Source organism: Kribbella sp. NBC_01510 (assembly GCF_045040325.1).
In the GTDB taxonomy this organism is placed as follows: Bacteria; Actinomycetota; Actinomycetes; order Propionibacteriales; family Kribbellaceae; genus Kribbella.
In genome coordinates this window covers 1,818,500-1,930,811 of record NZ_CP109418.1, presented here as the reverse complement: position 1 = coordinate 1,930,811, position 112,312 = coordinate 1,818,500, and the positions used below count along the sequence as shown (strand labels likewise).

At 68.6% G+C, this 112,312-nt stretch carries 113 protein-coding genes (2 of these 113 cut by a window edge); 67 read left to right on the top strand and 46 right to left on the bottom strand.

From position 1 onward, the window contains the following. Positions 1 to 214 carry the 5' end (the start) of a helix-turn-helix transcriptional regulator gene (locus tag OG558_RS09550; RefSeq protein ID WP_405069880.1) on the bottom strand. The gene continues 323 nt to the left of window position 1, outside the view, so only the first 214 of its 537 coding nucleotides appear in the window; the start codon lies at positions 212 to 214; its stop codon lies off the left edge, out of view. A 123-nt stretch (positions 215 to 337) separates the two neighbouring features. Here OG558_RS09550 and OG558_RS09545 point away from each other — a divergent pair, with 123 nt between their 5' ends. Beyond that, on the top strand, positions 338 to 1,168 hold the full coding sequence (locus OG558_RS09545; RefSeq protein ID WP_405069879.1) for an SDR family NAD(P)-dependent oxidoreductase: 831 nt from the start codon (positions 338 to 340) through the stop codon (positions 1,166 to 1,168). Between the two features lie 126 nt (positions 1,169 to 1,294). Here OG558_RS09545 and OG558_RS09540 read toward each other — a convergent pair whose 3' ends face one another. Further along, on the bottom strand, positions 1,295 to 2,302 hold the full coding sequence (locus OG558_RS09540) for a LacI family DNA-binding transcriptional regulator (protein ID WP_405069878.1): 1,008 nt from the start codon (positions 2,300 to 2,302) through the stop codon (positions 1,295 to 1,297). 116 nt (positions 2,303 to 2,418) lie between these two features. On the opposite strand from OG558_RS09540, the gene OG558_RS09535 reads away from it, so the two are divergent. The 3 genes from OG558_RS09535 to OG558_RS09525 all read left to right on the top strand — a co-directional run bounded on the left by OG558_RS09535 (position 2,419) and on the right by OG558_RS09525 (position 5,318). Beyond that, positions 2,419 to 3,324: an amidohydrolase family protein gene (locus OG558_RS09535; RefSeq protein ID WP_405069877.1), complete on the top strand. Its 906-nt coding sequence runs from the start codon at positions 2,419 to 2,421 to the stop codon at positions 3,322 to 3,324. After that, positions 3,321 to 3,881 (top strand): cysteine dioxygenase, encoded by a 561-nt coding sequence (locus tag OG558_RS09530; protein WP_405069876.1) that lies wholly within the window; start codon positions 3,321 to 3,323, stop codon positions 3,879 to 3,881. The genes OG558_RS09535 and OG558_RS09530 overlap by 4 nt, the downstream gene beginning before the upstream one ends. Before the next feature lie 561 nt (positions 3,882 to 4,442). Next, positions 4,443 to 5,318, top strand: a complete 876-nt coding sequence (locus OG558_RS09525) for a GNAT family N-acetyltransferase (protein WP_405069875.1) — start codon at positions 4,443 to 4,445, stop codon at positions 5,316 to 5,318. A gap of 1 nt (position 5,319) precedes the next feature. Here the strand turns inward: OG558_RS09525 and OG558_RS09520 are convergent, their stop codons facing one another. After that, positions 5,320 to 6,423 (bottom strand): TIGR03118 family protein, encoded by a 1,104-nt coding sequence (locus OG558_RS09520; protein WP_405069874.1) that lies wholly within the window; start codon positions 6,421 to 6,423, stop codon positions 5,320 to 5,322. A 133-nt stretch (positions 6,424 to 6,556) separates the two neighbouring features. On the opposite strand from OG558_RS09520, the gene OG558_RS09515 reads away from it, so the two are divergent. Together OG558_RS09515 and OG558_RS09510 are read left to right on the top strand one after the other, a co-directional pair. Then, positions 6,557 to 6,952 (top strand): RidA family protein, encoded by a 396-nt coding sequence (locus OG558_RS09515; RefSeq protein ID WP_405069873.1) that lies wholly within the window; start codon positions 6,557 to 6,559, stop codon positions 6,950 to 6,952. Between the two features lie 62 nt (positions 6,953 to 7,014). Continuing rightward, positions 7,015 to 7,824, top strand: a complete 810-nt coding sequence (locus OG558_RS09510) for a PhzF family phenazine biosynthesis protein (protein WP_405069871.1) — start codon at positions 7,015 to 7,017, stop codon at positions 7,822 to 7,824. On the opposite strand, the gene OG558_RS09505 is transcribed toward OG558_RS09510, so the two are convergent. Then, positions 7,821 to 8,432: a hypothetical protein gene (locus tag OG558_RS09505; protein WP_405072136.1), complete on the bottom strand. Its 612-nt coding sequence runs from the start codon at positions 8,430 to 8,432 to the stop codon at positions 7,821 to 7,823. The two genes, OG558_RS09510 and OG558_RS09505, sit on opposite strands and share 4 nt — an antisense overlap. Positions 8,433 to 8,735: 303 nt before the next feature. Between OG558_RS09505 and kdpF the strand changes: the two genes are divergently transcribed. The 6 genes from kdpF (at position 8,736) to OG558_RS09475 (ending at position 16,645) form a co-directional block, all read left to right on the top strand. Then, positions 8,736 to 8,825 carry a K(+)-transporting ATPase subunit F gene (gene kdpF, locus OG558_RS09500; protein WP_131363646.1) on the top strand — a complete coding sequence of 30 codons (90 nt, stop codon included), beginning with the start codon at positions 8,736 to 8,738 and terminating at the stop codon, positions 8,823 to 8,825. Next, positions 8,825 to 10,486, top strand: a complete 1,662-nt coding sequence (gene kdpA / locus OG558_RS09495) for a potassium-transporting ATPase subunit KdpA (RefSeq protein ID WP_405069870.1) — start codon at positions 8,825 to 8,827, stop codon at positions 10,484 to 10,486. Before kdpF ends, kdpA begins: the two co-directional genes overlap by 1 nt. 77 nt (positions 10,487 to 10,563) lie before the next feature. Beyond that, positions 10,564 to 12,561 (top strand): potassium-transporting ATPase subunit KdpB, encoded by a 1,998-nt coding sequence (gene kdpB / locus OG558_RS09490; RefSeq protein ID WP_405072135.1) that lies wholly within the window; start codon positions 10,564 to 10,566, stop codon positions 12,559 to 12,561. Positions 12,562 to 12,574: 13 nt separating this feature from the next. Then, on the top strand, positions 12,575 to 13,222 hold the full coding sequence (kdpC, locus tag OG558_RS09485) for a K(+)-transporting ATPase subunit C (RefSeq protein ID WP_405069869.1): 648 nt from the start codon (positions 12,575 to 12,577) through the stop codon (positions 13,220 to 13,222). Between the two features lie 17 nt (positions 13,223 to 13,239). Continuing rightward, positions 13,240 to 15,852 carry a DUF4118 domain-containing protein gene (locus tag OG558_RS09480; protein WP_405069868.1) on the top strand — a complete coding sequence of 871 codons (2,613 nt, stop codon included), beginning with the start codon at positions 13,240 to 13,242 and terminating at the stop codon, positions 15,850 to 15,852. Between the two features lie 115 nt (positions 15,853 to 15,967). Next, entirely contained in the window at positions 15,968 to 16,645 is a 678-nt protein-coding gene (locus tag OG558_RS09475) for a response regulator (protein WP_328524523.1), read from the top strand. A gap of 138 nt (positions 16,646 to 16,783) precedes the next feature. Here OG558_RS09475 and OG558_RS09470 read toward each other — a convergent pair whose 3' ends face one another. Then, positions 16,784 to 16,972, bottom strand: coding sequence for a hypothetical protein (locus tag OG558_RS09470; RefSeq protein ID WP_405069867.1), 189 nt, complete (start codon positions 16,970 to 16,972; stop codon positions 16,784 to 16,786). Between the two features lie 97 nt (positions 16,973 to 17,069). Between OG558_RS09470 and OG558_RS09465 the strand changes: the two genes are divergently transcribed. Then, complete coding sequence (locus OG558_RS09465) at positions 17,070 to 17,912, top strand: hypothetical protein (RefSeq protein WP_405069866.1); 843 nt, start codon at positions 17,070 to 17,072, stop codon at positions 17,910 to 17,912. Between the two features lie 10 nt (positions 17,913 to 17,922). Here OG558_RS09465 and OG558_RS09460 read toward each other — a convergent pair whose 3' ends face one another. The 3 genes from OG558_RS09460 to OG558_RS09450 all read right to left on the bottom strand — a co-directional run bounded on the left by OG558_RS09460 (position 17,923) and on the right by OG558_RS09450 (position 20,925). Continuing rightward, positions 17,923 to 19,344 (bottom strand): aromatic amino acid lyase, encoded by a 1,422-nt coding sequence (locus OG558_RS09460; protein ID WP_405069865.1) that lies wholly within the window; start codon positions 19,342 to 19,344, stop codon positions 17,923 to 17,925. Positions 19,345 to 19,588: 244 nt separating this feature from the next. Further along, complete coding sequence (locus OG558_RS09455) at positions 19,589 to 19,834, bottom strand: type B 50S ribosomal protein L31 (RefSeq protein ID WP_328524519.1); 246 nt, start codon at positions 19,832 to 19,834, stop codon at positions 19,589 to 19,591. After that, positions 19,831 to 20,925, bottom strand: coding sequence for a CobW family GTP-binding protein (locus tag OG558_RS09450; RefSeq protein WP_405069864.1), 1,095 nt, complete (start codon positions 20,923 to 20,925; stop codon positions 19,831 to 19,833). The genes OG558_RS09455 and OG558_RS09450 overlap by 4 nt, the downstream gene beginning before the upstream one ends. 124 nt (positions 20,926 to 21,049) lie before the next feature. Here OG558_RS09450 and rpmG point away from each other — a divergent pair, with 124 nt between their 5' ends. Next, positions 21,050 to 21,217, top strand: a complete 168-nt coding sequence (gene rpmG / locus OG558_RS09445; protein WP_328524517.1) for a 50S ribosomal protein L33 — start codon at positions 21,050 to 21,052, stop codon at positions 21,215 to 21,217. A gap of 6 nt (positions 21,218 to 21,223) precedes the next feature. Continuing rightward, complete coding sequence (gene rpsN / locus OG558_RS09440; RefSeq protein WP_405069863.1) at positions 21,224 to 21,529, top strand: 30S ribosomal protein S14; 306 nt, start codon at positions 21,224 to 21,226, stop codon at positions 21,527 to 21,529. A 58-nt stretch (positions 21,530 to 21,587) separates the two neighbouring features. Here rpsN and OG558_RS09435 read toward each other — a convergent pair whose 3' ends face one another. The 3 genes from OG558_RS09435 to OG558_RS09425 are packed head-to-tail and all read right to left on the bottom strand — an operon-like array spanning position 21,588 to position 23,455. Next, the gene (locus tag OG558_RS09435) at positions 21,588 to 22,346 is read right to left on the bottom strand and encodes an IclR family transcriptional regulator (protein WP_405069862.1); all 759 of its coding nucleotides are present in this window, start codon (positions 22,344 to 22,346) and stop codon (positions 21,588 to 21,590) included. Positions 22,347 to 22,370: 24 nt separating this feature from the next. Further along, entirely contained in the window at positions 22,371 to 22,562 is a 192-nt protein-coding gene (locus OG558_RS09430) for a hypothetical protein (RefSeq protein WP_329482789.1), read from the bottom strand. Beyond that, positions 22,559 to 23,455: a GNAT family N-acetyltransferase gene (locus tag OG558_RS09425; RefSeq protein ID WP_405069860.1), complete on the bottom strand. Its 897-nt coding sequence runs from the start codon at positions 23,453 to 23,455 to the stop codon at positions 22,559 to 22,561. The genes OG558_RS09430 and OG558_RS09425 overlap by 4 nt, the downstream gene beginning before the upstream one ends. Positions 23,456 to 23,487: 32 nt before the next feature. Here OG558_RS09425 and hutH point away from each other — a divergent pair, with 32 nt between their 5' ends. The 9 genes from hutH to hutI all read left to right on the top strand — a co-directional run bounded on the left by hutH (position 23,488) and on the right by hutI (position 34,105). Beyond that, positions 23,488 to 25,107, top strand: a complete 1,620-nt coding sequence (gene hutH, locus OG558_RS09420; RefSeq protein WP_405069859.1) for a histidine ammonia-lyase — start codon at positions 23,488 to 23,490, stop codon at positions 25,105 to 25,107. Between the two features lie 16 nt (positions 25,108 to 25,123). Beyond that, positions 25,124 to 26,779 carry a urocanate hydratase gene (hutU, locus tag OG558_RS09415; protein ID WP_405069858.1) on the top strand — a complete coding sequence of 552 codons (1,656 nt, stop codon included), beginning with the start codon at positions 25,124 to 25,126 and terminating at the stop codon, positions 26,777 to 26,779. 173 nt (positions 26,780 to 26,952) lie between these two features. Continuing rightward, positions 26,953 to 27,954: an ABC transporter ATP-binding protein gene (locus tag OG558_RS09410; protein WP_405069856.1), complete on the top strand. Its 1,002-nt coding sequence runs from the start codon at positions 26,953 to 26,955 to the stop codon at positions 27,952 to 27,954. 115 nt (positions 27,955 to 28,069) lie between these two features. Further along, on the top strand, positions 28,070 to 28,726 hold the full coding sequence (locus OG558_RS09405; protein ID WP_329482784.1) for an ABC transporter permease: 657 nt from the start codon (positions 28,070 to 28,072) through the stop codon (positions 28,724 to 28,726). Between the two features lies 1 nt (position 28,727). After that, a complete protein-coding gene (locus OG558_RS09400; protein ID WP_405069854.1) occupies positions 28,728 to 29,378 on the top strand; it encodes an ABC transporter permease in 651 nt (216 codons plus the stop codon). A gap of 113 nt (positions 29,379 to 29,491) precedes the next feature. Beyond that, positions 29,492 to 30,421, top strand: coding sequence for an ABC transporter substrate-binding protein (locus tag OG558_RS09395; RefSeq protein ID WP_329482782.1), 930 nt, complete (start codon positions 29,492 to 29,494; stop codon positions 30,419 to 30,421). Beyond that, positions 30,418 to 31,638 (top strand): allantoate amidohydrolase, encoded by a 1,221-nt coding sequence (locus OG558_RS09390; protein WP_329482781.1) that lies wholly within the window; start codon positions 30,418 to 30,420, stop codon positions 31,636 to 31,638. The genes OG558_RS09395 and OG558_RS09390 overlap by 4 nt, the downstream gene beginning before the upstream one ends. Then, positions 31,635 to 32,945, top strand: coding sequence for a formimidoylglutamate deiminase (locus OG558_RS09385; protein ID WP_405069853.1), 1,311 nt, complete (start codon positions 31,635 to 31,637; stop codon positions 32,943 to 32,945). Before OG558_RS09390 ends, OG558_RS09385 begins: the two co-directional genes overlap by 4 nt. After that, positions 32,942 to 34,105, top strand: coding sequence for an imidazolonepropionase (gene hutI / locus OG558_RS09380; RefSeq protein ID WP_405069852.1), 1,164 nt, complete (start codon positions 32,942 to 32,944; stop codon positions 34,103 to 34,105). Before OG558_RS09385 ends, hutI begins: the two co-directional genes overlap by 4 nt. A 30-nt stretch (positions 34,106 to 34,135) precedes the next feature. Here the strand turns inward: hutI and OG558_RS09375 are convergent, their stop codons facing one another. Then, positions 34,136 to 35,041 carry a DUF559 domain-containing protein gene (locus tag OG558_RS09375; protein WP_405069851.1) on the bottom strand — a complete coding sequence of 302 codons (906 nt, stop codon included), beginning with the start codon at positions 35,039 to 35,041 and terminating at the stop codon, positions 34,136 to 34,138. A 185-nt stretch (positions 35,042 to 35,226) separates the two neighbouring features. Beyond that, on the bottom strand, positions 35,227 to 35,694 hold the full coding sequence (locus OG558_RS09370; RefSeq protein WP_328524504.1) for a GNAT family N-acetyltransferase: 468 nt from the start codon (positions 35,692 to 35,694) through the stop codon (positions 35,227 to 35,229). A gap of 272 nt (positions 35,695 to 35,966) precedes the next feature. On the opposite strand from OG558_RS09370, the gene dnaK reads away from it, so the two are divergent. The 5 genes from dnaK to OG558_RS09345 all read left to right on the top strand — a co-directional run bounded on the left by dnaK (position 35,967) and on the right by OG558_RS09345 (position 40,992). Further along, a complete protein-coding gene (gene dnaK / locus OG558_RS09365) occupies positions 35,967 to 37,829 on the top strand; it encodes a molecular chaperone DnaK (protein WP_329482777.1) in 1,863 nt (620 codons plus the stop codon). Then, positions 37,826 to 38,527 (top strand): nucleotide exchange factor GrpE, encoded by a 702-nt coding sequence (grpE, locus tag OG558_RS09360; RefSeq protein WP_329482776.1) that lies wholly within the window; start codon positions 37,826 to 37,828, stop codon positions 38,525 to 38,527. Before dnaK ends, grpE begins: the two co-directional genes overlap by 4 nt. 27 nt (positions 38,528 to 38,554) lie before the next feature. Beyond that, complete coding sequence (gene dnaJ, locus OG558_RS09355) at positions 38,555 to 39,730, top strand: molecular chaperone DnaJ (protein WP_329482775.1); 1,176 nt, start codon at positions 38,555 to 38,557, stop codon at positions 39,728 to 39,730. Then, on the top strand, positions 39,730 to 40,185 hold the full coding sequence (locus tag OG558_RS09350) for a heat shock protein transcriptional repressor HspR (protein WP_329482774.1): 456 nt from the start codon (positions 39,730 to 39,732) through the stop codon (positions 40,183 to 40,185). Before dnaJ ends, OG558_RS09350 begins: the two co-directional genes overlap by 1 nt. A gap of 270 nt (positions 40,186 to 40,455) precedes the next feature. Next, complete coding sequence (locus OG558_RS09345) at positions 40,456 to 40,992, top strand: GNAT family N-acetyltransferase (protein WP_329482773.1); 537 nt, start codon at positions 40,456 to 40,458, stop codon at positions 40,990 to 40,992. A gap of 30 nt (positions 40,993 to 41,022) precedes the next feature. Here OG558_RS09345 and OG558_RS09340 read toward each other — a convergent pair whose 3' ends face one another. Then, on the bottom strand, positions 41,023 to 41,649 hold the full coding sequence (locus OG558_RS09340; RefSeq protein ID WP_405069850.1) for a TetR/AcrR family transcriptional regulator: 627 nt from the start codon (positions 41,647 to 41,649) through the stop codon (positions 41,023 to 41,025). A 77-nt stretch (positions 41,650 to 41,726) separates the two neighbouring features. Between OG558_RS09340 and OG558_RS09335 the strand changes: the two genes are divergently transcribed. The 3 genes from OG558_RS09335 to clpB all read left to right on the top strand — a co-directional run bounded on the left by OG558_RS09335 (position 41,727) and on the right by clpB (position 46,034). Further along, positions 41,727 to 42,743: an alpha/beta fold hydrolase gene (locus OG558_RS09335; protein WP_405069849.1), complete on the top strand. Its 1,017-nt coding sequence runs from the start codon at positions 41,727 to 41,729 to the stop codon at positions 42,741 to 42,743. Further along, positions 42,740 to 43,291, top strand: coding sequence for a carbonic anhydrase (locus tag OG558_RS09330; protein WP_405069848.1), 552 nt, complete (start codon positions 42,740 to 42,742; stop codon positions 43,289 to 43,291). Before OG558_RS09335 ends, OG558_RS09330 begins: the two co-directional genes overlap by 4 nt. 160 nt (positions 43,292 to 43,451) lie before the next feature. Continuing rightward, positions 43,452 to 46,034 carry an ATP-dependent chaperone ClpB gene (gene clpB / locus OG558_RS09325; protein ID WP_405072134.1) on the top strand — a complete coding sequence of 861 codons (2,583 nt, stop codon included), beginning with the start codon at positions 43,452 to 43,454 and terminating at the stop codon, positions 46,032 to 46,034. 48 nt (positions 46,035 to 46,082) lie between these two features. On the opposite strand, the gene OG558_RS09320 is transcribed toward clpB, so the two are convergent. After that, complete coding sequence (locus OG558_RS09320) at positions 46,083 to 46,643, bottom strand: dihydrofolate reductase family protein (protein WP_405069846.1); 561 nt, start codon at positions 46,641 to 46,643, stop codon at positions 46,083 to 46,085. Positions 46,644 to 46,711: 68 nt separating this feature from the next. On the opposite strand from OG558_RS09320, the gene OG558_RS09315 reads away from it, so the two are divergent. From OG558_RS09315 to OG558_RS09300, 4 genes are all read left to right on the top strand, one after another. Continuing rightward, the gene (locus OG558_RS09315) at positions 46,712 to 47,329 is read left to right on the top strand and encodes a hypothetical protein (protein ID WP_405069845.1); all 618 of its coding nucleotides are present in this window, start codon (positions 46,712 to 46,714) and stop codon (positions 47,327 to 47,329) included. Positions 47,330 to 47,399: 70 nt separating this feature from the next. After that, positions 47,400 to 47,954: a hypothetical protein gene (locus OG558_RS09310; protein ID WP_405069844.1), complete on the top strand. Its 555-nt coding sequence runs from the start codon at positions 47,400 to 47,402 to the stop codon at positions 47,952 to 47,954. Positions 47,955 to 47,969: 15 nt separating this feature from the next. Then, the gene (locus OG558_RS09305) at positions 47,970 to 48,398 is read left to right on the top strand and encodes an arsenate reductase family protein (protein ID WP_405069843.1); all 429 of its coding nucleotides are present in this window, start codon (positions 47,970 to 47,972) and stop codon (positions 48,396 to 48,398) included. Then, positions 48,395 to 48,673, top strand: coding sequence for a hypothetical protein (locus tag OG558_RS09300; protein ID WP_405069842.1), 279 nt, complete (start codon positions 48,395 to 48,397; stop codon positions 48,671 to 48,673). Before OG558_RS09305 ends, OG558_RS09300 begins: the two co-directional genes overlap by 4 nt. 154 nt (positions 48,674 to 48,827) lie before the next feature. Here the strand turns inward: OG558_RS09300 and OG558_RS09295 are convergent, their stop codons facing one another. Continuing rightward, a complete protein-coding gene (locus OG558_RS09295; protein ID WP_405069841.1) occupies positions 48,828 to 49,979 on the bottom strand; it encodes a pyridoxal phosphate-dependent aminotransferase in 1,152 nt (383 codons plus the stop codon). A 176-nt stretch (positions 49,980 to 50,155) separates the two neighbouring features. After that, entirely contained in the window at positions 50,156 to 50,587 is a 432-nt protein-coding gene (locus OG558_RS09290) for a MarR family winged helix-turn-helix transcriptional regulator (protein WP_405069840.1), read from the bottom strand. Positions 50,588 to 50,692: 105 nt separating this feature from the next. Between OG558_RS09290 and OG558_RS09285 the strand changes: the two genes are divergently transcribed. Then, the gene (locus OG558_RS09285) at positions 50,693 to 52,240 is read left to right on the top strand and encodes an MFS transporter (protein WP_405069839.1); all 1,548 of its coding nucleotides are present in this window, start codon (positions 50,693 to 50,695) and stop codon (positions 52,238 to 52,240) included. A 60-nt stretch (positions 52,241 to 52,300) separates the two neighbouring features. Here the strand turns inward: OG558_RS09285 and OG558_RS09280 are convergent, their stop codons facing one another. The 4 genes from OG558_RS09280 to OG558_RS09265 form a co-directional block, all read right to left on the bottom strand. Beyond that, positions 52,301 to 54,259, bottom strand: coding sequence for a glycosyl hydrolase family 28-related protein (locus OG558_RS09280; RefSeq protein WP_405069838.1), 1,959 nt, complete (start codon positions 54,257 to 54,259; stop codon positions 52,301 to 52,303). Positions 54,260 to 54,346: 87 nt separating this feature from the next. After that, positions 54,347 to 54,817: a GNAT family N-acetyltransferase gene (locus OG558_RS09275; RefSeq protein ID WP_405069837.1), complete on the bottom strand. Its 471-nt coding sequence runs from the start codon at positions 54,815 to 54,817 to the stop codon at positions 54,347 to 54,349. Positions 54,818 to 54,819: 2 nt separating this feature from the next. Beyond that, positions 54,820 to 55,539 (bottom strand): FCD domain-containing protein, encoded by a 720-nt coding sequence (locus OG558_RS09270; RefSeq protein WP_329482760.1) that lies wholly within the window; start codon positions 55,537 to 55,539, stop codon positions 54,820 to 54,822. A 116-nt stretch (positions 55,540 to 55,655) separates the two neighbouring features. Then, on the bottom strand, positions 55,656 to 56,642 hold the full coding sequence (locus tag OG558_RS09265; RefSeq protein ID WP_405069836.1) for a helix-turn-helix domain-containing protein: 987 nt from the start codon (positions 56,640 to 56,642) through the stop codon (positions 55,656 to 55,658). 169 nt (positions 56,643 to 56,811) lie between these two features. Between OG558_RS09265 and OG558_RS09260 the strand changes: the two genes are divergently transcribed. Beyond that, positions 56,812 to 61,008, top strand: a complete 4,197-nt coding sequence (locus OG558_RS09260) for a S8 family serine peptidase (RefSeq protein ID WP_405069835.1) — start codon at positions 56,812 to 56,814, stop codon at positions 61,006 to 61,008. Between the two features lie 57 nt (positions 61,009 to 61,065). Here the strand turns inward: OG558_RS09260 and OG558_RS09255 are convergent, their stop codons facing one another. Then, entirely contained in the window at positions 61,066 to 61,719 is a 654-nt protein-coding gene (locus OG558_RS09255; RefSeq protein ID WP_405069834.1) for a pyrimidine 5'-nucleotidase, read from the bottom strand. 51 nt (positions 61,720 to 61,770) lie between these two features. Between OG558_RS09255 and OG558_RS09250 the strand changes: the two genes are divergently transcribed. Beyond that, positions 61,771 to 62,538, top strand: a complete 768-nt coding sequence (locus OG558_RS09250; protein WP_329482756.1) for an SDR family oxidoreductase — start codon at positions 61,771 to 61,773, stop codon at positions 62,536 to 62,538. Here the strand turns inward: OG558_RS09250 and OG558_RS09245 are convergent. Then, entirely contained in the window at positions 62,489 to 63,127 is a 639-nt protein-coding gene (locus OG558_RS09245; RefSeq protein WP_405069833.1) for a TetR/AcrR family transcriptional regulator, read from the bottom strand. The two genes, OG558_RS09250 and OG558_RS09245, sit on opposite strands and share 50 nt — an antisense overlap. A gap of 97 nt (positions 63,128 to 63,224) precedes the next feature. On the opposite strand from OG558_RS09245, the gene OG558_RS09240 reads away from it, so the two are divergent. Together OG558_RS09240 and OG558_RS09235 are read left to right on the top strand one after the other, a co-directional pair. Continuing rightward, complete coding sequence (locus OG558_RS09240) at positions 63,225 to 63,872, top strand: NAD(P)-dependent oxidoreductase (protein WP_405069832.1); 648 nt, start codon at positions 63,225 to 63,227, stop codon at positions 63,870 to 63,872. Between the two features lie 211 nt (positions 63,873 to 64,083). Further along, entirely contained in the window at positions 64,084 to 66,393 is a 2,310-nt protein-coding gene (locus OG558_RS09235) for a N,N-dimethylformamidase beta subunit family domain-containing protein (RefSeq protein WP_405069831.1), read from the top strand. Positions 66,394 to 66,400: 7 nt separating this feature from the next. Here OG558_RS09235 and OG558_RS09230 read toward each other — a convergent pair whose 3' ends face one another. Then, entirely contained in the window at positions 66,401 to 67,300 is a 900-nt protein-coding gene (locus tag OG558_RS09230; RefSeq protein ID WP_405069830.1) for a LysR family transcriptional regulator, read from the bottom strand. Between the two features lie 334 nt (positions 67,301 to 67,634). Between OG558_RS09230 and OG558_RS09225 the strand changes: the two genes are divergently transcribed. Then, a complete protein-coding gene (locus tag OG558_RS09225) occupies positions 67,635 to 68,594 on the top strand; it encodes a LysR family transcriptional regulator (protein WP_405069829.1) in 960 nt (319 codons plus the stop codon). A 141-nt stretch (positions 68,595 to 68,735) separates the two neighbouring features. Here the strand turns inward: OG558_RS09225 and OG558_RS09220 are convergent, their stop codons facing one another. The 4 genes from OG558_RS09220 to OG558_RS09205 all read right to left on the bottom strand — a co-directional run bounded on the left by OG558_RS09220 (position 68,736) and on the right by OG558_RS09205 (position 72,275). Beyond that, complete coding sequence (locus OG558_RS09220) at positions 68,736 to 69,560, bottom strand: aldo/keto reductase (RefSeq protein ID WP_405069828.1); 825 nt, start codon at positions 69,558 to 69,560, stop codon at positions 68,736 to 68,738. A gap of 62 nt (positions 69,561 to 69,622) precedes the next feature. Beyond that, entirely contained in the window at positions 69,623 to 70,708 is a 1,086-nt protein-coding gene (locus OG558_RS09215) for a winged helix DNA-binding domain-containing protein (protein ID WP_405069827.1), read from the bottom strand. A gap of 93 nt (positions 70,709 to 70,801) precedes the next feature. Beyond that, a complete protein-coding gene (locus OG558_RS09210) occupies positions 70,802 to 71,635 on the bottom strand; it encodes an SAM-dependent methyltransferase (RefSeq protein ID WP_405069826.1) in 834 nt (277 codons plus the stop codon). 367 nt (positions 71,636 to 72,002) lie between these two features. Further along, on the bottom strand, positions 72,003 to 72,275 hold the full coding sequence (locus tag OG558_RS09205; protein ID WP_405072133.1) for an N-acetylneuraminate synthase family protein: 273 nt from the start codon (positions 72,273 to 72,275) through the stop codon (positions 72,003 to 72,005). A 304-nt stretch (positions 72,276 to 72,579) separates the two neighbouring features. Here OG558_RS09205 and OG558_RS09200 point away from each other — a divergent pair, with 304 nt between their 5' ends. Then, complete coding sequence (locus OG558_RS09200; protein ID WP_405069825.1) at positions 72,580 to 73,176, top strand: hypothetical protein; 597 nt, start codon at positions 72,580 to 72,582, stop codon at positions 73,174 to 73,176. A gap of 47 nt (positions 73,177 to 73,223) precedes the next feature. Here OG558_RS09200 and OG558_RS09195 read toward each other — a convergent pair whose 3' ends face one another. From OG558_RS09195 to tdh, 4 genes are read right to left on the bottom strand one after another with little or no spacing between them, the layout of a single operon-like run. Then, positions 73,224 to 73,634, bottom strand: coding sequence for a type II toxin-antitoxin system VapC family toxin (locus tag OG558_RS09195; protein WP_405069824.1), 411 nt, complete (start codon positions 73,632 to 73,634; stop codon positions 73,224 to 73,226). Further along, positions 73,634 to 73,903 carry a ribbon-helix-helix protein, CopG family gene (locus tag OG558_RS09190; RefSeq protein ID WP_405069822.1) on the bottom strand — a complete coding sequence of 90 codons (270 nt, stop codon included), beginning with the start codon at positions 73,901 to 73,903 and terminating at the stop codon, positions 73,634 to 73,636. The genes OG558_RS09195 and OG558_RS09190 overlap by 1 nt, the downstream gene beginning before the upstream one ends. 22 nt (positions 73,904 to 73,925) lie before the next feature. After that, positions 73,926 to 75,095 carry a glycine C-acetyltransferase gene (locus OG558_RS09185; protein WP_329484798.1) on the bottom strand — a complete coding sequence of 390 codons (1,170 nt, stop codon included), beginning with the start codon at positions 75,093 to 75,095 and terminating at the stop codon, positions 73,926 to 73,928. 11 nt (positions 75,096 to 75,106) lie between these two features. Next, on the bottom strand, positions 75,107 to 76,156 hold the full coding sequence (tdh, locus tag OG558_RS09180; RefSeq protein ID WP_405069821.1) for an L-threonine 3-dehydrogenase: 1,050 nt from the start codon (positions 76,154 to 76,156) through the stop codon (positions 75,107 to 75,109). A 134-nt stretch (positions 76,157 to 76,290) separates the two neighbouring features. Between tdh and pyrE the strand changes: the two genes are divergently transcribed. The 5 genes from pyrE to OG558_RS09155 all read left to right on the top strand — a co-directional run bounded on the left by pyrE (position 76,291) and on the right by OG558_RS09155 (position 82,172). Next, positions 76,291 to 76,836, top strand: coding sequence for an orotate phosphoribosyltransferase (gene pyrE, locus OG558_RS09175; RefSeq protein WP_405069820.1), 546 nt, complete (start codon positions 76,291 to 76,293; stop codon positions 76,834 to 76,836). Beyond that, positions 76,836 to 77,564, top strand: a complete 729-nt coding sequence (locus OG558_RS09170) for a DUF3137 domain-containing protein (protein ID WP_405069819.1) — start codon at positions 76,836 to 76,838, stop codon at positions 77,562 to 77,564. Before pyrE ends, OG558_RS09170 begins: the two co-directional genes overlap by 1 nt. Before the next feature lie 37 nt (positions 77,565 to 77,601). Beyond that, entirely contained in the window at positions 77,602 to 78,441 is an 840-nt protein-coding gene (locus OG558_RS09165) for a LemA family protein (protein ID WP_405069818.1), read from the top strand. Between the two features lie 218 nt (positions 78,442 to 78,659). Then, on the top strand, positions 78,660 to 81,647 hold the full coding sequence (locus OG558_RS09160) for an AfsR/SARP family transcriptional regulator (RefSeq protein ID WP_405069817.1): 2,988 nt from the start codon (positions 78,660 to 78,662) through the stop codon (positions 81,645 to 81,647). 114 nt (positions 81,648 to 81,761) lie between these two features. Beyond that, complete coding sequence (locus OG558_RS09155) at positions 81,762 to 82,172, top strand: hypothetical protein (RefSeq protein WP_329482737.1); 411 nt, start codon at positions 81,762 to 81,764, stop codon at positions 82,170 to 82,172. 3 nt (positions 82,173 to 82,175) lie between these two features. Here OG558_RS09155 and OG558_RS09150 read toward each other — a convergent pair whose 3' ends face one another. Then, a complete protein-coding gene (locus tag OG558_RS09150) occupies positions 82,176 to 82,883 on the bottom strand; it encodes a DedA family protein (protein WP_329482735.1) in 708 nt (235 codons plus the stop codon). Positions 82,884 to 82,907: 24 nt separating this feature from the next. Here OG558_RS09150 and OG558_RS09145 point away from each other — a divergent pair, with 24 nt between their 5' ends. The 3 genes from OG558_RS09145 to OG558_RS09135 all read left to right on the top strand — a co-directional run bounded on the left by OG558_RS09145 (position 82,908) and on the right by OG558_RS09135 (position 85,154). Continuing rightward, positions 82,908 to 83,573, top strand: coding sequence for a TrmH family RNA methyltransferase (locus OG558_RS09145; RefSeq protein ID WP_405069816.1), 666 nt, complete (start codon positions 82,908 to 82,910; stop codon positions 83,571 to 83,573). 29 nt (positions 83,574 to 83,602) lie between these two features. Next, a complete protein-coding gene (locus OG558_RS09140; protein WP_405069815.1) occupies positions 83,603 to 84,829 on the top strand; it encodes an alpha-amylase family glycosyl hydrolase in 1,227 nt (408 codons plus the stop codon). 136 nt (positions 84,830 to 84,965) lie between these two features. Then, entirely contained in the window at positions 84,966 to 85,154 is a 189-nt protein-coding gene (locus OG558_RS09135; protein WP_405069814.1) for a hypothetical protein, read from the top strand. Here OG558_RS09135 and OG558_RS09130 read toward each other — a convergent pair. Genes OG558_RS09130 through OG558_RS09120 form a run of 3 tightly spaced genes read right to left on the bottom strand, consistent with a single transcriptional unit; the run spans position 85,143 to position 88,899 of the window. Then, positions 85,143 to 86,873, bottom strand: coding sequence for an FAD-dependent oxidoreductase (locus OG558_RS09130; protein ID WP_405069813.1), 1,731 nt, complete (start codon positions 86,871 to 86,873; stop codon positions 85,143 to 85,145). The two genes, OG558_RS09135 and OG558_RS09130, sit on opposite strands and share 12 nt — an antisense overlap. Further along, complete coding sequence (locus OG558_RS09125) at positions 86,870 to 87,742, bottom strand: intradiol ring-cleavage dioxygenase (RefSeq protein WP_405069812.1); 873 nt, start codon at positions 87,740 to 87,742, stop codon at positions 86,870 to 86,872. Before OG558_RS09125 ends, OG558_RS09130 begins: the two co-directional genes overlap by 4 nt. Positions 87,743 to 87,753: 11 nt before the next feature. Continuing rightward, positions 87,754 to 88,899 carry a maleylacetate reductase gene (locus OG558_RS09120; protein ID WP_405069811.1) on the bottom strand — a complete coding sequence of 382 codons (1,146 nt, stop codon included), beginning with the start codon at positions 88,897 to 88,899 and terminating at the stop codon, positions 87,754 to 87,756. Positions 88,900 to 89,039: 140 nt separating this feature from the next. Here OG558_RS09120 and OG558_RS09115 point away from each other — a divergent pair, with 140 nt between their 5' ends. After that, positions 89,040 to 89,822, top strand: coding sequence for an IclR family transcriptional regulator C-terminal domain-containing protein (locus OG558_RS09115; RefSeq protein ID WP_405069810.1), 783 nt, complete (start codon positions 89,040 to 89,042; stop codon positions 89,820 to 89,822). A gap of 39 nt (positions 89,823 to 89,861) precedes the next feature. On the opposite strand, the gene OG558_RS09110 is transcribed toward OG558_RS09115, so the two are convergent. The 4 genes from OG558_RS09110 to OG558_RS09095 form a co-directional block, all read right to left on the bottom strand. Next, on the bottom strand, positions 89,862 to 90,839 hold the full coding sequence (locus OG558_RS09110) for an aldo/keto reductase (RefSeq protein WP_405069809.1): 978 nt from the start codon (positions 90,837 to 90,839) through the stop codon (positions 89,862 to 89,864). A 25-nt stretch (positions 90,840 to 90,864) separates the two neighbouring features. After that, a complete protein-coding gene (locus OG558_RS09105) occupies positions 90,865 to 91,305 on the bottom strand; it encodes a MerR family transcriptional regulator (protein ID WP_405069808.1) in 441 nt (146 codons plus the stop codon). Positions 91,306 to 91,356: 51 nt separating this feature from the next. After that, positions 91,357 to 91,776: a VOC family protein gene (locus tag OG558_RS09100; protein ID WP_405069807.1), complete on the bottom strand. Its 420-nt coding sequence runs from the start codon at positions 91,774 to 91,776 to the stop codon at positions 91,357 to 91,359. 99 nt (positions 91,777 to 91,875) lie between these two features. Then, entirely contained in the window at positions 91,876 to 92,895 is a 1,020-nt protein-coding gene (locus tag OG558_RS09095) for an SIS domain-containing protein (protein ID WP_328524455.1), read from the bottom strand. 139 nt (positions 92,896 to 93,034) lie between these two features. Here OG558_RS09095 and OG558_RS09090 point away from each other — a divergent pair, with 139 nt between their 5' ends. Beyond that, entirely contained in the window at positions 93,035 to 93,754 is a 720-nt protein-coding gene (locus OG558_RS09090; protein ID WP_131363764.1) for a GntR family transcriptional regulator, read from the top strand. Between the two features lie 246 nt (positions 93,755 to 94,000). Continuing rightward, on the top strand, positions 94,001 to 95,026 hold the full coding sequence (gene fbaA, locus OG558_RS09085; protein WP_405069806.1) for a class II fructose-bisphosphate aldolase: 1,026 nt from the start codon (positions 94,001 to 94,003) through the stop codon (positions 95,024 to 95,026). A gap of 61 nt (positions 95,027 to 95,087) precedes the next feature. Here the strand turns inward: fbaA and OG558_RS09080 are convergent, their stop codons facing one another. After that, positions 95,088 to 96,056, bottom strand: coding sequence for a type IV toxin-antitoxin system AbiEi family antitoxin domain-containing protein (locus OG558_RS09080; RefSeq protein WP_405069805.1), 969 nt, complete (start codon positions 96,054 to 96,056; stop codon positions 95,088 to 95,090). Between the two features lie 123 nt (positions 96,057 to 96,179). Beyond that, complete coding sequence (locus OG558_RS09075) at positions 96,180 to 96,629, bottom strand: HNH endonuclease (RefSeq protein WP_328524452.1); 450 nt, start codon at positions 96,627 to 96,629, stop codon at positions 96,180 to 96,182. A gap of 145 nt (positions 96,630 to 96,774) precedes the next feature. On the opposite strand from OG558_RS09075, the gene OG558_RS09070 reads away from it, so the two are divergent. The 5 genes from OG558_RS09070 (at position 96,775) to OG558_RS09050 (ending at position 100,502) form a co-directional block, all read left to right on the top strand. Beyond that, entirely contained in the window at positions 96,775 to 97,182 is a 408-nt protein-coding gene (locus OG558_RS09070) for a DUF3151 domain-containing protein (RefSeq protein ID WP_328524451.1), read from the top strand. Positions 97,183 to 97,213: 31 nt separating this feature from the next. Then, complete coding sequence (locus tag OG558_RS09065) at positions 97,214 to 97,972, top strand: 2-phosphosulfolactate phosphatase (protein WP_405069804.1); 759 nt, start codon at positions 97,214 to 97,216, stop codon at positions 97,970 to 97,972. 152 nt (positions 97,973 to 98,124) lie between these two features. Continuing rightward, complete coding sequence (locus tag OG558_RS09060) at positions 98,125 to 99,372, top strand: MFS transporter (RefSeq protein ID WP_405069803.1); 1,248 nt, start codon at positions 98,125 to 98,127, stop codon at positions 99,370 to 99,372. A gap of 115 nt (positions 99,373 to 99,487) precedes the next feature. Continuing rightward, positions 99,488 to 100,129, top strand: a complete 642-nt coding sequence (locus tag OG558_RS09055) for a DUF433 domain-containing protein (RefSeq protein WP_405069802.1) — start codon at positions 99,488 to 99,490, stop codon at positions 100,127 to 100,129. Beyond that, positions 100,107 to 100,502, top strand: coding sequence for a hypothetical protein (locus OG558_RS09050; protein WP_405069801.1), 396 nt, complete (start codon positions 100,107 to 100,109; stop codon positions 100,500 to 100,502). The genes OG558_RS09055 and OG558_RS09050 overlap by 23 nt, the downstream gene beginning before the upstream one ends. Before the next feature lie 29 nt (positions 100,503 to 100,531). On the opposite strand, the gene OG558_RS09045 is transcribed toward OG558_RS09050, so the two are convergent. Then, entirely contained in the window at positions 100,532 to 101,353 is an 822-nt protein-coding gene (locus tag OG558_RS09045) for a DUF6597 domain-containing transcriptional factor (protein WP_405069800.1), read from the bottom strand. Between the two features lie 57 nt (positions 101,354 to 101,410). Between OG558_RS09045 and OG558_RS09040 the strand changes: the two genes are divergently transcribed. Beyond that, a complete protein-coding gene (locus OG558_RS09040) occupies positions 101,411 to 101,896 on the top strand; it encodes a VOC family protein (RefSeq protein ID WP_328524447.1) in 486 nt (161 codons plus the stop codon). Positions 101,897 to 102,266: 370 nt separating this feature from the next. Beyond that, complete coding sequence (locus OG558_RS09035) at positions 102,267 to 103,547, top strand: adenylosuccinate synthase (RefSeq protein ID WP_328524446.1); 1,281 nt, start codon at positions 102,267 to 102,269, stop codon at positions 103,545 to 103,547. Between the two features lie 32 nt (positions 103,548 to 103,579). Here the strand turns inward: OG558_RS09035 and OG558_RS09030 are convergent, their stop codons facing one another. Next, positions 103,580 to 105,523: a serine/threonine protein kinase gene (locus OG558_RS09030; RefSeq protein WP_405069799.1), complete on the bottom strand. Its 1,944-nt coding sequence runs from the start codon at positions 105,521 to 105,523 to the stop codon at positions 103,580 to 103,582. Between the two features lie 111 nt (positions 105,524 to 105,634). Between OG558_RS09030 and OG558_RS09025 the strand changes: the two genes are divergently transcribed. Then, complete coding sequence (locus OG558_RS09025; RefSeq protein WP_405069798.1) at positions 105,635 to 105,955, top strand: DUF1330 domain-containing protein; 321 nt, start codon at positions 105,635 to 105,637, stop codon at positions 105,953 to 105,955. A gap of 13 nt (positions 105,956 to 105,968) precedes the next feature. Here the strand turns inward: OG558_RS09025 and OG558_RS09020 are convergent, their stop codons facing one another. After that, positions 105,969 to 106,670, bottom strand: a complete 702-nt coding sequence (locus tag OG558_RS09020) for an SDR family oxidoreductase (RefSeq protein WP_405069797.1) — start codon at positions 106,668 to 106,670, stop codon at positions 105,969 to 105,971. A gap of 88 nt (positions 106,671 to 106,758) precedes the next feature. On the opposite strand from OG558_RS09020, the gene OG558_RS09015 reads away from it, so the two are divergent. The 3 genes from OG558_RS09015 to OG558_RS09005 all read left to right on the top strand — a co-directional run bounded on the left by OG558_RS09015 (position 106,759) and on the right by OG558_RS09005 (position 109,316). Then, positions 106,759 to 107,349: a TetR/AcrR family transcriptional regulator gene (locus tag OG558_RS09015; RefSeq protein WP_405069796.1), complete on the top strand. Its 591-nt coding sequence runs from the start codon at positions 106,759 to 106,761 to the stop codon at positions 107,347 to 107,349. Positions 107,350 to 107,398: 49 nt separating this feature from the next. Beyond that, positions 107,399 to 107,797, top strand: coding sequence for a TIGR03618 family F420-dependent PPOX class oxidoreductase (locus tag OG558_RS09010; RefSeq protein ID WP_405069795.1), 399 nt, complete (start codon positions 107,399 to 107,401; stop codon positions 107,795 to 107,797). 301 nt (positions 107,798 to 108,098) lie between these two features. Next, on the top strand, positions 108,099 to 109,316 hold the full coding sequence (locus OG558_RS09005; protein WP_405069794.1) for an alginate lyase family protein: 1,218 nt from the start codon (positions 108,099 to 108,101) through the stop codon (positions 109,314 to 109,316). Positions 109,317 to 109,367: 51 nt separating this feature from the next. On the opposite strand, the gene OG558_RS09000 is transcribed toward OG558_RS09005, so the two are convergent. Beyond that, complete coding sequence (locus OG558_RS09000; protein ID WP_405069793.1) at positions 109,368 to 110,189, bottom strand: siderophore-interacting protein; 822 nt, start codon at positions 110,187 to 110,189, stop codon at positions 109,368 to 109,370. A gap of 136 nt (positions 110,190 to 110,325) precedes the next feature. Here OG558_RS09000 and OG558_RS08995 point away from each other — a divergent pair, with 136 nt between their 5' ends. Together OG558_RS08995 and OG558_RS08990 are read left to right on the top strand one after the other, a co-directional pair. Beyond that, positions 110,326 to 111,393 (top strand): FecCD family ABC transporter permease, encoded by a 1,068-nt coding sequence (locus tag OG558_RS08995; protein WP_405069792.1) that lies wholly within the window; start codon positions 110,326 to 110,328, stop codon positions 111,391 to 111,393. Continuing rightward, positions 111,390 to 112,312: the 5' portion of a FecCD family ABC transporter permease gene (locus OG558_RS08990; RefSeq protein WP_405069791.1), read on the top strand. The gene runs 121 nt beyond the window's last position; only the first 923 of its 1,044 coding nucleotides appear in the window; it begins with the start codon at positions 111,390 to 111,392; the stop codon falls past the right edge of the window. The genes OG558_RS08995 and OG558_RS08990 overlap by 4 nt, the downstream gene beginning before the upstream one ends.

Below are 112,312 nucleotides of genomic sequence, written 5' to 3'. Positions count from 1 at the left end.
CGGCGTCGGTGATCCGATATGCCTTCCGTCGCCGCGGTCCCTCGCTCTCGACCTCGACCAGGCCCTCGGCCGCGAGCTTGCCGAGCTCGGCGTAGATCTTCGGGTGCTGGGCCGGCCAGATCGATCCGAGCACCTCGGTGAACCGGCGGGCCAGGTCGTACCCGCTCGCCGGTCCCTCGGCGAGCAGCCCGAGCAGCCCGTGCCGCAACGACATGCCGTCTCCTCGCATCGCGTCGTACGTCCAGAAGCATCTTGACATGTCCCTGCGGACATGTGCATGCTCGCTTATGTCCCTAGGGACATGTCCTATGGAACATCACGGCGTGAGGGAGTCGATATGGCGGACAGGCAGGCGGTACTCATCACCGGTTCGACCGGTGGCATCGGGACGGCGACGGTCGAGCTGCTCCGGCGTCGCGGGTTCACCGTGTACGCCGGGGCGCGCGGCCCGGCCGACTTCGGGGCGGGCGTTCACGTGGTCCCGCTGGATGTGGCGGATCAGGAGAGCGTCGCCGCGGCGGCCAAGCGCGTCGCGGGGGAGGTCGACGGGCTGCGGGCGGTGATTAACAACGCCGGGGTGATCGTGCAGGGGCCGCTCGAACTGGTGCCGGCCGACGAGTGGCGGCGGCAGCTCGAGGTGAACACGCTCGGGCCGGCGTCCGTGGTCCGGGAGTTCCTGCCGCTGGTGCGCGCGGGCGCCGGGCGGATCATCAACGTGGGTGCGGCGACCGGGCGGATCGCGTTCCCGCTGCTCGGTGCGCTGTCCGCGAGCAAGGCCGGTCTGGAGGCGTTGTCGAACGCGCTCCGGCTGGAGCTCGCCGCGTGGGACATCCCGGTCGTGATGATCGAGCCGGGATCGACCGAGACGGCGATCTTCGCGAAGGCCGGGGAGGCCGAGCGGGCGGCGCAGGGGCGGATCAGGGCTGATCAGGTGGCGCTCTATCGGGCGCATCTTGCGGCGTACGAGAAGGCCAGTGCGCGCTTCAAGCCCGGGCCGGTCGACAAGGTTGCCGAGGTCATCGTTCGTGCCGTCGAGGTATCGCGGCCGAAGCGCCGCTACACCATCGGCGACGCCCGCACACTGGGTGCCGTCCTCACCAAACTCCCCGCGGGTCTGCGCGACCGGGTTCTGACCGGCGCCCTCGGCCTGAACGGCATCAGGCCGTGAAGACGGGCACTTGCGGCCGCACCCCGTGACCACGTGGGGCCCACATCGTGGACAACGGGAAGTAAGTGTAGTGAATTAGTCTAGTTTCGCGGGGTGGATGTTGCCGCTCGACCGTCGCCGTCTCGCTCAGCCGGGCGGGGCGGCGACCGAGCCGCGCTCGATCAGGACCGGCGCGATCGTGGTCCGGCGGACCCGGCGGTTCGTGTCGACGGTCGAGGTGACGCGGGCGACGACGTCGGCGACCAGCTCGTCGAGCGGCCAGTGGAAGGTGGACAGTGGCGGCGTGAGCAGCTGCGACACCGGCTGGTCGTCGTACCCGAGCAGGGAGAGATCGTCCGGGACGCGGAGGCCGAGCTCGCGGCTGGCGGCGTACACACCGAAGGCCATCGAGTCGGCGAGCGCGAGGATGCCGGTCGGGCGCCGGGTGCTGGTGAGCAGCCCGCGGGCGACCTCGGTCGCGCCGGCCAGGTCGTGCGGGCATTGCAGGATGCGGATCGTCAGCTCGAGGTCGACGCCGACGCGCTGGGCGATCTCCTCGGCCGGCCGCTCCACCTCGAAGCGGCGGGTCGGACTCAGTACGGCGATCTGCCGGTGACCGGCGTCGGCCAGCCGGCGCAGGGCCGTGCTGACACCACTCTCGTTGTCGAGCATGACCTCGGACTTCGCCTTCGCGCCCGGCAGCGCGTCGCCGATCGCGACCACCGGCGCCTGCCGCGCGATCTCGGCCCAGCCCTTCGCGGCCGGGTTGATCGGGATCACCACGATCGCGTCGGCGCGGTGGTCGACCAGGTGCTGGGCGAGCTCGAGCTGGCGGTCGGCGTCACCGGCCGAGTCGATGATCCACGCATTCCGGTCCGGGGCGAGCAGCTCCCGGCCGAGGGCGGCCGCGAGTCGCTGCTGCCAGAGATCCTCCAGCGAAGCGCAGAGCACGCCGATCGAACCGCTCCGGCCCGAGGCGAGGGCCCGGGCGACCGGGTCGGCCTGGTAGCCGAGGCGGTCGGCGGCGTCCTGGACCCGCTGCCTGGTCTCGGGCGTTCCGTGCAGGCCGCGCAGTGCGTAGGACACAGCGGCCATCGAGAGCCCGGTCTCGGCGGCGATGTCCTTGAGGGTTGGCCTCCGGCCGGTTCCGGACATGTCCACGACCTTAGGGCAGACCTCGGACAAAAGCTTGACAAGAGGTGCATTGAAGCGCTTCACTCTAATCATCCTGAAGCGCTTCAATCTGATCAGACCGCTGGGGGGAGGGTCCGATGATCGACGTCCACCAGCATCTGTGGCCGGTCGGGTTCGTCGACCGCCTCCGGGCCCGCTCCGAGCCGCCGTACCTCGACGGCTGGACGCTCCACACCGCGACCGAGGCGCCGTACGACGTGGATCCGGCTGCGCACGCGGTCGACAAGCGGGTCGCGCTGGAGCAGGACAGTGGGACGAAACTCGCCGTGGTCTCGCTGTCGAGTCCGCTCGGGATCGAACACCTCGGGGATGCCGCACTGCTCGATGCCTGGCACGCCGGGGCCGTGGAGTTCCCGGCGCCGTTCAAGGCCTGGGCGGCTGTCGATCTGCTCGATCCTGACGTCGAGGGTCTGGAATCCCTTCTGGACAAGGGGTTTCTCGGGCTGCAGCTGCCCGCGCACGTGCTCGGCACGCCGGCCGGGTGGGCCGCGCTGGGTGAAGTGCTTGCCGCGGTCGAGCGACTGAACAAGCCGATCCTCGTCCACCCGGGGGTGGCCCAGCCGGTCGACGAGGCGCTGTGCTGGTGGGCGCCGGTGGTCGATTACACGAGCCAGTTGCAAGCCGCTTGGTGGTCATGGCATGCGTTCGGCGGGCGACGCTCGTACCCGGCCTTGCGGCTGTGCTTCGCGGCCGCGGCGGGGCTGGCGCCGGTGCACCACGAGCGGCTGGCCGCGCGCGGCGGGCGGCTCGGCACCATCGATCCCAATCTGTACGTCGACACCTCGAGCTACGGCCCGCAGGGGATCGACGCGGTCGCAAGGGTCCTCGGCATCGACCAGGTCGTGCACGGCACCGACCGGCCGTACGCCGGGATCACCGACCTCCGCCAAGGCGACGCCGCGACCGCGGTGATCCGCCACGACAATCCACACCGGCTGCTGTTCGGCGCCGGTACACCGACTCCTGAGAGGGGAGTGCAGTGACTGCTCAGCCCATCACCGACGTACCGGTGCCCGCGCGCCAAGCCAGCCGGCTCGTGGAGCTCAACAACTGTCTGTCGCTGGACGACCTTCCGGGCCGCGACCTCGATCCCGCCGAGCTGGCCGAGTTGGCCGCGTCGATCGCCGCGCAGCCGCAGCTGTGGGAGGACAAGGTCGCCTACAGCGACGAGGAGCGGGTGTTCGCCTCGCTGCACCGGGACGCGAACGTCGACGTCTGGCTGATCTGCTGGACCCCGGTCAACGACACCGGCTGGCACGACCACGACGTCTCGTCCGGCGCGGTCGCGGTGGCCAAGGGAAAGCTGGTCGAGCACAACCTGGCCATCGGCACCGAGTCCGTCGAGACCGAGGTGGAGGCCGGCGACGTCTACGGCTTCGGCCCCGACCACATCCACCGCCTCACCGGCCTCGACAAGGGCAGCGTCACCGTCCACGCCTACAGTCCGCCGCTCTGGCGCATGGGCCAGTACTCCGTCAGAGACGGCGTACTCCGCCGAACCTCCGTCTCCTACGCCGACGAACTCCGCCCCCTCGACTGACCCCCGCCCGTCGACTGACCCCCGGCCCATCCCGCCCACCGGTTGACCCCTGAAATGGCGCTCGACTGATCGCGGCGTGCGTGGTCGGCGGTCTGCGCGTGTTGGTCGGGGGCGGACCCAGATCCGGTGACGTGGAGCAGCCGCTGGTGTGGCCCTGTGGTGCAAGGTCGACAGGAAGTACCGGCCGGACCCTCCCCGGGCCGGCCGGTTCCACGCCTGAATACCTCCCCCGACCAGTTCCCCTGAACCGACACCTCCTGTCGACCTTGCACCCCAGCCACCCGAACCCCACCAGCCAGACCGCATCCCAGGCCCCCGCCCACATCACCCACACATCCAGCAGCAGAGCCTCAAATTGGGGAGTTGGCGTCCGGGCGATCTGCCCCGGACGGCGCTGGAGTGCTCGCGGACAGCTATCCGGAGCTGGTGCCGGCCAGCTCGCTGCTGTTCGGTGTTGGCCAGCGCGCCTGATGCCTGGTCTCACCCGCCGGCTGCTGAAGCGCCTGTACCGCCGCTGCGACCCTCTCGACCCGATCCTGGATCTCTGACTAAAGTCAGAGGATGGAGGTTGGTGGGGTTCGGCGGTTCAATCGGGTGGTTACGCAGCGGGTGGGGGCGTTGCAGGAGGCTTATCTGGCTCGGGGGCGGTCGTTGGGGCTGGATCGGGTGTTGTGGGAGATCGGGCTGGACGGGTGTGATGTCAGGTCGCTGCGGGCACGGCTTGATCTGGACTCGGGGTATCTGAGCCGGCTGCTGCGATCGCTGGAGAGCAGTGGGCTGGTCCGGGTCGAGCGGAGCGGTGGCGACGGGCGGGTGCGGATCGCGCGACTGACGAAGGCGGGTGTCGCCGAGCGGGAGGTGCTGGATCGGCGGTCGGACGAGCTGGCGGTGTCGATCCTGGAGCCGTTGAATGAGCGGCAGCAGGAGCGGCTGGTCGCGGCGATGGACGAGGTGTCGCGGTTGCTGACCGCGTCGATGGTGCGCGTCGGGGTGGTCGATCCGCGGCGGCCGGACGCGCAGTACTGCGTGCAGTCGTACTTCGCCGAGCTCGGCCGGAGGTTCGATGCCGGGTTCGATCACACCCGCAGCATCTCGGCGGACAACGCCGAGTTGACGTTGCCCACCGGATTGTTGCTAATGGCAACACTCCACACCGAGCCGGTCGGTTGCGGCGGGTTGAAGCTGCACGGTGCCGAACCGGCCGAGATCAAACGGATGTGGGTCTCACCCGAGGCGCGGGGCCTCGGGCTCGGGCGCCGGTTGCTGACCGAGCTCGAGCGCGAGGCGATCGCCCACGGTGCCCCCGCCGTACGGCTGGAAACCAACCGCAACCTGACCGAGGCGATCGCCCTGTACCGCGCTGCGGGCTACCGGGAGGTGCCGGCGTTCAACACCGAGCCGTACGCCCACCACTGGTTCGAGAAGTCGCTGCGTTAGCTCACGGCTTCCTGAGTACGCCGAGGAGGCCGTGGGTCTCGTCGTTGGGTCCGGCGGAGAAGAAGAGCGAGTCGGTGCCGCCGGTGGTGGCCGTGCCTTGGAGGAGCGCCCAGAGGCCGTCGATCACCAGAGTCTTGCCGTGGGTGTTGCGGACCTGGCCGGCTGGGGTGAACCTGCCGTGGGGGTTCGGATGGAAGATGTTGATCCGGCCGTCGCCGAAGTTGCCGACCAGGAGCGTCCCGGCGGGCTCACCCCAGGCGGCGGGAGCCATCGCCAGACCCCAGGGAGCATTCAGCGTGCCGCGCGTGGCGACCCGCGCGACCAGCCTGCCGTCCACGGTGAACTCGTCGACGAACCCGAGTCCGCGGCCGGCGATCTCGTCGCCGGTCTGCGGGTTCACCTTGGCGTAGGCGACGAAGATCCGGCCGTTGAGCGTCTGCACGTTGAACGGCCCGAACCCCTTCGGCAGGTGAGAGTCCCGGAACGCCCACCACGGCTTCTTCACCAGGGTGAACGTGGAGTCGAAGACGTCGATCCGGCGCTGGGTGAAGTTGGCGGCGTACAACCGGTCCCCTGCTCTGGTTGTCGCGATCGCCAAGCCCTTGTAGATGGCGCCGGGGGTGGTGGCCTTGATCTGGGCGGCACCGATCAGCGGGCTGACCGGCGGACCCCAGGCCGCGATCTGGCCGGTCTCGGTGGCGAAGATGAACCGGGCCGGCGCGCTCACCGTCCCGTTGGTGAGCACGAACCCGGTGCCGGGGTTGTTGACCTGCCCGGTCGGCACCGGCATCGTGACCCGGACCGTGGGCACCTTGGTCGCGGTGGTCGAGCCTGGCGCGGACGAGTACAGCGTGGACGACGACGTACCGTTGTTCGACACCCACAGCGGGGTGGTCGCGCCGAGGGAGAGACCCCACGGGTTGACCAGGTCGTCGTCTTGCAGCGAGGCCTTGCCGGCCTGGTCCGAGACCAGGTTGACCTGCTGTACGGCGAGTGGAGCGTGGCGGGACTGGTGTGCGCTGGCGGTTGCCGGGCTGAGCAGAGCGAGACCGCTGATGAAAGCGGTCGCCACCGCGAGTGGACGGCCCTTCGAACGGAGTGACATGTCACTTTCCTGTCGGTAGGGATGCGGAACACTCTCGACACGGCCGGGTGGGCTAGGCGGTTCAATCGCCGCAAGGTAAACATGGCGGAGAACTCGGGGCGGGGAATGCACTGGTGAGTAGGAGGGGGAGTACATGTCAGGACTTGCGATCGAGCCGTTGAATCCGGAGATCCTGCCGCCGGCGACCGGCAACTACGCGCATGGCGTCCAGGTGGACGGAGCACAGCGGATGGTGTTCGTCAGCGGACAAGTGCCGTGGGGCAACGAGCACGGCCGGGTGCCGGAGACGTTCGAGGCGCAGTGCCGGATGGTCTGGCGGAATGTGCTGTCGGTGCTGGCCGAGGCCGGCATGGGGATCCGGAACCTGGTGAAGGTGACGACGTACCTGTCCGATCGGCAGTACCGGGCGCTGAACTCGAAGATCCGCGAGGAGGTGCTCGGCCTGCATGTACCGGCCCTCACCGTCATCATCTGCGACATCTACGCGGAGAACTGGCTCCTCGAGATCGACGCCGTCGCCATGGCCTGACCGGTCCACCGCTCGCCGAGTGGCTATGGAAAGCGTGCGTACGCCGTCTTAGCGTGAAGAGCATGAGAATCCGGGTAGTCGACGCGTTCGCCGATCGTCCCTTCACCGGGAACCCAGCGGGTGTCTGTGTCCTGCCCGCCGGGGCGTGGCCCGAGGCCGCCTGGATGCAGTCGGTCGCGGCGGAGCTGCAGCACGCCGAGACTGCGTTCGTGAAGCCGTCGCCGGGTGGTGACGCGGAGTGGGAGCTTCGCTGGTTCACGCCGACGATCGAGGTCGATCTGTGTGGTCACGCGACCCTGGCGACGACACACGCGCTGCTGTCGGACGGGCTGGTCAGCGGCAAGGTGGGCTTCTCGACTCGGAGCGGGGTGCTGACGGCTTCGGTCGACGACGGCTGGATCACCCTCGACTTCCCGGTCAACCGAACGGTCGAGGCGGAGGCGCCGGCGGGTCTGATCGCGGCGCTCGGGGCCGAGCCGGTCAGTGTGCACAGCACGGGCGCGCTGACCGACGTGTTCGTCGTTCTGCCCGACGAGTCGGCGCTCCGCGCGCTGGCGCCGGACCTGGGGCAGGTGAAGGCGATCAATCAGCGCGAGCGGAACCGGGGCACGATCGTGACCGCCCCCGCGAACTCCGGCTTCGACTTCGTGTCGCGGTTCTTCGCTCCGGCCGCCGGGATCCCCGAGGACCCGGTCTGTGGCAGCGCGCACACCGCGTTGGCGCCGTACTGGGCCGAGCGCCTCGGACGGAACGAACTGGTCGGATTCCAGGCGTCCGCCCGAGGCGGTGTCGTCCGCGTCGCCACCGTCGGCGATCGCGTTCACCTCAGCGGTCAGGCGATCACCACACTCGACGGTGACTTACTGGTCTAGGCCCAAGTCTCGGCGTGGGTGGCCACGCCGTTCGGGGCGATGAGTTCGGTGACGACGTCCTCGGCGTCCGCGTCCAGCGGCTCGAACGGGTGCTCCGGTACGACGTACGCGCGGGCGCCGGCCACCATCTCGATGCCGGGGAGCTCGAACCACGCCTCCCCGACCTCGCGGCTGATCTCGTAGATGGCCTGCTCGGCGGAGTCGACCGGCTCCTGCTCGACGGTCTCGTCCAGCTCGGCCGGGTGCCGTTCCTGCGCGGCCCGGCCGGCCTCGAGCAGCGCGTCGAGGTCGATCACGCGCAGGTCGAACCGCGACACCACGCTGATCACCTGGTCCTGCTCGGTGTCCTCGTCGTCCTCTTCGTCGACCGCGTCGTCCAGCAGGAGCGGCGCCGTACCGGTGTGCTCGAAGACGGCGTCGTTCCAGTCCTCGACGAGTTCCTCGAGCGCGGCGTTCTGCTCGAAGAGCGCGGCCTGCTCCTCGTCGCCGGTCATCGCGAGCAGGGCCTCGGTGTGGGCCTGGAGGCGCTCGGCGAGCTTGCGGCTCGCCTCGGCGAGCGCGTCCCGGGTCTCCGTGGAGAAGAACTGCTCGGCGGGGGCGATGTCCATGTCGGTCACTAGGTGTTCTTCCCTTGTCCGTGGGCTGTGATTGCCACGCGTAAGTATGCGGACTGGTGGCGCTCTCGCGAAGTTCTGTCCGGAACGAGTTCCCTGTGAGAGGCCTGTGAGAGGTCTGTCAGCGGGTGTGAGAGGGCTGTGAGAACACTCCTGAGCAGGCAGCGAGCGGTGTGCAGTGAACTCATGAGCACTTTTGCCGTGAGGTGGTGGCGTCATGCATGACGTGATCTACCTCGCCGTCACCGTCGTCGTGTTCGCGGCCGTCTGGTTCGCGCTGCGTGGAGTGGAGAAGCTGTGAGCGCCGAGAACATCGCCGGCCTGGTGGTGGCCGTGGCTCTGGTCCTCTACCTGGTCGCCGCCCTGATCTTCCCCGAGAGGTTCTGATGTCCGATACAGGAGCCGGCCTGTTGCAGGTCGGCCTACTCATCGTGCTCCTGGCCGCCGCATACCGGCCGTTCGGTGGGTACATGGCCAGGGTCTACTCGAGCGAGAAGCACTCTCGGGTCGAGCGTGGTGCCTACAAGCTGTTCGGGGTAGACGCGAAGGCCGAGCAGAGCTGGGCGGTCTACGCCCGGTCGGTGGTCGCGTTCTCCGCCGTGAGCGTGATCCTGCTCTACCTGATCCAGCGGCTGCAGCACGCCCTGCCGCTGTCCAACGGTCTGCCCGGGGTCGAGTCGGGACTGGCGTTCAACACCGCCGCGTCCTTCGTCTCGAACACAAACTGGCAGTCCTATGTCCCCGAGGTCACGATGGGCCACCTGGTCCAGTTCGCCGGCCTCGCGGTCCAGAACTTCCTGTCCGCGGCCGTCGGCATCGTGGTCGCGATCGCGGTGATCCGCGGTTTCGCCCGGAACAAGACCGACCGGCTGGGTAACTTCTGGGTCGACCTGACCCGGACCGTGATCCGGGTCCTGCTGCCGATCGCGATCCTGGGCGGTCTGTTGCTCGTCGCGATGGGCGTCGTGCAGAACTTCTCTGGCGGCCACGAGGTCACCTCGGTGGTCGGCCAGACGCAGACCCTCCCCGGTGGTCCGGTCGCGAGCCAGGAAGTGATCAAGGAGCTCGGCACCAACGGTGGTGGCTACTACAACACGAACTCCGCGCACCCGTTCGAGAACCCGAACCCGCTGTCCGACCTGTTCGAGATCTTCCTGCTGCTGGTGATCCCGGTCTCGCTGACCCGCACCTTCGGCGTGATGATCAAGGACAAGCGGCAGGGCTACGCGATCCTCGGCGTGATGACCACGATCTGGGCGACCTTCGTCGCCCTCGCGACGATCTTCGAGGTCCAGGGCGCGGGCACCGCGACCCGGGCCGCGGGCGCCGCGATGGAGGGCAAGGAGACCCGATTCGGTGAGTGGGCGTCGTCGCTGTTCGCCGTCTCCACCACGGGTACGTCGACCGGCGCGGTCAACTCGATGCACGACTCGTTCACCCCACTCGGTGGAGGCGTGCCCCTGTTCCACATGATGCTGGGAGAAGTCACGCCTGGCGGTACGGGCACCGGTCTGTACGGCATCCTCGTGCTCGCCGTGCTGACGGTCTTCGTGGCCGGGCTGATGGTCGGCCGGACCCCGGAGTACCTGAAGAAGAAGATCACGGCCCGCGAGATGAAACTGGTCTCGCTGTACATCCTTGCCACCCCAACCGTCGTACTGGTCGGCGCCTCGATCGCGATGGGCCTGGCGACAGCGCGCGCGTCGATCCTCAACACCGACAGCCCACACGGCTTCTCCGAAGTGCTGTACGCCTTCACTTCGGCCGGTAACAACAACGGCAGCGCGTTCGCTGGTATCAGCGCGAACATCCCCTTCTACAACACGGCCCTCGGGCTCGTCATGCTGCTGGGCCGGTTCGTGCCGATCGTGATCGTGCTGGCCCTGGCCGGCTCGTTCGCCCGGCAGCAGCCGGTCCCGGTGACCCAGGGCACGCTGCCCACCCACAAGGCACTATTCGTGACGATGCTGGTCGGGGTAGTCCTGATCGTCACCGGCCTGACCTACTTCCCCGCTCTCACCCTCGGACCCCTCGCGGAGGGACTGTGACCACGCTAGTGAAGACCCCTCCTCCGGTTCCGGAGAAGGTGGCGAAGAAGGCACCCTCGGGTGCGTTCGACCCGAAGATGCTGCTCACCTCGCTGCCGGACGCGCTGCGCAAGCTCGACCCGCGGGTGATGGTGAAGAACCCGGTGATGTTCGTGGTCGAGGTGGGCGCGACCGCGTCCACGATCAAGGCCATCACCGATCCCAGCGTCTTCGTCTGGTGGATCGTGGTCTGGCTGTGGCTGACCGTCGTGTTCGCCAACCTGGCCGAGGCGGTGGCCGAAGGCCGCGGCAAGGCGCAGGCGGAGACGCTGCGGCGGGCGAAGACCGAGACCACGGCACGACGCCTCACCGACAAAGGCGAGGAGGAGGTCCCGGCCACCGCGCTGCAGCTGGGCGACCGGGTGGTCGTCGAGGCAGGGCAGATCATCCCCGGTGACGGCGACGTCATCGAGGGTGTGGCCAGCGTCGACGAGTCGGCCATCACCGGTGAGTCGGCCCCGGTCATCCGGGAGTCCGGTGGCGACCGCAGCGCGGTCACCGGCGGCACGAAGGTGCTGTCGGACCGGATCGTCGTGAAGATCACCACCAGGCCCGGCGAGAGCTTCATCGACCGGATGATCGCCCTGGTCGAGGGCGCGTCGCGGCAGAAGACGCCGAACGAAATCGCGCTGAACATCCTGCTCGCCAGCCTCACGATCGTCTTCCTGATCGCGGTGGCGACGCTGCCGACGTTCGCGAACTACGCCAACGTGCACCTGAACATCGTGATCCTGGTGGCTTTGCTGGTCGCCCTGATTCCGACCACCATCGGGGCGCTGCTGTCGGCCATCGGCATCGCCGGCATGGACCGGCTGGTTCAGCGCAACGTGCTGGCCATGTCGGGTCGTGCGGTCGAGGCCGCGGGTGACGTGAACACGCTGCTGCTGGACAAGACCGGCACCATCACGCTGGGCAACCGGCAGGCGTCGGAGTTCATCCCGGTCGATGGCGTGTCCGACACCGAGCTGGCCGACGCGGCCCAGCTGTCCAGCCTGGCTGACGAGACCCCGGAGGGCCGGTCGATCGTCGTACTGGCGAAGACCGGCTACGGACTGCGTGAGCGGCACACCGGAGAGTTGCCACACGCAACCTTCGTGCAGTTCACCGCGCAGACCCGGATGAGCGGTGTGGACGTCGACGGCCGGCAGGTCCGCAAGGGCGCGGCCGGCGCGGTCAACGCCTGGATCACCCAGAACGGCGGCACGACCGACCCGAAGCTCGGCGAGATGGTCGACGGCATCTCGGCCTCCGGCGGTACGCCGCTGGTCGTCGCCGAGAGCATCGACGGGAAGGCCCGCGCGCTCGGCGTCATCCACCTGAAGGACGTGGTCAAGGAAGGCATGCGGGAGCGGTTCGACGAGATGCGCCGGATGGGCATCCGGACGGTGATGATCACCGGTGACAACCAGCTGACCGCACGGGCGATCGCCGAGGAGGCCGGGGTCGACGACTTCCTGGCCGAGGCGACGCCCGAGGACAAGATGGCGCTGATCAAGAAGGAGCAGGAGGGCGGTCGCCTGGTCGCGATGACCGGTGACGGTACCAACGACGCCCCGGCGCTGGCGCAGGCCGACGTCGGTGTGGCGATGAACTCCGGTACGTCGGCCGCCAAGGAGGCCGGCAACATGGTCGACCTCGACTCCAACCCGACGAAGCTGATCGAGATCGTCGAGATCGGCAAGCAGTTGCTGATCACCCGGGGATCGCTGACCACGTTCTCGATCGCCAACGACGTGGCGAAGTACTTCGCCATCCTGCCCGCCCTGTTCGCGGCGGCGTACCCGGGACTGGACAAGCTGAACATCATGGGGCTGGCGACGCCGCAGTCGGCGATCGTGTCCGCCATCGTGTTCAACGCGCTGGTCATCGTGGCGCTGGTGCCGCTGGCGCTGCGGGGCGTCCAGTACAAGCCGTCGTCGGCTTCGGCGATGCTGCGGCGCAACCTTCTGATCTACGGCGTCGGCGGTCTGATCAGCCCGTTCATCGGTATCAAGCTCCTCGACCTGGTGATCTCACAGATCCCCGGGCTCGGCTGAAAGGTATTTGTCAATGGCAAGCAATCTCCCCGGCTCGGCACGCCAGTTCGGGGTCGCTATCCGGGCCCTGCTGGTCTTCACCGTTGCCCTCGGCATCGTGTACCCGCTGGCGATGACCGGTGTGGCACAGGCGCTGTTCCACTCCAACGCGAACGGCTCGATCGTCCAGGTGAACGGCAAGGATGTGGCGTCCGACCTGATCGGTCAGCCCTACACCAAGCAGGCGACCAAGGACGGCAAGCCGGAGGTCGACGCCGACGGCAAGCCGGTGATGGAGGCCGACCCGATGTGGTTCCAGTCCCGGCCGTCCGCGGTCGACTACGACGCGATGGCCAGCTCGGGCTCGAACCTCGGCCCGAACAACGCCGACCTGCTCGCGGCGATCGAGGAGCGGAAGAAGGCCGTCGCCGAGCTCGAGGGCGTGGACCCGTCCCAGGTCCCGCCGGACGCTCTCACGACCAGTGGTAGCGGTCTGGACCCGCACATCAGCCCGGCGTACGCCGCTCTGCAGGTGAACCGGGTCGCGCGGGAGCGTGGCCTGGACGTGGCCAAGGTCCAGCAACTGGTGAAGGAGAACACGGAGGGTCGCACCCTGGGCTTCCTGGGTGAACCCCGCGTCAACGTGGTGAAGCTCAACAACGCCCTCGCGGCGCTGGGCTGAACTGAGAGCATGGGGGTATGAGTAAGAGCGGCCGTGGGCATCTGCGGATCTACCTGGGTGCCGCGCCCGGCGTCGGAAAGACGTACAAGATGCTGGGCGAGGGTCAGCGACGGCTGACCCGGGGCACCGACGTGGTGGTCGGATTCGTGGAGACCCACGGCCGTGAGCACACCGCCGAGATGCTCCAGGGCCTCGAGGTGATACCCCGCCGGATCCTGGACTACCGCGGCGCGAGCTTCACCGAGATGGACGTCGACGCCGTGCTGGCCCGGCGGCCGGAGGTGGCACTGGTCGACGAACTGGCGCACACCAACGTGCCGGGCAGCCGGAACGAGAAGCGCTGGCAGGATATCGAGGAGTTGCTGGCCGCCGGGATCGACGTGATCTCGGCGGTCAACATCCAGCACCTCGAGTCGATCAACGACGTGGTGGAGAAGATCACCGGCGTACCACAGCAGGAGACCGTCCCGGACCGGGTGGTCCGAGCGGCCGACCAGATCGAGCTGGTCGACATGACCCCGGAGGCGCTGCGCCGCCGGATGGCCCACGGCAACGTCTACACGGCGGACAAGATCGATGCTGCCCTGGGCAACTACTTCCGCGTCGGCAACCTGTCCGCCCTGCGCGAACTCGCGTTGCTCTGGCTCGCCGACCGAGTGGACGCCGGCCTGCAGCAGTACCGTGCCCAACATGACATCGACTCGACCTGGGAAGCCAGGGAGCGGGTGGTGGTCGCACTCACCGGCGGCCCCGAAGGCGAGACACTGATCCGGCGTGCCGCCCGCATCGCCGCCCGCTCCGCCGGCGGGGACCTGCTCGCCGTCCATGTCGCCCGCTCCGACGGCCTGACCGGCGCCGACCCGAAGCGCCTCGCCGAGCAGCGCAATCTGGTCGAAAGCCTCGGCGGGACCTACCACCAGGTGGTCGGTGACGACATCCCGGCCGCGCTGCTGACGTTCGCCCGCGCGGAGAACGCGACCCAGTTGGTCCTCGGCGGCTCGCGAAGATCCCGGCTGTCGTCGCTGCTCACGGGCCCCGGGATCGGGTCAAGCACGATCCGCGATTCCGGTGATATCGACGTCCACATCGTCACCCACGCGCTGATGGGCCGCGGCCGGCTTCCCCGGCTGCGGGGCAGCCTGTCCCGGCGCCGCAAGATCGAGGGTTTCATCCTGGCCGTCGTCCTGCCACCGGTGCTCGCGCTGCTGCTCGGGCTAGGGGGCGACAGCCTCAACCTGACCAGCAACGTGCTGGCATTCCTGCTCGCCGTGGTCGTGGTCGCGCTGGTTGGTGGGCTCTGGCCCGCGTTGCTCACCGCGATCGGTGGCACCGTCGTACTGAACTACTTCTTCACACCGCCGACCCGGACGTTCACCATCGCGGAGCTGAACAATGCGCTCGCCCTGGCGATCTTCGTGCTGGTCGCGGCGATGGTGAGTTCGGTCGTCGACCGGGCGGCCCGTCGGACCAGACAGGCGGCTCGGGCCGCCGCGGAATCCGAGACGCTGGCGACTCTGGCCGGCTCCGTGCTGCGTGGCGAGACCGCCCTGCCCGCCCTGCTCGAACGGGTCCGCGAAGCTTTCGGGATGACCGGAGCCTGCTTGATGGAGCGGGTGGACGACGACGAACTGACCGAGGTCTGGCGCCCGCTGGCCTCGGCCGGCACGCTGACGTGCAGCCGGCCGGAGGAAGCCGACGCCGAGGTCCCGGCCCGCGACGACCTGGTCCTCGTTCTGCAAGGCCATCAGCTGGCCGCGGACGAGCGGCGGCTGGTCGGGGCGTTCGCCGCGCACGCGGCCGCGCTGGTGGACCGGGCCCGGCTGAGCGAGGCCGCCGCCGAGGCGAAGCCGCTGGCCGAAGCCGACAAGCTGCGGACAGCGCTTCTTCGTGCGGTCAGCCACGATCTCCGGTCCCCGCTGGCGTCGGCCAAGGCGTCGGTGACCAGCCTGCGCAGTGACGACGTGGAGTGGAGCGATTCCGAGCGCGAGGAGCTGCTGGAGACGGCGGACGAGTCGCTGGACCGGTTGTCGCGACTCGTGGACAACCTGCTCGACCTCAGTCGCCTGCAGGCCGGGGTCCTGCCCGTCTTCACCCGGCCGATGGCTCTGGACGAGGTCCTGCCCGGTGTGCTGGCAGAGCTGGGTGACGAGAGTGACAAAGTCACAGTGGACATCCCGCACACGCTGCCGCTGGTCGAGGCGGACCCCGCGCTGCTGGAGCGCGTGATCGCGAACCTCCTGGCCAATGCGCTTCGCTACTCGCCGCCCGGACGGCCGCCGCTGATTACTGGCAGCGCGCTCGGCGACACCGTCGAGATCCGGGTGATCGACCGTGGACCGGGGATCCCGCGCGAGGACCGGAATCGCGTGTTCGCGCCGTTCCAGCGGCTCGGCGACACCGACAACACAGTCGGCGTCGGCCTCGGACTGGCACTGGCTCGTGGTCTGGCCGAGGCGATGCACGGCACGCTGCAGCCCGAGGACACCCCGGGTGGCGGGCTCACCATGGTGGTGGCGATGCCGACCGCGACCCTGCGACCGGCCGACGCGCCGGTGCCGGGCACTCGCGAACGGTCCGAAGTACCTGAGCCGGAGATACCTGAAATGACCCAGTCGGAGGTGCAAGAGTGACCGTATTGATGCCACGCCTCCGGCGCGGCGGGTCGTGCGGCTTCGACTCCCGCCCTTCCCTCGTCACTCCAGTCGCTTCGCTCCCTACGCTCCTCAGTCCAGGCCGGGAGGCCGCATGACCAGGGTCCTGGTGATCGACGACGAACCGCAGATCGTCCGGGCTTTGCAGATCAACCTGAAGGCGCGCGGGTACGAGGTGCATCTGGCCGGCACCGGTACGTCGGCCCTGAAGGTGGCGGCGCAGCACCCGCCGGAGCTGGTGATCCTCGACCTGGGGTTGCCGGACTTCGACGGTGTCGACGTGATCCGCGGCCTGCGCGGCTGGACCGAGGCGCCGATCCTGGTGCTGTCCGGGCGCACCGACAGCACCGACAAGGTCGAGGCGCTGGACGCCGGCGCGGACGACTACGTGACCAAGCCGTTCGGGATCGACGAGCTGCTGGCGCGGATGCGCGCCGTACTCCGCCGGAGCAACATCGCGCAGGACCAGCCGGTGGTGACGGTCGGCGGCGCCACCGTCGACCTGGCGGCGAAGCGGGTCACCCTCGAGACCGGCGAGGACATCCGCCTCACCCCGACCGAGTGGCACCTGCTCGAGGTCCTGATCCGCCACCCCGGCAAGCTGATGTCGCAACGCCAGCTCCTGACCGAGGTCTGGGGCCCCGGCTACGAAACCGCCAGCGGCAACCTGCGCTTCTACATGGGCCAGCTCCGCCGCAAACTCGAAGAAGACCCAGCCCGCCCCAAGCACCTCCTCACCGAACCAGGCATGGGCTACCGCTTCGAGCCCTGATCCGTGCAGAAGGACTGGAAGTAGTCGGTTCAGCGACCCCTATGCCGGTGGTACTCAGGCGTGCGGTGGGATCTACGTAGACGACTACGTCCTGTTCTTCTGCACGGCGTCAGCGTGGTGTGAGGCGGTGAGGTGGGGTCAGACGCCCTGGCTGACGGTGACCAGGGTTGAGGCGGATTTGGCGGCCGGCTCGTTGGCGCGGATACGGAAGCGGAGGCGGCAGACGATCGCGTCGGTGTCGCGGCGGAGGGCGTGGGCGAGCAGGGCGCCGCGGTGGTTCTGCAGCAGGCGCTGCCACCGGGGCCGGCTTCGACACCCGATCCTCACAGCATCCTCATGCCGCCCGCACGGACTTCAACACACGCCTCATGCCGGTGTCCGATTCGTTCAAGACGGGCGGTGCGATCTGCGCCAAGGTAGACCCATGGACATCTTCATCGCAGGTCGTGATTTCGTACGGCGGGACGCCCGGCTGCTCGAAAGCCGGCTGTTCGCCACGCTCTTCGAGGACGCCGACCCGCAGGGCGTGGTCGACGCGCTCCGCGGTTATCAGAACGCCGACGGCGGCTTCGGTCACGGCCTGGAGCCGGACAAGCGGTGCCCGGACAGCCTCGCGCTCGACGTGGAGGTCGCGTTCGACACGTTGCTCGCGGCGGGAGCCCGGGACGACCTGATGATCCGCCGGGCCGTCGACTGGCTTGGCCTGACGGCGAATCAGGACGGCGCGGTGTCGCTGTGCGCTCCGGCGGTCGAGGACTATCCCCGCGCCGAGCACATGACCGAATGGACCTACCAGCCCGGCCTCAACCCGACCGCGGGCCTGGTCGGCCGCCTGTACAAACTCGGCTTCGAGCACCCCTGGCGCGAGAAGGCGGGCGCCTGGTGCAGCGCCGAAGTGGCCAGGGGCTTCCCCGAGGACGCCCACGGGATGCGCGAGGTCCTCGAGTTCCTGGAACACACCGACAATGTCGATCTCGATCGCGTCCGCGACTGGCTCCCCAAGCTGCAGTGGTTCCGGGCCGACGCTGCGGACCCGACGTACGGCGTCACCCCGCTGTCCTTCGCCCCCACCCCGGACAGCTTCTGGCGCCCGCTCTTCACCGAGGCCCAACTGGAAGCCCACCTGGACCGCCTGCTCGCGGACCAGCAACCCGACGGCGGCTGGGCCATCACCTGGGAGCCCCCGGGCCCCGCGTCCACCCTCGCGTACCGAGGCATCGTCACCCTCGGCGCACTCCGCACCCTCAAGGCCTACAACCGGCTTTAGGGCCTGTCTCCTAACCGGATTCGGCGGGATGCTCGACCTGGCGGTCGCCCCATTGGGTCATCAGACCGCGGGCGATCTCCAGGTCCTCCCGCAACGAACGGTCGGCGAGATCACTCGGTAGCGCCGACAGCGCGTCGGCCAGCCACGGGCCGACGGCGGCCGGTGCGAGATCCTCAGGCGTCAACCCGGCCAGGCGAATCGCCCGGACCGCGGTGACCAGCTCACTCGCCAGGACTTCCCGCAACGCGTCCAGGAGTTGAGCCGTCAGTACGGCGGCCTGTGGCGCGAAGCTGGCGTGGTGCTCGGCGCCCCGGGACAGGGTCGCCGTACCGAGAGTGGCCGGCTGGGCGGACGACCGGACCGCGGCCAGCGCGTCGTGGGCGACATACTCGATCATCATCACGCCGGAGCTCGCCTCGGCCCCGCTGGCCAGGAACCGGCTGAGCCCGGTGAACTCCGGGTCGACCAGGTTCGCGACCCGGGACGTCGACAGGGTCGCGACGCTGTGCAGGCTGAGCCGGAGCGAGTCGAGGGCGAGCGCGATCGGCATCGCATGCCAGTTGCCGTTGTGCAGCACGGTGTCGCCGGCCACCAGCGGGTTCTCCGCCGAGGCGTTGATGTCGATCCGGATGCTGTTGCCCAGGGCATCCACATGGTCGACGGCCGGGCCGAGCACCTGCGCGAAGGCCCGGAGCCCGAAGGGATCCTGGATCCGGGCCGGTGGCAGCGGCAGGTCGTCCAGGAGACCGCGCATCCGGCGTGCGACCCGGACCTGCCCCGGCTGCGGACGAGCCTCGTGCACGCGGACGTCGTACACCTCGGCGTTGCCGCGGAGGGCGACGTGCGAGAGGGCGCCGACGAGCGGTACGACGTTGATCAGTGTGGTGGCCTCGACGTACGCGAGACAGCACTCGGCCAGCGTGATGGCGTTGCTGGAGAGCAGCGGGAGTGCGCTGGTCCCGTCGATGACATCGCCGAGTGCGAGGCCGAGCTCGGCCAGTGGTCCGAGGTCGCCGGTCCCGATCGCGCCGCCGCGGTGCAGGTCGGGCAGCTCGTCATCGTTGAGCAAGGCAACGATCGCGTCGGCGACGGCCGGCTCGAGCCCGGACCCGCCGGCCGCGAGCTGGTTCACCCGGATCAGCAGCCCGAGCCGGACCACGTCCTTCGGGTACGACGTCGTACCGGTGGTGGAATGCGATCCGAGCAACCGGGCGCCGTGCTCGGGATCGGACGTCAGCACGTCGCGGTTGGCGCCGACCCCGGTCGTCCGCCCGTACACCGGCCGGTACCGGGCGACCTCGGCCACCGCGAGGGCCGACTCGTGCATCCGCTTCCGCGCGTCGTCACCCAGCCGCACCGCCGTCCGCCGCTGCCCGAGCGCCACCGCCTCCAGCGGCGTCAACCCACCACCCGTGAGCTCCACCGGTTCCATGCGCACAGTGTGATCCCCGCCACCGTCCGCACCTAGCACCCTCGCCGGCTCACCGTCTCGAATCCGAGATATTCGGCCGCGGTGTGCAGGTCGACAGGAGGTCATCGGCCCGACGGCACCCCGCCACGCTCAGGCCGCTCCTCGGCAGGCGCTTTCCAAGGGACACGTCCTGTCCAGCTGCACACATCGCCCAACAGAAAGCCCGCCGCCTCGGTCGAGGCGACGGGCTGGAAAAGACCAGGGGTTACTTCTGGCCGTAGCGCTTCTTGAACTTCTCCACGCGGCCCTGGGTGTCCATCACGCGCTGCTGGCCCGTGTAGAACGGGTGGCTGGCGGACGAGATCTCGACGTCGACGACCGGGTAGGTGTTCCCGTCGTGCCACTCGATGGTCTCGTTGCTCTCGCGCGTCGACCCGGTGAGGAAGCTGAAGTTGCCGGACTTGTCCCGGAAGACGACCCGGCGGTAGTCGGGGTGAATGGCGTTCTTCATGCTGCGGTACTTCCTTCCAAGTAGGGGGCGAACGGATCGGTCAGGGGGTGGACCGCTTCATCCGCACGAAGGACACAACCATCCAGGCGCTCCCGTAATTCCCGGACGTCCAGGCCGACCCCGGTGATGGACAGGTACGACGCGCGATCGCCGTACTCGGGGTGCCACTCGAGGGCCGAGCGGGTCTGATGCTGCTGCCCGACCGTGGACCAGCGGTCGGCCGGCAGATCGGCCAGCCACGGACCGAGGACGCCGAGCGCGATATTGGTGCCGAAGCTGTCCCAGCTGAGCCGGTTGCGGTGCTGGGTCGCGATCCACAGCGTCCCCCGGCCACGTGCCGTACCCGCGACCAGATCCTCCAACGCGTCGTACAGCCGCTCGGGGTGGAACGGCCGGTCCGACTGCCAGACGAGCGTCCGCACCGGCCCGTCGTCCTGCGGAGCCGTGATCGACCCCGGCTCGGTCGCGTCCGGAGCTTGCAGGTGTACGCCGAGGAGCCCGGCCGGCGTGGTCCGGACGAGCAGCTGCGGATTGATCGCCCGGACGAGTGCGCGGACGGTGTCGTCGTCGCTGCTGAGGACGGCCGCGTTCGCGTACTCCAGTTGGCGCGCGACCACCTCGGCGATGGCCCGGCCGTCCTCGGCGGCAGTCGGAACACCACGATCCTGGATCAACTGGTCGCCGGTCAGGTCGTCGATGACGCTGCCCGTGTCGACCGTCGTGACGACCGCATCCACCCGGAGTTCCCCGGCGCCGTCCCGGGCGATCTCCTCGGCCAGGGCCTGGGTGTCTCCGGCGGACGGCAGGTCCACGATCGCGACGTCGTACTGCTCGACGGCTGCGATGCTCAGCAGCAACTCGACCAGCGAGCCGCGCATCGCGCAGGAGGCGCACGGGTGGGCCATCCGGATCACCTCGCGGTCGATGACGCCGGTGGCGGTACGGGCGATCCGTACGACGGAGCCCTCGGTCAGCCCGCTGACGTCGTACTCGATCAGGACGCCGGCCGGCCCGGCGGCGGCCAGGGTGTTCCCCGCGACCGCGCCACGGAACTCCTCGTCGACACCCGTCAGCAAGGTCACCGGCAGCATCCGCACTCCCGTCTTATTGAAAACGATAACCAATACAAGGCACCTCTGAACCGGAATAGCCGCCACCCCACCGGTGTTCTACCCAGTGTGGGTCACCCGCCAGGTGATCCAAGGAAAGGACAGTATGGCCAAGCGCAACGACCTCCGCCCGATCGTGAAGCTCCGCAGCACGGCTGGTACCGGCTTCACCTATGTAACGCGCAAGAACCGGCGGAACAATCCCGACCGGCTCGTGATGCGCAAGTACGACCCGTCGGTCCGCCAGCACGTCGACTTCCGCGAAGAGCGGTAAGCCTGCGTGGCGAAGACCAGCAAGATCGTCAAGAACGACCAGCGCAAGCGGATCGTCGCTCTGTACGCCGACCGCCGCGCGGAGCTGAAGCGGATCATCGCGGACCCGCAGTCGACCTTCGAGGCCCGCGGTGATGCGCAGCTGAAGCTGCAGAAGCTCCCGCGCGACGCCAGTCCGATCCGGATCCGCAACCGCGACGCCGCCGACGGCCGCCCCCGCGGCTACCTCCGCAAGGCCGGCATCTCCCGCATCCGCTTCCGCACCATGGCCCACCGAGGCGAACTCCCCGGCATCACCAAGTCTTCCTGGTAACACCCCGATGACTCCCCCGAAGCCCACCCGGCCTCGGGGGAGTCGTCGTACGCGCGGTTCAGCCGTGGAGGCGGCGGGTCAGGGCTGTGGCGGCTTGGCGGATGCGGTGGGCCAGGAGGTGGCGATCGGGTGGGGGTACGGCGTCGGTGCGGAAAGTGACGCTGATGGCGGCGGCCGGGTGGCCGGCGTGGTCGAGGGCAGCGCTGGCGACCGACGCGACGCCGGGGGTGATGAAGGAGTCCTCGACCGCGAAACCCTGGCGTTTCTCGTCCGCCAGGAGGCGGCGGAGCTGGGTGAGGGTCTGCGGTCCGTAGTCGGTGCGTCGTACGAAGCTCTCCGGGGTGGGGAAGAGCGCGCGGACCTGGGCCGGTGGGAGCTCGGCCAGGAGCGCGCGGCCGGATGCGGTGAGGGTGGCGGGGAGTCGTACGCCGACGTCGGTGACCAGCGTGACCGGGCGAGGCGGCTGCTCTTTCAGCAGATAGACGAGCTCACGACCATGCAGTACGCCGAGGTGCGCGGTCTGCCCGACCTCCGCGACCAGCTGGACGAGCAACGGCCGCGCCAGCCGCTCGAGCGGGTCGTGCCGCAGATAGGCGGAACCGATCTCGAACGCGGCCACCCCCAACCCGTACCGCTTCTCCTCGGGCAGGTGGACGACGAAGCCCTCGTCGATCATTGCCCGCAGCAAGTGGTACGTCGACGAGCGCGGCAGGCCGACCGCGGACGCGATGCGCTCCATCGGTACCGGTCCGGGCTGCGTGGCCAGGAACGTCAGCACCCGCAGAGTGCGGGTCGAGGCGGGAACGTTGCCGCTCACAACGGCAGGGTAACCGCCCAGGTCTCAGATTCCGGACGATTGCCGCTTCTTGGCGCGGCCCCGCTTCAACCAGAGCCGCAGACACTCACCCGCCGCGGCCAGTGCGAACAGCCCGCCCGCGACGCCCCAGTCGAAATAGTCGTCGCCGGACACCAGCGAACCGACGACGAGGGACAGGACGCCGAAGAACACCAGCGTCAGCGCGAACCGGATCACAGCGCCTTCTCCGCGGTCCAGGCGCTCGACGACACGCGGTACCCGAGCCACTCGTTCACCGCGAGCATCGGCGCGTTCCCAGCGTCGTTCCCGGTGGATGCGATGCGGAACCCGGCATCCCGGGCCCGCGCCAGCGCGTGCGACTTCACCACCTTCGCCAGCCCACGTCCACGGGCCGACGGGATCGTCCCCGTCAGATTCGACCAGATCATGCTTCGCTCCGGGCCTGCAGTCGTCGTCACAAAGGACAACACGGTGTCGCCGTCGACCACCGCGATACTGAGATCGCGCCGCAGGTCCGGATGGTTCCAATAACTTTCCAGCCACTCGTCGTACGCCGGACCGCCCGAAAGACCACTGGGGTCGTCGTCGCGCACGGCGGCCTCGGCCAAGTAGACCTGCCGCGGATCCACCTGCTCGTAGTCGACAATGCGAAGCCCGGACGGTGCCGCGACCGGTTCGCGGGCCGCGCTCAGCTCCGCCTTCGAATGGCTCATCCGGCGGCCGATGATGAAGCCACGCCGGGTCGCGAATCCCTTCGACTCGTCGTCATCGCCGACCACGACCAGCAATCGTGCCGCGCCGGCTTCGGCGGCACCCGCAGTGACATGCTCGAGCAGCGCGCTCCCGATCCCGAGCCGCCGCGACGCGGGCGCCACGTGGACGGTGATCCGTACGCGCGGTGCCTGTTCCGCCGGGTCGGGCAGATAGATGTTCGCGTAGCCGACCACCTCCGGGCCGTCGACCGCGACCAGGACGACGCGGCTCTTCGCACGGCGAAGTCCGGCTGCGACGCCGCGGGCCGTCATCACCAGTTGCGGCATCGTGACAGCCCAGAGCCGGGCGATTCCGGCCGCGTCCTCCGGGGCCGCCGTCCGGATCTCGAACACCATTCCTGAACTCTAAGGCGGCCGAGGGTTCACAGATGTCTGAGATCCGAGACAGAAAGTGCACGGTGCCGCTGTCGGTTGCGGGTGCCGCGCGGTGCAATGTTCGAGTGGAAGAGACCAGCAAGGTAACCGTCGGCGTCGGGCCGTTGACACCGGCCGACGTGGTCGCGGTGGCACGGCACGGAGCCCGGGTGGAGATCGACGACCAGGCCCTCGAGGAGATCGCGAAGTCACGCGCCGCGATCGAGGCCCTGGCCCACGCGGACACCCCGCACTACGGGGTCTCGACCGGCTTCGGCGCGCTCGCGACCCGGCACATCGCGCCCGAGCTGCGCGCCCAGTTGCAGCGCAGCCTGGTCCGGTCGCACGCGGCCGGCTCCGGCCCCGAGGTGGAGACAGAAGTGGTACGGGCGCTCGCCCTGCTGCGACTGTCGACCCTCGCCACCGGCCGCACCGGCGTGAAGGTCGAGACTGCCCAGGCGTACGCCGGTCTGCTCAATGCACACCTGACTCCGGTGGTCCACGAATACGGCAGCCTCGGCTGCTCCGGCGACCTCGCACCGCTGGCCCACGTCGCGCTCGCCGTGATGGGCGAAGGCCCCGTGAGAGATGCCGAGGGCAACCTTCTCGACGCCCGCGACGCGCTGCCCGCCCACGGGCTGACGCCGGTCGTGCTGGCCGAGAAGGAAGGCCTCGCGCTGATCAACGGCACCGACGGCATGCTCGGCATGCTGGTGCTCGCGCTCGCCGACCTCGACCGTCTCTTCAAGACCGCCGACATCGCCGCCGCGATGAGCGTCGAAGGGCAGCTCGCCACCGACCGGGTGTTCGCCGCGGACCTGCAGGCCCTGCGTCCGCAGCCCGGCCAGGCGCTCGCCGCCGCCAACCTGCGCGCGATCCTCGCCGACAGCGCGATCGTCGCCAGCCATCGCGGCCCGGACTGCAACCGCGTCCAGGACGCCTACTCCTTGCGCTGCTCTCCGCAAGTGCACGGCGCCGCCCGCGACACCGCCGCCCACGCGGCCACCGTCGCGGGATATGAGTTGGCCGCCGCGATCGACAACCCGGTCGTCCTCCCCGACGGACGGGTCGAGTCCAACGGCAACTTCCATGGCGCCCCGGTCGGCTATGTGCTCGACTTCCTCGCGATCGCCGTGGCGGATGTGGCCAGCATCAGCGAACGCCGTACCGACCGCTTCCTCGACGTCGCGCGCAACCACGGGCTGAACGCCTTCCTGGCCGACGATCCCGGTGTCGACAGTGGTCACATGATCGCGCAGTACACGCAGGCCGCGATCGTGTCCGAGCTGAAGCGGCTCGCCGTGCCGGCCAGTGTGGACTCCATCCCGAGCAGCGCGATGCAGGAGGACCACGTCTCGATGGGCTGGTCGGCCGCCCGCAAGCTGCGCAAGTCGATCGACGGGCTCCAGCGGGTGCTCGCGATCGAGATCCTGACCGCCGCGCGGGCGCTGGACCTGCGTGCGCCACTGACCCCGGCTCCGGCCACCGCCGCCGTCCGGGCCGCCCTCCGGGAGTACGTCGAGGGGCCGGGCACCGACCGGCATCTCGCCCCCGAGCTCGAGCACTCCGTCCGGCTTGTTGCCGACGGCACCTACCTGTCCGCAGCCGAGGCCGTCGCCGGCCCACTGTCCTAGAAAGGCTGGATCACCCATGTCCGGACCTCGTCCTGTCCGCGCGCCCCGCGGTACCACCCTCACCGCCCGCGGTTGGCAGCAGGAAGCCGCGTTGCGGATGCTGCAGAACAACCTCGACCCCGAGGTCGCCGAGCACCCCGACGAACTGGTCGTGTACGGCGGTTCCGGCAAGGCGGCCCGGGACTGGAACTCGTTCGACGCGATGGTCCGGACGCTGACCACGCTGAAGGACGACGAGACGATGCTGGTGCAGTCCGGTAAGCCGGTCGGCGTCATGCAGACCCACGAGTGGGCGCCGCGCGTACTGATCGCAAACTCGAACCTGGTCGGCGACTGGGCCACCTGGGAGGAGTTCCGCAAACTCGAGGCGATGGGCTTGACCATGTACGGCCAGATGACGGCCGGCTCGTGGATCTACATCGGCACGCAGGGCATCCTGCAGGGCACGTACGAGACGTTCGGCGCGGTCGCGGAGAAGAAGTTCGGCGGTTCGCTGGCGGGCACCATCACGCTCACCGCGGGCCTCGGTGGCATGGGTGGCGCGCAGCCGCTGGCCGTCACGATGAACGACGGCGTCGCGATCTGCATCGACGTCGACTCCAGCCGGATCGACCGCCGGATCGAGCACCGGTATCTCGATGTCCGCGCCAAGTCACTGGACGACGCGCTGCGGCTGGCCGAGGAGGCCAAGAAGGCGCGGCGGCCGCTGTCGATCGGTGTCCTGGGCAACGCCGCGGTCATCGTGCCGGAGCTGCTGCAGCTGGGCGCGCCGATCGATATCGTCACCGACCAGACCTCCGCGCACGACCCGCTGATGTATCTGCCGGTGGGCATCGACTTCGACGACTGGGCCACCGCCCGCGAGAAGGACCCGGCCGGCTTCACCGAGCGCGCGCGGGCCTCGATGGCCCGGCACGTCGCCGCGATGGTCGGCTTCCAGGACGCGGGGGCCGAGGTGTTCGACTACGGCAACTCGATCCGCGACGAGGCCCGCAAGGCCGGGTACTCCCGGGCGTTCGAGTTCCCCGGCTTCGTGCCGGCGTACATCCGGCCCTTGTTCTGTGAGGGAAAGGGCCCGTTCCGGTGGGCCGCGCTGTCCGGCAACCCGGCCGACATCGCGAAGACGGACCAGGCGATCCTGGACCTGTTCCCGGACAACGAGCACCTGCGGCGCTGGATCACGCTGGCCGGCGAGCGGGTCGCGTTCCAGGGGCTGCCGGCAAGGATCTGCTGGCTGGGCCAGGGCGAGCGGGACAAGGCCGGGGTGCGGTTCAACGACATGGTCGCCTCCGGTGAGCTCGAGGCGCCGATCGTGATCGGCCGGGACCACCTGGACACCGGCAGCGTCGCGTCGCCGTACCGGGAGACCGAAGGCATGCTGGACGGCTCGGACGCGATCGCGGACTGGCCGTTGCTGAACGCAATGGTGAACGTGGCCAGCGGCGCGTCCTGGGTGTCGATCCACCACGGCGGCGGCGTCGGCATCGGCCGGTCCATCCACGCCGGCCAGGTATCGGTTGCCGATGGCACCGACCTGGCCCGGCGGAAGCTGGAGCGGGTCCTCACCAACGACCCGGCGATGGGCGTCATCCGGCACGTCGACGCCGGCTACGACAAGGCAGTAGAGGTCGCCGACGAACGAGGGGTCAGGATCCCGATGCGGGAGAGCTGACTCCCCTGATCGGGGCGGAGCGACGGGGCTGGAGATAGCACAGTGCGACCGTGGCAATGCCTACCGCTATGGTGCACTTTCTCGGGGATCGAGAAACCGTGCGATCACGTGGCATCGGTCTCGCGGTCCGCTAGGGTCGATCGGGCGACCGACGACGAGCGCGAAGGGGCGCAATGATCGAGTTCGAGGACGTCACCAAGCGGTATCCGGACGGCACCGTCGCCGTCGACACCCTGTCCCTGCGGATCCCGAGCAACCAGATCACCGTGTTCGTCGGGCCGTCCGGCTGCGGCAAGACCACGTCCCTGCGGATGATCAACCGCACGATCGAACGCACCAGCGGCCGCATCTCGATCGACGGCGAGAACATCAACAGCAAGGACCCTGTCACGCTGCGGCGCGGCATCGGGTACGTGATCCAGCACGCCGGCCTGTTCCCGCACAAAACCGTCGTCGACAACGTCGCCACCGTGCCGAAGCTGCTTGGCTGGGACAAGCGCCGGACCCGCGACACCGCGATGGAGCTGCTCGAGCGCGTCGGTCTGGATCTCAAGCTGGCCGAGCGGTATCCGGCCCAGCTGTCGGGTGGCCAACAGCAACGAGTCGGCGTCGCCCGTGCCCTGGCGGCCGATCCGGCCATCATGCTGATGGACGAGCCGTTCAGTGCTGTCGACCCGATCGTGCGGCACCAGTTGCAGGAAGAGCTGCTCCGGCTGCAGCGCGACATCGGCAAGACCATCGTGTTCGTCACCCACGACATCGACGAGGCGATCAAGCTCGGCGACAACGTCGCCGTACTGAAGGTCGGCGGCAAGCTGGCCCAGTTCGCCCCGCCCGCGGAGCTGCTGGCCAACCCGGTCGACGACTTCGTCCGTGGGTTCGTCGGACAGGATCGTGGTTACCGGGCTCTCACGTTCGTGCATCCCGACGAGTTGCCGGTCAAGCCGTTGCCACCTGAGCTCGCGTTGAAGGACGGCGTACCGGTCGGCTGGCGCAACGGCAGCGCGGAGACGTTGCTGCCGGTCGGCGCGGTCTTCAAGCGAGGTGACTCGCTCCGCGCCGCCCTCGACTCCGTCCTGACCTCCCCGAGCGGGTTGGGCGTCTGCGTCGACGACGAAGGCCGTGCCATCGGCGTAGTCGACCAGGGCACCGTAGCCGAGGCGTTACGCCCATGAGTGTGCACATGGCCGCGCCGCCGGCGCGGCGGTCATGGGGCCTTAACTCCCGGCCTTCCTTCGTCGTTCCAGTCGCTTCGCTCCCTACACTCCTCAGTCCAGGCCGGGAGACCCCATGACATGGATCGGCGACAACTCCGGGCTCATCTGGGAGCAGTTGCGCGAACACATCTACCTGTCGATCGTCCCGGTGATCCTCGGGCTGATCATCGCGGTGCCGCTCGGGTACATCGCCACGCGGTACGGGTGGCTGGCCAACCCGTTGGTCGCGCTCGGCGGCGTGCTGTACTCGCTGCCGTCGATCGCGCTGTTCATCGTGATCCCGGCGGTCCTCGGCACCAAGGTGCTGTCCACGGTCAACATCATCGTCGCGCTGACCCTCTATACGGTCTCCCTGCTGATCCGCAACGTGATCGACGGACTTCGCTCCGTACCGGCCGAGGTGCGGCAGTCGGCGATCGCGGTCGGGTACAGCCCGTTGCATCGGCTGATCGCGGTCGACCTGCCGATCGCCGTACCGGTGATCTTCGCCGGCCTGCGGGTGGTCACCGTGGCGAACATCTCGATGGTCAGCGTCGGCGCGGTGATCGGCATCGGCGGCCTGGGAGAGCTGTTCACCCTCGGCTTCCAGAAGGACTTCCTCACCCCGGTGGTGGTCGGCGTGGTGCTGTCGCTGCTGCTGGCGCTGTGTGCCGACCTGATCATCGTCACGTTGCAGCGGATCCTGACTCCGTGGGCGCGCGTCGCGACTCCGGTGGCGGGGGTGGCCTGACATGTGGCAGTACCTCACCGATTCCTACAACTGGTCCGGCAACGAGGGGATCTGGGCGCGGATCGTCCAGCACCTCTGGTACACGTTCGCCGCGCTCGGGCTGTCCGCGGTGATCGCGCTGCCGATCGGCCTGCGGATCGGCCACACCCGGCGCGGCGCGTTCCTGGCGATCAACCTGGGCAACGCCGCCCGCGCCCTGCCGAGCCTCGGCCTGCTGATGATCGCCGTCCTGCTGACCAACGACATCGGCTTCCTGCCGGTGCTGATCGCGCTGGTCGCCCTCGGCGTCCCGCCGATCCTGGCCTCGACGTACGCCGGTGTGTCCGGTGTCGATCCGGCCACGATCGACGCGGCCCGGGGGATGGGGATGACCGGCCGGGAGATCCTGACCAAGGTGGAGATCCCGATCGCGCTGCCGCTGATCATCTCCGGCCTGCGCAGCGCCACCCTGCAGATCGTCTCGACAGCGACGATCGCCGCACTGGTGTCGCTCGGTGGTCTCGGGCGCTATGTGGTCGACGGGCTCAAGCTCCGCGACTTCCCGCAGATGTTCACCGGCGCCCTGCTGGTGGCCCTGCTCGCCATCGGGCTCGACGCGATCTTCGCGGCGATCAGCCGGCTCACGGTGTCGGAGGGCCTGAAGGCCAGGTGACCGGTTTTGTCCGACGTATCTGATGAACTTGACGATCTGATGAATCTGCTGAACCGCCCCAACGAAACATCCATCGCCACCGGCCGGTGGCTGACGAGACTCTGGAGGCTCTCGTGTTGAGATCCACACTCATCCGTACTGCGATCGCCGGGGTGGCGGTGCTCGGCCTGGCTGGTTGCGGGGGTGGGGGCGACCAGCTCGGCAGCGACAACGCGGGCTCCTCGCCCGCGCCGTCCAAGGTGTCGAGTATCACCGTCGGGTCCGCCGACTTCTCCGAGAGCCAGCTGCTGGCGGAGATCTACGGGCAGGCGATCGCCGCCAAGGGAATCGAGGTGAAGAAGAAGCCGAACATCGGCAACCGTGAGACCTACATGGCCGCGATCAAGGACGGCTCGGTCGACCTGGTCCCGGAGTACACCGGTGCCTCGCTGGCCTACTTCGACAAGAACTCCACCGAGACCGACCCGGAGAAGGCGTACGACGCCCTGAAGAAGGCGCTCACGCCCGGGCTCGAGGTGCTGGACAAGTCGCCGGCCGCCGACGAGGACACCATCGTGGTGACCAAGGCGACCGCGGACAAGTACAGCCTGAAGTCGCTGGCCGACCTGAAGCCGGTCGGCAAGGAGATGGTCGCTGGCGGTAGCTCGGAGTTCAAGGTCCGGTCCGCCGGCCTGAAGGGCCTGAAGGAGAAGTACGGCGTCGAGTTCAAGGAGTACAAGACGCTGGACGCCGGTGGCCCGCTGAGCATCAAGGCGCTGCTGGACAACCAGATCCAGCTGACGAACCTGTTCACCACCCAGTCGGTCATCAAGGAGCAGGGCCTGGTCCAGCTGGACGACCCGGAGCACATCCTGCCGCCGAACAACATCGTTCCGTTGATCCGGACCGACCACAAGTCGGACGAGATCGCGGCAACGCTGAACGCGGTCGACGCCAAGCTGACCACCGACACGCTGACCGACCTGGTCAAGCGCATCGACGTCGGCAAGGAGAGCGCGGACGCGGTGGCCAAGGACTGGCTGTCCAAGAACCCGCTGTCTTGAGTTTCGAATCCCTGTGGGCGGCCCTGTCCGCCATCGGCCGTGACCCCGACACCGGCGGCTACCACCGAGGCGGCTGGACCCCCACCGAACGCGACGCGACGCACTGGTTCCACGACCAGTGCGTCGCCCGCGGGCTGCAGGTCGAGTCAGACGGCATCGGCAACCTCGTCGCCTGGTGGGACCCGCTGGACCGGCGTAGCGAGGCGGCCGGAGGGCCGGCTTCCCGCCCGGGCATCGTCACCGGGAGCCACCTGGACTCGGTGATCGACGGCGGGGCTTTCGACGGGCCGCTCGGGGTGGTGTCCGCGCTGGCCGCGGTCGATCAGTTGCGGGCGGAGGGGTTCGTGCCGTCGGTGCCGATCGGAGTCGGGGCCTTTGTCGAGGAGGAGGGGTCGCGGTTCGGGATGCCTTGCTTGGGGTCCCGGGTGGCGGCTGGGGTGTTGCCGGCCTCGAAGGCTCTTGCATTGGAGGACCGCACAGGGGTGACGCTGGCCGCGGCGCTCGAGGCGGCGGGGACGGATCCCGCCGGAGTCGGGCCGTCGCCGTTGCTCGAGCGGATGGGGACGTTCATCGAGTTGCATGTGGAGCAGGGGCGGGGGCTGACGGCTCCGGTGGGGGTGGCCAGTTCGATCTGGCCGCATGGAAGGTATCGGTTCACCTTCGGCGGGGAGGCCAATCACGCCGGTACGACGCTGATGGAGGATCGGCACGACCCGATGCTCACCTACGCGATGACCGCGCTGGCCGCGAACAAGCAGGCCCGCCTCGCCGGTGCCCGCGCGACGTTCGGGCGACTGTCCGTGGAGCCCAACGGCACCAACGCCGTACCGTCACAGGTCACCGCCTGGCTGGACGCCCGCGCCGCCACCGACGAGATCCTGCAGTCGTTGCTCGCAGCAATCACCAAGCAGGCCACCGAGCGGGCCGAGCGGGACGGTACGACGCTCGAGGTGGTCGCCGAATCGGTGTCGCCGATCGTCGACTTCCCGACCGGACTGCGGGACCGGCTGGTCGGCGTACTGAATGGTGCGCCCGTGCTCCCGACCGGTGCCGGCCACGACGCCGGGGTGTTCTCCGCGGCCGGCATCCCGACCGCGATGCTCTTCGTCCGGAACCCGACCGGCGTGTCCCATTCACCCGCCGAGTACGCCGAGCTGGACGACTGTCTCGCCGGCGTCGACGCGCTGGCCGCCGTACTGAAGGATCTCGCCACGTGACCTCGTACTGGTGCTCGACCGCCCTGCTGCCAACCGGCATCACCCGGGGCGTGCTGGTGACGGTCGCCGACGGGCGGTTCGCTTCCATCGAGACCGGTGCGGATCCGGGCGACGCCGTACGGCTGGACGGCCTGGTGCTCCCAGGGCTGGCCAACTGTCACAGTCACGCGTTCCACCGGGCGCTCCGCGGTCGGACGCAGACCGAGCGCGGCACCTTCTGGACCTGGCGCGACCAGATGTACGCCGTCGCCGCGGCACTCACCCCGGACACGTACTACGACCTCGCCCGCGCCGTCTACGGCGAGATGCTGCTCGCCGGGATCACCGCGGTCGGCGAGTTCCACTACCTGCATCATGCCCCGGGCGGCCGCCACTACGACGACCCGAACGCGATGGGTACGGCGCTGATCGCGGCGGCTCGCGACGTCGGGATCCGAATCGCCTTGCTGGACACGTGTTACCTCGCCGGCGGCATCGACCAACCGCTCAGCGAGGTGCAGCAACGCTTCAGCGACGGCGACGCCGCGAGCTGGGCCGCGCGGGTCTCGTCGCTGTCCGGATCCGATGACGTCGTGATCGGTGCGGCGGCGCATTCGGTCCGCGGGGTGCCGCCGGAGCAGATCGGTGCGGTCGCGTCGGCGTTTCCCGACGTACCACTCCATGTGCACCTGTCCGAGCAGGTCGCGGAGAACGCTGCCTGCCTCGAGGCGTACGGCCGGACGCCCGCGCAGGTGCTCGATGAGGCCGGGTTCCTCAGCGGCCGGACGAGCGCCGTCCACGCGACTCACCTCACCGATGTCGATGTGCGGCTGCTCGGCAGCTCGGCGACGTACTCGTGCTTCTGCCCGACCACCGAGCGGGACCTGGCCGACGGGATCGGCCCGTCGGTGGCGCTGCGCGACGCCGGCTCGCCGTTGACCCTCGGGTCCGACAGCCACGCGGTGATCGACCTGTTCGAGGAGATGCGGGCGGTGGAACTGGACGAGCGGCTCGCCGCCCAGGAGCGCGGCCACTGGTCGGCATCGGAACTCCTCAAAGCCGCAACAGCCGATGGGCACCGGTCGATCGGGTTCGACGACGCCGGCGTGATCGCGGTCGGCGCCCGCGCCGACCTGGTCGCGGTCCGGTTGGACAGCGTGCGTACGGCGGGAACCGGTGGGACTGTGGAGACAGCGGTGTTCGCGGCATCGGCTGCCGATGTGAGCGATGTGATTGTTTCCGGCAAGCATATGGTTGCTGATAGCAAGCATGCGAACCTTGATGTGGCGGCTGAGCTGGCGGCCTCGATCGCGGCGGTGACACGGTGACTTCTCTGCTCTTGACGGGTATCGGTTCGCTGGTGACCAACGACCCAGCGCGTGGCGACCTGCTCGGCGAGCTGCACGACGCGGCCCTGGTGATCGAGGGCAGCAGGGTCGCCTGGGTCGGCTCCCGGCGCGAGGCGCCCGCAGCTGATGAGGTCTTGGAGGTGGGTGGGCGGGCAGTGATCCCCGGGTTCGTGGACTCGCACTCGCATCTGGTGTTCGCCGGCGACCGGGCCGAGGAGTTCGCGGCCCGCATGACGGGTACGCCGTACTCCGCCGGCGGGATCCGGACCACGGTGGCGGCGACCCGGCAGGCCACGGACGAACAGCTGACGGCGAACGTCGCCCGGCTGGTGGCGGAGATGCGGCGCCAGGGGACGACGACGGTCGAGATCAAGTCTGGGTACGGGCTGACGGTCGGCGACGAGGCGCGGGCGCTGGAGATCGCGGGGCACTTCACCGACGAGACGACGTACCTCGGGGCGCACGTCGTACCCGCCGAGTATGCCGACGATCCGGCGGGCTACGTGTCGCTGGTGACCGGGCCGATGCTCGATGCGGTCGCGGGGCACGCCAAGTGGATCGATGTCTTCGTGGAGCGCGGTGCCTTCGACGAGGACCAGGGCCGCGCGATCCTCGAGGCCGGCCTGGCCCGCGGCCTGCAGGCCCGCGTCCACGCCAACCAGCTCGGCGAGGGCCCCGGGGTCCAGCTGGCGTGCTCGGTCGGAGCCGCAGCGGCCGACCACTGCACCTATCTCACCGACGCCGACGTCGACGCCTTGGCTTCCGCGGGTGTGGTCGCCGGGCTCCTCCCGGCGATCGAGTTCTCCACGCGTTCGCCGTACCCCAACGCCCGGCGCCTCCTCGACGCCGGCGTCACGGTAGCCCTGGCCACCGACTGCAATCCCGGATCCGGCTACTCCTCGTCGATGCCGTTCTGCATCGCCCTGGCCGTCCGCGAGATGCATATGACCCCCGCCGAGGCCCTTTGGTCCGCGACAGCAGGCGGCGCGGCGTCCCTCCGCCGGAGTGACATTGGTCACCTAACCCCCGGCGCCCAAGCAGACCTGACCATCCTCAACGCCCCCACCCACCTACACCTCTCCTACCGCCCGGGCGTACCCCTGATCTCCCAGAGCTTCGCCCGTGGACGGCCGGTCTGATCGAGCGGACGCTCAGGCCATCACATCTCGTCACCCAGCCAGCGGCTCCCGCGTGCGACCGCGGATCTCGGGCACATTGTGATGGCGTGGCGGTCCGGCCACCGCCTCCCGGATCGCGATCACAACCCATTCCCGGTCGAACATCACGTCCTCCCAGGAGAACCGGAGAAGCCGCCACCCGCAGAGGGTCAGGCTGACCTGGCGACGACAGTCACGCGTCAGCGCGGCCCGGGTGCTGTGGAAGGCGAACCCATCCGCCTCGAGAGCGATCAGCAGCCGGGGGTGTCCGAGGTCGACCCGAGCCGAGAAGGTGCCGTCCCGGACCACGACCTGCGGTTCGAAACCGTCGATACCCGCCTCGATCAGGATCGATCGGAGAACGGACTCCAAGGGCGACTCCGCTCGACCGTCCGCGGCGGCCGCGACTCGTCGGGCCCGGCGGGAACCAGGACCGGTGAGCTCGGCCGCCGCGATCAACAGCTGCCCGCGGTCTACCGCGCCAAGTCGCAGCGCCGAGTCCGCGACCGTGAGGGCGGCCTCGAACGGAAGGGTGCGGGCGCAGTCCAGCACCGTGCGGAGCTTGCCGGTACATCGACCGTCGGACGGGACCTCGTCGGCCCAGTGCAGTTCGCACGGGATCGGGCTCAACCGGCGGTGCTGTCCGCGCGGCACGGTGATCTGTGGTTTGTCCGGCAGGTCGAGCACCGAGAAGCCGTGCAGTCGGGCGGCGCTCAGGTGCGACACGATGCCACCCTGGGCACGCGCCGCGGCGAGCGGGTCCGGCACCGGCGGCAGGGCGTAGACCCCCTTCGCGATCCGGCGGATCGCCCCGTCGGCCAGCGCCGTTCGGATGGTTCGCGCGGAGACAAGCGCTCGAAGCTGGGCGAACGTGGCGGTGCCCTCGCGCCGGTGGAGGACGTCAACGACCTGGGACATCTGACGAGGATGGCGGAAACCGGCCCGCGCCGTCGGAGATTGTCCACAGGCGGACCGCCAGGCCATCACAATCGGCCTCGGACTGGCGGTGCCAGGCGGCGCGGACGGCCAAGCCGGCCGTTGTGATGGCCTGGCGGTCCGGCCGGGCGCACTGATCAGTGGAGGCCTGGTGGGGGCCGCCCGGTCTAGGTCAGGTCTTTGGTGAGGAGGGTTGTGGTGGTGCCGTTGGCCAGGCGTTGTTTGGCTACCTCTACGTAGCCGCGGTTGGTGTGGAAGGCGAGGCCGGCCAGGTCGGGTGGGTCGGTGCGGACCCGGGTGGCGGCGCGCTCGAAGGGTTTGGCGGCGCGTTCGATCGCGCCGTACACCTGCGAGGCGAGGCCCTCGCGGCGGTGCTCGGGGGCGATCACGATCCGTTCGATGAACAGGAAGCGGCTCGCGTACGTGGCCGCGAACCACTGGAACTCGAGGCCGTCGTACGCCGACCCCGGGGTGAAGGTGAGCAGGAAGCCGGCCGGACGGCCGTCGAGGTCGACCACGGCGGCGTGCGCGGCGATCAGGCGGAGCCAGTCAAGGCGGTCCGGGCCGAGTGGTTCGACCAGACCCTCCGCGGTGGCGTTGAGCGCAAGTACCGCGGCGAGGTCAGCGGCGGTCATAGGGCGGAGTCTCACGGTGACACCCTCCCACGGAAAACCTTTTCTGCGGCAGGGGTCAGTTCGGGTGCTCCCTGGCCCGACCCTGGCCGGGACCCGGAAAATGGGGGGCTGCCTTGGGAATGACCTGGCCCATGTGCCATGTTGAGTCTAGTGAACTCAAGTTTGTTCGGTCTGTGCCGTCTTTGCCGGGCTCATCGCCGGCCGGGATTTGAAACCGAGGCGGACGAACGGCAACATTGAGTCTGCATCACTCAACTCTGTGGAGGTAAAGCATGGCCCGCGCGGTCGGTATCGATCTGGGTACGACGAACTCCGTCATCGCCGTACTCGAGGGTGGCGAGCCCACCGTCATCCCCAACGCCGAGGGAGCGCGTACGACGCCCTCGGTGGTGGCCTTCGCCAAGAACGGCGAGGTCCTGGTCGGCGAGGTGGCGAAGCGCCAGGCCACCACGAACGTCGACCGCACCATCCGCTCCGTCAAGCGTCACATGGGCGAGAGCTGGAGCGTCGACATCGACGGCAAGAAGTTCACGCCGCAGCAGATCAGCGCGTTCGTGCTGCAGAAGCTGAAGCGGGACGCCGAGGCGTACCTCGGGGAGCAGGTCACCGACGCGGTCATCACCGTGCCGGCCTACTTCTCCGACGCGCAGCGCCAGGCGACCAAGGAGGCCGGCGAGATCGCGGGCCTGAAGGTGCACCGGATCGTCAACGAGCCGACCGCGGCCGCGCTCGCCTACGGCCTGGACAAGGGCACCGAGCAGACCATCCTGGTCTTCGACCTCGGTGGTGGCACGTTCGACGTGTCGCTGCTGGAGATCGGCGACGGCGTCTTCGAGGTGAAGGCGACCAGCGGTGACAACCACCTCGGTGGTGACGACTGGGACAACCGGATCGTGCAGTGGCTGGTGACCCAGTTCAAGAACAAGAACGGCACCGACCTGTCCAGCGACAAGATGGCCATGCAGCGGCTCACCGAGGCCGCCGAGAAGGCCAAGATCGAGCTGTCGGCCGCGGCCGAGACCACGATCCACCTGCCGTACCTGAGCCTGACCGAGTCCGGCCCGCTGCACCTGGAGGAGAAGCTCTCCCGGGCAGAGTTCCAGAAGATGACCAACGACCTGCTGGAGCGCGCCCGCGCCCCGTTCAAGGCCGTCATCAAGGACGCCGGCATCGACGTCGCGAAGATCGATCACGTGATCCTGGTCGGCGGCTCCACCCGGATGCCCGCGGTGGCCGAGCTGGTCAAGGAGCTGACCGGTGGCAAGGACCCGAACAAGGGTGTGAACCCGGACGAGGTCGTCGCGGTCGGCGCCTCCCTGCAGGCCGGTGTGCTGAAGGGTGAGGTCAAGGACGTCCTGCTGCTCGACGTGACCCCGCTGAGCCTAGGCATCGAGACCAAGGGCGGCGTGTTCACCAAGATCATCGAGCGCAACACCACGATCCCGACCAAGGGCTCGGAGATCTTCACCACGGCCGAGGACAACCAGCCGTCGGTGATGATCCAGGTCTACCAGGGCGAGCGGGAGATGGCGCGCGACAACAAGTCGCTCGGCAACTTCGAGCTGACCGGCCTGCCGCCGGCGCCGCGGAACGTGCCGCAGATCGAGGTCACCTTCGACATCGACGCGAACGGCATCGTGCACGTGAACGCCAAGGACCTGGCCACCGGCAAGGAGCAGCGGATGACGGTCACGGGTGGCTCCGCGCTGCCGAAGACCGACATCGACCAGATGGTCCGCGACGCCGAGCAGTACGCCGAGGAGGACCGGTTGCGCCGCGAGGCGGTCGAGTCCCGCAACCAGGCGGAGAGCTTGGTCTACCAGACCGAGAAGTTCCTGCAGGAGAACGAGGACAAGATCCCCGACGACGTCAAGACCGAGGTCAAGGACGGCGTCGCGGAGCTGAAGAAGGCGCTCGAGGGTGACGACGCCGACGCGATCAAGGCCGCGTCGGAGAAGCTCGCCCAGTCCAGCCAGAAGATGGGTGCCGCGATGTACGCGAACGCCCAGGCCGCCGGCGGTTCCGAGGACAGCAGCTCCGCGTCCGACGAGAGCAGCTCGAGCAGCGACGACGACGTCGTCGACGCCGAGATCGTGGACGAGGACCGGCCGCAGGACAAGACGGAGGACAAGTGACGGATCGACCGACTGGCAGCGAGTTCGGCGACGGCGAGCCCGTCGTCCGGGACAAGCGCCGGATCGACCCGGACACCGGCGCGGCGCGGGAGCCTTCCGAGGCTCCCGCGGCCGGCGCCGCACCGGGCATGCCGGGCACCCCGGGCGCGCAGCCGCCGCGGGACCCGTCCGATCTGATCGGCCCGTCCGCCCAGGAGGCACTGTTGACCGAGGCGCTCGCCGAGCGTACGGCGGACCTGCAGCGACTGCAGGCCGAGTACGTCAACTACAAGCGCCGAGTGGACCGGGACCGGGAGGCTTCGCGGGAGCTCGTGATCGGCTCGGTGCTGACCGAGCTGCTCGGGATCCTGGACGACGTCGGCCGGGCCCGGGAGGCGGGTGAGCTCGAGGGCGCGTTCAAGGCGGTCGCCGAATCGCTGGAACGGGTCACCGAGAAGCTCGGCCTGGTGAAGTTCGGCGAGAAGGGTGACACCTTCGACCCGCGCATCCACGAGGCCCTGCTGCACAACTACTCCGACGAGGTGGACGGTCCGACCGCGACCATGGTCATGCAGCCGGGGTACCGCCTCGGCGAGCGTGTCCTGCGGGCGGCCCGGGTGGCCGTGTCGGAGCCGACCGAGCAACTACCGGCCGACGCCGCGAAGGCCGACGTACCGGTGGAGAGCACAGATGATGACGCGGACAGGTCCGCGGAGTAACGACCACGACGGGAGGGGAGGCGTCAAGTGAGCACGAAGGACTGGCTCGAGAAGGACTTCTACAAGGTTCTCGGCGTCTCCAAGACCGCCGAGGCCGATGAGATCAAGAAGGCCTACCGCAAGCTGGCGCGCAAGTACCACCCCGACTCCAACGCCGGTGACGCGTCCGCGGAGGCGAAGTTCAAGGAGGTCTCCGAGGCGTACGACGTCGTCGGCGACCCGAAGAAGCGCAAGGAGTACGACGAGGCCCGCCGGCTGTTCGGCAGCGGCGGCTTCCGGATGCCGAGCGGCAGCAGTCAGGGCGGCGGCGGGTTCAACTTCGACGTCGGCGACCTGTTCAACCGCGGCGGCGGCTCCGGTGGCAGTGGCGGCGGTCTCGGCGACATCCTGGGCGGCATGTTCGGCGGTGGTGGCCGGACCACGACCACCACGTCGACGGCCCGGCCGCGGCGCGGTGCGGACATCGAGACCGAGGCGACGATCGAGTTCGCCGAGGCCGTGAACGGTGTCACCGTCGGGCTGCGGATGACCAGCGACGAGCCGTGCAAGACCTGCCGGGGCACCGGCGCGAAGTACGGCACGGTGCCGAAGGTCTGCCTGAAGTGCGAGGGCACGGGTATGCAGACCTCGGTCCAGGGCGGCGTGTTCGCCATGACCGAGCCGTGCACCGAGTGCAAGGGGCGCGGCCTGGTTGTCGACGAGCCGTGCGAGACCTGCCACGGCTCCGGCCGCGGCCAGTCGAGCAAGACCATGCAGGTCCGCATCCCCGCGGGCGTGCAGGACGGTCAGCGGATCCGCCTGAAGGGCAAGGGCGCGGCGGGCGAACGGGGTGGCCCCGCGGGCGACCTCTACGTCACCGTGCACGTGACGTCGCACCGGATCTTCGGCCGCCAGGGCGAGCACCTGACGCTGAACGTCCCGGTGAGCTTCACCGAGGCCGCGCTGGGCGCCGAGATCAAGGTCCCGACCTTGGACGGCATGCCTGTCACGGTCCGGATCCCTGCCGGTACGGCGAACGGCAGCAAGCTGCGCGTCCGTGGCAAGGGCTCGGTCCGGCGGGACGGCACCAAGGGCGACATCCTGCTCACCCTCGAGGTGCAGGTCCCGCACGAGTTGACCGACGAGCAGCGCGCCAAGCTGCAGGAGTTCAACTCGGCGTCGGACCACCCTGACCTGCGGGCCGGGTTGTTCGGGAGCTCGTGATGGGCCTCCCGTTCAGCCAGGTGCCGACCTGGGACGACCGCACCCCGATCTACGTGATCTCGGTGGCGGCCCAGCTGGCCGGCATGCACCCGCAGACCCTGCGCCAGTACGACCGGCTCGGCCTTGTGGTGCCGAGCCGGGCGTCCGGCCGCGGCCGGCGGTACTCGGCGTACGACGTGGCGAGGCTTCGCTACGTGCAGCACCTGTCCCAGGAAGAGGGCGTCAACCTGGCGGGAATTCGGCACATCCTCGCGCTACAGTCGGAGGTGGAGGACCTGCGAAGGCGGGTCAACCAGCTCCTCGCAGAAGTCCAGCGCGGTGTCGGTGTTTCCCGGCAGAGCACGAACAGCCGGGTCTTCTCAGCCGGCCCGGCCGGCGACGTGATCGCCATGGGCCGGCAGCAGACCACGACCCGCTGGATCCGGACCCAGCCACTGGAGCTGGGTTCCCGCTGACCTAGCATTCTCCGACCACCGGAGGATTCCCGAACCCACCCTTCGGATCCTCCGGTCCCGTGGAGGTCGTCGTCCCCCCGACACCTCCACCGTCGAAGGTGCGCTTTCCCCCAGCGCTCTTCGGCCCCCGCAGGGTGGTCCGTTCCAGGACCGCCCTGCGGCTCGCTCGCAACGGAGCCCCCGGCCCGCATGGCCGGGGGCTCCTCGCGTTCATCTCCCGGTGACCGCGCGCCATGTTGTCTGCGGCGGTTCACCGCCTACTCTGGCGAGGTGACACTCAGTCTGCAGACAGACCGGCTGATCATCCGGGACTGGGAAGAAGACGACGCCGAGGCCGCGCTGGAGATCTACGGCTCGGCCGATGTGGCGCCCTGGCTGTCGCCGGCCATCGACAAGGTCCCCGACGCCGCCAGCATGCGGCTCGTCCTGCAGGCCTGGATCGAGGCCCAGCCGAACTTCGTCCTCCCCGCGGGCCGGTGGGCCGTTGCCCGCCGGGACGACGGTGAGGTCGTCGGCGCACTGGTGATCCGCCTGCTCCCGCCGTACGAGGAGGACCTGGAGATCGGCTGGCAGCTGCGGCCGAGCGCCTGGGGCCATGGTTACGCGACCGAGGCCAGCCGCGAGCTGATGCGCTGGGCGTTCAAGGAAGGTGCCGTCGACGAGCTGTTCGCCGTCGCCCGCCCGAACAACAGACGCGCCATCGCCACGGCCCGCCGGCTCGAGATGCAGTGGGTCGGCGAGACCGACAAGTACTACGACCTGAATCTGCAGGTCTACCGCATCCGCGCCTCAGAATTCAGGGCCTGAAGCAACCAGCGGCTGCGACTGGGTGGCCCGTCACAGTCCGCCGGCGATGAAGCCGAGCGTGAGCTGCTCGAACTTCCGGCGGGTGGCGTCGGGGGCGTCGCGCAAGGGCCCTTGGCCGGTAAGCACAGCGAGTCCGTGCACCGTGGACCAGATCGGGTACTCGATGCCGTCGCGGCGTCCGGGCGCGAGCACACCGGCGACGACGAGCTCATCGAGGACGGCCCGCAGTTGACCGAGGGGTGACCGGTCCTGCCCGGTCCCGTCGACTGTCGCCGCGTACTCATGCTGCGCCGGCACTGCGAACGCCGTGGCGAACAGCCCGGGCTCCGCGCGAGCGAAATCCAGGTATGCGGCACCGATCGCGCCGAGACGGCGACCGGCAGCCGCGGCATCGCCATGCTTGCCGCGCACCCGACTGACACCGGCTGCCATCCGGTCGGCCAGTTTGCGCATCGCCGCCGCACAGACCGCGGCGAGTAGTTCGTCACGGTCGGCGAAATGCCGATAAGCGGCATTGGGCACAACGCCGACCAGTCGGGTCGCCTCGCGGAGCAGGACCGCGTCCGGGCCACCGGTCCGGGCCAGCTCCAGCCCTGCGGCGACGAGGCCGTCGCGGACCGCGCCCCGCACCCTCCGCCGCGTCGCCTCTGGTGTCATAGGCAACAGACTAACTTAGTGGACACCGTCCACTTAGCGCGTTAATGTGGACAGTGTCCACTAAACGAGGAGGAGCGATGGGAAAGAGTGGCGCGGCGGTACTGGTGACCGCGGACCAGTGGTACGCCGGCGGCCAGCGGGTCCTGTATCACCCGGATCCGGCGCGGGTCCTGCCCGCGGAGGCTGCCGCAACCCCTGGCGCCTTGCGGGTTTTCGAGCGTGTCGTCGGCGCGTCTCGGGATCCCGACGCGACCTGGCTCACGATACTGCCCGGCTTCCCGGACGGCTCGTACGGCTGGGCGCAGGTGGACCGGATGCTCGGCGTGGACCTCGGTCCACGGCTCTACGTCGAGCCGGTCGGGCAAGGGGATTCGGACAAACCGGGCAACTATCGGCACTCCACGATGGAGCGTGCGGACCTGGTCGAGGCGCTGTGGCGCCACCACGCCGTACGCCGCACGGTCGTGGTTACCTTCGACTACACGTCGTTGGCGTTGCTCGAACTGCTTCGCCGTACGTCGGAGCGGGCCGGCGCACTGCCGGAGATCGTGGCCGTGTTCATGATGAACGGCGGCCTGTTCGCCGACTCGCACACGCACCCGTGGCAGGTCACGCCGATGCTGCGCAGCCCGCTGGGCGCGTTGGCCATGCGCCGGGCGCAGCGCTCGCCGGAGATGTTCGACTCGGCGATGCTCGGGGCACGGTTGTACTCCCGCAGCTATCGCCCCAGCGCGGAGGAGCTCGCCGAACTGCGGTCGGCGGTCACGCGCCGGGAGGGTGCGGCATTCCTCCATCGAGCCGCTGGGTTCGTCCAGGAACATCGCCGCCATGCCCAGCGCTGGGATCTCGCCGCCGTCGCACGTGACCTGGCGGACACCGTGGCTGTGTACCTCGGCGGCAGCGAGGAGGACCGCTACGAACACCGCCAGGTCACCGCCGCCCGGATCCGTGTGCCGAGTGCCGACGTACTGACCTTTCCTGGCGGTCACCTGACCACCAGCGAGCATCCGGACCTGCTCGCCGACGCCATCCGCGAGATCGCCTCGCGTCATGTTGTCGCCGTCCGTCCCGACCTTTCGAAGGAGCACCGATGACCAAGCTGTTTCCCTTGCTCGAACGCAATGCGGAGTTCGCCCGGACCTACTCCCCGGCCGCGCTCGGCCTGCCCGCCGTACCGGTGATCGTCGTCACCTGTCTCGACCACCGCATCGACCCGGCTCTTGCCCTCGGGCTCGAACTCGGGGACGCCCCCGTCATCCGCAACGCGGGTGGACGCGTCACGCCGGCGGTCATCGACGACATCGCCTACCTCGCGTTCCTCGCCGAGCAGTTGCGCGGCGGCGCCGGCGCGGTCGATACGCTCTTCGAAGTTGCGGTGATCCACCACACGCAGTGTGGGACGGCCTTCCTGGCCGACCCCGGGTTCCGCCGGCGGGCGGCTGAGGCAACCGGCCTCTCCGAGGTGGCGCTGGAGGCGTCCGCCGTCGCCGACCCACAGATCACCGTCAAGGCCGATGTCGAGCGGCTGCTCGGCTCACCGCTGCTGTCACCCAAAGTGAGCGTCTCGGGACACGTCTATGACATCGCCACCGGCTACCTCGCCACGAGCGTCGACGCCCGTTTTCCACAGCCGGCGAACTGAGCCTCAACCAGCGGCAGTCAAGCGGATACAACTTGTAGTGAGGATGGGTGGGGACCCTGAGATTTCCCCAGGATTTCTCAGAGTTGAGTGGAATGGACTCAAGTTTGGATAAGTTGTAACGAGTGACTGTTGTAACTTGAGCTGGAAAGGCTGGAACTCGATGGACGTTCAGCGGTTGACGACGCTGGCCCGGGAAACCCTGTCGGTCGCGATCCGTCAGACCTCCGCGGCGGGCAACCCGACCGTGGAGCCCATTCACCTGCTCTCGGCGCTGCTCGCGCAGCCCGAGGGGACGACGGTCGGCCTCCTCGAGGCCGCCGGTGCCGACCTGGACGCCGTACGCCGCAAGACCGCCGAGCAGCTGAGTCGGCTGCCGAAGGCGAGCGGTGGCAGCGTGCAGGCGCCGAGCCTGTCGCCGAAGACGAGCGATGTGCTGTCGCAGGCGGAGCAGCGGGCCCTCGGGCTCGGGGACGAGTACGTCTCCACCGAGCACCTGCTGATCGCGCTCGCGACCGTCGAGGGCAACGCGAAGTCGGCGCTCGGCGTGGGCGCTGACGCGTTGCTGCAGGCGTTCGACCAGATGCGTGGCAACCGCCGGATCACCTCCCCGGAGGCCGAGGGCACCACCAAGACGCTGGAGAAGTACGGCGTCGACCTGACCGAGCGGGCCAAGGACGGCAAGCTCGACCCGGTGATCGGACGTGACTCCGAGATCCGCCGTGTCGTGCAGGTCCTGTCCCGCCGGACCAAGAACAACCCGGTCCTGATCGGTGAGCCCGGCGTCGGCAAGACCGCCGTCGTCGAGGGCCTGGCCCAGCGGATCGTGGCCGGTGACGTGCCCGAGTCGCTGCGCGGGCGGCGGCTGATCAGCCTCGACCTCGGTGCCATGGTCGCGGGCGCGAAGTACCGCGGTGAGTTCGAGGAGCGGCTGAAGGCCGTGCTGACCGAGATCAAGGAGTCCGACGGCCAGATCATCACGTTCATCGACGAGTTGCACACCGTCGTCGGCGCCGGCGCGACCGGCGAGGGCGCGATGGACGCCGGCAACATGCTGAAGCCGATGCTGGCCCGTGGTGAGCTGCGGATGATCGGCGCCACCACCCTGGACGAGTACCGGACCCGGATCGAGAAGGACCCGGCGCTGGAGCGCCGCTTCCAGCAGGTGTTCGTGGGCGAGCCTTCGGTCGAGGACTCGATCGCGATCCTGCGTGGCCTGAAGGAGCGCTACGAGGCGCACCACAAGGTCGCCATCTCCGACTCCGCACTGGTCGCGGCGGCCACGCTGTCGCACCGCTACATCAGCGGCCGGCAGCTGCCGGACAAGGCGATCGACCTGGTCGACGAGGCCGCGTCCCGGCTGCGGATGGAGATCGACTCGTCCCCGGTCGAGATCGACTCGCTCCGCCGGACCGTGGACCGGCTGAAGATGGAGGAGCTTGCGCTCGCCCGGGAGGAGGACGCCTCCAGCCAGGAGCGGCTCGAGCGGCTGCGCGCCGACCTCGCCGACCGCGAGGAGGAGCTACGTGCTCTGGAGTCGCGGTGGGAGAAGGAGAAGTCCGGCCTGAACCGGGTCGGCGAGATCAAGGAGCGGATCGACGAGCTGCGCGGCCAGGCCGAGCGGGCCCAGCGCGACGGCGACTTCGAGACCGCGTCCAAGATCCTGTACGGCGACATCCCCGAGCTGACCAAGGAGCTGGAAGAGGCGTCCGCCGAGCCCGAGGTCGCCGACGGCCCGGACGCGATGGTCAACGAGGAGGTCGGCCCGACCGAGATCGCCGAGGTGATCGCGATGTGGACCGGCATCCCGACCGGCCGGCTGCTCGAGGGCGAGACCGGCAAGCTGCTCCGGATGGAGGACGAGCTGGGTCACCGGCTGATCGGTCAGCGGGAGGCGGTCAAGGCCGTCAGCGACGCTGTCCGTCGGGCCCGTGCGGGCATCTCGGATCCGGACCGACCGACCGGAAGCTTCCTGTTCCTCGGTCCGACCGGTGTCGGTAAGACCGAGCTGGCCAAGGCGCTCGCGGACTTCCTGTTCGACGACGAGCGGGCGATGGTCCGGATCGACATGTCGGAGTACGGCGAGAAGCACAGCGTCGCGCGGCTCGTCGGCGCCCCGCCCGGCTACGTCGGGTACGAGGAGGGTGGCCAGCTCACCGAGGCTGTCCGCCGCCGTCCGTACTCGGTGATCCTGCTCGACGAGGTGGAGAAGGCGCACCCCGAGGTGTTCGACATCCTGCTGCAGGTGCTGGACGACGGTCGCCTGACCGACGGCCAGGGCCGGACGGTCGACTTCCGCAACGTCATCCTGATCCTGACCAGCAACCTGGGTTCGGCCTACCTGGCCGACGTCCGGCTCGACGACAACGCCAAGCGGGACCAGGTGATGGCGGTCGTGCGGCAGTCGTTCAAGCCGGAGTTCATCAACCGGCTCGACGAGATCGTGCTGTTCGACGCGCTCGGCAGCGAGGAACTGACCCAGATCGTCGCCCTCCAGGTCGAGGCCCTGCAGCGTCGCCTGACGGACCGCCGGATCACCTTGGATGTCGACGAAGGTGCGCTGGAGTGGCTCGCGATGACCGGCTACGACCCGGTCTACGGCGCCCGTCCGCTCCGCCGCCTGGTGCAGTCGGCGATCGGCGACGAACTGGCCCGAGGCATCCTCACCGGCAGTGTCCGCGACGGCGAGACCGTCAAGGTGACGCTGAACGAATCCAAGGACGCCTTGGAAGTAGCCCCCGCCTAGCAACCCCGACAGCCGGGCCGGTTGAGGAACCGGCCCGGCTGTTCTGCGTCAGGCGATGGTGTAGGTCAGGAGCATGACACCGGTCGGCAGCTGGGATTGGGCTTCGAGGGTGAGCTCGGTTCGGGGTGCACCGTCGGGGAAGAGTTTGGCGCCGGTGCCGAGGACCAGCGGGTGCAGCGCGATCTCCAGCTGGTCGACGAGGCCGTTGTCCAGCAGCGTGCGCAGCAGGTTCGGGTTGCCGTACATCATGATGTCGCCGCCCGGCTCCTGCTTGATCTGCTTGAGAGCGGTCGCTGCGTCTCCGGCGAGCAAGGACGCGTTCCAGGTGAGCTCGCCGGTGAGAGTGGTGGATGCCACCAACTTGGGCAGGCTCCGCAGCTGATCGGCGTACGGGCCAGGTGCGTCAGCCCACGCCGCGGAGAACATCTCATAGGTACGGCGCCCGCACAGGAAGTAGTCGCATCCGGACAACTGCTCGATCGACCGCTGGACGGCCTCCGCATCGAAGTACGGCGACGCCCAGCCGCCGAACGCCGTACCGCTGAACCCGCTCGGGTCCTCCACGACACCGTCCAGCGTCATCAAGGTCGACGCAGTGATCTTGCGCATGGTTCTCCTCCCGTGAACTGCCGTGTAGACCGGCAGGAGATCCGAAAGGAATCGGCGAGAATGGGCGGGTGACACAACCTCGCGCCGACTGGGTCAACACCACGCACGACTGGGCCGGATCGGTCGATCACGCTCACCTGCAGCGGATCCGCGACGACGCCGACAGCTATGCACCGGGCGGCGTACTCCATCTCGTGCTCGAAGTCATCGCCTACCCGGACGACGAGGCCGAGTCGGCCGGGCAGCGGGGGAGCTGCACGGTCACGCTTCACCCCGACGGCTCGATCTCGATCGCCGATGACGGTCGCGGCACCGATACTCGCGTCGACGAACTCGGGAACGTCGTGAAGAAGCCGGTCATGGCCACCGAGGACCTCCGCTTCTTCCAGGACCCGGCCGCGCCACTGCTCCCCGATGGCCGGCCGCGCCGCGGTATGTCCATCGTCGCGGCCCTCAGCGATCAACTCACCCACACCAACCGCCGCCGCAACGGTTCGTGGACCCAGCGCTACGAGCACGGCATCCCGATGACCGATCTCGAAGCCGTCGAGCCGAGCGACTCGACGGGTACGACGGTGCGCTTCCACCCCGACCCTGCGTACTTCGCGCCGACCAGGCTCACCGCTGCCGACCTGGCGCCGTACCTGACCTTCGAGCATCTCGACATCACCGTCACGACGGGCTGATCGCAGCACCGGTTTTGCTCGATCTGCGAGGATCGTGGGCAGGGGGCAGCTGGAAGGAACACTTGACCGCATGACCGAGCAGCACGGCGACGACTCGACCGAGGACAGGCCCGGCCCGTACCGAGGCGTCTTCGGTTCCGCCGACGCTCCACAGTCTCCCGGCACGACGCCGTACGGCGACCGCCCGAGTGCGTACGGCGATACTCCGGCAGCGTACGGCGGTGCCTACGGTGCCGGCGCGGATGCGGATCAGGCGAACCCGCCGAAGCAGGTCACGATCGCCGCGGTCATCTCGCTCGGCCTCGGTGCGATGTGCGTACTGCTCGCCGCCATCGCGCTCACGTCCGCGGGCGCGCAGGTCTCCGAGGTCCTCACCGGCTCCAAGGACAACCAAGGCGTCGCGGTCGCGGCGGCGATGATCTGCGCCTTCGTGTACCTGCTGCCGGCGATCTACCTCCGCAAGCGCCGCCCGTGGGCCCGCTACCTGCTCATCGGCGTCGCCGCGATCGGCATCGTCGGCGGTGTGATGGCGCTGCCGGCCAGCATCCTCGGCCTGGCCATCCACGGCACCCTACTGATCCTGATGCTCCAGCAACCCACCAAGCTCTGGTTCCACCACCGCTGACAGAAGGATCCACCCGTGGAGATCTGGATCAATCCCGCCTGCTCCAAATGCCGAGCCGCCACCGAGGCCCTCGACGAGGCCGGCGTCGACTACACAGTCCGCCGGTACCTGGACGACCCGCCGACGGCGGAAGAACTGGACGCCGTCCTGACCCGCCTCAACCTCGACCCCTGGCACCTCGTCCGCCACAACGAACCCGACGCCAAACCCCTCCGCGATCTCCCCCAAGACGAGTCCCACCGCGCGGACTGGATCCAGGCCATGGTCACCCACCCCATCCTCATCCAACGCCCCATCCTGACCGCCGACGACCAATCCACCGCCATCGCCCGAGACCCCGAAACCATCTCCCGCTTCCTCCCCTGTCGATCTGCCCCGCCCTGCCCCTCGACACCTGTGGACAGCGCCGGTACGAGAGCGGCGGATTCCTGGACAATCCGTTGAATGCCGAGCTGGACCAGTTCGGGCTGTCGGAAGCTTGGCTGGAGTCCCGGGCGGCGGCGCAGGACAGACGTGACCTCCGGCTGGTCGACAGTGCGCGTCGTAAGCGCCTGATCTCGTCGGATTTGCAGGTGGGATTTGCCCGGCCGTCAGCCGAACCGATGCTCTGGTTGCCCGATGCCGTCGCGGGGGCGATGTCGGCGGCTGTCCTCGGCGAGGAGAGGTGGCTGACGGCGATGGCCGCAGTGGTCACGGTCCATCAGGTCGTCATCCGCTGACCAGCGTGAACAGGCTCCGAAATGCGCGAAAGCTGGGGCCCGTCATTCCGGCGGGAATCCCAGCTTCACTTCTCACCTGGCAGCGCGAGGTGAGCTGCTCCTAGTCTCTCGGAACCGGCCTGCCGGTGTCTCGCACCGTGCACAACCTACCGGGTCAGAGCTTTTGGAGGCGGGTTAGGGCTTCTTGGAGGACTTCGGGTTGTTTGCAGAAGGCCCAGCGGACGAGGGGGCGGCCGAAGTCCTGGTTGTCGTAGAAGACTTGGTGGGGGATCGCTACGACGCCGGCGCGTTCGGGGAGTTGGCGGCAGAAGGTGATGCCGTCGGTGTGGCCGAGGGGGCGGATGTCGGTGGTGACGAAGTAGGTGCCCTGCGGGCGATGGACCTCGAAGCCGAGGTCGGCCAGGCCGTTGCAGAGGAGGTCGCGGCGGGACTGCAGGTCGGCCCGCAGGGCGTCGAAGTAGCGCTTGCCTAAGGCAAGCGCTTGCGCGATGGCCGGCTGGAAGGGCGCACCAGAGGTGAAAGTGAGGAACTGCTTGGCCGTCGTCACCGCCGTCACCACCGACGGCGATCCGGTGACCCAGCCGATCTTCCAGCCGGTGACCGCGAACGTCTTCCCGGCGCTGCTGATCGACACGGTCCGCTCGGCCATCCCGTCGTACGACGCCAGCGGCCGGTGCTCGAGTCCGTCGTACACGAGGTGTTCGTAGACCTCGTCCGTGATGACGACCAGGTCGTGCTCGACGGCGACCGCACTGATGCCCCGCAGTTCCTCATCGGTGAGGACGGTGCCGGTCGGGTTGTGCGGGGAGTTGATCAGCAGGACCTTAGTGCGCGGGGTGACCGCGGCGCGCAATTCATCCAGGTCGAGACGGTACGACGGGGCGCGCAGGGTGACCGGGACACGGCGGCCGCCGGCGAAGGCGATGCCGGCCGCGTACGAGTCGTAGTACGGCTCGAGCGCGATCACCTCGTCGCCGGGCTCGACGAACGCGAGCAGCGCGGCGGCGATCGCCTCGGTGGCGCCGGTGGTGACGAGAACCTGCGTGTCCGGGTCGTACGAGAGGTCGTAGAACCGCTTCTGGTGGTCGACGATCGCCTGCCGGAGCGCCGGGATGCCGCGGGCCGGCGGGTACTGGTTGGCGCCGGCGCGGATCGCCGCGATCGCATCCTCGAGCAGCGAGTCGGGCCCGTCGCGGTCCGGGAACCCCTGACCGAGGTTGACCGAGCCGGTCGCCACCGCGAGGGCGGACATCTCGGCGAAGATCGTCGTACCGAGCCCGGTCAACCGCTCAGCGTGTGCGCGCATGCCTCAAGACCCTAGGGCATGTCTGACGATTCCCCGCCTACTGCGCGGCACTCGGCACGGCACCTCGCCGCACTGGCGCGAAGGCCACGATGCTCCGCATCGAGACCTTCGCTCCAGCACGCCGAGCTACCGCACCGAGCGCCTGCTCGCGACGGCGCGGAATCGTCAGACATGCCCTAGCCCTCGACCGACGTGACCATATGCCCGAGCCACGTCCGGACGGTCGCGCGGTCGCCGGCGCTGAACAACGCCTCGAGTTCTGCCTCGACCTTGCGTACGGCGGGGGCCGCGTCGGCCAGCCGCTGTTCGCCGGCCGGGGTGAGATGGACCTGCTGGGTACGACGGTCCGACGGGTTGGGGCGGCGCTCGACCAGGCCGGCTCGTTCCATGCCGGCGATCAGCTCGTTCGCAGACTGGCGCGCCGTACCGACCTCGCGGCCGACCTCGGCGACGGTGCGGCCCGGCTTCTCCCGGACCAGCAGCAGCGTGCCGTACTGCTGCACGGAGAGCCCGTGCTCGTCCAGGGCGACGGCCAGCGCCGAGCGCATGCTCAGCCAGGCGTGCCGGACGAGGAAGGTGACGCAGCCGGTCGGGTCGCTGGGGTCCATGCATCTCATTCTGCCGGGGTCGGGACGAAAAAGGAGATTGACAGGTTCCTGTCAATCGGCGACGATGGAAACCTCGTCAGGGTCCTGTCAATTATAGGAGACTTCGTGTCCTCGATCGACCCCTCGCGGCAACGCCGCATTCTCGCCGTCCTGGTCGTGTCGGCCGTCCTGATCTGGATCGACTCGACCGTCCTCGGAATCGCCCTCGAACGCCTCGCCGACCCGGTCGACGGCCTCGGCGCCACGCCGGGGCAACTGCAATGGGCCATCGGCATCTATTCGCTGCTCTTCGCCACCGCACTCTTCGCGGCCGGCGCGCTCGGTGATCGGTACGGTCACCGGACCGTGCTGATGGCCGGCCTGCTCATCTTCGGCGGCTCATCGGCCTGGGCCGCCTGGGCCGGCGGTCCGGTCGAGCTCATCCTGGCCCGCGCGACGATGGGTCTGGGCGGAGCGCTGATCATGCCCACGTCGATGGCCATCATCGGCTGGACGTTCCCGCCGGAGCGCCGGGCCGGAGCGATCGCGGCCTGGTCGTCGTCGGCCGGCGTCGGTGTCGCCGTCGGCCCCGTGCTGGGCGGCGTACTGATCGACCACTTCTGGTGGGGATCGGTCTTCACCATCAACTTGCCGATCGTCGCGTTCGGCCTGGTCGGCGCCGCGCTCGTCCTCCCGAACCCGAAGAGCCCGCGGCGGCGCAAGCTCGACCCGGTCGGCCTCGGCCTGTCCACCCTCGGTCTGCTCGGTGTCTCGTACGGACTGATCGAGGGCGGTCACCAAGGCGGCTGGAACCGCTGGCAGGTGTGGTCGAGCATTACCGTCGGCCTAGTCCTGCTGGCCGGCTTCCTGTACTCCGAATGGCGCGAGCACGAGCCGAGCTTCGACCCGCGCCTGTTCCGCAACCGCCGGTTCGCCGCGGGCAACGTCGCCCTCGCCGCGGTCTTCCTGACGATCACCGGGCAGAGCTTCTACCTGGCCTTCTATCTGCAAGGCGCGCGTGGCATGAGCGCCCTGTCGGCCGGGCTGATGTCACTGCCCGGCGCGGCCGGAGTAGTGGTTGGTTCACCGCTCGGCGCCCGCCTGGCCGCCCGCTTCGGGGTGGCACCAGTGTCTGGCACGGCTGTACTCGCGCTGGCATTGTGCTTCGCGCTCAACCTCACGTACGACGTGCACACCTCGCTGATCTGGATCGGTATCGTCGGTGGACTGGCCGGCCTGGCGATCGGTGTGACCGTCGCGCCCACAACGGCAGCCGTGATGGCGACTCTGCCGATGGACCGCATCGGCGCCGGCTCGGCCGTCAGCAATGCGCTGCGTCAGGTCGGCAGCGTTCTCGGTGTCGCCGTCCTCGGCACGATCGTGTCGTCGACGTACCAGCATCGGATCGCACCGTCGCTGGCCGGCCTTCCCGACAACCTCCGCGAAGCCGCGGGATCGTCTGCCGAGGCAACCCGGCACGCCGCCGGCACGATCGGCCGGCCGGACCTGGTGCACGTCGCGAACAACACCTTCGTCCACGCGATGCACACCGCGGCAGCGGTTGCCTCCGGCATCGTCTTCGTGGGTGCAGTCGTACTCACACTGGCGTTCCGCGTGGCCCGCCGTACGCCGGAGGTCCCGGCGGAACCCGAGCCCACCACCGTCGAGGTGTGAGCGGGCCGCTGGGGACGAGTTGGGTGGCCTTCTCGTCCCCAGCGGCCGGATCCCGGGTGGTCAGCTCCAGGGTGACGGTGGCGGCGGAGGTACGACGGCGGGGCGGTCCTCGCACCACGTTGCTCCGGTCCAGCCGCCGTCGTTGCCGGCCAGCAGGCGTACGTCGAACTCCGGCGGCCCGTTGAAGTGGAACGTCCCGCAGTTGTTGACGAACGGCGCGCCGACGTTGCGCGCGTCGACATTCTCGAACGTGGCCCAGCCGCCGACCCGGGCGTTGACCACGTTCGTCCCGGTGCCGTCGACCTTGATGTTGCGCACGGCAACGTTCGTGATCGCGTAGTCGTCCTTCACCGGCCAGTCGACGACGAACATCATCGCGTTGTACGTCGAGTCGAGGAACGAGCTGTCGGTGATCTCGATCGACCCGGACATCGTGGACTGCAACGCGTACAGCCAGATCGCGCCGAGCCCGATGTCCCAGTTCAGGTCGCGCGGACCACCGCGGACCGTGGTGTTGCGGGCGAACGTCAGCTTCCCCTCGAACGGCGTGGCGTTGAACCGCGAGCCCGCGTGCAACGTGCTGCCCTCACGGATCGGGTCGGCGACCAGGTTGTCGGTGACCGCGTTGTCGCGACCGCCGTAGATCGCGATGTCGTTCGCGAGTACCGGCGTCTGGACCGTGTTGTGGTCGTAGACGTTGCTGTGATTGACCAGGCCGTCCGGGTTGGACTCCGACCACATCGCCAAGCCGTCGTCACCGCTGTTGCGGACGAAGTTGTTGGTCGCCCGGACGTTCGAGACGCCGAGATGAAGGTTCATCCCGTCGGCGACCGCGTCGGTGACGATGTTGTTGCGGATCAGCAGGCCGTCCATCGGGCCGTCGAGCCAGATGCCGACCTTGGTGTGGTGCAGATAAAGGTTCTCGATCGTCGAGCCGCCGCCGATCGCGCCGCCGATCCCGTTGACCTGATCGGTGTCGATCCGTTCTCGTACGTCGCTCTCGATCGCGAAGTCGGCCAGGTGAACCCGGGTGCTCCCGCCGTCGGCGGCGTACTTGCCGTAGAAGCCCGGTGCGCTGTGCACCGACTTGTCCGGCGCGGGTTCGGCCAGCGGCAGGACCTTGCCCTTGATGATCGTCCACCAGTTGCCGGCGCCGCCGACCGTGACGTTGTCGACGACGATGTGGCGGTTGACCTGGAACGTGCCCGGCGGGATGAAGACCGACCAGCCGATCCGCTGCGCCGCCGCGATGGTCCGCTCGATCGCGGGTGCGGCGTCGTGCCGGCCGGTGGGGTCGGCGCCGAAGAGCCGGACGTCCAAGGACCGCGCGGGTTGCTTCAGCGGCACCTTCACCAGCTCGAAGTCTGCAACATCCAGCACATACCAAGCGGCATTCGTCTTCTTGGGTACGGCGAACCGGACGCGGTCACCGGCCTGGTAGGTCCGGTCGAGCAGGAGCCGCTGCTCGTCGTAGAAGTGGTTCGGCCGGAACGGCTTGGCGACCGGATCCGGCTCGGGCTTCCACCAGCCCGGGATCGGGTCGACGTTCGGGTCGTTGGAGAACGGATACATCCCGTAGAGCCAGGCGTACTGCGACGTCAGCGTCATCGTCCGCTTGTGCTTGCCGTTGACCGTCACGTCGAGGGGCGCCGTGATCCCACCACCGCCCGGTGCGTCCGGGATGCTGTAGCGAAGCGTCAGTGCGTTGGCCGGCCGGGTCAGCGTGAATTCGACGTACTGCGAAGGTTGCAGGCGTACGGCGGTCCGTCCGGACGCCTCGGCCGGCAACGTGTAGGCCTCCCGGCTCGGGCCGATCTTCTCGCCCGTGTAGTCAGCGTTCTCGGCCTCTTGCTCGAGGAACGCGACCTCCGCTCCGCGTCCGGAGACGAGCGCCGGATCCAGCCCGGCGCGGGTGATCCGCGGCGCCGGGCGAGTGGCGACCGCGGGAGTAGTGAGGACGGCACCTAGGAGTGCGGTGGTGAGCGCGACCGCGACGGCGCGCAGGTGTGATCGGGACATTGGCGGATCCCCTCCAGACGAACTGCCTGGAGAGTATGTAGTCGAGCACCTGTCTGCAAGATCTCGACAGAAGAAAGAAAATTCCTTTCAGGAACGAAGGCTCGGCGGACGCACCATGAAGACGTCGACCGGGTCCTCGGACTCCATGACGAAACCGTGCCGCTCGTACAGCCGGCGGGCCGCGCTGCCCTGCAGGACGTTCAGGCCCACGGTCGCGCGCTGGGCATCGGTTTGTTCCAGAATCGAGCGCAGGATCGCCGATCCCAGCCCTCGGCCCTGGCAGTGTGGGGTGAGGTAGAAGTGCTCGAGCCACTGCCTGCCGGCGCTGGGGCGGAGCGTGATGGAGCCCGCGAACTCGCCGTCGACCAGGATGATCGAGGTGTGCTGCCGGGAGAGCGAATCCCGCAACCGCTGCCGCACGCGGTGCTCGTCGTACCGCCCGAGGCGTTCCAGATCCGGACGCATGACCACAGCGCGCAGGTCGGCGAGCGGCTCGATGTCGGTGGTAGCCACAGCGCGCAAGGCCCAGTCCGAGGTCTGTGCCACCTCAGCGTCCATCGTCAACTCGCCGGCACCGCCTCGGCCGGCAGGTCGACCTGGGGCACGGGGCGGAGGGCCCGGAGCCAGAGTTCGGTTTGGGCGATGTGGGCCGAGGCGGCGGTCGCGGCGGCCGCCGGATCGCGGGTGGCGATAGCGGCGAGGATGGCGCGGTGGCCGCGGTCGCTGGTCTGCTTGATGGCATCGAAGTCCGCGCCGGGCTCGAAGATGCGGTAGTGCCCACCGCGGCCCCGGATCACGCCGGTCAAGGCGGTGACGGTCGGGTTGCCGCCCGCCGTACAGATCGCGTTGTGGAACTCGGCGTCGAGATGCTGGATCTCGGTCGCGTCCGTGGTCGACTCGAGGCGGTCGAGGATGGCACTCAGCCGCGCCTGCAGGTCCGGGTCCTGGCGGGCCGCGGCCGAGGCGGTGGCGTGGGACTCCAGCACGCGGCGGACCTCGAGCAACTGGAGGACGCCTTCGAGCGGGATCAGCTCGACCGACAGCGAGAACCGGCTGATGATCTCGGCCGGATCCAGCGCCGAGACGTAGGTGCCCGAACCGTGCCGTGACTCGATCACGCCGAGCGCGGCCAGCGACCGGGCCGCCTCTCGCAACGAACTGCGCGACACCCCGAGGTGGTCGCACAGTTCGGGCTCCGGCGGGAACTTGGCCCCTGGCCCGAGCTCCCCGGACGCAATCATCTGGCGCAGGCCGGCCAATGCCTTGTCGGTGGCTGCCACTCGCTACCTCCCCGTCCCTGTCGATACACGTGCAGGGTAAGTCCTCAGACCAATCGCGGTCACGTTGCCCTCTGTGCGGGCCGTTCCCCGCGAGGCGCCGACCGATTCATCAGATGTCAGGAGGTCAGTTCGCGGGCCACGACGAGGCCGAGCTGGAAGCGGGTGGTGACGCCACGGTCGGCCATCACGTGCGCGATCCATCGCCGCGTGGTTCGGAGGCTGATCCCGAGCTGACGGGCGATTGCCTCGTCCTTCAGCCCGGCCGAGAGCAGTTGCAGCACCCGTTGCTCGGACTTGGCCGGCGGCTGGCCGCCGTTCAGGTGCTGGTCGAAGGGAATGCTCCGCTCCCACATGCCGTCGAAATGCGTGACGAGCAGAGAGAGCAAGGAACTCGGATGGACCAGCACCGCGGTCTCCGCCGCGTCCGCTCCGGCGACCCCCAGCGGTAACAGCGCGAGGCGACGGTCCACGATGACCAGCTTGGTCGGCACGACCGGCGAGAGCCGTGCTTGCTCGCCCGCGTCCCGGAAGGCCGTCATCGTGGCGAGCTGACCCGGCTCGGTCAGTGACTCGGTGGAGTAGATCGCCCGCCACCGCACGCCGCGGGCCAGCGCATCCATCTCGTCAGGGTTGTCTTGGGCGCCGACGTACGGAGGCTTGTCGAACACCACCACCTCGTGCTCGGCGCCGCTCATCAGTTGGACCGCCCGCTGACTGATGGCGGCCTGGCCGCTGATCAGCTCGACGACCTGCGAGGTGTGCTCGTAGCGCGTGCCCTGGTGGAAGTCCGCGAGCAGGCTCTCCGCCGCCAGCCTGGCCCGCTCGAGCTCGTCCTGGCGGTGGGCGATCAGCGAGCCGACTGCGACATCCGGCGGTGCCGGGAGGAATCTCGCCGGAACGCCGGGCCTCCTGCTCACCAGTCCGCATCGCTCGAGCCGCGCGATCGCCTGCCGGGCACGGGTCGCGCCGATCTCGGTTCCGGCGGTCAGCTCGGCCAATGTCGATCCGGGAGTGGTCAGCAACCGCCGGTAGAGCTGCTCGTCCAGTGCGGCGACACCGACGGCGGAGAGCTTGCCCTCGTCACGTCGCTCCCTGGTGGACATCGTGGCGAGAGTACTCCGCGGAACCGGTCTCGGCGCAGTGAATATCTCGATGGCCGGTGAAGGACATTGGCTGCATCGTGCCGCCCGATCCTCTGGCCGCTCGCTGCGTGCCGTGAGCACACTGCATCCGCCATAGATCGATTTCCGTCCTGCCATCGGGAGTGCCCTCATGCATCCTGTACCGAGACGTGTCGTCCGGGGGGCGGTGGCGTTGGCGACGCCGCTGACCCTCGTCCTCGCGGCCACCCCAGCTGTCGCCACACCCTCGACGCCGACTTCTCCGATACCCAGCACGCGGGTGATCGTCCAGTTCGCCGGCGCCCCGGCTCCGTCCGCTGGAGCGCGGGCTCGGCAGCAGGCCGCGATCGTGCAGGCCGCACATGCGAGCTTCCGGCAGTCCGTCACGACCGCCGGTATCCATGCCACCGTCACCCGCGAGTTCAGCCAGCTCCTCAACGCCGTGGCCGTCACCACGGACGAGGCCGGCGCCGCCCGGCTCCGCACGCTGCCCGGCGTGACCGCGGTGTACCCGGACCAGCAGCTGCACTCCACCGGTGACGCCGCTCTGTCGCAGATCCAGGCGCCTCAGGTGTGGCAGACCAAGGATCGGAAGGGTACGCCGGTCACCGGCGCCGGGCAGACGATCGCGATCGTGGACACCGGGATCGACTACACCCACCCCGATCTCGGGGGCGGATTCGGCCATGGCCACAAGGTCGCCGCCGGGTACGACTTCGTCAACAACGACACCGACCCGATGGACGACAACGGTCACGGCACCCACGTCGCCGGGATCGTCGCCGGCCGCAGTACGCAGGCTGACGGCAGGACCGGCGTCGCGCCGGGCGCGACCCTCACCGCCTACAAGGTGCTGGGTGAGGACGGCCGCGGCTACGAGTCCGCGGTCATCGCCGGGTTCGAGGCCGCGGTTGCCGTCGGCAACCCGTACCGCGCGGACGTCGTGAATCTGAGCCTGTCCGGCGACCCGGCCCCCGACGACCCGCTCGAGCAGGCCGCCGAGAACGCCGTCCACGACGGGGTCGTCGTGGTCGCTGCCGCGGGCAACGAAGGTCCCGGCGAAGGCACGGTCGGTTCGCCGGCGGAGGCGCCGGGCATCCTCGCGGTCGGCGCCAGCATCACCGGTATCGACGTACCGACCGTCACGGTCACCGCGCCGGTCCGGCGCGCACTCGACGTCCAGCGGGTGGGACTGTCGGCGAACCCGCCGGCCGGTGGTGAGGACCTGGAGGTCGTCGACGCGGTCAACGGCGCCCCGGACGACTACGACACCATCGACGCCACCGGTAAGGCCGTCCTGGTCGCGTACAACAGCGAGACGCTCGGCGACATCCTCGCGACGGCCGAGCAGCACGGCGCGAAGGCGGTCCTGCTGCGAACGCCGAACTACTACAGGGGCGGCGCGGGTCACCTGCTGCTCCCGGCCTTCGCCACCGGTTCGTCGGACGATCCGGGCAAGGCCTCGATGGTCGCCGCCGTGATGAACGGGACCGATGCGTCGGATCTGGCGCAGTGGCTCACGCAGGGCCCGGTCCAGGTCCACATCGGTGGCACCGACGCGACCGACCAGATCGCCGGGTTCAGCTCCCACGGCCCCGCGTCCGGCAGCTTCGCGATCAAGCCGGATCTGGTCGCGCCCGGCGTCGAGATCCGGTCCACCTGGCCCGGCGGTCAGTACGCCGACGACAGCGGTACCAGCATGGCCGCGCCGCATGTCGCCGGTGCCGCCGCGCTGATCCGGCAGGCGCACCCCGACTGGACCGCCGAGCAGGTCGCCGCAGCGCTGACCGGCGGCGCCGACCGGCTCTCCGGGTATGACGCCGTCACCCAAGGATCGGGTCGTCTCGACGTGGCCAGTGCCGACCGGCTGGCCGTCCTGCCGAGCAAGCGGTCCCTGAGCCTGGGCGTCGCGGACCTCAGCAGCCACACGATGCGCTCCACGACCACGCTCACGCTGACGAACGTGTCGTCCACGACCAGGACGCTGCATTTCGACGCGAAGCCGGCTACTGGCACGCCGGCGAAGGTCTCTGTGACTCCGAGCTCCGCCCAACTCAGTCCGGGGAAGAAGGTGACGGTCCGCCTCACGGTAACCGGCGCACGTCCGTCCGGCGGCGCGGATTGGAGCGGCTGGCTGCGTGCCTCGGTCAGTGGATCCCCGGAACTGTCCGTCCCCTGGCTGCTGGCCGTACGTCCGCTCGACCTACACGCGAACCCCGACCCGACCGTCACGGGTGCGTCGGTCTACATCCACTCGGAGGCCGGTCTGGCCACGGCTCCGCGGGTGTCCGTTACTGCGCCCGGTTCGCATCACGCGATCACCGGTACGGCGACGTTCGACCACACCGGCTGGTGGAAGTACACCGTGCCTGCGGGGCCGGCCGGCGCGTACCAGGTGTCCGCGGTCGCCCGGACCCCTTCGGGCGCCTGGCTCGACGGACAGACGTCGTACGAAGAGTTGGGCACTGCGCATGGGTCCGGCCCGAACGGATGGCAGTCCGTCGGTCCGACCAGTCAGGGTGCGGACAAGATCGGGTACACCTCGAAGGCCGGGCGGATGTTCGCCCTGCCGTACCTGTCGCCGCGGCCCGGCGTGTTCCGGACCGACGACGCCGGCACCACCTGGCGTGAGCTGCGCAATCTCCCGATCGGTGGCGGGGTGAACCTGGGAATGGCGACCGACCCGACCCGGCCGGACACGGTGTACCTCGCGGTCGAGGGCGGACCGGACCCGACGTACCAGGGGAAGATCCTGGTCAGCCACGACGCTGGCGAAACGTGGACCACACTGCCGTTCCCGGACGTCAGCCCGAGGGATCTGTCCATCGACCCGACCGGGCGGATCCTCATCGTGCCCGCGTTCGACAACAGCATCTATGTCAGCACCGACCGCGGTCAGACGTGGACGAACTACCGTAGCCCCGGCGAGAACCTGCAACAGGTCAGCCTGATCGGCCACGACCTGTACTTCGGCGATGGGCTGAAGCTCTACGTCATCCGGAACGTCGACGGTACGCCGGAGCCGCGGCAGGAACTGTTCACCTCGCCCGAGGAGGACCAGTTCGTGGAGGAGGTCGCCGGTGATGCGAATCTCCTCGTGGCGCGCACCGCGCGGCAGCTCTACCTGTCCCGTGACCACGGTGCGAGCTGGCAACCCGGGCTGGCTGCGGCGGAGACCGACACGTTCGCCACGGTGCAATTGGTCAACGGCGACCTATACGCCGCGACCGATGGCCAGATCTTTGTCGACCGGGGCGAGGGGACGCAGTGGAGCACGCTGCCGGCTCCGGTCGGCAACGACATCTTCCGGATCTCGTCACCGCCGAACAGCAAGCGGCTGGTGGTTTCCGCGGTGGGCAGCGGGCTGTACGTCACCGACGATTCCGGTGCCACGTACCGCCGCGTCGGCCTGACCAGCGCCGACGTTCATGCGCTGGCAGTGGGCCAGGACGCGTCCGGCAAGTCCACCCTCGTCGCCGGTACGACGTTCTCCACCTTCACGACCGGGTTGCCGGTGCAGCCTGTTCCCAGCCCGGCCGACCACGACTGGGGACTCAACGGCAGCGACATCCTGCTGGGGAACCGGATCACGGCGCTGACCACCGACCCGTCCGATCCGCACCGGCTGTTCCGGGCCGTGTCGAAGGCACAGGGCCGTCCGACGATCGAGGAGTCGACCGATGGCGGCAGGACCTGGACGGTCAAGATGAGTGTGCTGGCCAATGCCCGCGTGTACCAGATCGTCGTCGACCCGGCGAACCGCGACTACATCTATGCGGCGGTCAACGACGTCCTGAGCCCGGGCGTGGTGGTCAGCCGTGACGGCGGCAAGACGTGGCGGAAGAACAACCTGCCCATCCTCGTCACCGCGATCGCCGCCGATCCGCGCAACCCCGACCACCTTTGGCTCGGCGGGCCGGACGGGTTGTACCGCTCGGACGACCAGGGCCAGTCGGTCCAGCGGCTGTCCGCCGTACCGGTGTCGGTCCTGGCGCTCGATCCGCGCAACCCCGACCACCTGGTCATCGGCGGGAGCGGCTTGTACGACAGCCGGGACGGTGGCCGGACTGTGAAGGCCGCCTCGACGTCCGGGTTCCGGCTGAACATCACCGCCCTGACGTACGGCGCCGACGGCCAGCTCTTCGCGGCCGACGGCGACGGCGCCGACGCGGGACTGCCGGTCGGCGGCCGGGGTGTGCTGAACAGCCGCGACGGTGGGCGCAGCTGGCACAACATCTCCGACGGCCTGCCCAACCTGGACGTGGCCAGCCTGATCACGTCACCGGACGGGCGGTGGCTGTACGCCGGAACCGTCGGCGGTGGCGTCTACCGGATCACGACCCACTGAGCACGACCTACTGAGCCGTCCGGCCGGTCCCGTGGCGCCGCGGGACCGGCCGGACATCTACGTCATATCCCTGAGGAACGCGGGCAGGTCCCGGACCTGCCAGCGCTTCGGCGCAATCCGCTCGTACGGCGTCCCGTCCGCAGCCGGCTCGTGCGTCACCCACGCGGTCGTCATCCCGCGCTCGTGGGGGAGGGTGAGGTTCACCTCGAGGTCGTCGATCATCGCCGCCCGCGCTGGGTCGATCGCGAAGCGGGTCAGGAACGCGTCGAGGCTCTCCGGGTACGGCTTCGGGATCAGGTCGCCGGCGAGGATGTCGAAGACACCGTCGAAGTGGGTCGTCAGCCCGAGTCGCCCGAGCGCCTGCTCGGCGTGGTAGACGGAGCCGTTCGTGTAGACGAAGCGCCGTCCGGGCAACGCCTCGACCGCCGCGGCGAGGTCGGGATCCGGAGTCAGCACCGAATAGTCGATCCGGCGCTCGAAGCCGAGGAACTCGTGCGGGTCGATGTCGCGAGTGACCATGGCACCGCGCAGCGAGGTGCCGTACTGCGCAACCAGCTCGGCCTGGATCCGCCGGGCACCGGTCAGGTCGGTGCCGTAGAAGCCGGCGACGGCCGAGAGGATGCCGTGCGTGAGTTGCGCGGCCAAAGCGGAGCCGGCGGGATACAGCGTGTTGTCGAGGTCGAGGATCCAGGTGTCGACGTCAGCCCGCATCTGGCCAGGGTAGTGACACACTGGGGGCGTCACCGACGGGAGGATTTGAACGTGGCGACTGCGCTCATCACCGGGCCGGCGACCGGGATCGGCCGTGCGTTCGCGGACAAGCTGGCGCGGGAAGGCTACGACCTGGTGCTGGTGTCGCGGGACGAGGCGCGGCTGAAGGAGGTCGCGGCCGACATCGCCCGGCTCCACGGGGCCGCGTGCGAGGTGCTGGCCGCGGACCTGACCGACGCGGACGACCTGGCCCGGGTGGAGGAACGGTTCCGGACCGGACCGATCGAGGTGCTGGTGAACAACGCCGGCTTCGGGCAGAAGAAGCCCTTCTGGGCCAACCCGGTCGAGGTCGAGGAGAAGCAGCTCGACCTGCTGGTCCGCGTCGTACTGCGGCTCACGCATGCCGCCGTACTCCCGATGATCGAGCGCGGATCCGGTGCGGTGATCAACGTGTCGTCGGTGGCCGGGTTCATGCAGCGCAACGTCTACAGCGCACACAAAGCGTGGGTGACGAACTTCTCGGCCGGTCTCGCGGTCGAACTGCACGCGAAGGGTGTCGCGGTGATGGCGTTGTGCCCGGGCTTCGTGCACACCGAGTTCCACGAACGGATGGGGATGGACAAGACGATCATCCCGTCGTTCCTGTGGCTGGACGCGACAGACCTGGTCGAGGACGCGTGGAAGGACCTGATGCGCGGCAAGCCGGTCTCGGTCCCGAGCCGCCGCTACAAACTGATCGTCGGCGTGACCCGCTTCATCCCCCGGGCCCTCATCGCACGGGTCTCGACCGTAGGCCTGGACGGCCGCCGCCGCCTTTGACCGGCTGGAGGGACTCGTACAGAGTCTTGGCCAGCGCGCCGGCGTAGGCGTTCCGCTCCTCGTCCGAGGTGTCGATGCCGGTGAAGTTGACCTCGAAACCGCGCTGGAAGCAGGCGCCGAAGAGCAGTGCGGCCGCGGCTTCGACATCCGCCGTACGTCGAATCCGTCCGAGCTTCTGCTCTTCGCGGAGGTAAAGGATCAGACCCTCCTGGGCTTTGTGCGGACCGGCGTTCAGCTCCCGCATGCGCCGGCGGTGCGCGATCAGCAGGTCCTGCGACGAGAACAACGAGACCAGGATCGGGAAACCGTCGACGTAGAAGTCGATCGCGGTCCGTGCCAGCTGCGTCAGATTGGCGCGGACCGTGCCGATGCCGGGGTTGCCGATCAGTTCCATGAGCGAGCCGGGAAGCTCGGGCAGTCGCTCGTGCATGACCGCGAGCAGGATCGCGGCCTTGTCGGAGAAGTGCTTGTACAGCGCGGCTTCGGAGTATCCGGCGACGTGGGCGATCGACTTCGTCGTCGCCCGCGCGAACCCCTGCGTCCGCATCACCTCCGCGGCCGCGTCCAGGATGTCGTCCCGCGTACTCATCCCCGTGCTCCCCTCGTCGACGGCAGCCTACCTTGACAGGTTGGTGAGTATTCACTAACCATGGTGAGTAAGTGTTCACTAACCTGAAGGGCTGACGATGAAGCTCGTGGTGTTCGGGGCGTCGGGGCGGATGGGGATCGAGCTGGTGCGGCAAGGCGTGGCCGCGGGCCACGAGGTGACGGCCGTGGTGCGCGAGGGGTCGACCGTCCAACTACCAACGCCGGCAGGAAGTGTGGGCGGTGCCGGCGAGCTGGTGACCGCGGATGTGATGGATCCGCAGGCGATCGCGTCGGTGGTGGAAGGGTGCGACGCGGTGCTGTCGGTGTTGGGACCTCCAGGGAACGGGCCGAGCACTGTGCTCACGGACGGAGCGCAGAGTGTGCTGCGGGCGATGGGGGAGACCGGCGTACGGCGGTTCCTGGTCGTGAGCGTGGCCGGCATTCACAGCAAGGGAGACGGGCCGGTTACGAAATACGTCGTGAAGCCGATTCTCCAGCGGATCCTGCGGGAGCCGTTCGCGGATGCGCGCCGGATGGAGCAACTCGTTCGCGCGAGCGAGTTGGACTGGACGATCGTCTGCCCACCAAAGCTCACTACCGGTGCGGCGAAGGGAACGATCCGCAGCAACACCGACGGGACGGTGCGTGGCGGATTCACGATCACTCGTGCGGACGTGGCGGCGTATCTGCTCAGTGCGATCGACAACGCGGCAGTCATTCGGAAGACCGTTGTCATAGCCAACTAGCTCCGCCACCGAGCGAGACGGTTGTGCTGCTCAACGTAGTCGCGCCGAAATCGTGGCCAGGTATGGGGCATTGATCCCTAGGAGCATCGCTGACCTTGTGCGATCTTGCTGGTAGTTCGCACGTGAAGGGGCTGCCGGGGGGCAGGCACGTGCGGGCGGGGGGATTACGGATCGGGGCGTGCATTCCTCCGCGGAGGTAGGGGGATGCACGATGGACATCAGCGACGCCGGACGACTCCGGGTGGGTAGGAGATTCTCGTCAATTCGGCGCAAGTTCGGCGCGGCGGGCATAGCAGTCCTCCTGGCGGCGGCGACTCTGACGGTCGCCGCCGGACCGGCGACGGCCGTTGTGGCCAACGTGACGATCACAGGGACCGCAGTATCGAATGGCACAACCACACTGACCTACCGAGCCACGGCGACCCGAGCCGGAACCGTGCGGTACATCACCGTCACGATCCCGAAAGGAACCGGCGGGCGGGTCACATCGGTCAATGGCACGGTCAGCACCGTAGCGACCGGCGTGCTGCGGTGGACGCCCAGCAAGACGGTCAAGGTTGCCGTCGGCGCCCGTTTCGCGATTCCGTTCTATGGTCTACGGCTGCCGAGCGGTGGGCCGTGGACCTTGAGTTTCACGGCTACCGGCACCACGGGAGTGGCGCTGTCGTCCGGCACCGGACGACTGACCCGGCCGGTGACGATCTCGCCGAACGTAGCGATCACCGCGAGCAACCCGATCCCGGGTCAGAAGACCACGCTGTACTACTACGGCACACTCACGAGCCCGGGAATCCTCTCCGCCGTTCGGATGCAGCTGCCGACCGGCACAACAGGAGCTGTCAGCAGCATCAACGGAACGCTGACGACCTCGGGTGGTTACGCGACCTGGCACGCGGCCACTCCTCGCAGCGTTGCGGCCGGAGCTCGACTGGCGATCCCGATCAACGGCGCGGTGCTGTCGAAGTACGGCGGCATTTTCACACTCGCGGTATCGGCCACGAACACGGCCGGCGGCCTGATGATGTCCGGCTCGGGAACCCTGGCCCTGATCGCACCACCCGCGCCGATGCCGGCGGTGGCAGTCGCGCCGTTCCGCGCGATCCCGGCAGGTTGTCCGTCCTCCTGGCCGTCGACGACTGCCGAGAACGTGAAGGCGGGCACGGGTGCCTGGGTCATCCCGGAAAGCATGAACGGAACGCTGGCGGCGTACCTCACCGAGGTTTCCGCGACGTGCGGTGACACCGTGGACATCAAGGTGACGTCCGGCAATCCGGTCAGCGTGGTTGCCTACCGGATGGGGCACTACGCCGGCCTCGGAGCGCGTGAGGTGTGGCGTCAGGACAACGTGCCGACAGTTGCGCAACCCGCCCCGACAACCGGTGGTACGGCCAACGGTCACCCGCTGCGGATGACGTCGGCAGCGTCGTGGTCGAAGACGTTGAGCATTCCGGTGACGAGCCAGTGGGTGCCCGGCACGTATCTCATCCGGGTCAGCGACGGCCGGTTCGCGTCGTACGCTCCGCTGACGGTCCGCGACGATACGGGGACCAAGCACGGTCTGCTGATCCAGCAGGCGAACACGACCTGGGAGGCGTACAACAGCTACGGCGGCGTGAGCTTCTACTCCGGTCTGGACACCGGATCGGGCCGCCTGACCTTCGACCGTCCGTACGGCGAGGGGCAAGGTTCCGGTCAGTACCTGCCTCTGGAGCAGGGACTGGTGTTCTGGGCCGAGTCCAAGGGGCTGGACGTCACGTACTGGACCGACAACGACCTGGACGAGTTCGGTGGCCAGTTGCCGTTGCGGGCCGGGACGATCTTCCTGCCTGGGCATGACGAGTACTACTCGCTCGGGATGCGAGCAGCGCTGAGCCAGGCGATCACGCGGGGTGTGAATGTGGCCAACCTCGGAGCGAACGCGGCGTTCCGGCGAATCACGTTCACGGACAGCACCCGGCGGGCCTGGGACATCGACCGGTACACCGCCGGCTTCGACTCGACGACCTGGCGCTACCTGGGCGATGCCTATGCGTCGCAGCCGCTGCTCGGGGCCGAGTACATCTGCGCCGACCTGGGCAACACCCTCACGACTGGAAGCGGCTGGTTGTTCCAAGGCATCGCGGCCGGGACCGCCCTACCAGGCTTCCTCGCGGGTGAGGTGGACTTCGTCTGGCCAGGTCTGTACAAGCATCCAGGGCTGGCGATCGTTGCCAGCGGCACCGGTACTTGCCGGACCAACGCCAAGTCGACGCCGATGCACGCGACCGCGTTCACCGCGCCGTCGGGCGCCCGGGTATTCAACGGCTCGACCTTCGCCTACGGCTGCTTCCTGGTACGCCGCTGTCCGTCCAACTGGAACGTCACCGCACCGTCTGCAGCCTCACAGCAGGCCGTGACGATCATGGTCAACAACATCGCCGACTGGGTCGGCCGCGGGACGATCCAGCCGCCGGTGGACACCGTCGCCGCGATGCGGGTCGCCGTCCCCAAGCAGGAACTGCCCGTCAACAACGAAAGGTGATAACCGCTCAGAGCTTCTCGGCTACTTCGGTGAGGACGTCGAGGGTTGCGGTGACCAGCGGATGGTCGGCCCGGCTCGCGCGTACGGCGGCGTACACGCGCCGGGTCGGCACGGGCTCGGGGAGCGGGCGGATGACCGCCAGGGCCGGAGGCGGCACGGCCAGACGCGGGACAAGCGAGACTCCGCCGCCGGCCGCCACCAGCGCCGCGACTGCTTGGAAGTCGTCGGATTGATGGACGATGCGCGGCTGGAAACCGGCCTGCTCGCAGGCGACTAGTACGACGTCCCGGATCGGATTGCCGGGTGCGGTCATCACCCAGTCGTCGTTCGCGAGCATGGACAGCTCGATCGTGTCGTGTCCGGTCGCGGGGTGTGCGGGTGGGAGTACGGCGACGAAGGGCTCGGCGTACAAGGGGATCCGGATCAGGCGCTGATCGTCGGGCCGGGGTGAGCCGCGGTGCTCGACGGCGATCGCGATGTCGGCCTCGCCGTCGAGCAGGTGGGTGATGCCTTGATGGCCTTCGGCGTCGCGGACGACGAGGTCGAGGCCGGGGCTGGTTTCGCGCAGTCGGGTGAGAGTCGGAGCGACGAGCAGGCTGATCGCGGTGGCGAACGCGGTGACGCGGACCTCACCGGTGGTGCCGTTCGCGTACAGGCGCATCGCCTCTTCGGCGCGTTCGACCTCGGTCAGGATCGTGTCGGTGTGGGCGAGGAGCAGGCGGCCGGCCGAGGTGATCGCGACCCGGCGGCCGCGGCGTTCGAGCAGCTCCTGGCCGACTTCGGATTCCAGTGCGGCCAGTTGCTGCGAGACCGCCGAGGGCGTCAGATGCAGCACCTCGGCGGCCGCGGTCACAGTCCCGTGGTCAGCAAGCGCGCGCAACACCCGCAGGCGTCGTACCTCGATCACGGACCTCAGCTTCGCACAGCCCGTCGATGGACTCGCCCGCCACCAAGGCCAGCTTGGGCAGCGTCTCGGCGACGGGTGCCGGCTCGGCGAGGATCGCGGGTCGCTGCAGGAGCAGTCGGACGGCGCGCAGTGGGTGACGGCGCGACTGTCTGTGCGGGACGACCGGTGCGTTCGGCATTGCTGAGTGGGTCTGCTCGTGGACCGATTTGATCACGGAGAAGGGGACGTACATCACTTTGATTCCTTTCGACCCTTCAACGGTAGAAACAACCCCCTCTATACGTCCAATGGATTCTTTTCGCAGAGTTGATGCACTTAGTGCATGATCTGACGTATGGAACTACGCCAGCTCCGGTCGTTCGTCGTGGTGGCCGAGGAGATGAATGTCGGCCGGGCTGCGGCCCGACTGCACCTCACGCAGCCGTCGCTCAGCCGGCAGATCGCGACGCTCGAGCGCGATCTCGGCGTGGAACTGTTCGCCCGGGTCCGCCGGCGATTCGTGCTGACCGCGGCCGGCGCGACGTTCCTGGCCGAGGCGCAGGATGTGCTCCGGCGCTCCGACGAAGCGGTACGCGCGGCCCAGCGAACCCAGCGAGGTGAGCTCGGGACGCTGCGGCTGCGGTTCGTCCAGTCCGCGACCCACGAGGCGCTGCCGCGCTTGCTGGGTGCGTTCCGCGACGCCTATCCGGAAGTGGTTCTGGATCTGGAGACCATGACGACTCTCCGCCAGACGGAGGCGCTGCGGGACGGCCGCATCGATGTCGGACTGCTCCGGCCGAACGCTCCGGCGCCCATCGATGGAGGCAGGAAGCGGGGGTCCACAGCGGCGGGCGGCGCCGGGGACCACTCGCCGGGCGCCGGGACCGTCGTCGTACAGCTCGGGCCGGGCTTGGCGTCGCGGGCGGTTTCGGCGGATCCGCTGGTGGCGGTGCTGCCGGCGCGGCACCCGCTGGCGCGGCGGCAGCGGATCCGGCTGGCCGAGCTCGCGGACGAGCCGTTCGTGTTCTACTCCCGGCCCAGCGGCCCCGCGGTGCACGACACGATCGTCGGGTTCTGCCGGGCGGCCGGGTTCGTGCCGCGGATCGAGCAGGAAGCGGCCGACGTACAGACGATCGTGTCGCTCGTCGCCGCCGGCCTCGGAGTCTCGCTGCTGATCAGCCCGACCCCGCTGAGTAACCCGGAAGCCGTCGTCTACCGCGAGTTGTCCGACGACCTGCCACGCTGGCAACTCTCCGTCGCCTGGTCGCCGGACAACCGCTCCCCGGTCCTAGCCCGCTTCCTCGACCTCCTCTGACCGCCCGCTTGCCCCGCGAGCTGGACGGTTGCCCCCTCAAATTCTGAGCGGGCAACCCTCCAACTGAGGGGATGCCCCCTGGGTTGGAGGGTTCGCCGCGCGGGGGGGGTGTGGGTGGGGCGAGGGGTGTGGGAGGGGCGTTCAGCCGAAGATGTCCGGGTCGCCGCCGGTGCGGATGCCCGTCTCCAGGTCGGCGATGGCGGCCATGTCGTCGTTGTCGAGCTGGAAGTCGAAGACGGTGAGGTTCTCCTGGATCCGGCTCGGGGTCTTCGACTTCGGGATCACGACGTTGCCGAGCTGCAGGTGCCAGCGGATCACGACTTGAGCCGGCGACTTGCCGTGTTTCTCGCCGAGCGTCTTCAGGGTCGCGTCGGCGAGCAGCTCACCCGAGGCGAGCGGGCTCCACGCCTGCGTGACGATGTCGTTCTCCGCGTTGAACGCGCGCAGCTCGTCCTGCGGCAGCGCCGGGTGCAGCTCGATCTGGTTCACCGCCGGGCGGATCGTGGTCTCCTCGAACAGCCGCCGCAAGGCCGGCTCGTGGAAGTTCGACACTCCGATCGCGCGCACCCGCTTGTCGGCGTACAGCTGCTCGAACGCCCTCCAGGTGTCGACGTACTTGTCCCGCTGCAGCGACTGCCAATGGATCAGGTACAGGTCGACGTACTCGAGGCCGAGCCGCTCCAGGCTCGCGTCGAATGCCTTCAGCGTGCTGTCGTAGCCCTGGTCGCTGTTCCACACCTTGGTGGTGATGAACAGGTCGTCACGCGGCAGGTCCGACGCGGCGATCGCCCGTCCGACGCCGGCCTCGTTGCCGTAGATGGCCGCGGTGTCGACATGCCGGTAGCCGGCCTCGAACGCGGTGGTGACGACGTCGGTGACGATCTCGTCCTCGACCTGCCAGACCCCCAGGCCCAGCTGCGGGATCTCGACGCCGTTGTCCAGAGTGATGGTGGGGACTGTGCTCATCTGCCCATTCCACCGGGCCGAACCGTTCTGGCCCAGTCATCCGACGTGTGACAACAACCTCATCAACCGTTCGTAACCACCTGATAGGTCTTCGCATCGGGCTCCAGGAACCGCAGCAACGCGGTCCCTTCCCGCTCCAGTTCGGTCAGCGTCCTCTTCAGCGTCCGGCCGAACGGCGTCAGGGTGAGAGTCGCCACACCACGCTTCTTCTCGGCCGTCCAGAGCCCGGCGACCAGACCGTCCACGGTGTACGTCGACTTCACCCGGAGGTTCTTGGTGTAGACCGCCGGCTTGTGCTCGTCCGCGATGATCCGCTCCCGTTTCGCGTGCGAGAGCAGCAGATTGTCGAACTCCGGCAGGAACCGCACGGGCGCCGGTGTGTCCGGATCCGGCCGCGGCCCATCGGGTACGTCGTACAACGTCCTGCCGGCCTCGTCCGTGAAGGTCTCCAGCTCGAGGTCGTCGAACAGCGGCTTGGCCTTCTGTAGCCCGGACCACGTCTGGAAGTCCGCGGGCGTGGCCGGTCCGAAGGCGGCCAGATACCTGGTCACCAGCTCTTTGGGCTCGGCGCGCGTGTGCAGCTTGCTGCCGAGCCAGTCCTCCGCAGGGGTGAACCGAGCGTTCGCGGACCAGCTCCACCGGGCGTCCGTCGGGTACATCACCAACGGCACCAGCATCCGTGTGCAGAACCCGAGCGCGCGCTCGTTCACCTCCGGGAACTGCTGCTGGAGCGCATCCCGCACCTCGGTGAACGTCAACGGCTCCTTCGCCAGCAACTTCTTCGCGGCCGCCACCACCTTCGCCGGCTCCAGCCCCTCGCCGCGGTCGCCCAGGATCTTCAGCCCGGCCTCCAGCACCGGGCTCACCGTGGTCCGGAACCGCAAGTAATCCGCCGCGGTCACTAGATGCAACGTCCCCCGGAACATCGTCGCCCGCACCACGTCCCGCTCTGCGACCGCCCGATCCAGCTCGGCCTCTTCGAACCCGTCGATCCGCGACCACAACCCGACGTACGGATGCTTGGGCTCCTGCCCCTGCATCCCCACGAGTCGCCCGACCGCTTCGACCCCGGATACGTCGGCCCGCTCCACCAGCATCTGCCGAGCCAACGTCGCCCGATTCACCGCCCGCGCATTCATCAGCACCATGCACGCATCCTGCCGGACCCAGCCGACAACTTCAGGCCGCGGCGTCGACCGGCCCGGTGTCGACCGATCCGGGCCGGTGCTCGGTGCTGACGGTCAGGGCTTGCGGGCGACGCCGACCCAGAGGCTGCACATCACGTCGTTGAGCTCGTCCTTCGCGACCATTGCCTCGGTCTCGGCGTCCGGGTGCCAGCGGAACGGAGCGGACACACCGGGCTCGACGAGCTCGAGACCGTCGAAGAACCGGGTGACCTCTTCCTTGCTGCGGACCTGGGCGTCACCGCCGTCCGCCTTGTAGACCTGGATCGCCCGCTCCCACAGGTCGGGCGCGAAGTCGGGCGTGCAGTGCGAGAAGATCAGCAGCGACCCCGGTGCGAGCGGCTCGACCAGTTGCCTGATCAGGTCGTACGGCTCGAGCGCGTCGGGCAGGTAGTGGAACACTCCGACCAGGCTCAGGGCGACCGGCTTGCTTAGATCCAGCAGGTCCTTGACCTCTTCCGAGCCGAGGATCGACTGTGGGTCGGTCACGTCGGCCTCGAGATACGCGGTCCTGCCCTCCGGCCGGCTGGCCATCAGGGCGCGGGAGTGGGCCAGCACGATGGGATCGTTGTCCGCGTAGACGACATGCGCCGAAGGCACGATCTCCTGCACGACCTCGTGCAGGTTGGGGCTGGTCGGGATGCCGGTGCCGACGTCGAGGAACTGGGTGATGCCCTGCTCGGCGGCGTACCGGGCGGCGCGATGCATCCACATCCGGTTCGACAACGCCGCGGTGCGGAACCCGGGGAATGCCTCCAGCAGGTGCTCCGCCGCCTGCCGGTCGACCGCGAAGTTGTCTTTGCCGTGCAGGAAGTAGTCATAGACACGGGCGGGATGTGGCCGGTCCATGTTGAGCCGCTCGGTCATGGTGGCGTCTTCGCCTTCGGCCATCGATGAACTCCCTGTTCCGTTTGCGGTTCGGCCTGCAGGAAGAGCGTAGCGGATCTGCGACGGCACGTGACCGCGACCGCGACAGGCTTTTCCGGAACTGAAGGTACGACCGAGCATGTTGCGCCGGCGAGTCGGGATGACCCGCCCCTGTGAGCTAACCCCACAACGGCCTCGGCCTTCGGCTCCCGCCGGTCCCTTTGTGGAACAAAATTGTCACTGGGCGCACATTTGTTTCCACAGATCGCTTGGCCAGACCTCCTGGACAGTCTTGGGGTGAGTTGTTGGGGTGGGGGGCGTACCGAGCGACGGGTAGTAGTCCTCAAAACAGGAGTCCGCTGGGCGGGCGGCTGGCCGGCAGGGGTGACTACTACCCGTGCTTCGGTACGCCGCGGGACGAACCACCGCGGCTGCCGTCAAGCGGCGGAAGCGGAGGACGTTCTGTTCGGCCTGTTTGGGGCCGCGCGCTTGAGGTGATGTGTTTCTCGATGACCGTCGCGCCGAGCGCTACCGCGGCGATCGCGGCGCCGATGCCCATGGTGCCGGCAATGTCCGAATATCGCCCCACGCGGATGAGTCGGGCCCGGACAGAAGATGCGATCTTCCTCGTGAGGACAGACCACACGAGGGGACCCCACACCATGATGCGAGCCGTTGGTCTGGCTGTGGCGGTCCTGCTCCTCACCTCGTGCGCAGACAACGGCTCCACCGAGCGGCCGTCCCCGGCGTCAACCCGCACGCCGGCCTCGCTGCCGTCCCCGACGGCGACGATCCCGGAAGTCACTCGCACGCCGGAAGGCGGGCAGACGTCATCGACCTCCGAGCCCACCCGGTCACCGGAACGCGGGCAGACGTCGTCCAGCTCCCAGCCCACCCGGTCACCGGGGCGCGGGGAACAGCCTTCGCCCACCGAGACGACGCCGGAACCGACCCGCTCGTCTCAAGCCGTGGCGGCCCCGTCGCCGACGCTGCCGGAGACGGAACCGACCCGCACCGAGTCATCGGCACCCGAGGAGCCAACGTCGCCGACCGAGACGGAATCCACAGCTGCCCCGTCACCCACGACCTCTGCCTCGGTCCAGCCCACCTCGGCCGAGTCGGACGGCGCGCCCACCTGGTTGTGGTGGCTGCTGGTGGCGCTGCTGATCGCGCTTGCCGTGGCCATTCCGCTGCTGGTGAGAGCCAGCCATCGGCGGGAGTGGCGCGATGAACTCGCGTCGGCCGAGGACGAGGTGGCGTGGTTCGCCCGCGGGCTCATCCCCCAACTCCGCCAGCTGGGTTCGCTCGCGGAAGTCGCCGGTGCCTGGAACCTCGCCGAGAGCCGGGTCGCCGCGGTGGAGGACCGGCTGACCGCTCTGGCGCCATCGGCACCGGACGAAGTCGCTCGAGCCCGGGCACTCGACCTGCGAGACGCCGTACGAGCAGCCCGGGGTCAGATCCAGGCCCTGCTGGAAGCCGGCCGGCAGGAGACGATGACCCAGGACCTGGACGCGGTCGCCGCCCGGCTCGAGCAGGTCCTGCGAGCAGGAACCCCCCTCGACTGACGACAGCGACCCCGCGAGCGCAGCGCGGGCCTCGGTGAAGGGCGGCGTCACTCGCGGCCGGGTGACGCGACGGCGAGGGAGTTGCGGCGGCAAGCGTCCGCGAGTCGGTCGTCGTACGTAACGACGAGGTCGGCGTCGATCAACACTGCCGTCGCAAGATGGATGGCATCGAGGCTCCGCGGCACCAGCGGCTCGATCCGGCGAGCGACGCTGACGACCTCGGCTGTCATCGGCCGTTCGTCGATACCGGACATCGCCCCATCGATCAGATCGCCGGCAGTCGTCGGCGCCTTGGCGCGCGCCAGTACGGCGCGGGATACCTCGACCCATGCGAGCGAAGACGACGCCAAGAGGTCGGCCTGCTGGTAGTGCGCATCGAGGAAGTCCACCAGATCGGTGGATTCCGGCTCGACGATCACTCGCTTGATGAGGGCGCTGCTGTCCATGTACACGCGCATCAGAAGCGGTCGTCCCGATTTAGCAGGCCGAGACTGTCGGTGCCCTCTGGGAGGTGGAGTCGAGGCGTCACCTTCCGATAGGCCACCCGCGCCGGACGTACGACGTGCGCCGACCTCGCCTGGTCTCGATCGGTTGCGAACGAATCGTCCTCGACCAAGTGGAGATGACGGGCGACAGCGTCCCGGACGATCTCTTGCTGTGACCTGCCGGTGCGCTCAGCCTCGGCCTGGAGCGCCGTCGCGATCTCAGGACTGAGTCTCAGATTCATGTCCGGCACCAACGGTGCGGGGTCAGCCGAGCGCGGCGCGAGCCTCGATGAAGGCGGCGATGGCGCGTTCGACGTCTTCGGTCGAGTGAGCGGCGGAGAGTTGGACGCGGATGCGGGCCTTGCCGTGGGGTACGACGGGGTAGGAGAAGCCGATCACGTAGATGCCGAGGTCGAGGAGTTTGTCGGCCAGGCGGCCGGCCTCGGCGGCATCGCCGATCATCACCGGGGAGATCGGGTGGTCGCCGGGGAGGACGTCGAAGCCGGCCTCGGTCATCTTGGTGCGGAAGAGCTTGGTGTTGGCGGCGAGCTTGTCGCGCAGGTCGCTGGAGCCGCCGATGAGTTCGAGCGCCTTCAGCGAGGCGGCGGTGACGGACGGCGCGAGGGAGTTGGAGAACAGGTACGGGCGGGAGCGCTGGCGGAGCAACTCGACGATCTCGCGGCGACCGGAGACATAGCCGCCGGACGCACCGCCGAGCGCCTTGCCGAGGGTGCCGGTGACGACGTCGACGCGGTCCTTCACGCCGAACAGCGACGGCGTACCGGCGCCGTCCGCGCCGACGAAACCGACCGCGTGCGAGTCGTCGACCATGACCAGGGCGTCGTACCGCTCGGCCAGGTCGCAGATCTCGTCGAGGGGAGCGACGTACCCGTCCATCGAGAAGACACCGTCGGTGGCGATCATCCGGTAGCGGGCGTCGGCGGCGTCCTTGAGCTGGGCCTCGAGGTCGGCCATGTCGCGGTTCTTGTACCGGTAGCGCCGGGCCTTGGACAGCCGGACGCCGTCGATGATGCTGGCGTGGTTGAGCTCGTCGGAGATGATCGCGTCCTCGGCGCCGAGCAGGGTCTCGAACAGGCCGCCGTTCGCGTCGAAGCAGGAGCTGTAAAGGATGGTGTCCTCGGTGCCGAGGAAGTTGCTCAGGGCACCTTCAAGATCCTTGTGGATCTGCTGGGTCCCGCAGATGAAGCGCACCGACGCCATCCCGAAACCCCAACGGTCCAAGGCGTCCCGGGCCGCCGCGATCACCTCGGGGTGGTCGGCCAGGCCGAGGTAGTTGTTCGCGCAGAAGTTCAACACTTCGTTGCCGGACGCAACGGAGATCAGAGCCTGCTGCGGTGAGGTGATCACCCGCTCGGACTTGTACAGGCCGGCGTCCCGGATCTCGCCGATGGTCGCCGTCAGGTCGTCCCGCATCCGTCCGAACATCAGTGCTTCTCCTCCAGGGATTCCGTCGTCCAGTCCATGATCACCTTGCCGCACTGCCCCTGCCGGGCCACGTCGAAGGCCCGCTCGTAGTCGCCGTACCCGAAGCGGTGGGTGATCACCGCGGTCAGGTCCAGGCCGCGTTCCAGCATCACGGACATCGAGTACCAGGTCTCGAACATCTCCCGGCCGTAGATGCCCTTGATCGTCAGCATGTTGAGCACCACCGTGCTCCAGTCGATCGCGATCTCGTCCGACGGCAGGCCGAGCATCGCGACCTTTCCGCCGTGCGTCATGTTCGCGAGCATGTCCCGCAGCGCGGCCGGCTGCCCGGACATCTCCATCCCGACGTCGAACCCTTCCCGCATCCCGAGGCCGTGCTGCGCCTCCGCGATGGTCTCCGCGCCGACGTTCACCGCGCGGGTGACGCCGATCTTGCGGGCCAGATCCAGCCGGTACTCCGACAGGTCCGTGATCACCACGTTCCGCGCGCCGGCGTGGAGTGCGACGGCCGCGGCCATCACGCCGATCGGCCCGGCGCCGGTGATCAGCACGTCCTCGCCGACCAGGGGGAACGACAGAGCAGTGTGTACGGCGTTGCCGAACGGGTCGAAGATCGCGGCGACGTCCAGATCGACCTGATCCCGGTGGACCCACGTGTTGCTCGCGGGCAGAGCGACGTACTCCGCGAACGCGCCGGGCACGTGGACACCGAGGCCGCGGGTCTTGATGCACAGGTGCCGGCGGCCGGCCCGGCAGTTGCGGCAGCGGCCGCAGACCAGGTGACCCTCGCCGCTGACCACGTCACCCACCGCGACGTCGCGGACACCGACGCCGACCTCGACCACCTCACCGCAGAACTCGTGCCCGGTCACCATCGGCACCGGCACGTTCTTCTGCGCCCAGTGGTCCCAACTCTGGATGTGCAGATCGGTGCCGCACAACCCCGTGCGGAGCACCTTGATCAAGACCTCGTCGGCCTCGATCTTCGGCTCCGGAACGTCCTGCAACCACAGGCCGGGCTCGGCCTCGGCCTTGACCAGCGCCTTCACGGCACACCTCCACCTTCGACGATCGTCCACATCGTCGTCCCCGGCAACCACCGGCGTCCATCGACACGTCGTGCACAGCCTTTGCAGTTCCACTGAACATCCGTGGACTCACCTGTGTTCTAAGCTCAAGGCTCATGAGCTACGACCGGGACGGACTGCTGGAGCAGGTCAAGAGCAAGGCCATCGTGCACGGGCGCGTGACGCTGGCGTCGGGGAAGGAAGCCGACTACTACGTCGACCTGCGGCGGATCACGCTGGACGCGGCCGCCGCGCCGCTGATCGGCCCGGCGATGCTCGAACTGACCAAGGATCTCGAGTACGACGCCGTCGGCGGGCTGACGCTCGGCGCCGACCCGGTCGCGATGTCGATGCTGCACGCGGCGGCGCAGGACGGACGGTCGCTGGATGCGTTCGTCGTACGCAAGGCCGAGAAGGCGCACGGCCTGCAGCGGCGGATCGAGGGGCCGGAGGTGAAGGGCCGCCGGGTGCTCGCGGTCGAGGACACCTCCACCACCGGCGGGTCGGTGCTCACCGCCGTCGAGGCGCTGCGCGAGGCCGGGGCCGAGGTGGTCGCGGTCGGGGTGATCGTGGACCGCTCGACCGGCGCGCGCGAGCGGGTGGAGTCGGAGGGCCTGGAGTACCGGGCCGTGTTCGGGCTCGAGGACCTGGGGCTCGGCTGATGCAGGGCGGCACCGTCCTCATCATCCTGCTCGCCGTCCTGGTCGGCGGTGGCCTCTTCTACCTCAACTACATTGCCGCGAAGAGGCGGCGCGAGCTGTTCGCCGGGTTCGCCGCGCAGCAGGGCTGGGCGTATCTGCCGTCCGACAACACGCTGGCCGGGCAGTGGTCGGGTACGCCGTTCCAGGCCGGTGACAACCGCCAGGTCCGGAACGTGCTCTCCGGCGCGTTCAACGGCCACCAGATGGTTGCCTTCGACTACAGCTACCAGACGCACTCGACCGACTCGCACGGCCGGCGTACGACGACCACCCACAAGTTCGGCGTGGTCGTGGTGCAGCTGCCGGGCGCGCTGCCGCATCTCGAGGTGACCCACGAGGGCATCTTCGGCGGCGCGGTCGCGAACGCCTTCGGGTTCCGCGACATCCAGTTCGAGAGCGAGCAGTTCAATCGGGCGTTCCGGGTGAAGGCGGACGACGAGCGGTTCGGGCACGCGGTCGTGACGCCGCGGATGATGGAGCTTCTGCTGGCCCGCGGCGAGATCGGCTGGCGGATCGAAGGGAACTCCCTGGTCGGCTGGGACAAGGGCGCCCACCATCCCACCGAGATCATGAACCGGCTCGCCCTGCTCCAGCAGATCGTCGAGCAGGTTCCGCCGTACGTCTGGCGCGACTACGCGGGCGTCGACCCCCGCCTTCGGCAACCGCCGCTCGGCCCCGGCTACCCGTAGAGTCGCACACAGCATTACCGACACTCGGGAGCAGGGAATGACTTTCGTCATCATCGCGATCGTGGTGATCGTCGTGATTCTGGCCATCGCGCTCATCACGTCGTACAACCGGTTCGTCAAGCAACGGAACCTGATTCAGGAGTCCTGGCGGCAGATCGACGTCGAGTTGCACCGCCGGTACGACCTGATCCCGAACCTGGTCGAGACCGTCCGGGCCTACGCCGCGCACGAGCGGCACGTGTTCGAGGAGGTCGCCCGGCTCCGCACCCAGGCCGTCAACGTGCAGGGCGCGACCCCGGAGCAGCGGGCCGCCGCGGAGGGTGAGCTGTCCGGCGCGCTGCGTCAGATGATGATCTCGGTCGAGGCCTACCCGCAGCTGCAGTCGAACCAGAACTTCCTCGGTCTGCAGCGCGAGCTGACCGACACCGAGGACCGGATCGCTGCCGGGCGGCGGTTCTACAACGCCAACGTGGGCGACTACAACACCCGGATCGAGGCGTTCCCGTCGAACCTGATCGCGGGTGGGTTCAAGTTCGAGAAGGCCGGCTACTTCGAGGTGAAGGACGAGCAGGTCCGCTCGGTCCCGCAGGTCTCGTTCGGCACCATCGGCTCGGTCGCCGGTGAGCAGGCGCCGCCGCAGGTGCAGCAGGGTGGGCCGTCCTCGGGTCAGATCCACCCCCAGATGCCGGGTGACCAGGGCAACCACCAGGGTCAGCCGCAGTTCCCGGGCTACCAGGAGCAGCCGGGTCAGCCGCCGTACCAGGGGCAGCCGGGCCAGTACCCGGGTCAGGGACAGGGCCAGCCACCGGTGGGCGGCCCGCCTGCGGGTTCCCCCGCACCGCAGGACGGTCAGCCGCCATTCACCGGTGGCCAATAGGGCACCGGCTCCCCGTAGCTCAGGACCCCCGACCCCGAACCCCTGCCAGTGCCAGACCCGGTTGTGACGGCGGTCAAGTCGCCACTTCCGGGCCTGCCTCCCCCCGGTACCTGTGTCAACAGTGCCGCAACGAGATACATCCGGCGTACATCGGTCTTCCCGCCTGGCACAGCCGGATGCCACGATAGGTCGGTTCCAGAGTGAGGAGGTCAGGGCGAGTGGACAGTCTGAGGTACGGCATCCTCGGACCCCTGCGCCTCGTGCACGTCCCGGGCCAGCCGCTGAAGGCCGCGAAACCCCGCCAACTGCTGGCCACACTGCTGCTGCACCCTAACCGGTTCGTCTCGACCGATCTGATCGCCGACGCGCTGTGGGAGACCAATCCGCCGCGCTCCGCGACCGCGAACATCCGCACGTACGTCCGGGCGCTCCGCGGTGTCCTGCAGGAGGCCGGACTGCCCGCGCCGATCGACACGTCGACCGCCGGATACAGCATCGAGGTCGGTGTCGACGAGCTCGACGCCAGCCTGTTCGAGTCGCTGCTCGCGGAGGGCGGGCACCTCCGCGACGCCGGTGACGGCCGCCAGGCGATGCAGGTGCTGTCCCGGGCCTACTCGCTCTGGCGTGGCCGCCCGCTCGAGGATCTGTCGATCCCGGCCGCCTGGGAGGGCTCGATCGCCCGCCTGGAGGCGCAGCACCGTGGGCTGGTCGACAGCCTGCTCGACCTGCGGCTCGAGTACGGCGACGCGAGTGGAGCCGCCGTACTCCTCAGCGCGCGCCTCACCGAGGATCCGTACGACGAGCAACTCTGGCGTCGCCTGGTCGACGCCCTGCTCGCCGCCGGCCGGGTCGGCGAAGCCCGGGCCGCCTACACCAAGGCAGTGCAGACACTCGCCGACGAGCTCGACATCAAGCCGGGTCCCGACCTCGAGGCCGCCGGCGCCCGCGCCGAGAACGGCCGCTCCGCCAACTGGCCGAACCCGGGCATCCCCGCGGCCCGTACGACGGAACGCCCGGAACCGGATGTCGGCGTACCGCAAGGCCGATGGGATGCGCCGGAACTGACCGATCCGCAGCGGCCACCGAGTCAGTTGCCGCTCGACCTGGCCGACTTCAGCGGCCGGCGGGAACACCTGGAACAGCTGCGTGACCTCGTCTGCGGTCGCGACCCGGTGCGTCCGCCGGTAGCGGTCATCTCCGGAGCGCCGGGGACCGGCAAGACGTCCTTGGCCGTACGGCTCGGGCATCTGGTCCGCGAGTCGTTTCCGGACGGGCAGATCTATCTGGACATGCACGGTGCGACGCAGCCCCGGGATCCGGCCGCGGCACTGACCGATCTGCTGCTCAGCCTCAACCTGCCGGACTACGCGATCCCCACTGACCCCGACCGGCGCTCGGCGATGCTCCGGTCCGAGCTGGCCAGCCGCCGGGTGCTGATCATCCTCGATGACGTCGCCACCGCCGGTCAGGTCACCCCGCTGATGCCGGGTACTGGCGCGTCGGCCGTTGTCGTCACCAGTCGCAACCGGCTGATGGACCTGGCCGGCGCCGACAGCCTGCCGCTCGACACGTTCGACGACCGCGAGGCCGCCGCGCTGCTCGCGTCGGTGGCCGGCGCTGATCGGCTCGACCAGACCTCTCCGGAAGCCGAGGAGATCCTGACCGCCTGCGCGAACCTGCCGCTGGCGATCCGGATCGTAGGCAGCCGGCTGGCCCAGCGTCCCGACCTCAGCGCGCGGGAGCTCGCTCGGCGGTTGCGCGACGAGACGTCGCGGCTGGACGAGCTGAGCATCGGCGAGCTCGCCGTCCGCACGAGTGCGGACCTGAGCTACGGCGCGCTCAACCCGGAGGAGGCCCGGCTGTACCGCCTGATCGGCCATTTCGCGGTCGGCGTCTTCTCGGCGCGGGCCCTGGAGGCGGTCGCGTCGCCGGCCTCGGTACGACGCAGCCTCGACCGGCTGATCGAGGTGAACCTGGTCCGGATCAGCTCGGTCGACCACCGGGGGACGGCTCGCTACCGGGTCCACGACCTGCTGCGTCTGCACGCACTCGGCGTCGGTGACGAGGAGCAGAAGGCTGAGGCGATCCGGGACGTGGAGGCCGTGCTCGACGCGATCCTGAACAAGATCCGCCGGGCCAACAACGCCTTGGCCTTCGAGTACTTCGGCGTACTCGAGCACACCGGGCCGCTGACTGCGCCGGACCCAGCGCCGTTCACGGAGACCGACGCGATCGCCTGGTTCGACAGCGAGCGCAGCACCTTCGTGCCCGCGATCCGCGCCGCCGCGCAGAACGGGCTGCACGAGTACGCCTGGCGGATCGCCGCCGCCTGGGGGCCGTACCTCGACATGCGGGCCGGCTTCGACGACTGGAACGGGTCGCACCAGCAGGGCCTGCTCAGTGCGATCGCCTGTGGCGACCGGCGCGCGGAGGCGATCATGCATCGTAACCTCGGCCAGCTCGGGCTCTACCAGGACGACTGGGACCCAGCGTGGCGGCACCTGAACGAGGCAGCGAGTGGGTTCGCCGAGGCCGGTGACCGGCTCGGCGACGGCATCACCGCCGTCGGACTCGGCACCTGGCTGCGCGAGCGTGGGCGGCCCGACGAGGCACTGGCGCAGTACGAGAAGGCCATCGAGGCGTTTGTCGAGGTCGGCAACGCGAACGGCGAGGCAGTCGCCCGGACCGCGACCGCGTCCATTTGGCTGGCCCGCGACGACACGGTCACGGCCGGGCGGTATCTGGCTCAGGCCTTCCTGCTCGGCGTACGGCTCGGCGACAACCACCGCGAGGCCAAGGTACGGCGGCGGATCGCGGCGCTCCGCATCCACCAGGAGCGCTACGACCAGGCGGTCCGTCAGCTGCGGACCTCGTTGGCGATCTTCAACGGGATCGGTGACGACCACTGTGCGGCGTACACCCGGGCCGAGCTCGGCCGTGCGCTGATGGCCCGTGGCGAGGTGGCCGCGGCCCGGAAGATGCTGCTGGACGCGATCGACATCGGTCACCGGCTGGGTGATCGCAGCGTCGAGGGACAGGCCGCGCAGCACCTCGGCCAGTTGTATCTGACCACGGGCAACCTCGACTCCGCCCGGCGTACCCTCGACCGCGCCGCACGGGTCTGGCAACAGGCCGGCAACGACGTCCGCGCCGCCGAGTGCCGCCGCGAGCTGGCCGCCTTCGACCCCGGGGCCGCAGCCGGCTGATCACCTTGTGTGGTTGGCGTTTGCGAATGTACGGCGGCTGTATTCGCACCCGGCAGGATCAGTACTGCCACGGCAAGCAGGCCGAGGGTTTCGGGGGAACGGGGAGGAGACCTTATGGCCTGGGGGGAGGTTGCTGTGGAGCGCCCGATCGTCCCGCGGGTCTCGAACCCGCGGGACACGGAGGCGGCGCTGAACTGGCAGCTGGAACGGGTGGGCTCGACGGCCTGGCAGGACTGGCCGTTGAAGTTCCAGCGGATGTCTTTCGGCTATGCCCAGGACAGCGGCTGGCACGACGCGGCCGATGCGGTGCGGTGGCTCGATCATCACACCCTGCTGCACGAAGGGGTGGCGCCACGGGGGGCGCTGGTCTGGTACCACGCGGCAGACCGGATCCGGGTGGCTTGTGCGCTCGGATCCGGTCAGGTGGTCGGCCCGTTACTCAACGGTCAGGTCGAGATCGCGGACCTGGCTGTGCTCAGCAATGACTGGGTCTGGTCCGAGCCCCATTTCCCGTTCGGGCACTGACCTTCAGTCGTTGGTGTGGTTGGTGACCGGGCTCTTCGGGGCGGCGTGCCTGGGGGCATCCTCCGCCGGGGTCGCGGTGCGGTTGCGGCGCTTCGCGAGGAAGTACTCCACGACCATCGGGATCAGCGAGATCAGCACCAGCAGGATCAGCGCCGACTCGAGATGGTTGTGGATGAACTTCACGTTGCCGAGCGCGTGGCCGAGCAGGGTGATGCCGGTCGCCCACAGGACGGCGCCGATGCCGGTCCAGAGGAAGAACTTCTTCGGTTCCATCCTGCCCGCGCCGGCCACGACCGTGATGAAGGTCCGCACGATCGGCACGAACCGGCCCAGCACCAGGGCGCGCGCGCCGTACCGCTCGAAGAACTCGTGCGTCTGCACGAGGTACTTCGGTTTCAGGATCCGGGCGTTCGGGTTCTTGAAGAGCGTCGTCCCGAGCGCTCGGCCGATGTAGTACCCGGAGACGTTGCCGAGGAACGCCGCGACGGTCAGGATCACGCAGGCGAGCCACAGCGGGACGCTGATGGTCCCGGCCGCGATGAAGAGGCCGACGGCGAACAGCAGTGAGTCGCCGGGCAGGATCGGGAACAGCAACCCGCACTCGATGAACACGACCAGAGCCGTCCCCCAGAGGGCCCAGTCACCCAGCCAGTGCAGCAGGTATTCCGGATCCATCCAGTTCGGCATCAGCATCGCGGCAAGAGAGAGCACGCGGACAGGGTAGCGTCCCGAACTGTGCAACAGCTGAGTGGCGATGATCTTCGCGGTGCGGACACGGTCGGTCCGAACGAGGTCGGTGTCGGCCCGTGGCAGGGCGAATGGCCGGATGATCCGCGCCTGGATCCGGAGCTGCTGGCGGCCGGCGACCGGCGGAACGTGGTGGATCGGTACCGGTACTGGAAGCTCGAGGCGATCGTCGCGGACCTCGACACGCAGCGGAACCCGTTCCACGTCGCGATCGAGAACTGGCAGCACGACCTGAACATCGGCTCGGTCGTCCGGACAGCAAACGCATTCCTCGCCGCCGAGGTGCACATCGTCGGCAACCGGAAGTGGAACCGCCGCGGCGCGATGGTGACCGACCGCTACCAGCACGTGCGGCACCACCCTCGCTTGGCGGACCTGGCGTCGTACGCCGCTGAGCGTGAGCTGCCCGTGATCGGTATCGACAACCTGCCTGGCGCTGTCCCGTTGGAGACCTTCGAGTTGCCGCGCGGCTGCGTCCTCCTCTTCGGTCAGGAGGGGCCGGGGCTCACGCCGGAGGCCCACGAGTCGTGCAGTGCCGTCCTCTCCATCGCCCAGTTCGGCTCGACCCGCTCGATCAACGCCAGCGCCGCGGCTGCGATCGCCATGCACGCGTGGATCCGGCGGCACACCTTCGGTCAGCCGTCCAGCAGCTGATCCAACGGCCGGTGCAGTCAGGAGAACAGATGTGGGCTGATCAAGCGATCTGGTGGCAGGTCTATCCGCTCGGGTTCTCGGGGGCGGCCGCTCATCGTTTGCGGAAGCTGGAGGACTGGCTGGAGTACGCCGTCGAGCTTGGTTGCTCAGGGCTACTACTTGGGCCGGTGTTCGCGTCGGAGACGCACGGGTACGACACCGTGGATCATTTCCGGATCGACCCGCGGCTCGGTGACGACGAGGACTTCGACCGGCTCGTGGCCGCGGCTCACGCTCGCGGTCTGCGCGTCGCGCTCGACGGAGTCTTCAACCACGTCGCCCGTTCGTTCGATGCGCCGGCCGACTGGTTCCGTCGCGGCCCGGACGGCACGGTCGACACCTTCGAAGGTCACGAGCACCTGGTCGCGCTCGACCACAGTCAGCCGGCGGTCGCGCAGTACGTGACCGACGTTCTGACGCACTGGCTCGATCGCGGTGTGGACGGTTGGCGGCTCGACGCGGCGTACGCCGTACCACCCGGGTTCTGGCGCGCAGTGCTGCCGCGTGAGCGGTTCCCGGACGCGTGGTTCTTCGGTGAGGTGATTCACGGTGACTATGCCGGATACGTCGCGGAGAGCGGCCTCGACTCGGTCACGCAGTACGAGCTGTGGAAGGCGATCTGGAGCTCGCTCAACGACGGCAACTTCTTCGAGCTCTCGTACGCCCTTGGCCGGCACGACGAACTGCTCGAGAGCTTCGTGCCGCAGACGTTCATCGGCAACCACGACGTGACCCGGATCGCGACCCGGCTGGAGGATGGGCGGCACCTGGGTCATGCGCTGGCGATCCTGTTCGCGGTCGGCGGCGTACCGAGCATCTACTACGGCGACGAGCAGGCGTTCCAAGGGTTGAAGGAGGACCGGGCCGGCGGTGACGACGCGATCCGGCCCGCGTTCCCGGATGCGCCGGCCGGACTGGCGTCGTCCGGCTGGCCGACGTACCGGTTGCACCAGCGGTTGATCGGCGTACGGCGGCGCAACGCGTGGCTGACCCGTGGTCGGACGACGGTCGAGCACCTAACCAACCAGTTGGTTGCGTTGCGGACCGTCGGGGACTCCGGCTCCGTGTTGCTCCTGCTCAACATCTCGGACCAGCCTGAGCGGTTCCCGGTGGACGCGACCGGACTGACGGTCGGCGCGCAACCCGGGGCCGGTGTACCTGAGGGTGATCCGCTGCTGGTGCCTGCGCACAGCTGGAGATTCCTGACGAGTCCGTAACCTCCGCCTGTGGTCCCGCGTTGTCCCCGTTAAGACAGAAGTGAGGCTTCTCGACCAAAGTCAGCCCCAACTCGGGCGGGGCGGCGTGCATCGTGCATGTCGTACTGGGTTTGTGACGGGAATAGGGGGGTAGTTGATGAGTTCACTGTGGGACGAACTGATCCATGAGCTGGGCACCGTGCGCGCCTTGAGCGCAGCGGCTGTGGAGGCGCGCACGGAAACGTCCCGGGTCGCGCTGATCACCTTGCTGGACGCCGAGGCCGCCGAGATCTCGGCGATCCTCGACCAGATTCTCCAGGAGGCCCAGCAGACGTCAGTGGCCTAGCAGCGTGGTCAAGGCCTGGCGCAGGACCTCCGTCGGATCTTCGGGCTGCTCGAAGGCGCGGTAGGCGATGTGCGCGTCCGGCCGGACCAGCAGACAGCCACCGTCCGGGATCTCGCGCACCCGCGACCAGTCGCCGTACAGGTCCTCGAGCTCATGGCCCGGACCGATCACAAACGCTTCGATCGGTACGCCGAGCTGCTCGGACACCGTCTGCGCGGCCTTCACCCACGCGCCCCCGCCGATCCCGGTGAGCAGCGTGAACCGGCCCTTGCCGACCACGTCCAGCGTGCTGACAGTCTCCGATCCGCGCGTCAGCCAGCAGTGCGGGATCCGGGCGCCGGGCCACGTCGTCGGGTGGTAGTACAGCTCCTCGTCCCGGTCGTACGCCGGTTCCGGCGTACCATCGCCGATCACGGCGGCCGACTGGTATCGCTGACCGAGCTCCACGCCGTGCGCGTTGAACTCGTAGTCCTTCAGTTCGATCGCGGTCCGCAACTCCTCGCGCTGCGCGGCGCCTTCCGGGGTGTCGTCCTTGCGCGACTCGATCGTCCGTCCGGCCGGCGCGTCCGGCGTCATCCCGAGTGCACGGAAGATCTGGCCGAACTGCGTCCGGCTCTTGTTCGCCCGTTCCACGATCTGCTTCGCGATCGGTGTCCGCTCCTCGTCGTACGTCTGGAGGAGTTCCGGCGCTGCCTGGCCCTTCAGCACCAGCGAGAGTTTCCAGGCCAGGTTGTACGCGTCCTGGATCGAGGTGTTCGAGCCGAGGCCGTTGCTCGGCGGATGCCGGTGGATCGCGTCGCCCATGCAGAACACGCGGTTGACGCTGGCCCTTTGGGCGTACATGTGGTTGACGCTCCAGACCGACGTACCCTTCAGCTTCACGTCGATGGTGTCGTCGCCGACCAGGTTGTGCACGATCTCGGTCGCCATCGCCTCGTCGACCACCGGTGCGGGCTGGGTGATGTCGTAGCCCCAGACGATCAGCCACTCGTTCCAGGGCCGGACCATGCGGACCAGGCCGGCGCCGATCCCGCCGATCTGGGCACCCGGCTGGAGCACCCAGTACAGGACGCTCGGGCGATGTGCGACGTACCGCGAGAGGTCGGCCTCGAAGACGATGTTCATCGAGCCCTCGATGTCCATCGCGCCCGCCATCGGCAGCCCGATGTCCTCGGCGACCTTGCTGCGCCCGCCGTCCGCGCCGATCAGGTACTTCGCACGGATCTGGTACGTCGTGTCACTCAACCGATCCCGGACCGTCGCGGTCACTCCGTCGTCGTCCTGCTCCAGCGAGAGGTACTCGGTGTTGAACCGGAGCCGGGCACCACGGCTGGCCGCCGTACTGACCAGGATCGGCTCGAACAGTGTCTGCGGCAGGTCGCAGGGGAGGGTCGGACTCGCCTCGGTGTAGTCGGCCAGCCGGCGCGGGTGCGTGCCCCAGGTGCGGATCCGGCCGATCTCCTCGCCGGCCAGGCTGGTGCAGAACGCAGTCTCGCCCATCAGGTGGTGCGCGGTGCCCTTGTCGACGACCTGGTCCTCGATGCCCATGTCCCGCATCAGTTCGATCGTGCGCTGGTTGGTGATGTGCGCGCGGGGTGTGTTGGCGGTCCAGCCGTAGCGGGACAGTACGACGTTGTCGACGCCGTACGTGGACAGGAAGAGCGAGGCGGCACCGCCGGCCGGCCCGCTGCCGACGATGAGGACATCTGTGGTGATCACTGCTGCGTCTCCTCGGTGGTGGCGAGCACCAGGTCGTAGCTGACGGAGTAGTAGGGCTGGTCCGGGGTCTTTCCATCCGGTGCTCGGCTGCCGGCCGGGTGCTCGGTGAACTCGGCGATCAACGAATCCTTGACGCCGAAGACCGCGTCGTTGCCGAGGTACTCGTCACCTGCCGCGAAGACGTGCGTGATGAGCCGCGCGTACCCGGGTGCGGTGACCATGAAGTGGATGTGGGCCGGGCGCATCGGGCCGCGGCCGGCGGCCCGGAGGAGCTCGCCGACCGGGCCGTCGTCCGGGATCGGGTAGGCGACCGGCTTCACCGCCCAGAACGAATAGTTGCCGTCGGCATCGGTTGTCAGATGGCCGCGGTTCTGCGGCCCGTCGACGTCCTTCTGGACGTCGTAGAAGCCTTCTTCGTCGGCCTGCCAGGTCTCGATCAGAGCTCCGGCGATCGGCTCACCCTTGGTGTTCAGGACGCGGCCGCTCACCAGGCACGGCTGTCCGGGGGCGCCGTTCGCGATGTCGCCGCCGAGTTGCACCTCGGGCGATCCCTCGACGAAGAACGGGCCGAACACGGTCGACTGGGTGGCCTCCGGCGGCTTGCGGTTGCCGAGGCCGACGGTGAGCATCGAAAGGCCGAGGACGTCGGCCAGCAGCACGAACTCCTGCCGGGTGCCGGTGGAGATCTGGCCCGTCCGGGTGAGGAAGTCGATCGCGGTGAAGTACTCGTCCTCGGTCAGGTCCACCTCCCGCGCGAACGCGTGCAGGTGCCGCACGAGGGCGCTCATCACGGTTCTGGTGCGTGGGTTCGTACTCCCGCCGAAGCTGGCCACCACCGCCTCGGTCAGGTCGTCGCCTTGCAGATCCATCCGGTTGCTCCTCATACCTCTCGGCTACCTGGCTCTGGGCTGCCTGGCCGGGTCCCGGCCCAGGCGCGGGTGAGAATCTCTTCCACGAGTTCTTCGGTCACGGGGATCGGGTTGGCCGTCGGCTGGAACGCGCGCGCGGCCTCCTCCGCCTGCTCCCGGCTCAGCCCCAGCTCCCGCAGGCTCGTCGATACTCCCGCCGCGGCGAACAGGTCGAACAGACCGCCGGCCAGCTCGTCGGTCTGCAGCGCTTCCTCCAGACGTGCCTTGGCTCTCGGTACTGCAGGCGCGTTGAAGTGGGCGACCTGGGGGAGTACTGCGGCGTGGGTCTCGGCGTGCGGGAGGTTGTAGGTGCCCCCGAGCAGATGGCAAAGCTTGTGATGCAGTCCGGTGCCGGCTGTCGCGAGCGCGGATCCGCCGAGGCAAGCGCCGTACAGGAGGTTGCTCCGAGCATCCAAGTCGATCGGGTCCGAAAGGATCTGGTTGAGTCCTACAGTGAGCACCCGGAGGCCTTCGACTGCCGTCGTCTCGGTGATCGGATCGGCCTTGGGAGTCCAGACCGCTTCCACACAATGCGCGATCGCATTGGCAACACTCGCCGCCGTCACCTTCTTCGGCAGGTGCTGACTCAACACAGGGTCGTAGACAACGACCCTCGGCAGCACCCGCAGATCCGTCCCCGTCGTCTTGCTCCCACCCGCTGTCTCACCCCACACCGGCGTCATCTCAGACCCCGCATACGTCGTAGGCACCGCAACAATCACCACCCCACCCGACGCCCCACCCACCGCCCCGCTGGTCAACCCACCCACCGGGCCGCTTGCCGGCCCGGTTGTCAGTGCCACGGCTTTGGCCAGGCCGATTGCGGATCCGCCGCCGATGGCTACGATCCCGTCGGCGCCGATCTCGCGCGCCTTGTCCCGGGCTGCCTCGGCGACCTCGGTCGGCACATGCTGAGCCACCCCATCGATCCGGCCCGCGAACCGATCGCCCAACTCCACCTCGACCACGTCAGCCGCATCCCGCGCCGACCTGGTCGCCACCACGAGCGCCCGCCGGACGCCCAGCAGTTCCACCTCGCCGGCGACCTGGTCGAGCGTCCCCGCGCCGAACACCACCCGACCTGGCAGGAACGTGTGCACGAAACCCGACTCACCCATCGACGACCTCTGGACGGAGGAGCCGGCGCAGGGCAATCACCCCGAGGGCGTCAGGGAGGAGAACTGGACGTTGCATCTGCTGCCCCGCTAGGATTTCGCTGAGCGAATAGTTCTTCTTTCAACGAAAAGTAGGCTAGCCGATGGCGAGTGAGGCGTCTACAGGAACGTTTCTCCAGGGCCTCGAGCGCGGGCTCGCCGTGATCCGCGCGTTCTCGGCCGACGCGCCGTCGCTGACGCTCAGCGAGGTGGCGCGCTCCGTCGGGATCACCCCCGCGACGGCCCGGCGGATCCTGCTCACGCTGGAGGAGCTCGGGTACGTCCGCAGCGACAGCCGCCGGTTCTCGCTCACTCCGCGCGTACTCGCGCTCGGCTGGGCCTACCTGTCCTCGCTGGACCTCGGCGAACTCGCCGGCCCGTTCATGGAGGAGCTGAGCGCCAAGACCCGCGAGTCCTGCTCGATCGCGACCCTCGACCTCCCAGACATCGTGTACGTCGCCCGCGTACCGACGAGCCGCATCATGACCGTCGCCCTCGGCGTCGGCGCCCGCCTCCCCGCCTACCCGACCTCCATGGGCCGAGTCCTCCTCGCAGGCCTCGCCGACAACGAGCTCACGTCGTACCTCTCGACCCTCCAGGCCGAGTCCCTCACCGCCCGCACGGTCACGTCTGCCGACAAGCTGCGCGAGACCGTGAGCCGAGCCCGTGCGGATGGGTTCGCGTTGGTCGATCAGGAGCTGGAGCTCGGTCTCCGCTCGATCGCCGCGCCCATCCGCAACTCCCGTGGGCGCACCATTGCCGCGCTCAACGTCTCGGCTCACGCGTCTCGCTCGACGCCCGCGTCACTCCGTGCCGACGTCCTGCCGCATCTCCAAGCCGCCGCCGACCAGATCACCACGGCACTGACGCACCGCGGCCATCTGTAGGAGAGGCGTACGGGCCGAATGAACTCACCCGGCGACGGGTCAGGCGTTGTTCAGCCGGTGCAGCAGTTCGGCGTCGAGACTGATCTCGACGGCGTCCAGCGCCTCGTCGAGCTGCGCTATGGACGAGGCTCCGAACAGGGGGATGACGACCGGGTCCTGGTGCAGCATCCAGGCCAGGACGACCTGGTTCGTGGTGACGCCGAGCTCCTGTGCGACCTGGCGGAGCGCCTCGAACCGCAGGGAGGCGGTCGGGTGCGCGTAGCCGCGCACAGCCGGGAGTGGCCGCTCCGGACGGCTGTACGCCCCGGCCAGGAGCGTGCTGTAGGCCACCAGGGTCATGTCCCGGTGTTCGCTGAGGTAGTCGAGATGCTCGATCCCGGCGTGCGAGAAGTGCGGGGTACCGAGGCGCTCGACGCCGGTCAGGGGCAATGGACTGGGCCAGAGGTAGGTGTAGTGCTGCTGGATCACCGAATATGGTTCGACACCCTGGTCCTGGGCCAGCCGGCGTGCGCGTTCCAGCCGCCAACTGGTGGTGTTGCTGCAGCCGATCACATCGACGACGCCTTCGGCAGCGAGCCGCCCGAACGCAGCGACGGTCTCCTCGAGTGGAGTGGAGCGGTTGTCGATGTGGGCGTAGAACAGGTCGATGCGGTCTACGCCCAGCCGGGTGAGACTCTCCTTGGCGGCAGCTTCGATGACCGGCGCGCTGAGTCCTTCCCAGTGCGCGTCGCCCGGGTCGCCGGGCTTGGTCGTCTTGGCGCCGCACTTCGTGGCGATGACCAACTGGTCGCGAGTGCCTCGGGAGCTCATCCATCGCCCGAGCAACTCTTCACTCCGGCCGGCGTCTCCACCCCATTGCCCGTAGTTGTTGGCGGTGTCGACGAACGTCCCGCCGGCCTCGACGAAACGATCGAGGATCGTGGCCGCCGTGTCCGGGTCCGTCGACGTACCGAAGTTCATCGTCCCCAGACACAGCGCACTGACGGTCCGCCGGCCACCAATGGTTCTGTACAACATGTATTACTCCCTCGGTTCGGAGGTGCTAGGCCGAGACTGCGGAGGACTGGCGGGATCCGCGGTAGGCGGCGATTTTGCGGTTGATGATGTCCAGGTCGCTGTGGAGGTTGGCGATGTGGTCCAGGACCCGGTCGCGGTGGGCCTCCAGCAGCTGTATGCGCTGTGGCTCGGTGGCGTCGCCGGCCTTGGCGAGCTCGGCGTAGCGGAGCATCTCGCTGATCGGCATACCGGTTGCACGCAAGCGCATCAGGACAGCCAGGCGCCGTAGGTCGGTCCGCGCGTACTGCCGACGGCCGGCGTGGTCGCGGGCGACGCCCTCCAGCAGGCCGACACGCTCGTACCAGCGCAGTGTGTCGATCGACAGGCCGGTCATCGTGGCGACCTGCCCCACGGTGAGCGGTCCCCCGACCTTCGGGACGAGTTCGTCGATCCCGCAGTTTTCTACGTCCGGTGATTGATCATTCACGCCGTCCAGCCTTCCCCCTGGAGTGCACTCCAGGTCAAGCCCTTTTCGCGGTCAGCCTTTCAGACCGGCCAGGATCTCGAGGTAGTGCGGGTTGCTCATGATCCCGATCAGGTTACCGAACGGATCGACCACCGACGCGGTGCGGAATCCGGTGTTGTTGCCACGCTCAACGATCCCCTCGTTCAGTGTGGCCCCCAGCTCCAGCAGGCGCTCGAGCTCGCCCTCCAGGTCGTCGACGTGCCACGAGACGATCGCGCCCGACGGCCCGTTGCCCACCGGGTGCGGGGCGTACTTCGCGTCGATGATCCCCAGCTCACACTGGAAGTCACCGAACCTGAACTCGACGTACGCCGGCTCCTCCGCCGACGGCACCACGTAGTACGCCTCGATCCCCAACAGCTTCGAGTACCACTCCCGCGCGGCCTTCACGTCGGCGGCGTAAAAACTGACGGTCGCAAATCCTCGCAACATCTCGGTGGCCCTTCCTCGGTGTTCCAGGTTGATGACCACCACCCTTCCAGCCAAAGTGCTCACCGAATGAGCACTTTGACCGGGACTTCTGAGAGGGCCTCAGTCGGTCTGGGTGACCTTGCGGAGGCCTCGAGGGGCGTCGGGGTTGAGGCCCAGTTTGCGGGCGAGGGATTCGATGGCTCGTTGGGCCGGGATGATCAGGGCGAGCGGGGCGAGGGTCTCGGGGAGGTCTGGGCCTGGGAGGTTGACGTCGCAGCGGGAGGCGAAGGTGGAGTCGCCGCCGATGCCGAGGATCTTGCTGCCCTTCTCGCGGACGATGCCGGCGAGCTCGGTCATGCCAGGCAGGGCGGGACCTTCGCCGGCCGCGACCAGGATGGTGACCAGATCGGCGTCGACGACCGCGATCGGGCCGTGCTTCAGGTCGGCGTACGACAGGCCACGGACCGGCTGCAGGCAGGTCTCCTCCAGCTTGAGGGCCACCTCGAGCGTCGTGCCGAAGGTGAGTCCGCGTCCGCTCGCGAGGACGTCGTGCGCTCCGGCGAGCAGGTCCGCGGCCGCCTCGACTGACCCCGACAGCATCTTCGACGCCGCGTCCGGAACGCGGGCGATGTCCGCGTCCAGCGTCCCGGGCCGCTGCGCCAGCGCGTCGACGGCGACCGTGATCGCGGCGAGTTGGGTCGTGTAGGTCTTGGTCGCCGGTACGGCGAGCTCCTGCCCGGCCTGAGTGATCAGCGCGACGTCGGCCGTCGACGCCAGAGGGCTGTCGCCATCGTTGGTGATGCCGACGATCGCGGCGCCGTTGCGCTTGGCCCACTCCGCGGTGTCGACGATCTCCTGGGTCGCGCCCGACTGGCTGACCGCGACCACCAGGGAGTTCGACAGGTCGAGGTTGGCGCCGTACAAGGTGGCCACCGAGGGAGCGGCCAGCGACGCCTGCCGGCCGGCGTGGATCTCGGTCAGGTAGCGGCCGTACACGCCCGCGTTGTCCGACGATCCCCGGGCCACGAAAATCACGTGCCGGCGCCCCGCGGCCAGTCGCGTGATGTCGTGCCGCAGCGGCAGAACGTGCTCGAACGTCGCGGCCAGCGCGGCCGGCTGCTCGGCGATCTCGCGCGCCATCTGAGTTTCCTGGGCGGGAACAGACACCACTACGATCACTGGTCCTATCTGGTCTTAACAGGTATGCTGCGCACGATAGCAGTGAGCGGCGTCCCGGGGCACCCCCGAGGGCCGCCCAGGTCTGGAGGATCGAGATTCGATGGTGGCGACCAAGCGGGCCCAGGTCCGATCGGTACTGGAACGGCTGATCGACGTCGAGTTGCACCCCGGGGACCCGATTCCTTCCGAACGGGCCCTGGTGGACAAGCTGAACGTCTCCCGGGTGACCGTCCGGCAGGCGATCAGCGACCTGGTCGAGTCCGGCGCCCTGGAACGCGTGCACGGCAAGGGCACGTTCGTCACCGGTCCACAGGTCGACTCCCAGTTGCACCTCACCTCGTTCTCCCGGGAGATGCGCGCCCGCGGCCTGGAGCCCGGCACGGTGGTGCTGTCGGCCACCGAGATCGAGGCCTCCGACGAGACCGCGAAGGGCCTGCGGGTCGCCAAGGGCACCAAGGTGATCCGGGTCGAACGGCTCCGCACCGCCGACGCCTCGCCGATGGCGTACGAGGTCGGCTACTACCCGTCCGCGCTCTTCCCCGGCCTGCTCGGCCGTGAGCTCGGTACCTTGTACGACGTCTTCGCCAGCGAGTACGACGTCGTGGTCACCTCCGGTGAGCAGACCGTCCGGGCGGACAACGCCGACGGTCATGTCGCCCGGGTGCTCGGCGTGGCCAGGCGGGCACCCCTGCTGGTCCTCGAGCGCACCACCTTCGCCGGCCGCAAGGTCGTCGAGCTGTCCTGGTCGGCCTACCGCGCCGACCGTTACCGGCTGCACATGGCCCTGACCCCGCGCGGCCCGAGAACCGGGTCCGCCTGAGCGACGGCGGCCGGTCGCGGGAACGACGCCGGAACCGGGCACGACTCCCGGACCGGCTGTCACATCCGGGACATCCGGCCGCAACGAACTGGATCTGTCCTGTTCATCAACTGGTCTGCACCCCTGCCGATCGCTCCCTGGCCGCCTGGCCGGCTCGGCAGGCGGCCCGCCGGATCCGACGAAGTGCCCGGTGGCCATACTGGAGCTCAACCCACAGTTCTTTTGTTGTGAGGAGTACCGCGAGACATGCCTATTGCCACCCCTGAGGTCTACGCCGAGATGCTGGACAAGGCCAAGCAGAACCGCTTCGCCTACCCGGCCATCAACGTCAGCTCCTCGCAGACGCTGATCGCCGCGATCCGCGGTTTCGCCGAGGCGGGCTCGGACGGCATCGTCCAGGTCTCCACCGGCGGTGCCGAGTACCTGTCCGGGTCGACCGTGAAGAACATGGTCACCGGTTCGGTCGCGCTGGCCGCCTACGCGCACGAGGTCGCCAAGAACTTCCCGGTGAACATCGCGCTGCACACCGACCACTGCCCGAAGGACAAGCTGGACGGCTTCGTCCGGCCGCTCCTGGAGATCTCCGCCGAGCGCGTCGCCCGCGGCGAGAACCCGCTGTTCCAGTCGCACATGTGGGACGGCTCGGCGGTCCCGCTGACCGAGAACCTGGAGATCGCCAAGGACCTGCTGGCCAGGACGGCCGCGGCGAAGATCGTGCTGGAGATCGAGGTCGGTGTCGTCGGTGGCGAGGAGGACGGCGTCGCCAACGAGATCAACGAGAAGCTCTACACCACTGTCGAGGACGGCCTGGCCACGGTCGAGGCGCTCGGCACCGGTGAGAACGGCCGCTACATCACCGCGCTGACCTTCGGCAACGTGCACGGCGTCTACAAGCCGGGCGCGGTCAAGCTCCGGCCGGAGATCCTGAAGGAGATCCAGGACCAGGTCGGCGCGAAGGTCGGCAAGGAGCGCCCGTTCGACCTGGTGTTCCACGGTGGGTCCGGCTCGACGCTGGAGGAGATCCGGGCCGCGGTCGACAACGGCGTGATCAAGATGAACGTCGACACCGACACGCAGTACGCGTTCACCCGGCCGGCCGCGGGCCACATGTTCAGCAACTACGAAGGTGTGCTGAAGGTGGACGGGGACGTCGGCAACAAGAAGGCCTACGACCCGCGCGCCTGGGGCAAGCTGGCCGAAGAGGGCATGGCGAAGCGCGTCGGCGAGGCCTGCGAGAGCCTCCGCTCCACGGGTACGTCGCTGAACGGCTGACATCGGATCCTCCTAAGGGTCTTCGAGGGGGCTCACCGCTGCGCGCGGTGAGCCCCCTCACTCACATCCGGGCGCGGGCGAGGTGGAACTGCCGGACGCCGGTACGGCGGGATGCTCGGGTGAAGGTGGCGCGGACTCGGTCGATGACGGCGGGCGGGTCGTTGAGGTCGGCCCAGGAGATCCAGCAGCGCTCGACCGGTTGCGGAGCGGTCGGATCGGAGATCGGTACGGGTGCTGGTGGCTCGTCCTCATCCGGCTCGAATTCGTCGCACCAGAAGGGGAACCGGGGCTCGAAGTTCAGCACGGTGCGTTCCTCGGGGAACCACAGCGAGCTGGTCTCCGGATCGGCCGGGTCAGGCGCGTCCGGGGTCGGGCACAGTGCGGGGGCCGGGAATCCGGCTTCGGCGAGGATGAAGCGGAGGCGTGATTCGGCGACGGACGCCGAGTCCGTGCAGGCGTGGGACACCACAGCGAGGGCGCGTTCGTCCCCGTGGTCTTGGACGGCGCGTTTCAGCGAGCGTCTGGTGACGAGACCGGAGTACAGAGCGGCTTCGGTCAGGACGACGGCGGGCGTTGTGGGGGCGGTCGCGGCGACCTCGACGATCGCGCGGGCGGGAGAGACCATCCGGAGCTTGTTCCAGAGCTGGATGCCGGGGCCGACTGGATCGCGGATGTGGCGGTGGACGCCGCCGACGCAGCCCGAGCGGCCGGCGGAAGCGGTCACGTGCACGCGGGACAGGTCGAGGCCCCAGACTGGCAGCGCGTGCAGGGCCGCGGCGGACTGGTGGCTGGCGTAGACGTTGGGCCCGCCGGAGCGGAGCACGCGATACACCTTCCGCAGGTGGAGAACTTCGTCGGTCACGAGGATCAGGGAACGACGCTCGGCGTAGGTGCCCGGCCGGATCCGGCGCCAGCGGCCGGTGTCCAGCAGGGAGTCGATATCGGGGTCGGGGTAGCCGCAGGCCCGCGCATCGGCACGGGTGAACACGCCGCCCCGGATGGAGGCCATCACGGAGAGTTGAGGGTTCATGCCCTAGAAACTGCCGTGATCGAACCCCGCCCAGAACGACGACTTCAAATCTGTGGAGAACCTGGGCACAACCTCAACCGACGCAGGCGAACCCCGCCTGGGAGAGGGCATGAAAAAAGCCCGTCATTTGTCTATGACGAGCTCCGCGCGGGTTGGTACCCAGGGTTGCCAGAGGAGCGGCATGTTGGCCTCGGCGGGTGTGCGATTGCCTTTCCGCTCGTTGCAGGAGGCATGGGCGGCGACGGCGTTCAGCCACTCGGTGCGGCCGCCCCTGGATCTGGGTTGGACATGGTCCATGGTGTCGGCATTGTCCAGACCGCAGTACGCACACCGGAACTTGTCCCGCCGCAGCACACCGTGCTTGCTGTACTTCATCCGGCCGGCCGCGTAGCGCCAGTGGGTGACGACGTACCGGACCAGGCGCAGCACGCGTGGAACCGGAAAAGGGCCGATGGTCCGCTCGCCGTGCGCCTCTTCCACCACTGCGACCTCGCGGACCAGCATCCGGATGGCGTGCTGGATCGACACGGTGTGCAGCGGCTCGTATGACGCGTTCAGGACTATGACGCTCATCCGGTGCCTCCTTCCGGCCGTAGCTGGGAACCACGGCGGCTATGACGCAGGGTCTCAAGCATCCGTGGCCGGTCGGTGAACGGTCAACGGATTTCGTCAGACGGTCACGTTCCGGTACGGCTGCGTGATCGGCGAAGATGTGCCTATGGAATTGAACAATCTGCTCTCAGGTCCTCCCGAGACACTACTCCCCGTCGACCCGGCCGCGGCGGAACTCGCCGCCGGGGCAGCGGCAGTGGACGTCGCCGCCAAGTTCCCGACCTCGTCGCTGGCCTGGGGGGTGCTGGCCGAGGCGGCGCTGGCGGACGGACGCACGATCGAGGCGTACGCCTACGCGCGGACCGGATACCACCGCGGCCTGGACCTGCTCCGGCGCAACGGCTGGAAGGGTCACGGGCCGGTCCCGTGGGAGCACGAGCCCAACCGCGGGTTCCTGCGCTGCCTGGCCGCGCTCGGGAAGGCGGCCGCGCTCATCGACGAGAAGGACGAGGCCGAGCGCTGCGCGACCTTCCTGCGCGATTCGTCACCCACAGCAGCCGATGTCCTGAGCTGAAACGTGGTTGTCGGGCTGGTGACTCGACGGCATGATCCGTCGAGTGATCAGCCCGTATGCGCAGGACGGATTCAGAGTCGGCTTCGACTGGGGCCCGGTAGGGGCCGAGGTGGTCGCCGGCTCGCTCGTCGCGGTCGTGGACGTGCTGTCGTTCACCACGGCCGTGACGGTCGCGGTGGATCGCGGCATCGACGTGTACCCGTACCGCTGGCGCGACGAGACTGCCGTTGCCTACGCGAAGCAGTACGACGCCGTGCTCGCGGTCGGACGATCCGAGGCGAGACCGGGTGACGTGAGCTTGTCGCCAGTAACCATCCGCCAATCGACCGGAGTCCAGCGATTGGTGCTGCCGTCGCCCAACGGCTCGACCATCGCGCAACAACTGAGCGACAGCGGAGCCACAGTCATCGCGGTCTCGCTGCGCAACCGGGCTGCGGCGGCTGCGTGGGTGAACGAGCGCTGCGCCGAGGACCCGGACCTCAAGGTGGTCGCCATCGCGGCAGGTGAGCGGTGGAAGGACGGCTCGCTCAGGCCGGCGGTCGAGGATCTCTGGGGTGCCGGCGGCTTCCTGAGCGCTCTGCAGCCGGCCGGGTTGTCGCCGGAGGCGCGGGCGGCGAAGGCGGCGTACGACGCTGTGGCGGACGAGCTCCCGGTCGTGCTGCGCGACTGCGCCGGCGGTCGCGAACTCACGCAGTACGGCTTCCCCGAGGATGTGGCGATCGCGGCCGAGGTCGACAGCAGTCGGTCAGTGCCCGTACTGCGGGACGGTAAGATGAGGGCGTCAACCTGAACCACGAGGTTTCTGCCCGTTGACAGAGCCGGCAGGCGGCGAGCGTCCCCGCTTCCTGCCGAACATGGACGGTTGTAGGCGGACGGACAGACCGGTGAAGCAGGACGCCCACGGTCGGGTCCCCGCCCCTTCGGGCAGCGGAAGGTCTCACCGTGCCGGCACTCACCGGACGGATCAGCACGCCCACAACCACCTACGCAGCGGTACTGCGTACCCCCGGGGCGTGGAAGTTCTACTTGGCGGCGGCACCGGCTCGCATCGGTATCGCCATGACCGGCCTGGGCATCGTCTGGCTGGTCCACGGATCGACCGGCTCGTACGCCGCGGCCGGCAGCGTGACGGGTGGTTTCGCGGTCGCCGAGGCGCTGGCAGGTCCACAGGTGGCTCGCCTTATCGACCGTTTCGGACAGACCCGAATGCTGCCGATCACGCTGCTCGCTCACGCCGCCGCAGTCGCTCTGCTGATCAGCCTCACTGTCTCCGATGCACCACTCTGGTCGCTCATCATGGCGGGTGTCGTGGCAGGCGGATCACTTCCGCAATTGGGTGCACAGACTGCCGCGCGCTGGTCGCACGCACTGCGTGGCACGCCATTGCTCTCGTCAGCCTTCGCTCTGGAATCGCTGAGCGTCGGAGTCGCGTTCATGGTCGGGCCAGGCCTCGTCGGGACAGTCAGTGCCTTTGGCAGTCCGGTCGCAGGGTCTGTACTCGCGACGAGTCTTCTGCTGACGGGAGGCCTCCTGCTGGCGGTGCAACGTCGTACGGCGCCACCGGCCGGCCCGCGTGGTCAGCACGAACGCTCAAAACGCCTGCTACACAAGCGATTCGCCGGACTGGTCGGGACGAACATCGGCATCGGCCTCTTCTTCGGCAGCATGCAGGTGTCCGTCACGGCCTTCGCAGTCGCGAGAGGCACACCGGGTCTGGCCGGACCGCTCTACAGCATCACCAGTCTGGTCAGCCTGTTCGCCGGACTCGCCTATGGTGCAAGACGCTGGCGTACAGCTCCGCAAACGCAGCTCGTCATCGTGCTGGTCGGTCTCACCGTGGCCTGCGTGCCGCTGATCGCGGTGCAGAGTCCTCTCGCTGCGGCTTTCGCTCTGGCGCTACCTGGCTTGGCGATTGCGCCGTTCCAGACGCTCTCGGCCGTATTGGCCGAGTCCTCGGTGGAGCCCGCCGTACTCACGCAGGCCTTCACTTGGCTGAATTCAGGCAGCGCAGCTGGGATCGCACTGGGCGCGGCGTTCGCGGGTCGCATCGTGGACACTCATGAGCCCCACTACGGCTTCCTGGTCGCCCTACTATCCGCACTGAGCTCTACCGCGATGGCTGGGGTCGTCTGTCGAGTCAGGGCGGGCAACGATTCGACCGGCAGCGCGGGTAGCGGAAGGTCGTGCTGACCTAGCGTAGTTTTGTCGGCGACACCTGCAACACTTCGTTCGGCAAGCAGGTAAGGGCGACGATCGAACATCGTCGATGGATAAGCTCGGTCTCGGTCGAGATGAGGGGGACACGATGACGGACATCTACAGGACGCCACTCCTCACAGCACGGGAGTCGGCGAGGTATTTGAAGATGCCCGAGTCGACGTTGGACGGCTGGTTGGCTGATGACTCTCGGCAACCGCTGGTGCATGCGGTACCTGCCGAGCGGCGCGGGTGGCCGCGGGTCCCATTCGTCGGCATCATCGAGGCCTATGTGCTACGGACGTTGCGTGAGCAGCTGGGCTTTTCCATGCCCGACATCCGGAGAGCTGCCGACCTCGCTCGCTCTGAGTTCGACGATCCGTATGCGTTGGCAAGCGAACGGATCGCAACCGATGGCGTCGGGCTGTTCGTTCGCGTCGCGGACGAGTCGGTCGTTCATGCACGGGACCGCCAGATTGCCATCCCTGAGGTCATCTCCGAGTACCTGACATACATCACTTGGGACGCGACAGGTAGTCCGGAACGGCTCAGCTTGCCGCAGTATCCGGCCGAGGCCGAGGTCATCATCGACCCGCGGTTCGGATGGGGAGCCCCTGTCCTTGCCAGGAGCAAGGTGCCGGTCGAGGCGCTGGTCTCGCTGTGGAGAACCGGCGAACCCATGAGCGCCGTCGCCGAGGAGTACGATCTGCCCGCGGATGTTGTAGAAGATGTCCTCCGCCAGGCCGCCTGAGTTCTTCTTCGATCGCAGTCTTGGCAAAGCTTCAGCCAAACGGCTGCGTGAGCGTGGTTGGATCATTCACCTGATTGCGGACTTCTATCGTGATGATGCCGTGGATGTCGCCGACGAGGAGTGGATAGCCGAGGGCTGCTCTCGCGGCTGGTTGCTGCTCACCAAGGATCAAAAGATCCGCTACCGTGCGAACGAGTTGGGCGCACTGGAGGTTGGGCACCTTTTCTGTCTCGCGTCCGGGAACCTAGGCCTGGATGACATGGCCCAACGGTTCGTCGAGGCGGAGCGTGCAATGGTCAACGCCAGCCAGAGGTACCCCGTCGGATTCTGGCACGTTCATGCACAAGGGCGGATCACCAAAATGTGGCCCTGACCGCTACGGGATGGCTGCAGTGGCGCAGCTCAGCGGTAGGTGATCTGGCGTTCGGCCGCGGCTCTGGTCGCGTACTCGGCCGGTGTCAGGCCGATCTGCTGCTTGAACTCCTTGGAGAAGTGAGCCTGGTCGAAGTAGCCGAGTGAGGCGGACAGCTCCGCCAGTTCGACTACTTCGCCCTTGGCGAGCAGCTCCGCGCCGTCATGCAGGCGGTAGCGGCGGAGCACCCACTTCGGACCCACACCGACATAGCGACGGAACAGCCGCTGCAGTGTCCGGATCGGGATGCCGAACCGCTCGGTGACCTGGTCCACCCGAGCCACGGACCGATCCGTCGACATCGCCGTGACGATCTCCCGGACCAGTTCGTACGACGGATCCGGGGGCGCCAGGTGGTCCCGGAGAAACGCCTCGAACACCGCACGACGCCGTACGTCGGACTCCTCGGCGAACACCAGGTCCGCAAGCCGGTCGCCGTCGGGGAAGACTGCAGTCAGCGGCAGCACCTGGTCACGGAACGACGCCACATCCATCCCGGTCACCGCACCGAACCCACCGGCCCAGAACTTCACCCCGAACGCGCGGCCCCGCCCGACCAGCTCGCGCTCGAACTTGCGTGTGCAGACCCCGTTCACGAACGCGCCGCCCGGCTGTTCGAAGGTGATGTTGACGCTCGGGAACGGCAGCACCTCGGCCGTGTACGGCTCGTCCAGGTCCCACTCGACGATCCAGTACCACTCCACGAACCGGCCGACCTCAGGGCCGGCCGCGAGGCGGCTCAGCGAGCGGTGGCGGGCCTGCTCCCGCGGGTGCAGGATGCCCTTCTCGCTGTCCGGCGGTGGTGTGCTCACACTGGCTGTCGCTTTCTTACAAGACCGGTACGGCGTCCTTGCCGTTGACTGACTGTCATGACGACGAACACGGTAAACCCCATCCCCGACGGTTATCACTCGCTGACCCCGTACCTCGCCGTACCGGACGGCGCGAAGGCGATCGAGTTCTACCAGTCGGTGTTCGGGGCCGAGGTGATCAGCCGGCAGGACATGCCGGACGGGCGGGTCGGTCAGGCGGAGCTGAAGTTCGGGAACTCGATGCTGCAGCTCAGCGACCAGATGCCGCAGCTCGGGCTGCGCGCGCCGAACGGCGAGTGGGTGCATTCGTCGCTGGTGCACTACGTCCCGGATGTGGACGCGACGTACGCGAAGGCGGTCGCGGCCGGGGCGAAGCCGGTGGAAGAGGTGCAGACGTTCATGACCGGAGACCGCTTCGGCACCGTGATCGACCCGTTCGGCCACCGCTGGGCGATCCTGACGAAGGTCGAGGACGTCTCGCGCGAGGAGGCCGACCGCCGGGTCAAGGAGTGGCTGGCCTCGAACCCGGAAGGGCTGGAATAGGCCAGAAAGCCTTGCGCACAAGGCGCTTCCTCGGATGAGCATGAGGAAGCGGCCCGCCGGAACCGTCCCCTGCGGCAGTTTCGGCGGGCCGCTGACTAAGAGTGTGCACGCGATCACGGAAAATGGCAACCCGTCGGTTGATGAAACAGTTACTTGAAGTGTGCGTTTCGGCCTTGTGGACGGGGCCGAAAGGTGCCGCCGCGGTCCGGTAGGCTTTGGTCGCAAGAGCCTGGATGCGTTGCCGGATGAACGTCCGGTGAACGTCTCCGGGCTTCACCGTTTCCAGCGCCGGCCGCCGGAGTGTGAGGGCCGTTCCTTTGGGGACAGCTCATCGCGTCAGGGCGGCCGGCGCGTGAAGAGGAGGGCTGAGATGCCCGCAATCGTGCTCGTCGGCGCCCAGTGGGGCGATGAGGGCAAAGGCAAGGCGACCGATCTGCTCGGCAACACGGGCGAGGTCATCGACTACGTGGTCAAGTTCAACGGCGGCAACAACGCCGGCCACACGGTCGTGATCGGATCCGAGAAGTACGCGCTGCACCTGCTCCCGAGTGGCATCCTCACACCGGGTGTGACCCCGGTGATCGGCAACGGCGTCGTGGTGGACCTGAGCGTCCTTTTCGAGGAGCTCGACGCTTTGCAGGCCCGCGGGGTCGACACGTCGAAGCTCGTCGTGAGTGCGAGCGCCCACGTCATCCCGCCGTACAACCGCACGCTGGACAAGGTGACCGAGCGGTTCCTCGGCAGCCGCAAGATCGGGACCACGGGCCGTGGCATCGGCCCGACGTACGCCGACAAGATGAACCGGGTCGGCATCCGGGTCCAGGACCTGTACGACGAGAAGATCCTCGAGCAGAAGGTCACCGGCGCGCTGGAGCAGAAGAACCAGCTGCTGGTGAAGGTGTACAACCGGCGCGCGGTCGAGATCCGCGAGGTGCTGGACGAGCTGCTCGGGTACGCCGACCGCCTCAAGCCGATGGTGGCCGACACGAGCCTCCTGCTGAACAAGGCGCTGGACGACGGCAAGACGGTTCTGATGGAGGCCGGCCAGGCGACGCTCCTGGACGTCGACCACGGCACGTATCCGTTCGTCACGTCGTCCAACGCGATCTCCGCGGGCGCATGTACCGGGACCGGCATCCCGCCGACCCGGATCGACCGCGTCATGGCCGTGGTGAAGGCGTACACGACCCGCGTCGGCGAGGGCCCGTTCCCGACCGAGCTGCTGGACGCCGACGGCGAGTGGCTGCGGCAGCAGGGCTTCGAGTTCGGTACGACGACGGGCCGGCCGCGCCGGTGTGGCTGGTACGACTCGGTCATCGCCCGGTACGCCGCCCGCGTGAACGGCGTCTCCGATTTCGTCCTCACCAAGCTGGACACGCTGACCGGCCGGGACAAGATCCCGGTCTGCGTCGCGTACGACGTGTACGGCGTCCGCCACGACGAGATGCCGATGACCCAGACCGACTTCCACCACGCGACGCCGGTCTACGAGGAGTTCGACGGCTGGTCCGACGACATCACCGGCTGCCGCAGCTTCGACGACCTCCCGAAGGAAGCCCAGACCTACGTCCGCGCCGTCGAATCCCTCAGCGGCGCCCGCATCTCCGCCATCGGCGTAGGCCCCGAACGCTCCCAGATCGTCCAGCTCTGAGCCCGGGCGGCCTCCCCTTCAGCTCGCGACGCTCAGTTGCCGATGAAGGGGAGGTCGCGGATCAGGGGGGCGTTGCGGAGGTCGCCGATGGTGGGGCGGTTGATGGTGGGGGTCTCGATGGGGATGCGGGCCCAGGCGGCGCCTTGGCCCTGAGTGGCCTGGTAGAAGGTGAAGCCGCCGACGGCCAGGAGTAAGGCGGCCAGGAGGACGGAGAGCCAGTGGGGGCGGAAGGTGTTGCGGGCCGCGATGTGGGCGCCGCGACGGAGTGAACCGCCGCCGGGGCCCCACCACGCGGTGAAGAGTGCGGTGATAGCCGCGCTGCCGAAGCCGACAGCCGACAGGGGCTGCCAGTCGAGTCCGTAGGTGGTTGCGGCGACGGCGGTGACGATGCCGCCGACGACAACGCCCATCACCAGCGGCAGGATCAGGCAGGGCAGAGTGATCAGGGCCGCGGTAACCAGCTGCAGCGGACTGGACGCCGCGGCGACCACGCCGTCCGAGCGCCCGGACCGGCCGCGGAGCTGACGGCGGCGCATGAGCGCGGTGCTGGTGCGGTCGACGGTCCGCGCGATCACGAGCAGGATGATCGCCACAGCGGTACCAAGGCCGGGGTTGAGAGCGGTCAGGCCGGTCAGCGCGACCATCAGGCCGACCACCATCGCAGTCCGCCGGCCGGTCGGCGGAGCCTTCTCGGGCTTCGCCGGCTGACCAGGCTGCTGATACGGCGTCGGAGCCGAGCCCTGCTGGTACGGCGCAGGAGCCGAGCCCTGCTGGTACGGCGCCGGAGCCGAGCCCTGCTGGTACCGCGCCGGATCCTGGTACGGCGAAACCGGACCGCCCTGATATGGCAAAGGCATCGCCGCAGGTGCGGCCGCGTTCGGAGCCGGACTGTACGTCGCGGGGTGCATGGGAGCCACCGGCACCGGCTGAGCGGCCTTCTTCGCCGCAGCCGCCTCCCGCAGCTTGTCCCGGATCGGAGCGAACGCCGACATCGGCGGCAGGACCGGTGGCACCAACTGCGCGACATCCGTCGGCGACGGCTCGTCCGACGGCATCTCACGCGTCATCAGCGCAGTCTGCGGGTGCAGCTGAATCGTCGGTGGTACGGCGGTGATCGTCGGCGTCTCGCGGGGCGGCAGTGCGTCACGGCCCTCGGCGTACCGGTTGAGGCCGGTCATGATCTCGTCCCGCGTCGGCCGGTCGCCCTTGGCCGGCGACAGCGCCGCAGCGAGCAGTGGCTTCAGCCGCGGGTCCAAACCGTCCAGGTCAGCCTGACCGGTGTGCACCCGGTGCAGCACCGCCTCGAACGGGCCCTTGCCGAAAGGCCGGCGTCCGGTGGCGGCGAACGTCACTGTGGCCGCCCAGCCCCACCAGTCGGCCGACTCCGACACCATCTCGCCCTCGATGAGCTCCGGCGCCAGATAGCCCGGCGTACCGATCACCAGACCGGTCTGGGTGAGACGCAGGTCGTCAGCGGCCTGGGCGATGCCGAAGTCGATCATCACCGGCTTGCCGTTGAACATCATCACGTTGCCCGGCTTGAGGTCGCGGTGGATCACTCCGGCCAGGTGGATGGCCTGCAGCGACTCCGCCAGGCATCCAGCGAGCGGCAGCCATTTCCGCGGGGTCAGTGGCCCGCGCTCGTCCACCTGCTCGTCCAGCGGCCGCCCCGGCACGAATCGCGTGACCAGATAGGGCTGGTCGGCCTCCAGGTCGTGGTCGAGGATGCCTGCGACGCCAGGGTGGCTCACCTTCTGCAGTGTGGTCGCTTCGCGCTGCAACCGTGCCCGTGCGATCGGGTCGTGTGCCACGTGCGGGCGCAGCACCTTGAGCGCGACCTCCTGGCGCTCCGGTCCCTCCGCCAGGTAGACGACACCCATCCCGCCCTGCCCGAGCCGCCGGATCAACCGGTACGGCCCGACCCGCTCCTCCACCTCCTCGACGGGTGTGGAAGGCGGCCCCCCTGAGACTGACATGGCATCTACGGTACGTCGGCAGCAGACCAAGCGACCGTGATGACCTCTGAGGTAATCGTCTGAATTCTCCTCGTGCCGGAAGCTGAAGGCATCAACCACCGAGGAGGAGACATGAAGGCCTACGCGATCGCCTACCTGCGCAACGTCCGGATGGGCGCGGACATCGTCGAGTACCTGGAGCGCATCGACGACACGCTGGCCCCGTACGACGGGCACTTCATCGTGCACGGGGCCGGCCCGGAGTCGGTCGAGGGTGAGTGGGAGGGGGCGCCGATCGTGATCGAGTTTCCGGACTACGACCACCTGCGCGGTTGGTACGAGTCGGCGGCCTACCGGGAGATCCTCCCGCTGCGCACACGGAACTCCGACGGCGTGGTGATCTTCGTCGAAGGCGTCGACCGCACCCACAAGGCCACCGACGTACTGGCCTGACTTCCCATCCCGGCTAATTGACCAGCTCGGGGTACAGCACGGTCAGGTCCTGTGAGACGGCGGCCTTGGCGCCGCGGGCTGTGTCGTCGGCGAGGACCTCGTGGGCGCCGGACTCGATGCCGTCGAGGGCCTGCTTGGCGATGTCCTCGGGACGGGACTTCGGGGCGGTGACCGCCGTGGTCATGTCGGTGTCGACGTACCCCATGTGCAGGCCGGTGACGCCGATGCCGCGGTTGCGCAGTTCGAGCCGGATCGCGTTGGTCTGCAGCCAGAACGCGGCCTTGGTCGCGGAGTACGCGCCGTGCCGCGCGACCCAGGACAGGGCCGAGTGGGCGTTCAGGATGTGGCCGCCGCCGTTCCGCTCGATGATCGGAACGAAGGTCCGGGTCAGCTCGAGCGGGCCGAAGAAGTTCGCGTCGAAGACGGCCCGGATCTCGGCGGCCGGTGCGTCCAGGTAGGTGTCCGGCGAGCTGGCGCCGGCGTTGTTGATCAGGACGGTGACGTCGGGAGCGGCCGCGGCCAGCGCCTCGATCGATGCCGCGTCGGTGATCTCCAGCGGCAGCGGGACCACGCGCGGGTCGGAGCTGTCCTGCGGGTTGCGCGCGGTCGCGTAGACCTTGGCGACTCCACGGTCGAGCAGATCGTCGACGATCGCCTTGCCGATGCCGCGCTGCCCGCCGGTGACCAGGACGACGGCGCCTGCGAGTGAGGTCATCTGAAACTCCCTAGGTAGAAACCGATCTGTTTCCGCCACTGTAAACCGATCGGTTTCCTCAGGCAAATCCAGCCGGTACCCTCGTTCCATGACCACCTCGGCAACCTCCCGCGAGCGGCTCCTGGACGCCGCGGGCGAACTCTTCTACCGCGACGGCGTGAACATCGGAGTGGACGCGCTCTGCAAGGCGGCCGGGGTGTCGAAGAAGTCCATGTACCAGCTGTTCCGGTCCAAGGACGAGCTGATCGCGGAGAGCCTGGCCAGCCGCGGGGCGGCGTACCGGACCCTGCTGCAGCCCGGCGCGGAGGACGACCGGCCGGCCCGGGACCGGATCCTGGACGTGTTCGAGCGGCAGGACGCTGTGGTTGCTGCTGGCAACTTCTTGGGCTGCCCGTACGTGAGTACGGCGGTGGAGCTGAAGAATCCCGAGCACCCGGGGTCGGTGGTCGCGCGCCACTTCAAGCAGCAGCTGACCGACTTCTTCCACCGCGAGTTGGTGAAGGCCGGCGCGGAGGATCCGGGCACGCTGGCGATCCAGCTGACGATCATCTTCGACGGCGCGAGCGCGCGATCGGTCGTGCGGGCGCAGCCGCTGGGCGGCATTGGCGTCACCACCGCAGCCGCGCTGCTGGACGCGGCCGGCGTTCGCTCCGGCGACCTCGCAACGCAGCTGCGCTGATCCCGCCCACACGTACGCTCGGTGCCTTGTCCCTACGGAGGAGGCGCGAGTGGAGATCCCGGCGGCGTTTCACGACCTGTTGTCCTCGACTGCGGTCGCGATGGTGGGCACGATCGGCAAGCGTGGTGAGCCGCAGGTGACGCCACTGTGGTTCCTCTGGGACCGCGAACGGGTGCGCATCAGTCTGGTCGACGGCCGGCAGAAGCTGCGTAACCTCCAGCGCAACCCGCGGATCTCGGTCGTGATCGTCGACCCGGCCCGCCCGACGCACTACGTCGAGCTCCGCGGCCGGATCGACGATCTGGTCCCTGACCCGGAGTTCGCGCTCGAGCGGACGATCGCCCGGAAGTACGCCGGCGAGTGGGCGGACGTGGAGCCGCCGGGCACCACGCGCTACGCCACGAGCGTCATCGTCGAACGCATCACGAGTCAGCTGGGACACCCCTGAGAGACCCGGATCACTGCGAGATGGCGTCCGTGGTCGCGGTGGTGACGGAGGGTAGTTCCGAACCGGCAATGACTGCGATTCCGGCGGTCGAGAACTGGCGGCGTTTCGTGGGACAAGTTCTCACTTTGTTCCACTGAGCTGGGAAAAGCCGTGCGGTTGTTCCGTTGTGAAGCCGATGTTCGCTGGGATATTGACGCGCTCACCGTCCGTCGTCAAACTTTCGCAAAGACCCTGCGCTAGTGCCTCCGGGCACGCGGGGAAGCGCAGTGTCCTACCGCCCCCGAAGACAGGACATCCGCCCATGCGAACCAAACCCCTGCTCCTTGCCACAGCGTGTGCAGCGCTGGTGGCCGGAGCCCTCAGCAGCCCAGCGGTCGCCGCGTCCAGCGCCGACTCACCGCATTCCGCCGTACCAGCAGCTGTCGATGCGCCTGCGACGTTCACCCATCCTGGTGTCGGGGTGAGTCGGGCTCAGCTGGACTTCGTCCGGGCCAAGGTGCAGGCCGGTGCACAGCCGTGGACGAACGCGTTCAACCAGGCCAAGAGCAGCTCCTACGCATCCCTCTCGCGTACGCCGACCCCACCGGCGGTCGTGGAGTGCGGCCCGTACTCGAATCCGAACCTCGGCTGCACCAACGAGCGTGAGGACGCCATCGCGGCGTACACAGACGCCTTGCTCTGGTACCTCACCGGTGACGATCGCTATGCGCAGAAGGCGATCCAGCTGATGGACGCGTGGTCGGCGACCATCCAGGACCACACGAACAGCAATGCGCCGCTGCAGACCGCGTGGGCGGCGTCGTCCTGGCCGAAGGCCGCGGAGATCATCAAGTACGTGTACGGGAACTGGCCGAACTCGGGCCGGTTCGCGACCATGCTGCGCAACGTGTACCTGCCCGAGATCATCAACGGCTCGAACTCCAACGGGAACTGGGAGTTGAGCATGACCGAGGCGATCCAGGGCATCGGCGTGTTCCTCGAGGACAAGACCGTGTACGACAAGGCGATCGCGCTCTACCGGGTTCGGGTGCCGGCGTACGTGTACCTGGAGTCGGACGGCGCGCTGCCGAAGACGAAGCCGAGCCAGAACCTCGACACCCGCGACAAGATCGTCGCGTACTGGCAAGGTCAAGGGACCTTCGTGACCGGTCTGACTCAGGAGACCTGTCGCGACTTCACCCACACCGGCTACGGCATCTCGTCGATCTCGCACGTACTGGAGACGTCCCGGATCCAGGGGATCGACCTCTACCCGGAGTTCGGTGAGCGGCTGCGGCAGGCGCTCGGATTCCAGTCCCGGTGGGAGCGCAACCTCGAGCCGGTGCCGTCCTGGCTGTGCAACGGCACTGTGAACCGCGGCCTCGGCCCGATCACCGAGGTCGGCTACAACGCCCTGCACACCCGCCTCGGCATCGCGATGACGAACACCCAGGCCCTGACCGAGTCGCGTCGCCCGGCCGGCTCGAACAACCTGTTCGTCGCGTGGGAGACCCTGACCCACGCCGAGAACCCTTCATAACAAGGCTTCCGGGAGAGCTGGAACTCTGCCCTTCAGCTCTCCCGGAGCACGTCAGATCTGGGCCTCGCCACGCTTCCAGTAGCCCTGGAAGGAGATGGCCGCCTTCGGCATGCCGACCGCGTCGACCAGGTGGCGGCGGACCGACTTGATCATCGACGACTCACCCGCCACCCAGGCGTAGTCGGCGTCGTACGGCAGGTCGGCGCATTTGAGGGCTTCGAGCAACGACATGTCGCCGGCGGGCGTGATCCAGGTGACGTCGGCGGAACCGGAGGTCGGCAGTGGCCGGATGTCGCGGGCGTCGGGGACCTCGACGAAGACGGTCGCGTGGACGGCGGCGGGCAGCTGCTCGAGGATCCCGGCGAGAGCAGGCAGCGCGGTCTCGTCGGCGACCAGGACGCGGCGCACGCTCGTCGCCGGTGGGACGTAGTCGACCCCGGAGTGCAGCAGACCTTTGGTGCTGGTGGTGTCGACCGCGAACGGCAGGATCAGACCGACCTGGTCACCCGGCCGAGCCTCGCTGACCCAGGCCGATGCCGGGCCGTTCACGCCGTGCAGGACGAACTCGACGTCGAGCTCGGCGACCTCGGGACGCAGGGCGCGGACGGTGTACGTCCGCATGATGAAACGCTCCTCGACCGGCTGCGCACACCATTGCGGGTACCACTCGGGGCCGGATGGGAGCTTGATGGCGCTGCCGTCGGGCGGTGCGAGCAGCACCTTGATCCGCTGGTCCGGTCCGGCGGTGACCGCCTCCGCGATCCGCGGTGCGACGAACGTCACGCGGCGCAGGTGTGGGCTCAGATCATCGACCGCCGCCACGGTGGCGAGGACGGAGTCGAACACGATCGGCCGCTCGAGCACAGTCGTCATGCCTTTGGTTTCTCCATGTCTTGGCTACCCCGCCCCACCGCCCGGTCAGGAAACTACGCAGGTGCGGACCCATGGACGACCGGGTTATTCTGATGCGTCTAGAGGTTAGCCTTACCTAAGAGGATCCCAAAGTCCAATGCCCCCGCCCACTGCTTTGGTCTCGGCCGACCCCGCTGTCGCCGTCTCGTCGCGCCCTCGGCGTACCAGGCGGGCGACACTCGTCGTCGGCCTGATCGGCTGTATCGCCTTGCTCGTGCTGGTGACCTTGCTCAGCATCGCCGTCGGGTCGAAGCAGATCCCGCTGCCGACGGTGATCGATGCCTTGCGCCACTACAACGAGACGGACACCGATCATGTGATCGTCCACTCACTGCGCGTGCCGCGGACCGTGATCGGTCTGCTCGTCGGCGCCGCCCTGGGGTTGTCCGGGGCGCTGATGCAGGGCGTCACCCGAAACCCGCTGGCCGATCCCGGCATCCTCGGAGTCAACGGTGGAGCCGCGCTCTTCGTTGTCGGCGGCATCTACTGGTTCGGGTTGTCGAGCCTGACGGCGTACGTCTGGCTCGCGTTCGCGGGTGCGGCGGCCGCGTCCGTCGTCGTCTATCTGCTCGGATCGCTCGGCCGCGAGGGAGTGACGCCGGTGAAGCTGGCGCTCGCCGGGGCGGCGATGACCGCGATGCTCGGGTCGCTCACCACTGCCGTCCTGATCGGTGACGTCGACACCTTCGACCAGTTCCGGTTCTGGTCGGTCGGGTCGCTGGCCGGCCGCGGTTCGGACATCGCGGGGCAGGTCGCGCCGTTCATCCTGATCGGGATCGTGCTGGCGCTGGTCTCGGGGCGCTTGCTGAACGCGTTGTCGCTCGGTGACGAGGTGGCGAAGTCGCTCGGTCAACGGGTCGGCCTGGCCCGGTTGTTCGTCGCGGTGGTCGTCGTACTGCTGTGTGGAGCGGCCACGGCGGCGGCGGGACCGATCGGTTTCATCGGGTTGACGATCCCGCACGTCGCGCGGTTGGTGACCGGGCCGGACTACCGCTGGATCCTGCCGTACTCGATGCTGCTGGCGCCGATCCTGCTGCTCGGTGCCGACGTGCTCGGCCGGATCGTCGCGCAGCCCGGTGAGCTGCAGGTCGGCATCGTCACGGCGGTGATCGGTGCGCCGTTCTTCATCGCACTGGTACGGCGACGGAAGTTGGCCGACCTATGACGACGACGGCTGAGGCGGTTCAGGTCATCACTCGAGCCCGGGCGGCTCGGCAGGCACGATCGCTGCTGGTGATCGTCGTACTCGCGGTCGTCGTCTTCGCGACGTTCTGCGTCTCGCTGTCGCTGGGTGACTTCAAGATCCCGGTTCTCGATGTGGTGAAGACGCTGTTCGGCGGCGGGGACAGGGCGACCGAGTTCATCGTCAACGAGCTTCGGTTGCCGAGGGCACTCACCGGCCTGTTGGTCGGGGCCGCGCTCGGCATGTCCGGCGCGATCTTCCAGAGCATCGCCCGCAACCCGCTGGCCAGCCCGGACATCCTCGGCGTCACGTACGGCGCCAGCGCGTTCGCGGTGTTCGCCATCGTCACCCTGGGGCTGACCGAGGCAGCGGTGTCGGGCCTCGCGATCGCCGGCGCGGTGCTCACCGCGTTCATCATGTACGTGCTGGCCTGGCGGCACGGGGTGTCGAGTTACCGGTTGATCCTGATCGGGATCGGGATCGGCGCGATCGCCACCAGCATCACGTCGTACCTGTTGACCAAGGCAAGGGTCGAGATCGCGCAGCAGGCGCTGATCTGGCTGACCGGGAGCCTGAACGGGCGGGACTGGTCGAACGTGCGGTCGCTCGCGATCACGCTTGTGGTGCTGGCGCCGCTGACGGCGTTCCTCGTGCACCGGCTGCGCATTCTGCAGCTCGGCGACGAGACGGCGTACGGGCTCGGGCTGCGGGTGGAGAGCTCGCGGCTCGGGCTGATCGTCATCGCGGTCCTGATGGCCGCGGTGGCGACGGCGGCGGCCGGGCCGATCGGGTTCGTCGCGTTCGTCGCGGCGCCGATCGCGCGGCGGGTGACGCGATCACCGGGGCCGGCGATGATCGCGTCCGCGCTGCTCGGCGCGCTGGTGGTGGCGTTGTCGGACCT

Coding starts and splice junctions, on each gene's coding strand:
- OG558_RS09185 (WP_329484798.1), bottom strand. CDS start 75,095: ATGCGGGACGACCTGACGGCGACCATCGGCGAGATCCGGGACGCCGGC.
- OG558_RS09040 (WP_328524447.1), top strand. CDS start 101,411: ATGACGACGAACACGGTAAACCCCATCCCCGACGGTTATCACTCGCTG.
- pyrE (WP_405069820.1), top strand. CDS start 76,291: ATGAGCTACGACCGGGACGGACTGCTGGAGCAGGTCAAGAGCAAGGCC.
- OG558_RS09055 (WP_405069802.1), top strand. CDS start 99,488: ATGACGGACATCTACAGGACGCCACTCCTCACAGCACGGGAGTCGGCG.
- OG558_RS09515 (WP_405069873.1), top strand. CDS start 6,557: ATGTCAGGACTTGCGATCGAGCCGTTGAATCCGGAGATCCTGCCGCCG.
- OG558_RS09450 (WP_405069864.1), bottom strand. CDS start 20,925: ATGCTGCCGGTGACCTTGCTGACGGGTGTCGACGAGGAGTTCCGTGGC.
- OG558_RS09170 (WP_405069819.1), top strand. CDS start 76,836: ATGCAGGGCGGCACCGTCCTCATCATCCTGCTCGCCGTCCTGGTCGGC.
- hutU (WP_405069858.1), top strand. CDS start 25,124: ATGTCCGGACCTCGTCCTGTCCGCGCGCCCCGCGGTACCACCCTCACC.
- kdpC (WP_405069869.1), top strand. CDS start 12,575: ATGGCAAGCAATCTCCCCGGCTCGGCACGCCAGTTCGGGGTCGCTATC.
- OG558_RS09155 (WP_329482737.1), top strand. CDS start 81,762: ATGGCCTGGGGGGAGGTTGCTGTGGAGCGCCCGATCGTCCCGCGGGTC.
- OG558_RS09225 (WP_405069829.1), top strand. CDS start 67,635: ATGGAACTACGCCAGCTCCGGTCGTTCGTCGTGGTGGCCGAGGAGATG.
- OG558_RS09535 (WP_405069877.1), top strand. CDS start 2,419: ATGATCGACGTCCACCAGCATCTGTGGCCGGTCGGGTTCGTCGACCGC.
- dnaK (WP_329482777.1), top strand. CDS start 35,967: ATGGCCCGCGCGGTCGGTATCGATCTGGGTACGACGAACTCCGTCATC.
- kdpB (WP_405072135.1), top strand. CDS start 10,564: ATGCTGCTCACCTCGCTGCCGGACGCGCTGCGCAAGCTCGACCCGCGG.
- OG558_RS09475 (WP_328524523.1), top strand. CDS start 15,968: ATGACCAGGGTCCTGGTGATCGACGACGAACCGCAGATCGTCCGGGCT.
- OG558_RS09125 (WP_405069812.1), bottom strand. CDS start 87,742: ATGGATCTGCAAGGCGACGACCTGACCGAGGCGGTGGTGGCCAGCTTC.
- OG558_RS09005 (WP_405069794.1), top strand. CDS start 108,099: ATGCGAACCAAACCCCTGCTCCTTGCCACAGCGTGTGCAGCGCTGGTG.
- OG558_RS09090 (WP_131363764.1), top strand. CDS start 93,035: ATGGTGGCGACCAAGCGGGCCCAGGTCCGATCGGTACTGGAACGGCTG.
- OG558_RS09050 (WP_405069801.1), top strand. CDS start 100,107: ATGTCCTCCGCCAGGCCGCCTGAGTTCTTCTTCGATCGCAGTCTTGGC.
- OG558_RS09290 (WP_405069840.1), bottom strand. CDS start 50,587: ATGGACCCCAGCGACCCGACCGGCTGCGTCACCTTCCTCGTCCGGCAC.
- OG558_RS09525 (WP_405069875.1), top strand. CDS start 4,443: ATGGAGGTTGGTGGGGTTCGGCGGTTCAATCGGGTGGTTACGCAGCGG.
- OG558_RS09540 (WP_405069878.1), bottom strand. CDS start 2,302: ATGTCCGGAACCGGCCGGAGGCCAACCCTCAAGGACATCGCCGCCGAG.
- OG558_RS09425 (WP_405069860.1), bottom strand. CDS start 23,455: ATGGTGTTCGAGATCCGGACGGCGGCCCCGGAGGACGCGGCCGGAATC.
- OG558_RS09480 (WP_405069868.1), top strand. CDS start 13,240: ATGAGTAAGAGCGGCCGTGGGCATCTGCGGATCTACCTGGGTGCCGCG.
- OG558_RS09510 (WP_405069871.1), top strand. CDS start 7,015: ATGAGAATCCGGGTAGTCGACGCGTTCGCCGATCGTCCCTTCACCGGG.
- kdpA (WP_405069870.1), top strand. CDS start 8,825: ATGTCCGATACAGGAGCCGGCCTGTTGCAGGTCGGCCTACTCATCGTG.
- OG558_RS09080 (WP_405069805.1), bottom strand. CDS start 96,056: ATGAACCCTCAACTCTCCGTGATGGCCTCCATCCGGGGCGGCGTGTTC.
- OG558_RS09135 (WP_405069814.1), top strand. CDS start 84,966: ATGAGTTCACTGTGGGACGAACTGATCCATGAGCTGGGCACCGTGCGC.
- OG558_RS09405 (WP_329482784.1), top strand. CDS start 28,070: ATGACATGGATCGGCGACAACTCCGGGCTCATCTGGGAGCAGTTGCGC.
- OG558_RS09075 (WP_328524452.1), bottom strand. CDS start 96,629: ATGAGCGTCATAGTCCTGAACGCGTCATACGAGCCGCTGCACACCGTG.
- OG558_RS09140 (WP_405069815.1), top strand. CDS start 83,603: ATGTGGGCTGATCAAGCGATCTGGTGGCAGGTCTATCCGCTCGGGTTC.
- OG558_RS09375 (WP_405069851.1), bottom strand. CDS start 35,041: ATGTCCCAGGTCGTTGACGTCCTCCACCGGCGCGAGGGCACCGCCACG.
- OG558_RS09335 (WP_405069849.1), top strand. CDS start 41,727: ATGGGAAAGAGTGGCGCGGCGGTACTGGTGACCGCGGACCAGTGGTAC.
- OG558_RS09370 (WP_328524504.1), bottom strand. CDS start 35,694: ATGACCGCCGCTGACCTCGCCGCGGTACTTGCGCTCAACGCCACCGCG.
- OG558_RS09265 (WP_405069836.1), bottom strand. CDS start 56,642: ATGTCCACCAGGGAGCGACGTGACGAGGGCAAGCTCTCCGCCGTCGGT.
- OG558_RS09310 (WP_405069844.1), top strand. CDS start 47,400: ATGACCGAGCAGCACGGCGACGACTCGACCGAGGACAGGCCCGGCCCG.
- fbaA (WP_405069806.1), top strand. CDS start 94,001: ATGCCTATTGCCACCCCTGAGGTCTACGCCGAGATGCTGGACAAGGCC.
- OG558_RS09330 (WP_405069848.1), top strand. CDS start 42,740: ATGACCAAGCTGTTTCCCTTGCTCGAACGCAATGCGGAGTTCGCCCGG.
- OG558_RS08995 (WP_405069792.1), top strand. CDS start 110,326: ATGCCCCCGCCCACTGCTTTGGTCTCGGCCGACCCCGCTGTCGCCGTC.
- OG558_RS09260 (WP_405069835.1), top strand. CDS start 56,812: ATGCATCCTGTACCGAGACGTGTCGTCCGGGGGGCGGTGGCGTTGGCG.
- OG558_RS09190 (WP_405069822.1), bottom strand. CDS start 73,903: ATGAATCTGAGACTCAGTCCTGAGATCGCGACGGCGCTCCAGGCCGAG.
- OG558_RS09195 (WP_405069824.1), bottom strand. CDS start 73,634: ATGCGCGTGTACATGGACAGCAGCGCCCTCATCAAGCGAGTGATCGTC.
- OG558_RS09205 (WP_405072133.1), bottom strand. CDS start 72,275: ATGGTGTGGGGTCCCCTCGTGTGGTCTGTCCTCACGAGGAAGATCGCA.
- OG558_RS09320 (WP_405069846.1), bottom strand. CDS start 46,643: ATGCGCAAGATCACTGCGTCGACCTTGATGACGCTGGACGGTGTCGTG.
- OG558_RS09035 (WP_328524446.1), top strand. CDS start 102,267: ATGCCCGCAATCGTGCTCGTCGGCGCCCAGTGGGGCGATGAGGGCAAA.
- OG558_RS09065 (WP_405069804.1), top strand. CDS start 97,214: ATGATCCGTCGAGTGATCAGCCCGTATGCGCAGGACGGATTCAGAGTC.
- OG558_RS09400 (WP_405069854.1), top strand. CDS start 28,728: ATGTGGCAGTACCTCACCGATTCCTACAACTGGTCCGGCAACGAGGGG.
- OG558_RS09165 (WP_405069818.1), top strand. CDS start 77,602: ATGACTTTCGTCATCATCGCGATCGTGGTGATCGTCGTGATTCTGGCC.
- OG558_RS09410 (WP_405069856.1), top strand. CDS start 26,953: ATGATCGAGTTCGAGGACGTCACCAAGCGGTATCCGGACGGCACCGTC.
- OG558_RS09120 (WP_405069811.1), bottom strand. CDS start 88,899: ATGGGTGAGTCGGGTTTCGTGCACACGTTCCTGCCAGGTCGGGTGGTG.
- OG558_RS09520 (WP_405069874.1), bottom strand. CDS start 6,423: ATGTCACTCCGTTCGAAGGGCCGTCCACTCGCGGTGGCGACCGCTTTC.
- OG558_RS09095 (WP_328524455.1), bottom strand. CDS start 92,895: ATGGCGCGCGAGATCGCCGAGCAGCCGGCCGCGCTGGCCGCGACGTTC.
- OG558_RS09000 (WP_405069793.1), bottom strand. CDS start 110,189: ATGACGACTGTGCTCGAGCGGCCGATCGTGTTCGACTCCGTCCTCGCC.
- OG558_RS09545 (WP_405069879.1), top strand. CDS start 338: ATGGCGGACAGGCAGGCGGTACTCATCACCGGTTCGACCGGTGGCATC.
- OG558_RS09255 (WP_405069834.1), bottom strand. CDS start 61,719: ATGCGGGCTGACGTCGACACCTGGATCCTCGACCTCGACAACACGCTG.
- OG558_RS09215 (WP_405069827.1), bottom strand. CDS start 70,708: ATGGTGCTGATGAATGCGCGGGCGGTGAATCGGGCGACGTTGGCTCGG.
- OG558_RS09100 (WP_405069807.1), bottom strand. CDS start 91,776: ATGTTGCGAGGATTTGCGACCGTCAGTTTTTACGCCGCCGACGTGAAG.
- OG558_RS09240 (WP_405069832.1), top strand. CDS start 63,225: ATGAAGCTCGTGGTGTTCGGGGCGTCGGGGCGGATGGGGATCGAGCTG.
- OG558_RS09245 (WP_405069833.1), bottom strand. CDS start 63,127: ATGAGTACGCGGGACGACATCCTGGACGCGGCCGCGGAGGTGATGCGG.
- OG558_RS09275 (WP_405069837.1), bottom strand. CDS start 54,817: ATGGACGCTGAGGTGGCACAGACCTCGGACTGGGCCTTGCGCGCTGTG.
- OG558_RS09455 (WP_328524519.1), bottom strand. CDS start 19,834: ATGAAGAACGCCATTCACCCCGACTACCGCCGGGTCGTCTTCCGGGAC.
- OG558_RS09235 (WP_405069831.1), top strand. CDS start 64,084: ATGGACATCAGCGACGCCGGACGACTCCGGGTGGGTAGGAGATTCTCG.
- OG558_RS09210 (WP_405069826.1), bottom strand. CDS start 71,635: ATGGCCGAAGGCGAAGACGCCACCATGACCGAGCGGCTCAACATGGAC.
- OG558_RS09350 (WP_329482774.1), top strand. CDS start 39,730: ATGGGCCTCCCGTTCAGCCAGGTGCCGACCTGGGACGACCGCACCCCG.
- OG558_RS09110 (WP_405069809.1), bottom strand. CDS start 90,839: ATGTTGTACAGAACCATTGGTGGCCGGCGGACCGTCAGTGCGCTGTGT.
- OG558_RS09295 (WP_405069841.1), bottom strand. CDS start 49,979: ATGCGCGCACACGCTGAGCGGTTGACCGGGCTCGGTACGACGATCTTC.
- OG558_RS09280 (WP_405069838.1), bottom strand. CDS start 54,259: ATGTCCCGATCACACCTGCGCGCCGTCGCGGTCGCGCTCACCACCGCA.
- rpmG (WP_328524517.1), top strand. CDS start 21,050: ATGGCCAAGCGCAACGACCTCCGCCCGATCGTGAAGCTCCGCAGCACG.
- OG558_RS09015 (WP_405069796.1), top strand. CDS start 106,759: ATGACCACCTCGGCAACCTCCCGCGAGCGGCTCCTGGACGCCGCGGGC.
- OG558_RS09030 (WP_405069799.1), bottom strand. CDS start 105,523: ATGTCAGTCTCAGGGGGGCCGCCTTCCACACCCGTCGAGGAGGTGGAG.
- OG558_RS09025 (WP_405069798.1), top strand. CDS start 105,635: ATGAAGGCCTACGCGATCGCCTACCTGCGCAACGTCCGGATGGGCGCG.
- OG558_RS09465 (WP_405069866.1), top strand. CDS start 17,070: ATGGACATCTTCATCGCAGGTCGTGATTTCGTACGGCGGGACGCCCGG.
- OG558_RS09070 (WP_328524451.1), top strand. CDS start 96,775: ATGGAATTGAACAATCTGCTCTCAGGTCCTCCCGAGACACTACTCCCC.
- OG558_RS09020 (WP_405069797.1), bottom strand. CDS start 106,670: ATGACCTCACTCGCAGGCGCCGTCGTCCTGGTCACCGGCGGGCAGCGC.
- OG558_RS09220 (WP_405069828.1), bottom strand. CDS start 69,560: ATGAGCACAGTCCCCACCATCACTCTGGACAACGGCGTCGAGATCCCG.
- OG558_RS09115 (WP_405069810.1), top strand. CDS start 89,040: ATGGCGAGTGAGGCGTCTACAGGAACGTTTCTCCAGGGCCTCGAGCGC.
- OG558_RS09460 (WP_405069865.1), bottom strand. CDS start 19,344: ATGGAACCGGTGGAGCTCACGGGTGGTGGGTTGACGCCGCTGGAGGCG.
- clpB (WP_405072134.1), top strand. CDS start 43,452: ATGGACGTTCAGCGGTTGACGACGCTGGCCCGGGAAACCCTGTCGGTC.
- OG558_RS09505 (WP_405072136.1), bottom strand. CDS start 8,432: ATGGACATCGCCCCCGCCGAGCAGTTCTTCTCCACGGAGACCCGGGAC.
- OG558_RS09340 (WP_405069850.1), bottom strand. CDS start 41,649: ATGACACCAGAGGCGACGCGGCGGAGGGTGCGGGGCGCGGTCCGCGAC.
- hutH (WP_405069859.1), top strand. CDS start 23,488: ATGTCTGAGATCCGAGACAGAAAGTGCACGGTGCCGCTGTCGGTTGCG.